Source organism: Mesorhizobium sp. M1143 (genome assembly GCF_040318435.1).
Taxonomy (GTDB): Bacteria; Pseudomonadota; Alphaproteobacteria; order Rhizobiales; family Rhizobiaceae; genus Mesorhizobium.
Genome location: NZ_JAMYMJ010000002.1, coordinates 171,535 through 284,240, shown reverse-complemented (window position 1 = coordinate 284,240; position 112,706 = coordinate 171,535). Strand labels below are relative to the sequence as shown.

Annotated in this window: 106 protein-coding genes, 1 tRNA gene, 1 other RNA gene and 2 pseudogenes (2 of these 110 only partly in view); 43 read left to right on the top strand and 67 right to left on the bottom strand. The window is 62.9% G+C overall.

The features are described from left to right. Positions 1-512, bottom strand: the 5' portion of a protein-coding gene (locus tag NKH35_RS03105) for a LysR substrate-binding domain-containing protein (protein ID WP_023732417.1). It extends 397 nt beyond the left edge of the window; only the first 512 of its 909 coding nucleotides appear in the window; its start codon is at positions 510-512; the stop codon falls past the left edge of the window. Between the two features lie 278 nt (positions 513-790). On the opposite strand from NKH35_RS03105, the gene NKH35_RS03100 reads away from it, so the two are divergent. From NKH35_RS03100 to NKH35_RS03090, 3 genes are read left to right on the top strand one after another with little or no spacing between them, the layout of a single operon-like run. After that, positions 791-3,721: a molybdopterin oxidoreductase family protein gene (locus tag NKH35_RS03100; protein ID WP_352913322.1), complete on the top strand. Its 2,931-nt coding sequence runs from the start codon at positions 791-793 to the stop codon at positions 3,719-3,721. Beyond that, on the top strand, positions 3,718-4,446 hold the full coding sequence (locus tag NKH35_RS03095) for a 4Fe-4S dicluster domain-containing protein (RefSeq protein WP_023681970.1): 729 nt from the start codon (positions 3,718-3,720) through the stop codon (positions 4,444-4,446). Before NKH35_RS03100 ends, NKH35_RS03095 begins: the two co-directional genes overlap by 4 nt. Before the next feature lie 3 nt (positions 4,447-4,449). Further along, positions 4,450-5,388 carry a dimethyl sulfoxide reductase anchor subunit family protein gene (locus tag NKH35_RS03090; RefSeq protein ID WP_023732419.1) on the top strand — a complete coding sequence of 313 codons (939 nt, stop codon included), beginning with the start codon at positions 4,450-4,452 and terminating at the stop codon, positions 5,386-5,388. Positions 5,389-5,400: 12 nt separating this feature from the next. On the opposite strand, the gene NKH35_RS03085 is transcribed toward NKH35_RS03090, so the two are convergent. Then, entirely contained in the window at positions 5,401-6,279 is an 879-nt protein-coding gene (locus NKH35_RS03085) for a LysR substrate-binding domain-containing protein (RefSeq protein ID WP_023732420.1), read from the bottom strand. Between the two features lie 95 nt (positions 6,280-6,374). Here NKH35_RS03085 and NKH35_RS03080 point away from each other — a divergent pair, with 95 nt between their 5' ends. Beyond that, on the top strand, positions 6,375-7,346 hold the full coding sequence (locus NKH35_RS03080) for a quinone oxidoreductase family protein (RefSeq protein WP_023732421.1): 972 nt from the start codon (positions 6,375-6,377) through the stop codon (positions 7,344-7,346). A gap of 4 nt (positions 7,347-7,350) precedes the next feature. Here NKH35_RS03080 and pdeM read toward each other — a convergent pair whose 3' ends face one another. Beyond that, positions 7,351-8,067 carry a ligase-associated DNA damage response endonuclease PdeM gene (pdeM, locus tag NKH35_RS03075; protein ID WP_023692555.1) on the bottom strand — a complete coding sequence of 239 codons (717 nt, stop codon included), beginning with the start codon at positions 8,065-8,067 and terminating at the stop codon, positions 7,351-7,353. Further along, positions 8,064-10,553, bottom strand: a complete 2,490-nt coding sequence (locus tag NKH35_RS03070) for a ligase-associated DNA damage response DEXH box helicase (protein WP_245260734.1) — start codon at positions 10,551-10,553, stop codon at positions 8,064-8,066. The genes pdeM and NKH35_RS03070 overlap by 4 nt, the downstream gene beginning before the upstream one ends. Here NKH35_RS03070 and NKH35_RS03065 point away from each other — a divergent pair. Beyond that, positions 10,461-10,655 carry a hypothetical protein gene (locus NKH35_RS03065; RefSeq protein ID WP_245260071.1) on the top strand — a complete coding sequence of 65 codons (195 nt, stop codon included), beginning with the start codon at positions 10,461-10,463 and terminating at the stop codon, positions 10,653-10,655. The genes NKH35_RS03070 and NKH35_RS03065 overlap by 93 nt on opposite strands. Positions 10,656-10,795: 140 nt before the next feature. Here NKH35_RS03065 and NKH35_RS03060 read toward each other — a convergent pair whose 3' ends face one another. The 3 genes from NKH35_RS03060 to NKH35_RS03050 form a co-directional block, all read right to left on the bottom strand. Next, positions 10,796-11,656 carry a C40 family peptidase gene (locus NKH35_RS03060; protein ID WP_023732423.1) on the bottom strand — a complete coding sequence of 287 codons (861 nt, stop codon included), beginning with the start codon at positions 11,654-11,656 and terminating at the stop codon, positions 10,796-10,798. A 29-nt stretch (positions 11,657-11,685) separates the two neighbouring features. Then, complete coding sequence (locus tag NKH35_RS03055) at positions 11,686-12,036, bottom strand: MarR family winged helix-turn-helix transcriptional regulator (RefSeq protein WP_023669596.1); 351 nt, start codon at positions 12,034-12,036, stop codon at positions 11,686-11,688. A gap of 69 nt (positions 12,037-12,105) precedes the next feature. Beyond that, entirely contained in the window at positions 12,106-13,467 is a 1,362-nt protein-coding gene (locus tag NKH35_RS03050) for a leucyl aminopeptidase family protein (RefSeq protein ID WP_023732424.1), read from the bottom strand. A 237-nt stretch (positions 13,468-13,704) separates the two neighbouring features. On the opposite strand from NKH35_RS03050, the gene NKH35_RS03045 reads away from it, so the two are divergent. Beyond that, positions 13,705-14,526 carry a tetratricopeptide repeat protein gene (locus NKH35_RS03045; RefSeq protein ID WP_023669594.1) on the top strand — a complete coding sequence of 274 codons (822 nt, stop codon included), beginning with the start codon at positions 13,705-13,707 and terminating at the stop codon, positions 14,524-14,526. 113 nt (positions 14,527-14,639) lie between these two features. Here NKH35_RS03045 and NKH35_RS03040 read toward each other — a convergent pair whose 3' ends face one another. From NKH35_RS03040 to NKH35_RS03000, 9 genes are all read right to left on the bottom strand, one after another. After that, entirely contained in the window at positions 14,640-15,656 is a 1,017-nt protein-coding gene (locus NKH35_RS03040) for a type II secretion system F family protein (RefSeq protein WP_023732425.1), read from the bottom strand. A gap of 40 nt (positions 15,657-15,696) precedes the next feature. After that, positions 15,697-16,710, bottom strand: coding sequence for a type II secretion system F family protein (locus NKH35_RS03035; RefSeq protein WP_352913319.1), 1,014 nt, complete (start codon positions 16,708-16,710; stop codon positions 15,697-15,699). A gap of 131 nt (positions 16,711-16,841) precedes the next feature. Next, complete coding sequence (locus NKH35_RS03030; protein WP_023732426.1) at positions 16,842-18,350, bottom strand: TadA family conjugal transfer-associated ATPase; 1,509 nt, start codon at positions 18,348-18,350, stop codon at positions 16,842-16,844. An 86-nt stretch (positions 18,351-18,436) separates the two neighbouring features. Beyond that, complete coding sequence (locus NKH35_RS03025) at positions 18,437-19,720, bottom strand: CpaE/TadZ family protein (protein ID WP_023692561.1); 1,284 nt, start codon at positions 19,718-19,720, stop codon at positions 18,437-18,439. A 55-nt stretch (positions 19,721-19,775) separates the two neighbouring features. Further along, positions 19,776-20,513: a CpaD family pilus assembly protein gene (locus tag NKH35_RS03020; protein WP_023732427.1), complete on the bottom strand. Its 738-nt coding sequence runs from the start codon at positions 20,511-20,513 to the stop codon at positions 19,776-19,778. A gap of 13 nt (positions 20,514-20,526) precedes the next feature. Continuing rightward, complete coding sequence (locus NKH35_RS03015) at positions 20,527-22,038, bottom strand: type II and III secretion system protein family protein (RefSeq protein ID WP_023732428.1); 1,512 nt, start codon at positions 22,036-22,038, stop codon at positions 20,527-20,529. After that, the gene (gene cpaB / locus NKH35_RS03010; protein ID WP_023669587.1) at positions 22,035-22,847 is read right to left on the bottom strand and encodes a Flp pilus assembly protein CpaB; all 813 of its coding nucleotides are present in this window, start codon (positions 22,845-22,847) and stop codon (positions 22,035-22,037) included. Before cpaB ends, NKH35_RS03015 begins: the two co-directional genes overlap by 4 nt. Positions 22,848-23,052: 205 nt before the next feature. Beyond that, positions 23,053-23,571: an A24 family peptidase gene (locus tag NKH35_RS03005; RefSeq protein WP_023732429.1), complete on the bottom strand. Its 519-nt coding sequence runs from the start codon at positions 23,569-23,571 to the stop codon at positions 23,053-23,055. Between the two features lie 211 nt (positions 23,572-23,782). Further along, positions 23,783-23,971, bottom strand: a complete 189-nt coding sequence (locus tag NKH35_RS03000; protein ID WP_023688723.1) for a Flp family type IVb pilin — start codon at positions 23,969-23,971, stop codon at positions 23,783-23,785. Positions 23,972-24,318: 347 nt separating this feature from the next. On the opposite strand from NKH35_RS03000, the gene NKH35_RS02995 reads away from it, so the two are divergent. The 3 genes from NKH35_RS02995 (at position 24,319) to NKH35_RS02985 (ending at position 26,179) form a co-directional block, all read left to right on the top strand. After that, positions 24,319-24,741, top strand: coding sequence for a pilus assembly protein N-terminal domain-containing protein (locus tag NKH35_RS02995; protein WP_023681988.1), 423 nt, complete (start codon positions 24,319-24,321; stop codon positions 24,739-24,741). Between the two features lie 154 nt (positions 24,742-24,895). After that, complete coding sequence (locus tag NKH35_RS02990; protein ID WP_050589301.1) at positions 24,896-25,513, top strand: TadE/TadG family type IV pilus assembly protein; 618 nt, start codon at positions 24,896-24,898, stop codon at positions 25,511-25,513. A 30-nt stretch (positions 25,514-25,543) separates the two neighbouring features. After that, a complete protein-coding gene (locus tag NKH35_RS02985; RefSeq protein WP_023732430.1) occupies positions 25,544-26,179 on the top strand; it encodes a TadE/TadG family type IV pilus assembly protein in 636 nt (211 codons plus the stop codon). Between the two features lie 26 nt (positions 26,180-26,205). Here the strand turns inward: NKH35_RS02985 and NKH35_RS02980 are convergent, their stop codons facing one another. Beyond that, a complete protein-coding gene (locus tag NKH35_RS02980; protein ID WP_023732431.1) occupies positions 26,206-27,159 on the bottom strand; it encodes a PhnD/SsuA/transferrin family substrate-binding protein in 954 nt (317 codons plus the stop codon). A 176-nt stretch (positions 27,160-27,335) separates the two neighbouring features. On the opposite strand from NKH35_RS02980, the gene NKH35_RS02975 reads away from it, so the two are divergent. The 4 genes from NKH35_RS02975 to rpsT all read left to right on the top strand — a co-directional run bounded on the left by NKH35_RS02975 (position 27,336) and on the right by rpsT (position 30,697). Then, the gene (locus tag NKH35_RS02975) at positions 27,336-28,574 is read left to right on the top strand and encodes a phosphopentomutase (protein ID WP_023806291.1); all 1,239 of its coding nucleotides are present in this window, start codon (positions 27,336-27,338) and stop codon (positions 28,572-28,574) included. Then, on the top strand, positions 28,567-29,457 hold the full coding sequence (gene mutM / locus NKH35_RS02970; protein ID WP_023732433.1) for a bifunctional DNA-formamidopyrimidine glycosylase/DNA-(apurinic or apyrimidinic site) lyase: 891 nt from the start codon (positions 28,567-28,569) through the stop codon (positions 29,455-29,457). Before NKH35_RS02975 ends, mutM begins: the two co-directional genes overlap by 8 nt. A 40-nt stretch (positions 29,458-29,497) precedes the next feature. Then, positions 29,498-30,271 carry an enoyl-CoA hydratase gene (locus tag NKH35_RS02965; protein ID WP_023681994.1) on the top strand — a complete coding sequence of 258 codons (774 nt, stop codon included), beginning with the start codon at positions 29,498-29,500 and terminating at the stop codon, positions 30,269-30,271. A 159-nt stretch (positions 30,272-30,430) separates the two neighbouring features. Continuing rightward, the gene (gene rpsT, locus NKH35_RS02960; RefSeq protein WP_023681995.1) at positions 30,431-30,697 is read left to right on the top strand and encodes a 30S ribosomal protein S20; all 267 of its coding nucleotides are present in this window, start codon (positions 30,431-30,433) and stop codon (positions 30,695-30,697) included. A gap of 26 nt (positions 30,698-30,723) precedes the next feature. Here the strand turns inward: rpsT and NKH35_RS02955 are convergent, their stop codons facing one another. Then, positions 30,724-30,939 carry a hypothetical protein gene (locus NKH35_RS02955; protein WP_156933890.1) on the bottom strand — a complete coding sequence of 72 codons (216 nt, stop codon included), beginning with the start codon at positions 30,937-30,939 and terminating at the stop codon, positions 30,724-30,726. A 605-nt stretch (positions 30,940-31,544) separates the two neighbouring features. On the opposite strand from NKH35_RS02955, the gene dnaA reads away from it, so the two are divergent. The 7 genes from dnaA (at position 31,545) to NKH35_RS02920 (ending at position 38,633) form a co-directional block, all read left to right on the top strand. Next, entirely contained in the window at positions 31,545-33,089 is a 1,545-nt protein-coding gene (gene dnaA, locus NKH35_RS02950; RefSeq protein ID WP_031195619.1) for a chromosomal replication initiator protein DnaA, read from the top strand. A 277-nt stretch (positions 33,090-33,366) separates the two neighbouring features. After that, complete coding sequence (gene dnaN / locus NKH35_RS02945; protein ID WP_023669575.1) at positions 33,367-34,485, top strand: DNA polymerase III subunit beta; 1,119 nt, start codon at positions 33,367-33,369, stop codon at positions 34,483-34,485. Between the two features lie 62 nt (positions 34,486-34,547). Beyond that, positions 34,548-35,693 (top strand): DNA replication/repair protein RecF, encoded by a 1,146-nt coding sequence (gene recF, locus NKH35_RS02940; RefSeq protein ID WP_023726852.1) that lies wholly within the window; start codon positions 34,548-34,550, stop codon positions 35,691-35,693. A 31-nt stretch (positions 35,694-35,724) separates the two neighbouring features. Continuing rightward, positions 35,725-36,480: a molybdopterin-synthase adenylyltransferase MoeB gene (locus NKH35_RS02935; RefSeq protein WP_352597479.1), complete on the top strand. Its 756-nt coding sequence runs from the start codon at positions 35,725-35,727 to the stop codon at positions 36,478-36,480. A gap of 4 nt (positions 36,481-36,484) precedes the next feature. Beyond that, positions 36,485-36,973: a GNAT family N-acetyltransferase gene (locus NKH35_RS02930; RefSeq protein WP_023696724.1), complete on the top strand. Its 489-nt coding sequence runs from the start codon at positions 36,485-36,487 to the stop codon at positions 36,971-36,973. Continuing rightward, a complete protein-coding gene (locus tag NKH35_RS02925) occupies positions 36,970-38,223 on the top strand; it encodes an aconitase X (protein WP_023818819.1) in 1,254 nt (417 codons plus the stop codon). Before NKH35_RS02930 ends, NKH35_RS02925 begins: the two co-directional genes overlap by 4 nt. Next, positions 38,220-38,633, top strand: a complete 414-nt coding sequence (locus tag NKH35_RS02920) for an aconitase X swivel domain-containing protein (RefSeq protein WP_023732436.1) — start codon at positions 38,220-38,222, stop codon at positions 38,631-38,633. The genes NKH35_RS02925 and NKH35_RS02920 overlap by 4 nt, the downstream gene beginning before the upstream one ends. Positions 38,634-38,645: 12 nt before the next feature. Here NKH35_RS02920 and NKH35_RS02915 read toward each other — a convergent pair whose 3' ends face one another. After that, positions 38,646-39,647: a 2-hydroxyacid dehydrogenase gene (locus tag NKH35_RS02915; RefSeq protein WP_023738187.1), complete on the bottom strand. Its 1,002-nt coding sequence runs from the start codon at positions 39,645-39,647 to the stop codon at positions 38,646-38,648. A gap of 157 nt (positions 39,648-39,804) precedes the next feature. Between NKH35_RS02915 and NKH35_RS02910 the strand changes: the two genes are divergently transcribed. Beyond that, complete coding sequence (locus NKH35_RS02910; protein ID WP_023703477.1) at positions 39,805-40,362, top strand: SH3 domain-containing protein; 558 nt, start codon at positions 39,805-39,807, stop codon at positions 40,360-40,362. Positions 40,363-40,375: 13 nt separating this feature from the next. Here NKH35_RS02910 and NKH35_RS02905 read toward each other — a convergent pair whose 3' ends face one another. Both NKH35_RS02905 and irrA read right to left on the bottom strand, forming a co-directional pair. Then, complete coding sequence (locus NKH35_RS02905) at positions 40,376-40,735, bottom strand: DUF4260 domain-containing protein (protein ID WP_023669568.1); 360 nt, start codon at positions 40,733-40,735, stop codon at positions 40,376-40,378. A gap of 10 nt (positions 40,736-40,745) precedes the next feature. Further along, positions 40,746-41,177: an iron response transcriptional regulator IrrA gene (irrA, locus tag NKH35_RS02900; RefSeq protein ID WP_031193300.1), complete on the bottom strand. Its 432-nt coding sequence runs from the start codon at positions 41,175-41,177 to the stop codon at positions 40,746-40,748. Between the two features lie 345 nt (positions 41,178-41,522). Between irrA and fabA the strand changes: the two genes are divergently transcribed. From fabA to NKH35_RS02880, 4 genes are all read left to right on the top strand, one after another. Then, a complete protein-coding gene (gene fabA / locus NKH35_RS02895; protein WP_023696727.1) occupies positions 41,523-42,035 on the top strand; it encodes a 3-hydroxyacyl-[acyl-carrier-protein] dehydratase FabA in 513 nt (170 codons plus the stop codon). 122 nt (positions 42,036-42,157) lie between these two features. Continuing rightward, a complete protein-coding gene (gene fabB / locus NKH35_RS02890) occupies positions 42,158-43,378 on the top strand; it encodes a beta-ketoacyl-ACP synthase I (protein WP_023738184.1) in 1,221 nt (406 codons plus the stop codon). 33 nt (positions 43,379-43,411) lie between these two features. After that, complete coding sequence (gene fabI, locus NKH35_RS02885) at positions 43,412-44,224, top strand: enoyl-ACP reductase FabI (RefSeq protein ID WP_023669564.1); 813 nt, start codon at positions 43,412-43,414, stop codon at positions 44,222-44,224. A 184-nt stretch (positions 44,225-44,408) separates the two neighbouring features. Then, positions 44,409-45,962: a putative bifunctional diguanylate cyclase/phosphodiesterase gene (locus tag NKH35_RS02880; RefSeq protein ID WP_023831945.1), complete on the top strand. Its 1,554-nt coding sequence runs from the start codon at positions 44,409-44,411 to the stop codon at positions 45,960-45,962. 16 nt (positions 45,963-45,978) lie between these two features. Here the strand turns inward: NKH35_RS02880 and NKH35_RS02875 are convergent, their stop codons facing one another. The 10 genes from NKH35_RS02875 to rimP all read right to left on the bottom strand — a co-directional run bounded on the left by NKH35_RS02875 (position 45,979) and on the right by rimP (position 58,200). Next, complete coding sequence (locus NKH35_RS02875; RefSeq protein ID WP_352913311.1) at positions 45,979-46,992, bottom strand: class I SAM-dependent methyltransferase; 1,014 nt, start codon at positions 46,990-46,992, stop codon at positions 45,979-45,981. An 85-nt stretch (positions 46,993-47,077) separates the two neighbouring features. Then, positions 47,078-49,225: a polyribonucleotide nucleotidyltransferase gene (pnp, locus tag NKH35_RS02870; protein ID WP_023688738.1), complete on the bottom strand. Its 2,148-nt coding sequence runs from the start codon at positions 49,223-49,225 to the stop codon at positions 47,078-47,080. A gap of 277 nt (positions 49,226-49,502) precedes the next feature. Then, complete coding sequence (gene rpsO, locus NKH35_RS02865) at positions 49,503-49,877, bottom strand: 30S ribosomal protein S15 (RefSeq protein ID WP_280790898.1); 375 nt, start codon at positions 49,875-49,877, stop codon at positions 49,503-49,505. A 94-nt stretch (positions 49,878-49,971) separates the two neighbouring features. Then, positions 49,972-51,066, bottom strand: a complete 1,095-nt coding sequence (corA, locus tag NKH35_RS02860) for a magnesium/cobalt transporter CorA (RefSeq protein ID WP_023688739.1) — start codon at positions 51,064-51,066, stop codon at positions 49,972-49,974. A gap of 44 nt (positions 51,067-51,110) precedes the next feature. Beyond that, positions 51,111-52,082: a tRNA pseudouridine(55) synthase TruB gene (gene truB / locus NKH35_RS02855; protein ID WP_023746681.1), complete on the bottom strand. Its 972-nt coding sequence runs from the start codon at positions 52,080-52,082 to the stop codon at positions 51,111-51,113. Then, entirely contained in the window at positions 52,082-52,501 is a 420-nt protein-coding gene (gene rbfA, locus NKH35_RS02850) for a 30S ribosome-binding factor RbfA (protein WP_352913309.1), read from the bottom strand. Before rbfA ends, truB begins: the two co-directional genes overlap by 1 nt. A 161-nt stretch (positions 52,502-52,662) precedes the next feature. Beyond that, a complete protein-coding gene (gene infB, locus NKH35_RS02845) occupies positions 52,663-55,227 on the bottom strand; it encodes a translation initiation factor IF-2 (protein WP_023688741.1) in 2,565 nt (854 codons plus the stop codon). Continuing rightward, on the bottom strand, positions 55,224-55,874 hold the full coding sequence (locus tag NKH35_RS02840) for an RNA-binding protein (RefSeq protein WP_023669556.1): 651 nt from the start codon (positions 55,872-55,874) through the stop codon (positions 55,224-55,226). The genes infB and NKH35_RS02840 overlap by 4 nt, the downstream gene beginning before the upstream one ends. A 38-nt stretch (positions 55,875-55,912) precedes the next feature. Further along, positions 55,913-57,508 (bottom strand): transcription termination factor NusA, encoded by a 1,596-nt coding sequence (gene nusA / locus NKH35_RS02835; protein WP_023669555.1) that lies wholly within the window; start codon positions 57,506-57,508, stop codon positions 55,913-55,915. A gap of 47 nt (positions 57,509-57,555) precedes the next feature. Then, positions 57,556-58,200 (bottom strand): ribosome maturation factor RimP, encoded by a 645-nt coding sequence (gene rimP / locus NKH35_RS02830; protein WP_023669554.1) that lies wholly within the window; start codon positions 58,198-58,200, stop codon positions 57,556-57,558. A gap of 335 nt (positions 58,201-58,535) precedes the next feature. Here rimP and NKH35_RS02825 point away from each other — a divergent pair, with 335 nt between their 5' ends. Next, a complete protein-coding gene (locus NKH35_RS02825; protein ID WP_023669553.1) occupies positions 58,536-58,700 on the top strand; it encodes a hypothetical protein in 165 nt (54 codons plus the stop codon). 42 nt (positions 58,701-58,742) lie between these two features. Here NKH35_RS02825 and trmB read toward each other — a convergent pair whose 3' ends face one another. The 18 genes and pseudogenes from trmB to NKH35_RS02735 all read right to left on the bottom strand — a co-directional run bounded on the left by trmB (position 58,743) and on the right by NKH35_RS02735 (position 76,070). Continuing rightward, the gene (gene trmB / locus NKH35_RS02820) at positions 58,743-59,444 is read right to left on the bottom strand and encodes a tRNA (guanine(46)-N(7))-methyltransferase TrmB (protein ID WP_023688742.1); all 702 of its coding nucleotides are present in this window, start codon (positions 59,442-59,444) and stop codon (positions 58,743-58,745) included. Between the two features lie 139 nt (positions 59,445-59,583). Continuing rightward, complete coding sequence (metK, locus tag NKH35_RS02815; protein WP_023669551.1) at positions 59,584-60,849, bottom strand: methionine adenosyltransferase; 1,266 nt, start codon at positions 60,847-60,849, stop codon at positions 59,584-59,586. 222 nt (positions 60,850-61,071) lie between these two features. Continuing rightward, positions 61,072-61,491 carry a helix-turn-helix domain-containing protein gene (locus tag NKH35_RS02810; protein ID WP_023669550.1) on the bottom strand — a complete coding sequence of 140 codons (420 nt, stop codon included), beginning with the start codon at positions 61,489-61,491 and terminating at the stop codon, positions 61,072-61,074. 137 nt (positions 61,492-61,628) lie between these two features. Continuing rightward, positions 61,629-63,221, bottom strand: coding sequence for an apolipoprotein N-acyltransferase (gene lnt / locus NKH35_RS02805; RefSeq protein ID WP_023713467.1), 1,593 nt, complete (start codon positions 63,219-63,221; stop codon positions 61,629-61,631). Between the two features lie 77 nt (positions 63,222-63,298). Next, positions 63,299-63,768 (bottom strand): annotated as a pseudogene (locus tag NKH35_RS02800) (VOC family protein). Positions 63,769-63,788: 20 nt separating this feature from the next. After that, positions 63,789-64,880: a hemolysin family protein gene (locus NKH35_RS02795; protein ID WP_352913306.1), complete on the bottom strand. Its 1,092-nt coding sequence runs from the start codon at positions 64,878-64,880 to the stop codon at positions 63,789-63,791. Positions 64,881-64,908: 28 nt separating this feature from the next. After that, entirely contained in the window at positions 64,909-65,415 is a 507-nt protein-coding gene (ybeY, locus tag NKH35_RS02790; protein WP_352444002.1) for an rRNA maturation RNase YbeY, read from the bottom strand. A gap of 17 nt (positions 65,416-65,432) precedes the next feature. Next, positions 65,433-66,425 carry a PhoH family protein gene (locus NKH35_RS02785; protein WP_027049340.1) on the bottom strand — a complete coding sequence of 331 codons (993 nt, stop codon included), beginning with the start codon at positions 66,423-66,425 and terminating at the stop codon, positions 65,433-65,435. A gap of 83 nt (positions 66,426-66,508) precedes the next feature. Next, positions 66,509-67,918 carry a tRNA (N6-isopentenyl adenosine(37)-C2)-methylthiotransferase MiaB gene (gene miaB, locus NKH35_RS02780; protein WP_352444001.1) on the bottom strand — a complete coding sequence of 470 codons (1,410 nt, stop codon included), beginning with the start codon at positions 67,916-67,918 and terminating at the stop codon, positions 66,509-66,511. 76 nt (positions 67,919-67,994) lie between these two features. Next, entirely contained in the window at positions 67,995-68,795 is an 801-nt protein-coding gene (gene olsA / locus NKH35_RS02775; RefSeq protein WP_352913305.1) for a lyso-ornithine lipid O-acyltransferase, read from the bottom strand. Positions 68,796-68,823: 28 nt separating this feature from the next. Next, complete coding sequence (gene rimI / locus NKH35_RS02770) at positions 68,824-69,318, bottom strand: ribosomal protein S18-alanine N-acetyltransferase (protein ID WP_023669542.1); 495 nt, start codon at positions 69,316-69,318, stop codon at positions 68,824-68,826. Continuing rightward, the gene (tsaB, locus tag NKH35_RS02765; RefSeq protein ID WP_023669541.1) at positions 69,318-69,995 is read right to left on the bottom strand and encodes a tRNA (adenosine(37)-N6)-threonylcarbamoyltransferase complex dimerization subunit type 1 TsaB; all 678 of its coding nucleotides are present in this window, start codon (positions 69,993-69,995) and stop codon (positions 69,318-69,320) included. Before tsaB ends, rimI begins: the two co-directional genes overlap by 1 nt. A 107-nt stretch (positions 69,996-70,102) precedes the next feature. After that, on the bottom strand, positions 70,103-71,218 hold the full coding sequence (locus NKH35_RS02760; RefSeq protein WP_023821523.1) for a DUF1513 domain-containing protein: 1,116 nt from the start codon (positions 71,216-71,218) through the stop codon (positions 70,103-70,105). Positions 71,219-71,221: 3 nt separating this feature from the next. Continuing rightward, a complete protein-coding gene (locus NKH35_RS02755; RefSeq protein WP_023821522.1) occupies positions 71,222-72,301 on the bottom strand; it encodes an imelysin family protein in 1,080 nt (359 codons plus the stop codon). Further along, a complete protein-coding gene (locus NKH35_RS02750) occupies positions 72,301-73,890 on the bottom strand; it encodes a di-heme oxidoreductase family protein (RefSeq protein WP_352913303.1) in 1,590 nt (529 codons plus the stop codon). The genes NKH35_RS02755 and NKH35_RS02750 overlap by 1 nt, the downstream gene beginning before the upstream one ends. Positions 73,891-73,902: 12 nt before the next feature. Beyond that, positions 73,903-74,388 carry a bacterioferritin gene (bfr, locus tag NKH35_RS02745; protein WP_023669537.1) on the bottom strand — a complete coding sequence of 162 codons (486 nt, stop codon included), beginning with the start codon at positions 74,386-74,388 and terminating at the stop codon, positions 73,903-73,905. Beyond that, positions 74,354-74,665: a (2Fe-2S)-binding protein gene (locus NKH35_RS02740; RefSeq protein WP_023751927.1), complete on the bottom strand. Its 312-nt coding sequence runs from the start codon at positions 74,663-74,665 to the stop codon at positions 74,354-74,356. The genes bfr and NKH35_RS02740 overlap by 35 nt, the downstream gene beginning before the upstream one ends. 112 nt (positions 74,666-74,777) lie before the next feature. Next, positions 74,778-76,070, bottom strand: coding sequence for an imelysin family protein (locus tag NKH35_RS02735; RefSeq protein WP_352913301.1), 1,293 nt, complete (start codon positions 76,068-76,070; stop codon positions 74,778-74,780). 467 nt (positions 76,071-76,537) lie between these two features. On the opposite strand from NKH35_RS02735, the gene NKH35_RS02730 reads away from it, so the two are divergent. Then, complete coding sequence (locus NKH35_RS02730; RefSeq protein WP_352913299.1) at positions 76,538-77,791, top strand: NAD(P)/FAD-dependent oxidoreductase; 1,254 nt, start codon at positions 76,538-76,540, stop codon at positions 77,789-77,791. A 121-nt stretch (positions 77,792-77,912) separates the two neighbouring features. Here NKH35_RS02730 and NKH35_RS02725 read toward each other — a convergent pair whose 3' ends face one another. Then, complete coding sequence (locus NKH35_RS02725; protein ID WP_352913297.1) at positions 77,913-79,190, bottom strand: 4-aminobutyrate--2-oxoglutarate transaminase; 1,278 nt, start codon at positions 79,188-79,190, stop codon at positions 77,913-77,915. A 195-nt stretch (positions 79,191-79,385) separates the two neighbouring features. Between NKH35_RS02725 and NKH35_RS02720 the strand changes: the two are divergent. After that, positions 79,386-80,161 (top strand): annotated as a pseudogene (locus tag NKH35_RS02720) (efflux RND transporter permease subunit); the annotation flags it as partial. A gap of 10 nt (positions 80,162-80,171) precedes the next feature. Here NKH35_RS02720 and NKH35_RS02715 read toward each other — a convergent pair. The 12 genes from NKH35_RS02715 to ffs form a co-directional block, all read right to left on the bottom strand. After that, complete coding sequence (locus tag NKH35_RS02715) at positions 80,172-80,510, bottom strand: hypothetical protein (protein ID WP_023732454.1); 339 nt, start codon at positions 80,508-80,510, stop codon at positions 80,172-80,174. A 14-nt stretch (positions 80,511-80,524) separates the two neighbouring features. Further along, on the bottom strand, positions 80,525-81,274 hold the full coding sequence (locus NKH35_RS02710) for an ABC transporter ATP-binding protein (protein ID WP_023682022.1): 750 nt from the start codon (positions 81,272-81,274) through the stop codon (positions 80,525-80,527). Continuing rightward, positions 81,271-82,107 carry an ABC transporter ATP-binding protein gene (locus tag NKH35_RS02705; protein WP_023682023.1) on the bottom strand — a complete coding sequence of 279 codons (837 nt, stop codon included), beginning with the start codon at positions 82,105-82,107 and terminating at the stop codon, positions 81,271-81,273. Before NKH35_RS02705 ends, NKH35_RS02710 begins: the two co-directional genes overlap by 4 nt. Positions 82,108-82,117: 10 nt before the next feature. Continuing rightward, positions 82,118-83,038: a nickel transporter permease gene (gene nikC, locus NKH35_RS02700; protein ID WP_023682024.1), complete on the bottom strand. Its 921-nt coding sequence runs from the start codon at positions 83,036-83,038 to the stop codon at positions 82,118-82,120. Then, the gene (locus tag NKH35_RS02695) at positions 83,035-84,102 is read right to left on the bottom strand and encodes an ABC transporter permease (RefSeq protein ID WP_023669524.1); all 1,068 of its coding nucleotides are present in this window, start codon (positions 84,100-84,102) and stop codon (positions 83,035-83,037) included. The genes nikC and NKH35_RS02695 overlap by 4 nt, the downstream gene beginning before the upstream one ends. A 19-nt stretch (positions 84,103-84,121) precedes the next feature. Continuing rightward, complete coding sequence (locus NKH35_RS02690; protein ID WP_023725785.1) at positions 84,122-85,765, bottom strand: ABC transporter substrate-binding protein; 1,644 nt, start codon at positions 85,763-85,765, stop codon at positions 84,122-84,124. A 265-nt stretch (positions 85,766-86,030) separates the two neighbouring features. Then, complete coding sequence (locus NKH35_RS02685; RefSeq protein WP_352913295.1) at positions 86,031-87,308, bottom strand: lytic murein transglycosylase; 1,278 nt, start codon at positions 87,306-87,308, stop codon at positions 86,031-86,033. Between the two features lie 194 nt (positions 87,309-87,502). Next, on the bottom strand, positions 87,503-88,108 hold the full coding sequence (gene recR, locus NKH35_RS02680) for a recombination mediator RecR (protein WP_023696745.1): 606 nt from the start codon (positions 88,106-88,108) through the stop codon (positions 87,503-87,505). Between the two features lie 96 nt (positions 88,109-88,204). Continuing rightward, positions 88,205-89,173: a cell wall hydrolase gene (locus NKH35_RS02675; protein WP_023732457.1), complete on the bottom strand. Its 969-nt coding sequence runs from the start codon at positions 89,171-89,173 to the stop codon at positions 88,205-88,207. 218 nt (positions 89,174-89,391) lie between these two features. After that, positions 89,392-89,715: a YbaB/EbfC family nucleoid-associated protein gene (locus NKH35_RS02670; protein WP_023730911.1), complete on the bottom strand. Its 324-nt coding sequence runs from the start codon at positions 89,713-89,715 to the stop codon at positions 89,392-89,394. A 31-nt stretch (positions 89,716-89,746) separates the two neighbouring features. Continuing rightward, the gene (locus NKH35_RS02665; protein WP_023732458.1) at positions 89,747-91,558 is read right to left on the bottom strand and encodes a DNA polymerase III subunit gamma/tau; all 1,812 of its coding nucleotides are present in this window, start codon (positions 91,556-91,558) and stop codon (positions 89,747-89,749) included. 204 nt (positions 91,559-91,762) lie between these two features. Further along, an RNA gene (gene ffs, locus NKH35_RS02660) (signal recognition particle sRNA small type) lies at positions 91,763-91,859 on the bottom strand. 156 nt (positions 91,860-92,015) lie between these two features. Between ffs and NKH35_RS02655 the strand changes: the two genes are divergently transcribed. From NKH35_RS02655 to NKH35_RS02645, 3 genes are all read left to right on the top strand, one after another. Further along, complete coding sequence (locus NKH35_RS02655) at positions 92,016-92,435, top strand: HIT domain-containing protein (RefSeq protein ID WP_023682032.1); 420 nt, start codon at positions 92,016-92,018, stop codon at positions 92,433-92,435. 37 nt (positions 92,436-92,472) lie between these two features. Continuing rightward, positions 92,473-93,414 carry an NAD(+) diphosphatase gene (gene nudC, locus NKH35_RS02650; RefSeq protein WP_023732459.1) on the top strand — a complete coding sequence of 314 codons (942 nt, stop codon included), beginning with the start codon at positions 92,473-92,475 and terminating at the stop codon, positions 93,412-93,414. A 74-nt stretch (positions 93,415-93,488) separates the two neighbouring features. Next, a complete protein-coding gene (locus NKH35_RS02645; RefSeq protein ID WP_023669515.1) occupies positions 93,489-93,794 on the top strand; it encodes a Dabb family protein in 306 nt (101 codons plus the stop codon). A 7-nt stretch (positions 93,795-93,801) separates the two neighbouring features. Here NKH35_RS02645 and NKH35_RS02640 read toward each other — a convergent pair whose 3' ends face one another. Both NKH35_RS02640 and NKH35_RS02635 read right to left on the bottom strand, forming a co-directional pair. Beyond that, positions 93,802-94,665: a prephenate dehydratase gene (locus NKH35_RS02640; RefSeq protein ID WP_023682034.1), complete on the bottom strand. Its 864-nt coding sequence runs from the start codon at positions 94,663-94,665 to the stop codon at positions 93,802-93,804. A 53-nt stretch (positions 94,666-94,718) separates the two neighbouring features. After that, positions 94,719-95,444 carry a 3-deoxy-manno-octulosonate cytidylyltransferase gene (locus NKH35_RS02635; RefSeq protein ID WP_023712584.1) on the bottom strand — a complete coding sequence of 242 codons (726 nt, stop codon included), beginning with the start codon at positions 95,442-95,444 and terminating at the stop codon, positions 94,719-94,721. A 192-nt stretch (positions 95,445-95,636) separates the two neighbouring features. Between NKH35_RS02635 and NKH35_RS02630 the strand changes: the two genes are divergently transcribed. The 7 genes from NKH35_RS02630 to NKH35_RS02600 all read left to right on the top strand — a co-directional run bounded on the left by NKH35_RS02630 (position 95,637) and on the right by NKH35_RS02600 (position 105,196). After that, the gene (locus tag NKH35_RS02630; protein WP_023688767.1) at positions 95,637-96,302 is read left to right on the top strand and encodes a c-type cytochrome; all 666 of its coding nucleotides are present in this window, start codon (positions 95,637-95,639) and stop codon (positions 96,300-96,302) included. 151 nt (positions 96,303-96,453) lie between these two features. Then, the gene (locus NKH35_RS02625; protein ID WP_023740776.1) at positions 96,454-98,331 is read left to right on the top strand and encodes an extracellular solute-binding protein; all 1,878 of its coding nucleotides are present in this window, start codon (positions 96,454-96,456) and stop codon (positions 98,329-98,331) included. Next, positions 98,331-100,199 (top strand): extracellular solute-binding protein, encoded by a 1,869-nt coding sequence (locus tag NKH35_RS02620; RefSeq protein ID WP_023740777.1) that lies wholly within the window; start codon positions 98,331-98,333, stop codon positions 100,197-100,199. The genes NKH35_RS02625 and NKH35_RS02620 overlap by 1 nt, the downstream gene beginning before the upstream one ends. 174 nt (positions 100,200-100,373) lie before the next feature. After that, complete coding sequence (locus NKH35_RS02615; protein ID WP_023669509.1) at positions 100,374-101,471, top strand: microcin C ABC transporter permease YejB; 1,098 nt, start codon at positions 100,374-100,376, stop codon at positions 101,469-101,471. Beyond that, positions 101,471-102,610 (top strand): ABC transporter permease, encoded by a 1,140-nt coding sequence (locus tag NKH35_RS02610; protein ID WP_023730907.1) that lies wholly within the window; start codon positions 101,471-101,473, stop codon positions 102,608-102,610. The genes NKH35_RS02615 and NKH35_RS02610 overlap by 1 nt, the downstream gene beginning before the upstream one ends. Next, complete coding sequence (locus tag NKH35_RS02605; RefSeq protein WP_023732462.1) at positions 102,607-104,235, top strand: ABC transporter ATP-binding protein; 1,629 nt, start codon at positions 102,607-102,609, stop codon at positions 104,233-104,235. Before NKH35_RS02610 ends, NKH35_RS02605 begins: the two co-directional genes overlap by 4 nt. A gap of 19 nt (positions 104,236-104,254) precedes the next feature. Beyond that, positions 104,255-105,196: a 2-hydroxyacid dehydrogenase gene (locus NKH35_RS02600; RefSeq protein ID WP_023732463.1), complete on the top strand. Its 942-nt coding sequence runs from the start codon at positions 104,255-104,257 to the stop codon at positions 105,194-105,196. Positions 105,197-105,208: 12 nt separating this feature from the next. Here the strand turns inward: NKH35_RS02600 and NKH35_RS02595 are convergent, their stop codons facing one another. Further along, positions 105,209-105,568, bottom strand: coding sequence for a hypothetical protein (locus NKH35_RS02595; RefSeq protein WP_023669505.1), 360 nt, complete (start codon positions 105,566-105,568; stop codon positions 105,209-105,211). 104 nt (positions 105,569-105,672) lie between these two features. Next, positions 105,673-106,605, bottom strand: a complete 933-nt coding sequence (locus tag NKH35_RS02590) for a class I SAM-dependent DNA methyltransferase (RefSeq protein ID WP_023732464.1) — start codon at positions 106,603-106,605, stop codon at positions 105,673-105,675. Between the two features lie 105 nt (positions 106,606-106,710). On the opposite strand from NKH35_RS02590, the gene NKH35_RS02585 reads away from it, so the two are divergent. Beyond that, positions 106,711-107,721, top strand: a complete 1,011-nt coding sequence (locus tag NKH35_RS02585; protein ID WP_023732465.1) for a ligase-associated DNA damage response exonuclease — start codon at positions 106,711-106,713, stop codon at positions 107,719-107,721. A 244-nt stretch (positions 107,722-107,965) separates the two neighbouring features. Further along, positions 107,966-109,564 carry a cisplatin damage response ATP-dependent DNA ligase gene (locus NKH35_RS02580; RefSeq protein ID WP_023732466.1) on the top strand — a complete coding sequence of 533 codons (1,599 nt, stop codon included), beginning with the start codon at positions 107,966-107,968 and terminating at the stop codon, positions 109,562-109,564. 7 nt (positions 109,565-109,571) lie between these two features. On the opposite strand, the gene NKH35_RS02575 is transcribed toward NKH35_RS02580, so the two are convergent. Further along, positions 109,572-110,813, bottom strand: coding sequence for a hypothetical protein (locus NKH35_RS02575; RefSeq protein WP_023732467.1), 1,242 nt, complete (start codon positions 110,811-110,813; stop codon positions 109,572-109,574). 352 nt (positions 110,814-111,165) lie between these two features. Here NKH35_RS02575 and NKH35_RS02570 point away from each other — a divergent pair. The 3 genes from NKH35_RS02570 to NKH35_RS02560 all read left to right on the top strand — a co-directional run. Then, positions 111,166-111,241: transfer RNA gene (locus tag NKH35_RS02570), tRNA-Thr, on the top strand. 492 nt (positions 111,242-111,733) lie between these two features. Then, positions 111,734-111,922, top strand: a complete 189-nt coding sequence (locus NKH35_RS02565; protein WP_023732468.1) for a hypothetical protein — start codon at positions 111,734-111,736, stop codon at positions 111,920-111,922. Continuing rightward, positions 111,922-112,706 carry the 5' portion of an acyltransferase family protein gene (locus NKH35_RS02560; RefSeq protein ID WP_023732469.1) on the top strand. The gene runs 397 nt beyond the window's last position, so 785 of the gene's 1,182 nt are visible here — the first part of the coding sequence; it begins with the start codon at positions 111,922-111,924; the stop codon falls past the right edge of the window. Before NKH35_RS02565 ends, NKH35_RS02560 begins: the two co-directional genes overlap by 1 nt.

Here is a 112,706-nt window from a genome sequence, read left to right as displayed (position 1 = left end):
GCGGCGACGACCAGCATCAACCTGTCGACGTCGACCTTGGTACGGCGGAGGATGTCTGACTCGGTGCGCCCCTCGACCAGACCGAGATCGGCGGTGCCGTCGAGCACATTGGCCTCGACCTGCCTGGTGTTGCCGATGCTGACGCTTAAGCGCACCGCCGGGTAGGCCTCGTGGAAAGAGGCCAGCCTGCGCGGCAGCCAGTAGCTGGCGATGGTCAGGCTGGCGGCGATCGACAGGCTGCCGGCGACCGTCTGCGAGACATGTTCCAGCACATTTCGGGCGGCGGCGGCGCGTTCCAGCACCGCCTTGGCCTCGGGCAGGAAACGGTGGCCGGTCTGAGCCAGCTCGATGTTGCGGCCGACACGGTTGAACAGATGAACGCCATGCTGCTCTTCGAGCGCGCGGATGGCGGCCGATGCCGCCGACTGGGAGATGCCCAAAAGCTCCGCCGCCTTGGTCATATGGCCGCGTTCGGCAACGGCAACGAAAATGCGCAACTGGTCCAGCGTCATGTGTGCATTAAGAACCAATTCCGATCGAATTTACAAGAACAACTGATTAGACGGATCGATAGGTTTATTCTACTTTTTCTGCCAAAGTTAGAAAAAATTCGCCACCAAATCGCAGCCAACAAAATGATCGGGCGGTTCAGATCCCTGTTTGCGCATTGGACCCGTGGCCTCAGGCGGCGGCTGGCCGGCGACCGCTATCATCCTGAAGAACACTATATGCGTGGCCCCGGACCGAAGACGCGGGCCAAATTCGCAGGTAGCAAAAGCACGCCGGCATCATGAACCCAGCTGCGCCGCGCGGGGCCAATTCCGCACCGTCGCAACGGCCGCTTGCCGACACGCGCGCGCCGGATGAAGGCGACGGCGTCGACACCTCGCCCGATGTCTCCGACAGCATTGCCAAGACCACCTGCTATATGTGCGCCTGCCGCTGCGGCATCGACGTCCATATCAAGAACGGCAAGGTGCGCTACATCAACGGCAACAAGGACCATCCGGTCAACCGCGGCGTAATCTGCGGCAAGGGCAGCTCCGGCATCATGCAGCACTACAGCCCGGCGCGGCTGAAGAAGCCGCTGTTGCGCAGCGGCCCGCGCGGCTCGGGCGAATTCCGTGAGATCGAATGGGAGGAAGCCCTTTCGATTGCGACCGGGCGGCTATCGAATATCCGCCGAACCGATCCGAAAAAGCTCGCCTTCTTCACCGGGCGCGACCAGTCGCAGTCGCTGACCGGCTGGTGGGCGAGCCAGTTCGGCACGCCGAACTTCGCCGCCCATGGCGGCTTCTGCTCGGTCAACATGGCGGCCGGCGGGCTCTACACGATCGGCGGCTCGTTCTGGGAGTTCGGCGAGCCGGACTGGGACAATACGAAATACTTCATGCTGTTCGGCGTCGCCGAGGACCATGATTCCAACCCGATCAAGATCGGCTTGGGTAAACTCAAGGCGCGCGGCGCCAAGGTGGTGTCGATCAACCCGTGCCGCACGGGCTACAACGCGATTGCCGACGACTGGATCGGGATCCGGCCCGGCACCGACGGCCTCTTCGTCTTCGCCCTCATCCACGAACTGCTCAAGGCAGGCCGCATCGATCTCGATTATCTGCTCCGCTACACCAACGCCCATGTGCTGGTCATCCAGGAGCCGGGCGCGGCCGATGACGGGCTGTTCCTGCGCGACAGCGACAACAATCTTCTCGCGTGGGACAGAGTGGCGAAGACAACCGTCAACGGAGCCGATGCGGATGCGAAGCCGGCGCTGACGGGCAGCTTCACGTTCGCCGGTCGCCGCTGTGTGCCGGTGTTCCAGCTCATCGCCGACCGCTACATGGACGACAGCTACGCACCCGATGCGGTCGCGGCACGATGCGGCATTCCGGCCGACACCATCCGCCGGATCGCCGCCGAACTCGCCCACGTCGCCTTCGAACAGACGATCGAACTGCCGGTTGCGTGGACCGACTGGGCCGGACGGCGGCACGAGACGATCAAGGGACGGCCGGTGTCGATGCATGCCATGCGCGGCATCTCGGCCCACTCCAACGGCTTTCACTCCTGCCGTGCCATCCACCTGCTGCAGGTGCTGCTCGGCACGGTGGACGTGCCCGGCGGCTTCCGTTTCAAGCCCCCCTACCCGCGCTCGGCGCCGCCGGGACCGAAGCCGGCCGGCAAGGTGGTCAGGCCGATGACGCCGCTCGACGGCATGCCGCTCGGCTTCGTCTGCGGGCCGGACGATCTCCTGGTCGACGAGGCCGGCACGCCTTTGCGCATCGACAAGGCTTATTCCTGGGATGCGCCGCTCGCCGCGCATGGGCTGATGCATACGGTCATCCGCAATGCGTGGGCCGGTGACCCGTACCCAATCGACACGCTGATGATGTACATGTCGAACATGGCGTGGAATTCCTCGATGAACACCGTCGAGACCATTGCCATGCTCACCGACCATGACGAAGCGGGTAACTACAAGATCCCCTTCATCATCTATTCCGACGCCTATTATTCCGAGACGGTGCCGTTCGCCGACCTGGTGCTGCCCGACACCACCTATCTCGAACGTCACGACTGCATCAGCCTGCTCGACCGGCCGATCAGCCATGCCGACGGGCCGGGCGACGCGATCCGCCATCCGGTGGTCGAACCGGACCGAGATGTCAGGCCGTTCCAATCGGTGCTGATCGAACTTGGCGCTCGGCTTGGCCTGCCCGGCTTCGTCGAGGACGATGGCTCGGCCAGATATGCCGACTATGCCGACTACATCGTCAATCACGAACGCACGCCCGGCATCGGCCCGCTGGCCGGCTGGCGCGGCAAGGACGGCACTTCCGTCGGCAAGGGCGAAGTCAATCCCGACCAGTTGCAGCGCTACATCGGCAATGGCGGCTTCTGGCACCAGGATTTTGCTGAGGACCAGCGCTATTACAAGATGGCCAACCGCTCCTATCTCGACTTCGCAGAGCAGATGGGGTTCATCCCCAAGGCCGAGCCGATCGTGTTCCAGCTCTATTGCGAACCGATGCAGCGCTTTCGCCTCGCCGCGCGCGGTCATGGTCGCGTCCAGCCGCCCGAGAGCGAACGCCGGCGCATCGAGACCTATATGGATCCGCTGCCGTTCTGGTTTACCCCGTTCGAAGAGGCCGCGGTCGATCCGCAGAAATACCCGCTGCATGCGCTGACGCAGCGGCCTATGCACATGTATCATTCCTGGGGCTCGCAGAATGCGTGGCTGCGGCAAATCACCAGCCAGAACCGCCTGTTCGTGCACCACCAGACCGCGGCAGTTCTCGACCTGGCCGACGACGACTGGGTGTGGATCGAAAGCATCAACGGCCGAGTGAAGGGACAGATCAAGCTGGTCGACGGGGTCAATGCGGATACGGTCTGGACTTGGAACGCCATCGGCAAAAGGCGCGGCGCCTGGGGTCTGAAGGACAACGCTGCCGAGAGCAACCGCGGCTTCCTGCTCAACCACATTATCGGCGACCAGACATCGGCTGACGCGAAAGGCAAACGCTATTCGAATTCCGATCCGGTGACCGGCCAGGCGGCGTGGTTCGACCTCAGGGTACGCATTGTCAAATGCTCTGATGAGGAAGCCGGCTTCACCGAACCGCAATTCGAGCGTTTCAGCCAGCCGCCAAATGTCGAGCCTTCGCCCGACATCCTTCGCTTCGGCGCCGAGTTCCGCGTCCATAGGGAAGCCGTGGAATGACCTGCCTTCCCGCCCATACAGACAAGAAGCTTGGCCTAGTCATCGACCTCGACACCTGCGTCGGCTGCCAGGCCTGCGTCACCGCCTGCAAGGAGTGGAACACCGGCGGCCACATGGCGCCACTGACCGACATCGACCCCTATGGCGGCCGTGTCGACGGCGTCTGGTTCAACCGCGTGCACAGCTACGAGCACACGACCGAGGCGGGCGGGCGCACGGTCAACTTTCCGCGCTCCTGCCTGCATTGCGAGACGCCTGCCTGCGTCACTGTCTGCCCGACCGGCGCGTCCTACAAGCGGGCGTCGGACGGCATCGTGCTGATCGACGAAAGCAAATGCATCGGCTGCAAACTGTGCAGTTGGGCCTGCCCCTATGGCGCGCGCGAATTCGATACCGACGTCGGCGTGATGAAGAAATGCACGCTGTGCGTCGACCGTATCTACAACGACAATCTGGCCGAGGAAGACCGCGTGCCGGCCTGCGTTGCCGCCTGCCCGACCAGCGCCCGGCATTTCGGCGACCTCGGCGATCCCACCTCGGCGGTATCGCAACTGGTGGCGGAGCGTGGCGGCGTCGACCTGATGCCGGAGATGGGTTACAAGCCGACCAACAAATATCTGCCGCCGCGCGCCCAGCGCGCCGCATCGGTGCCGGCGCCAAGGCTCGAGCCAGTCACGGTCGAAGGCGGTTTTCTTGGCTGGATCGACCGCATGCTTTCGAACTGACCAATGCATCCAGCCTTTTCCGTCGTTTTCTTCACCACTGCTACAGGAGCGGGCTACGGACTGCTGGCGCTGCTCGGCGTGCTTGGCGGACTGGGTTTTATCCCGGCCCATTTCTGGCTCGGCCTTATCGGCATGGGGCTGGCGCTTGGCCTGATTGCCGCCGGCCTTTTGTCGTCGACCGGCCATCTCGGCCGGCCCGAACGCGCCTGGCGCGCCTTTTCGCAATGGCGTAGCTCCTGGCTGTCACGCGAGGGTGTATCGTCGGTCGCAACCTTCATTCCCGCCGGGCTGTTCGGCATCGGCTGGGTGTTTTTTGGCCGCACCGGAGGCTGGATGGCCATCGCCGGGTTTCTCGCAACTATCGGCGCAATCGTCACCGTCTGCACCACCGGCATGATCTATGCCTCGCTGAAGCCGATCGCGCAGTGGCATAGCCCGTATACGCTGCCGAGCTATCTCATCTTTTCGGCGATGACCGGCAGCGTGCTGTTGAACGCGCTGCTGCAGGCTTTCGCTATCAGCCCGACCGCCGTTGCGGTAGCCGCCCTGCTGCTGACCTTGCTCGGCTGGGGCTGGAAGCTGGCGACGTGGCGATACAATGACGCGCTGGAGATCGCGACCACCGCCAACACGGCGACAGGCCTCGCCGGAGGGACGGTGCGCTCGCTGGAATGGCCGCACACCGAGGAGAACTACCTGCTCAAGGAAATGGGTTTTCGGATTGCGCGCAAGCATGGCGCAAAGCTGCGGCTGATCACGCAGTTGCTGGCTTTCGCCTTGCCTGCCCTGCTGCTGCTTTCTGTCTTATTCGCTTTGCCCTGGCCATTCGCAGCGGTGCTGTCGGTGCTTGCGGCAATCGTCCAGTTCGCCGGCATGCTGGTCGAGCGCTGGCTGTTCTTCGCCGAGGCCAAGCACACCGTCACCCTCTATTACGGCCGGTAGAGCGTCCCGCCGTCAGGCGGCCCGTGCTCGTGGCGCCGCCGGCAAATCCTTAAGCAGGATTTCGATCGCGGCATCGATTACAGCTGTCCTGCGGTCGTGCGCGTAAAGGCCGTATTGGACCGTGAGCGGCTCGGGCAGGCCGGCTGACGTCTTCAGCACCCGCATCGAAGCGGTGCGCACGGATTCGGGCGGAAGCAGTCCAACGCCCAGTCCGTTCTCGATCGCGGCCTGAAGGCCGGTGACGCTCTGGCACGACAGGACGATCCGGTGCTCCCGGCCGGCGGCGACCAGCGCCTCGATCATCCGCCTGCGCCAAGGGCAGGTTGCGCCGAAGGCGGCGAGATCGAGTGGCCGGTCATGGTCCAGCACATAGTCCTGGGCGCAGACCCACTGCAGTTCGACGTTCCATGTCGTCACGGCATCGGCCGCGACGACGGATGTCGGGGCAATCATGACATCCAGCGCATCCTCGCTCCACAGCCGTCCCAGCGCGACGCTGTGCTCGACCATCGCGTCGAGGCTGATGTCGGGATAGGTGCGATGCAGCCGCCCAAGCGCGGCCGAAAGCGCGGCCGTGGTGACCTCTTCGGCAAGACCAATACGCACGCCGCCGCCAATGCTAGCCTGCTGCAGACGCGCCACTGCTTCATCGCCGAGAGCGAGGATGCGGGTCGCGTATCCCAGAAAGAGCTCTCCCGCCGCAGTCGGTACGACACCGCGGCCGGTGCGCTGGAACAAGTGCCGTTGGAGCAGGCCCTCCAGCCGGCGCATCTGCATGCTTAGCGCCGATTGGGTCTTGCCGGTCTGCGCGGCGACCCTGCTCAGGCTACCTTGCCGGCAGACCGCGACATAGGTGCGGAGAAGGTCGAGGCCGATCTGTTCAGATATCATTTTGTTTGAACTCTGATGTCATCGGTATCAGTCTACAATGATATCCCGCCACGCGCTATCTCACACTCAAGAGAAACAGCGCAGGGAAGAAAACCATGAAAGCGATCCGTGTTCACCGCCATGGCGGGCCAGATATGCTCGCCTACGAAGATGTCGACATCGGCCAGCCCGGACCGGGCGAGGTGCGCGTGCGCAACCGGGCGGTCGGCCTCAACTTCGTCGACATCTATTTTCGCACCGGCGAATACGCGCCGCCCGCTCTGCCATTCATTCCCGGCAATGAAGGCGCCGGCGAAATCGTCGCCGTCGGTGAAGGCGTCAGCGGCTTCGCGCCTGGCGACCGAGTCGCCTATGTCGAGACGCTCGGCGCCTATGCCGAAGAACGCATCGTGCCGGCGCATTTCGTCGTGCATCTGCCCGACGCCATCGATTTCGAGACAGGTGCGGCGATGATGCTGAAAGGGCTGACGGCGCAATATCTGCTGCGCCGCACGTTTCGCGTCGAGGCGGGCCATACCATCCTGGTGCATGCCGCGGCGGGCGGCGTCGGCCTCATCCTGACGCAATGGGCCAAACATCTCGGCGCGACCGTCATCGGCACGGTCGGTTCACCCGAAAAGGCCGAACTTGCGCGCGCCAATGGCTGCGACCATGTCATCGACTACAGCAAAGAGAATTTCGCCGCACGGGTGAAAGAGGTCACCAACCGCGAAGGCTGCCACGTCGTCTATGACGGCGTCGGCAACGCGACCTTCCCCGCCTCACTCGACTGCCTGCGGCCGTTCGGCACCTTCGTCAGCTACGGCACAGCGTCGGGGTCGATCCCGCCATTCGACATCATGCTTTTGATGCAAAAGGGTTCGCTGTTCGCCACCTGGCAGTTGCTGTTCCATCATCTCGCCAGGCGTGAGGACGTTGTCGCCATGAGCGAGGATCTGTTCAGCGTCGTCCTCAGCGGCGCAGTGAAAATCCCGGTGCACACAAGCATGCCGCTTGCCGAAGTGGCGGAGGCGCATCGCCGGCTCGAGGCACGGCAGACGACAGGCGCAACCGTGCTTATACCGTAGAAACTTAGCCCGGCCGCAGCATCGAACCGGAAATGGCGAAGATGCGCGCGGCGCCCATCATATAGGCCATCAACGTCTCGCGGCGGAACAGGCCGGCATAGGCGCGGTCGAGCACGTTGAGCGAGCCGGTATAAGCGCCGAAGGCCGGCATGATCATGCGGCCGCCATCGCCGGCAAAGCAGCGCCGCCGCACCGAGCGGCCCTGCTGGACGATGCGGGCGCAAGGGTGAAGATGGCCGGCAACTTCGCCCTCGGTTCTTATCTTCGACGGCTCGTGGCGGAACAGCAGCGAGCCGATGGCGAGTTCGCGCACCGTCTCGCCGGGCAAATCCGCCGGCGCTTCCGGGTCATGGTTGCCGGCGACCCAGAACCAGTCGCGGCCGGCCATCAATGCTTCCAGCCGATCGCGGAAGGTTTGATGCATGCGCTCGGCGCCGCCGCCGTCGTGGAAGGAGTCGCCCAGGCTGATGACGATGGCCGGCTGGTAGTCCGCGATTACCGCCTGCAGCCGGAGCAGAGTGGCGCCGGTATCGTAGGGCGGGATCAGTGCGCCGCGCCTGGCGAAGGACGAGCCCTTTTCCAGATGCAGGTCGGAGACCGCGAGCAGCCTCAGATCGGGGAAATAGAGCACGCCGCGCGAATCACAGATCGCGCGCTCGCCCGCGATGCCGACAAAGTCGGCCTCGGCGATCAGCGATGCCCGCGCCAGCGAAAAATTCATTCCTCAACCATCCCAGGACCCATGGCTTCCTCGACCAAAGTCGCGGCATCCATCAGCAGCGTTTCGTCGGCCTCGCCGTTCACCGGCATCTTGCCGATTTCGAGCATGATCGGCACGGCCAGCGGCGATATCTGTTCGAGTGCCTTATGCACGATTCGACCCTGGATACGCGAGAGCATGTCGGCAAGTCTGCTGACATCGAGCAGACCGGTCGCCGCGTCGGCGCGCGTCGCCTGCAGCAGGATGTGGTCGGGCTCATGGCTGCGCAGCACGTCATAGATCAGATCGGTCGAGACGGTGACCTGGCGGCCGCTTTTCTCCTGGCCGGGGTGACGTTTCTCGATCAGGCCTGAAATCAGCGCGCAGTTGCGGAAGGTGCGCTTGAGCAGCCAGCTGTCGGCCAGCCAAGCCTCGAGGTCGTCGCCCAGCATGTCCTGGTCGAACAGAGCGCCAAGCGAAGGTTTCCGCGATTTGAACATCGCGCCCATATCGCCCAGCGACCAGATGGCCAATGCGTAGTCGGTGGCGACGAAGCCAAGCGGCCTGGCGCCGGCCCTGTCCAGCCGGCGGGTGAGCAGCATGCCGAGCGTCTGGTGCGCCAGCCTGCCCTCGAAAGGATAAGCGACGAGATAGTGACGGTTGCCGCGCGGAAAGGTCTCGATCAAGAGGTCGTCGCGTTTGGGCAATACCGATTTGTCGGCCTGGTAACGCAGCCAATCCGACACCTGCTCGGGCAGCTTCTTCCAGCGCTGCGGGTCGTCCAGCATGGCGCGCACCTGCTCGGCGAGGTAGGTCGAAAGCGGAAATTTGCCGCCGCCATAATAAGGCACCTTGGCGTCGCTTCCCGGCGCATTCGAGACGAAGCATTCGTTCTCGCGGATGCCTTCGAAGCGCAGGACTTTGCCGGCAAACATGAAGGTGTCGCCATGCGTCAGCGTTTCGAGGAAGGCCTCCTCGATCTTGCCCAGAACCCGGCCGCCGTGCGAAGCCGAGCCTTTGCTGCCGGCCTTGACGTAACGCACATTGAGCGCCGGCACCTCGATGATGGTGCCGACGTTCAGCCGATATTGCTGCGCGACGCGGGGATTGGAGACCCGCCACATGCCGTCCTTGTTGAGGCGGATGCGGGCGTAGCGCTCGTAGTTCTTCAGTGCGTAGCCGCCGGTGGCGACGAAATCAATGACGCGGTCGAATGTCGGCCGGTCGAGGCTGGCATAGGGCGCTGCTGTCAGCACTTCCTCGTAGAGATCGTCGGCGCGAAACGGCGCCCCGCAGGCGCAGCCCAGCACATGCTGCGCCAGCACGTCGAGCCCGCCATCGACCAGCGGCGGCGTATCCTGGGCGCCGAGGTAGTTGGCGTCCAGCGCTGCCCGGCACTCCAGCACCTCGAAACGATTGGCCGGGATCAGGATCGCCTTCGACGGCTCGTCCATGCGGTGATTGGCGCGGCCGATGCGCTGCGCCAGCCGGCTGGCGCCCTTGGGCGCGCCGACATGGACGACCAGATCGACATCGCCCCAATCGATGCCAAGGTCGAGCGTCGAGGTGGCGACGATGGCACGGAGCGCGTTTTCCCCCATCGCCTTCTCGACGCGTCGGCGCTGGGCGACATCGAGCGAGCCGTGATGCAGCGCGATCGGCAAGGTATCCTCGTTGACCCGCCACAATTCCTGAAACAGCAGCTCGGCCTGGCTGCGAGTGTTGACGAACAGCAGGGTGGTCTTGTGGCGCTTGATCTCGCGATAGATTTCCGGCGTCGCATAGCGCGCCGAATGGCCGGCCCATGGCACGCGCTCTTCCGAATCGAGGATCGAGATTTCGGGCTTCGCGCCGCCGGTTACGACGATGAGTTCAGCCATGTCTCCCGGTGGATTCTGGCTGACCAGCCAGCGCCGCAATTCGTCGGGCTCGGCCACCGTTGCCGACAGACCGATCGTCTGCAGGCCGGGCACGATGCTGCGCAGCCGCGCCAGCCCGAGCGCCAGCAGATGGCCGCGTTTCGATGTCACCAGCGAATGCAACTCGTCGAGGACGACATAGCGCAGATCCTCGAAGAAGCGCCCGGCATCGCCGGCCGCGATCAGCAGCGCCAATTGCTCGGGCGTGGTCAAAAGGATGTCGGGCGGCGCCAGTTTCTGGCGCTGCCGCTTGTGCGAAGGGGTGTCGCCGGTGCGCGTCTCGATGGTGACGGGCAGGCCGATCTCCTCCACGGGCTTGCCGAGATTGCGCTCGATGTCGACGGCCAGCGCCTTCAGCGGCGAGATGTAGAGCGTATGGATGCCGCGCCGTGCCATACCAGCTTTGCGTCTGGGGCGGTTGGCCAGTTCGGTCAACGATGGCAAGAAGCCGGCCAGTGTCTTGCCGGCGCCGGTCGGTGCGATCAAGAGCACCGATTGCCCGGCTTGAGCCTTCGCCAGCAGCTCGATCTGGTGAGCGCGCGGCGACCAGCCTTTTTCGCCAAACCATCTGATGAATGGCTCGGGCAGAAGGACGGCGGCATTTTGTTTGGCAAGGCGCGGCTGCTCGGTCACGCGAAAGAGGTAGCGCGACGGCGCGCGATCGCCAAGGAAAATCGGAACAAAAGGTGATCGGGTGAGCTATCCCTCGCCGCATTTAGGGGGAGAGGATGCCGGCAGGCAGGTGAGGCGCAGCGCGACTTTTCAGTCGCTGGCGTCGCCCCTCATCCGCCCTTCGGGCACCTTTCCCCGTGAACGGGCGAAGGAAGGCGCTAGGGCCGCCGAAACCCCGTCGGCCCGCCATAGAGATACCCAATCCGGTCGATCGCCTCCTTCAGCCCTTCGCGCGAGACCAGCATGGTGTGGCCGTTGGCGTGGATCATCGTCTCGGCGTCGGTCATCACGGCGACATGCCCCTTCCAGAACACGAGGTCACCGCGTTTCAGTCCGGCATAATCGGATCCCGGATCGAGCGGCTCGCCGAGGCCTGCCGCTTGCATGTCGGAATCACGCAGCACATTGCGGCCGGCCATGCGCATGGCCAGTTGCACGAGGCCAGAACAGTCGATGCCGAAGCCGGAGGTGCCGCCCCAGAGATAGGGCGTGCCGATAAACATCTCGGCGACCGAGACATAGTCGGCTGCGATATCGCTGACCGGGCGCACATGGCCGCCGATCAGCGCCTCGCCGGAAGGCAACAGCGCATAGTGCGTGCCGCGCGTTTCGGCAGCGCCCGTCACCGTCACCGTCGAGCCCATCGACAATTGCCCGCTGATCGGAAAGCGCAGATCCGGGCCTGGATAGAGAAAAGTGCGCGGCGCCGTGACGATGTGGGTTGGCGCATGCTCGCGTGCGCCCAGCATGGTGGCGCCGACATAGCCGACATAGCCGTCGCGTTTGGCCTGGACCCAGGCCCAGCCTTCGGCTTCCTCGAAGACAAGCACATCGTCGCCGAACAGTACCTGCGTGTTGACGCCGGCATCCGGGCGCGGTGCCTTGCGCACGTCAGCCACGGAGGCCGTGATCCGAGCCGGACGGCCGGTGACGAAGCGGTCGGCCGAAACCTCCCCTTTCAGCCTTGCATCGGCGAGGTCGGAACGGAAGGCGTGGAGGCGGGCATCCCTGGCAGTCAAATCGGTACTCGTTCTAATTCATGGATTGATCAGATGGGCAGTTCATGAGCCCTGGCAACGATACCATCCCCGAAGCGCTCGACAAAGAGCGCGCCTTCGACCGTGCGCCGGATCAGCACATTGCGCTTGTCGAGCTCGTCGCGATGGCGTGACACCAGTTTCAGCGCACCCATAGTGTCGAGGGCGCGGGTGATGACCGGCTTGGTGACATTGAGGCGGGCTGCCAGGCCGCGCACCGTGTGCGGCGGCGGGTCGAGATAGATGGTGAACAGGATCGCCGTCTGGCGCATGGTGAGATCTGGCGCGCCGGCGCGCACCTGCGACAACATCACCTGCTGCCATAGTCGCATCGCCTGGCTCGGACGCATCGAAATCGACATCGCGCGAGCATGACGGCAAATTGTTTCGGTTCCGTTTCAGTTTAGAGGCAGTGTGCTTTGCTCACGACCCTAGGCATAGCGCCTCGAAATGACCCGCTCCAGTGCACGGATGCCTTGCGCCTCGCCGCCGGCGGGTCCGTAGGGGCGATCGGACGGGTTCCAGGCGAAGATGTCGAAATGCGCCCAGCCCGTTGTCCGTTCGACAAAGCGCTTGAGGAACAGCGCCGCGGTGACCGAGCCGGCGAAACCGTCCGTGGTGACGTTGTTGATGTCGGCGATCTTCGACGCCAGCCTGCCGTCATAGGGCCGCCACAACGGCATGCGCCACAACGGATCCTCGACGGCCACCGAGGCCGCAGCCAGTTCGGACGCCAGCGCTTCGTCGCCAGTGTAGAAAGGCGGCAGATCGGGACCGAGCGCGACACGCGCTGCCCCGGTCAGCGTCGCCATGTCGATCAGCAGTTCCGGCTCCTCGTCATCGGCCAGCGCCAGCGCATCGGCCAGCACCAGCCGCCCTTCGGCGTCGGTGTTGCCGATCTCGACGGTGAGGCCCTTGCGGCTGGTCAGTACATCTCCAGGCCGGAAGGCGTTGCCGGCAATCGAATTCTCGACCGCCGGGATCAGGACGCGCAGCCGGATCTTCAGCCCGGCAGCCATGATCATCGAGGCCAGGCCCAGCACATTGGCGGCGCCGCCCATATCCTTCTTCATCAAGAGCATGCCCGACGACGGTTTGATGTCGAGGCCGCCAGTGTCGAAACAGACACCCTTGCCGACCAGCGTCACCTTCGGCGCGCCTTCCGGTCCCCAAACCATGTCGATCAGTCGCGGCGCTCCGACCGAGGCCCGGCCGACCGCATGGATCATCGGGAAATTCTGCTTCAGGAGATCATCCCCCTTGATCACCGACACCTCGGCCTTGTGAGTGGCCGCCAGGGTCCGCACGGCCTTCTCCAACTCGTCCGGTCCCATGTCGCTGGTCGGCGTGTTGACGAGGTCGCGCGCCAGGAAGACGCCGTCGGCGATGCGCCGGACGCGTCCTGCATCTACGCCGAGCGGCAGCGCAAAACGCAGCGTCTTGCCTGATTTCTTTCCGTAGCGAGTGAAGACGTAACCGCCGAGCACCAAGGCTATGGCCGCGAGTTCCGGCTCGGCTGGAGCGGCGGCAAAATGCCAGTCGCCTTCCGGCAAGGCTCTCGCCAGCATGCCGACGGCCAGCGCGCCCTCGCCATCACCGACGCCGAACAAGGCGCCGGCAAGGGAACCGTTGTCGCCGGGGACGGCGAGCGTCCTACCGGCTTCGCCGGAAAAGCCGTTGGCGGCCGCCCATGCGGTCATGGAAGGCGAAAGCCCCAAGGCCTCCAGTCCATCGCTCGCGACCAGATGGACCGGCAGGGCAGTGTTTAGTGTCTCGATGAGTTCGACGGGCATTCGATGGTCTCCGGGAGGCTTGCAGGTCGTCCTCAGTCAAGTGACAGGGACGTCGGATGATTTCAACATCTATGCACAGGGGCCGGCATGGGACTGCCAGGCCAAAGGCTTCCGGCGGGCCGTTCACCGATCCGACGGCTCACTTTTTAACTGTCCGTTAGGGTTAACAGAATATTTCTGCGGGGATGAAGATGGCCACGTGAATGGCCACGCGCAGGAATGGAGAGCCCCGTGCCGATGCCCACCAACCGCAGGATGAACGTCACGGGCAAACGGTTGGTCACCACGGCACTGCTGATGGCGCTGGCGGCCGGTGTTGCCGGGTGCGGAACCAGCAAGCTCACGACCGGCTCGATCGGGCGCACCAGCGGCAAACCGCTGGAAACCATGTCGGCCAGCGAGTTGCACGGGGCGACCGGGCGGCTGGGCGAATCCTACGCAAAGAACCCCAACGACAAGCGGCTGGCGACAAATTTTGCGGCGGCGCTCCAGATGGACGGCGATGCCGACCAGTCGCTTGCCGTGATGCGCAAGCTGGCGATCGCCTACCCCAAGGATCGCGACGTGCTTGCCGCCTACGGCAAGGCGCTGGCCGCCAACGGCCAGTTCGAGCCGGCGCTCGACGCCGTGCGCCGGGCGCAGACGCCGGAATATCCGGACTGGCGGCTGATGTCGGCCGAGGCCGCCATTCTCGACCAGCTTGGCCAGAAGGATGAAGCGCGCCAGAACTACCGCAAGGCGCTGGACCTAAAGCCGAACGAACCCTCGATCCTTTCCAATCTCGGTATGTCCTATGTGCTGGAAGGCGATCTGCGCACCGCCGAGACCTATATGCGCTCGGCAGCCCAGCAACCGAATGCCGACAGCCGGGTGCGCCAGAACCTTGCGCTGGTCGTGGGACTGCAGGGCCGCTTCGACGAGGCCGAGAAGATCGCCTCGCAGGAGCTTTCACCCGAACAGGCGCAAGCCAATGTAGCCTATCTTCGCCAGATGCTTGCCCAGCAGAACGCCTGGAGTCAGCTCAAGGATCAGGACAAGGCAAAGCCGGCGACCAACTGAGCGCCGCATGGGCGCCGGCTCCGCACAGCGCAAAATCCGTCCACATCTCAAAGCTGAAAACAAGAGCCGCACTGCATTGGCAGTGCGGCTCTTTTGTATGGCTGCAACGAGGCCTACTGGCTTGAGGAATTGTGCTGGTCGCCGAAGATGCCGCGCTGACTGACCTGAATGCCGGCTGGGCCCAGAATGATGGCGAACAAAACCGGCAGGAAGAACAGGATCATCGGCACGGTAAGCTTCGGCGGCAGGGCGGCGGCCTTCTTCTCGGCGGCATTCATGCGCATGTCACGGCTTTCCGAGGCCAGCACGCGCAATGCGTGCGCCACGGGTGTGCCGTAGCGTTCGGCCTGGACCAGCGCCTGGGACACTGACTTCACCGACTCCAGGCCGGTACGAGCCGAGAGGTTTTCATAAGCCTGCTTGCGCTCCTGCAGATAAGAGAGTTCGGCGTTGGTCAGCACGAATTCCTCCGCCAGCGCCACCGACTGCGAACCGATCTCCTCGGAGACCTTGCGCAAGGCGGCCTCGACCGACATGCCCGATTCGACGCAGATCAGCATCAGGTCGAGCGCATCCGGCCACGCCGCCTGGATCGACTGCTTGCGCTTGGCGGCACGATTGTTGACGTAAAGGATCGGCGCGTAGAAACCGGCGTAGGCGACAAGGATGCAGACGAACAGTTTCACGAAGGCCGGCCGGTCAGGCAGTCCGCCGAGCACGAACAGATAGATCGCTGCCAGCGTGAAACCGACAAAAGGCAGGATCAGGCGGAAGAACAGGAAGCGGGTCAGCGGGTTCTGGCCACGAAAGCCCGCCACCTTGAGCTTCTGCAACGTGCCTTCATCGGCCAACGCACGCCGCAGGTCCAGCCTGTCGACGATGTTGCGCATGCCGATCGACTGCTCTTCGCGCAGCCCCTTGCGGCGACGATCGGCTTCATTGGCAAGCCGCGCGCGCTGCTTGGCGCGCAATTCGTCACGCTCCAGCGCCACCGATCTCATGCGCGTCTTGAGCTGATTGCCACCAAGGGCCGGCAGCACCGTGAAGACGGTCGCGAACACCGCAATGCCAACCAGCAACGCTATCAGGAAGGCAGGATCGGTCAGCGATTTTACGACTTGGTCGGTCATTCGTTTTCAGTCTTTTCGTTTCGAGCTTTCCAAGGTCGGCCTATACTTCAAAGTTCATCATCTTGCGCATCACCAGAATGCCGATCGACATCCAGACGCCGGAACAGCCGAGGATCAGATTGCCGGTGCTGGTGGTGAACAGCGGCATGATGTAGTTCGGGCTCGACAGATAGACGAGAAGGGCGACGACAAAAGGCAGCGCGCCGATGATGACGGCCGACGCCTTGGCTTCCATGGAAAGCGCCTGGACCTTGGCCTTCATCTTCTTGCGATCGCGAAGCACGCGCGACAGGTTGCCAAGCGCCTCGGAGAGATTACCGCCGGCCTGTGACTGGATCTGGATAACGATGCCGAAGAAGCTTGCCTCGCTGCACGGCATGGTTTCAACCATGCGCAAGGTGGCATCGGGGATGGACATGCCAATCTGCTGTGAATCGACGATCCGGCGGAACTCGGTCTTGACCGGCTCCGGCGATTCACTGGCGATCAGGCGAATGGCGTCGTTGAGCGGCAGGCCGGATTTGACGGCGCGCACGATGATGTCGAGGGCGTTGGGAAATTCGTTGAGGAACGCCTTGACCCGGCGCGCGCGGCGAAACGAGACGAACCAGCGCGGCAGGCCGAGCGCCCCCGCCAGCAGCGCGCCCGGCAGGACCAGAAGCGGCGCGCCGGCGAGATAGGCAAGCACCGTCAGCGCGATGCCGCAAATGACGGAGTAGATATAGAAACGCTCGATCGAGACCTGCATGCCGGCCTGACGAATCTGGGCCTTTAACGGCGGCTTCTTGACGGCGAGTTCGTTGGTTTTCTGCTTTTCGTCGAGCTGTTTCAGCGTGTCCTGGACAGATTTACGCCGCTTGACCGCCTCCGCGACACGGTCGCGCGAAGCCTTGACGACCGAACGATCGGTCTCGGCGGCCTTGATCGTCTCGAGCCGCTTGCCGGCCTGCTTCTCGTTGCTCATCTTGGTGAACAGGAAGGCATAGGCGACCGCACCGGCGCTGAAGCCGGCGAGCACGATGAACGCCAGTACGGTGGTGTCAATTCCGAACATCGACCTCGGTCCCCAGCGCATATCGCCGTTTCAAGGAAACGGCGATATGCGCTATCGCTTTGTTTTGACGCAATTCCCAAGGGAAAGCCGCTTCACACTTTTCCTGGAATTGCTTCCAACCTCGATATGCGTCAGTCAGCGCGTTTCTCCATCGATTCCAGCGCATTGGCGAGGCGCTGTTCCTCGCCATAGTAGCGGGCGCGATCCCAGAAATGCGGACGGCCGATGCCGGTCGACACGTGCTCGCCAAGCAGCCTTCCATTCGAGTCCTCGCCCTTGATGTTGTAGAGCACGATATCCTGCGTGATGATGACGTCGCCTTCCATGCCGATCACCTCGGTGATGTGGGTGATGCGGCGCGAGCCGTCGCGAAGGCGTGCTGCCTGGATGATGACATCAATGGAGCCGACGACGATTTCACGCACGGTCTTCTGCGGCAACGAATAGCCGCCCATGGCGATCATCGATTCGATACGGTTCAGGCATTCGCGCGGGCTGTTGGAGTGGATCGTTCCCATCGACCCGTCATGGCCGGTGTTCATCGCCTGCAGCAGGTCGAAAACCTCCGGTCCGCGCACTTCGCCGACGATGATGCGTTCGGGCCGCATGCGCAGGCAGTTCTTGACCAGGTCGCGCATGGTCACCTCGCCTTCGCCCTCGAGATTGGGCGGGCGGGTTTCGAGACGCACCACGTGGGGCTGCTGCAGTTGCAGCTCGGCCGAGTCCTCGCAGGTGATGACGCGTTCCTCGCGGTCGATATAGTTGGTCAGGCAGTTGAGCAGCGTCGTCTTGCCGGAGCCGGTACCGCCGGAGATGACGATGTTGCAACGGACACGGCCGATGATCTTGAGGATCTCGGCGCCCTGCGGCGAGATGGCGCCGAACTTGACCAACTGATCGAGCGTCAGCTTGTCCTTCTTGAACTTGCGGATGGTGAGCGCGGTGCCGTCGATGGAGAGCGGCGGGGCGATGACGTTGACGCGGGAGCCGTCGGGTAGGCGGGCGTCGCAGATCGGGCTCGATTCGTCGACGCGGCGGCCAACCTGGCTGACGATACGCTGGCAGATGTTGAGCAGCTGCTGATTGTCGCGGAAGCGGATGCCGGTCTGTTCGACCTTGCCGTTGACTTCGATGTAGACGTTCTTGGAGCCGTTGACCATGATGTCGGCGATATCGTCGCGGGCGAGCAGCGGCTCCAGCGGGCCGTAGCCCAGCACATCGTTGCAGATGTCCTCGAGCAACTCTTCCTGCTCGGCGATCGACATTGCGAAATTTTTGATGGCGATGATGTCGTTGACGATATCCCGGATTTCCTCGCGCGCGCTCTCAGGGTCGAGCTTGGCGAGTTGCGACAGGTCAATGGTGTCGATGAGCGCGGAGAAGACCTGGCTCTTGGTGTCGTAGTAGGTTTCACTTTTTTCGCGCTGGATCTTTTTTGGCGGCTCCGGCGCCATCGACGGCGCCTCAACGGCACGGCGAGTTGGCGGGGTTCCCGGCGCTCCAGGCGGCGCTGCCGCGGGCCGGGCAAGTACCGCCATGTCCGCAGGCGTTGCAGTGGCCGGCGCCGCTGGCGACGGTGCTGGCTGACGGAACTCCGGGGTGAACCGGCCGCCGTCGTCGGAGCCTCTTTTACCAAACATGATCGACTACCAATTCCGTCCAGAACATGATGCCGAAGCGGTTTTCGAACGACATCATGCTCTACTTCTTGATTTGGAGGGGAGCGTCATTTCTTGTTACGCGAGAGCTTGCCGAGCAGGCCGCCAAGGCCTGCCTTCTTCCTGGCCTTGATTTCGCTGCGACCGGTCAGGACATGCGCGATTTCGTTGATCATGCCGACGACCGGGCTCCTGGCATCCATCTCGCCCAGCATGCGGCCGTTGTTGGCGGCATTTCCAAACAACAACGGGTCGAAGGCGATGACCGACATCGGCGTGAGGCTGAGCGGCTCGGCGAAGTCGGAAGCGGAAATCTCGGGCCGTTTCGGCACGCCGGCCTGGTTGATGATCAGCTTCGGCGGCGGATCGTTCGGGCGAAGCCTCGTCAGCATATCGACCAGGTTCTTGGTGTTGCGCAGATTGGCCAGTTCCGGCGTCGCCGTGATGACGATCTCGTCGGCCTTGATCAGTGTGTTCTTGGTCCAGCCCGTCCAGATATGGGGGACGTCGAGCACCAGCAGCGGCACGCTGCGCTGGGCGGTATCGATGAGTTGCGTGAAGGCATCGGGATCGAAATCATAGACACGTTCCAGTGTGGAGGGCGCGGCGAGCAGCGACAGATGTTCGGCGCACTGGGCAAGCAGACGGTCGAGATAGACCTCGTCGACGCGTTCGGGCGAAAATACGGCTTCGGCGATGCCTTGCGCAGGGTCCTGGTCGAAATTTATGTTGGCCGTCCCGAAAGCCAGGTCGAGATCGGCGACGACCACTTCCGACTTGAACAGCGATGACATCGCCCACGCTACATTGTGGGCGATGGTCGAGGAGCCGACGCCGCCCTTGGCGCCGATGAAGGCGATCGAGCGGCCGATCGGCTCGGCTTCCGGATCGACGAAGATCGATGACACCACGGAGACGATATCGGCCATCGACACCGGTGCGATGACATATTCGGAAATACCGAAGCGAATGAGTTCGCGGTAGAGACCGACATCGTTGTAGTGGCCGATCACCACGACTTTGGAGGAGGGATCGCAATATTCTGAAAGCTGGGCAAGCTGCTCCAGCAATTGCTTCGGTTCGCTGCGCGATTCCAGCAGGATGAGGTTCGGCGTCGGCGCCGATTGATAGAATTCGATCGCCGTGGCGATGCCGCCCATATGCACTTTCAGATGCGCCTTGGCCATGCGGCGATCCTCGCCGGCCCGCTCCACCGGATGCGCGACACCTTCCGTCTCGCAAAATGCCTGGATAGAAATACGCGGCACCGGCCGCAGCGCCTGCATCGCTGCAACATCCGATTGGGAGCTGTCGCCGCCGTCTCCGGGCGTGTCGTAGGCAAGATTGCTCATCGTCATGCTCTTTTCCGTGACTTCTCGTTCCGGTCTCTACGCGGGACCGGCGCTCCTAATACGTCACTTCCGAACTGCCGAGGAACTCGTCCGAAATACCTCTGCCGCGATAGACGTCGATCACCGCGCCGCGGTTCTCGGCGTCGATATCGGACGACTTTCTTGGCCCGAGCAGATCGGCCGGATTGGCGAGTTGCGCAGCGAGGTTGTTTTGAGAGGAGCAGCCGTAATCGGCGTAGTGCTTGTTTTCGGAGGTTGCGAGGATGTCTTCGGGCCAGCGCCCGCATTTGTCGGTCTGGGCTCTCACCGAAATATAGGAAACGCGGATAGGCGCCGAGGCTTCCGGGGAAACCGACTGGTAGGAGGTCACCACGATCCGGTTTCGCTTGATGCCGCCGGCAATCGCCAGCCTGGCGAAATCGCGCGCCGCGGCAGTCGCCGCCACCTCATTGGCCGAGCCGATCGGGATTGCGATCGTCAGCGCCGGGGCAGCGCTCCTGTCGTAGCCGTCAAGGAAGCCCAGAAGCGTGTCGCGCTGCGAGCCGGTCATGCCGCGATCGCCGGCGCCGACCGGGAGGTCCAGCTTCTGGTTCTTCTCGGCAATCACGATCGGATGCGTGGTGCGATAATCATCGGGAATCGCCCCAACCGTGATGCTGTCGCGCTTGGCGCAACCGGCGAGCGAGGCGGCGATCGCGATCGCCAGGATCGGCATTGCCGATCGGCTGATCCGGGCACGGCCGGACCGCACTGTCGCGGCGACCGCCATTGCCTTCGATGCTGACTGAGACATGTCCGCTCCCCGCTTACTTGTAGATGAAGCCGACAACGCCGTGGTAGCGGCCGTTGGGCTTGTCTGTCTGCATGGTGCCGTAGACGCGGTTGACGCGGCCAAGGAACATGGCCGGGCCATCGCCGGCGGCGTTGAAATTGTCATCCGGCTTGGCCAGGTCGTTGCGCGCCACCGGCCGCGCCAGATAAGGCGTGATGATGATGACCAACTCGCTTTCGTTGCGGACGAAATCGCGGCTGCGGAACAGCGTGCCGAGCACCGGGATCTTGGTCAGTCCGGGCAAGCCGTTTACTGCCTGCCTGACGTCGTCGCGGACGAGGCCGGCTATCATCATCGATCCACCCGAAGGCAGTTCCACGGTCGTGTCGGCCAAACGTTTGCGCAGCGATATGACGTTGGTGTCTCCGAAAGAGACCGCGCCTTCGGTGGTCGGTTCAGAAACCGACGTCCTGACCTTCAGGCTGATGCGACCGGGCGACAGCACCACAGGCTGAAATTCCAGGCCGATGCCGTATTCGATTTTCTGAGCCGTCCAAACCCTGTCGGCATTCTGATTGGCGTCCGACTTGGCGTTTGTAACGGCGCTGACCATATTGTACTCGCCGCCGACCTTGAAGGTCGCCTTCTCACCGGAGACGGCGGTCAAAGTAGGCTCGGCCAGCGTTTTCATGACGCCGGACTGCTCCATCGCAGTGATGTAGCCCTGCAGAGCAGAGGTGGCAAAATTGACCCCCGAACTCGACAACGGCTTGCCTAGGCCGGGGAAGGTGTCACTGGTCGCATTGAAGCTGATGCCGTTGGAGCTGCCTTTGCCAACCATGTTGACGCCGAGCTGCTTCATCACCGAGCGGCTGACTTCGGCCACGGTCACCTTCAGCGTCACCTGGTCGTCGCCGATGATCTGCAGCAGGTTGACGATCTTCGAGACCCGGCGTTCGGCATCCGGATTGTTGATGTCGACGCCGCCATTGGCATTGCCGCCTGCCGCGGTCTGCGAATACTGACCGGTCGTCGCTTCACCGCCGGACACGAAGATGGTTGCCAGATCGACGGCGCGCTTGGCATCGAGCGGCGTGTCCACCGTCCCGGTCAGGACGACGTTGTCGTTCAGCAACTCTACCTTGATCTCGGCATTCGGAAGGAAGCGCTTGAGATAATCTTCCAATCCGGCGACGTCGCGTTCGACGGCCAGATCCAGGCTGGCGATCTGCTCGCCATTGGGACCGAAGACGAAGATGTTGGTTTCGCCCACCGACTTGCCGAACAGATAGATCCGCCTTGCGGTGCGGGTCACCGCATCGGCGACCGCGGGGTTGGCGACCAGGATGTCGTAGGCGTCGCTCGGCAGATCGATGACCACCGATTTGTTGAGGCCAAGCTTGACACGTTGCGTGGCCGACGAGGCCGTGACCCCGACGCTTTTTCCGGCGGCCTTGGCGTCGACAAGGCCACTTGCATGGGCTCCGAGAAAAAGCAGGCCGATGGCCGCAGCCGTGGTGACCGGCAGTCTAGCGACTAACCTCATTTCCTTGCCCCTACTTCGGAAACTTCGCCCGATTTGATCAACCGCACCGTTCCGCGCCGCCCATTGCCGGAAACGAGGTAGTCGGCTTCATCGGTACCCTTTTCCTTGTTGTCGGTGATCGAGCGCAGCGCCAGCGTCAGGCGATCGGCCATCTGCTGGGCGACGGTGATGATCTCGGCCTGCTGCGGCGTCAGCTCCAGCGTCGCCGTCTGTCCGACCCTGGTCTTCTTGCCTTCCTCGTCCTCCTGGATGGTCTGATCGATCGCCAGGACGCGGATGTTCTTGAGGATGGTCTCGGTGGTGAATCCGCTACCGCCGTTGCCGGTGTCGGATCTGCGGGTCATGATGACGTCGACAAAATCGTTAGGCAGTATAAAGCCGCCTGCCGACGTGTCGGCCGAGATCGCGGTGGCGACGGCACGCATGCCGGTGGGCAGGATCGAAGACATGAAGCTCTGCCCCTCGCCGATCAGCTTGGAGCGCCGCAACGGCTCACCGGTGTACATCGCCATGCGGGCGACGGAGCCCTTCAGCTTCTCCCGCGCTTCGGGTTCGGCGGCACGGGTGATGAAATTCGCATTGATGCCATCGGACGGCCAGGACTCCCAGCTGAGATTGTTCTCAAGCGGGCTTCCCATCGGCACGTCGCCGGAAAGCACGAGCACATCCTGCAAGGCGATGGCCGGCGCCTGCGGGGCATCGACGACGACCTGCTGGGGCGGGACCGCCACCATATTCTTGGCAACATAACCTGCACCACCCGCCGCGGCCACCGCCACGCCCAGAATGATCAGTCGGGATGCTGGCATCTGTCCGAACCCTCGCCTTTAGGCAACCACCTAGCCAGGCCGGACTTTGCAGCGGCAATCGTCAAAACAAGGTTAATATAATGCTTACGATCGTGATTAATTCAAGGTTTACATAATTACACGACCATGCTCCGACAAATGAAAAAGGCGGCCAAGCCGCCTCTTTTCAGGATCGATGCCGGAAGGGCAGAGGAGGTTCGCTACATCAGGTCGCCAACGTTGCCAATGCCCATTCCATCAAGGGCGAATCCGGATAGGTCAGCAGCCCGCCAATGCCGAGTGCGATGCCATAGGGAACGCCATTCATCTCGTCGGCGAAATGGCGCAGGACCGGATTGTGACTGGTGTAGGTCGCCAGCGGCGATTTCCGATAGAGGAGAATGGCGAGCGTCAGCAGGCCACCGATGAACGTCGAAGCCACGAGGTAATTGACAAGGTGAATGTTGAGCCCCATCCAGATGGACGTGGCTGCCAAAAGCTTGGCATCGCCGCCGCCCATGCCGCCGAGCGCAAACAGACCGAAAGTCACGGCCAGCACCAGGCCGCCGGCGGCGAAATGCCAGCCATAAGTTGCCCAGTCCATACCCGTCAGTGGCGCAACCACGGCAAAGACGGCCACAAGCAGCACCGGCACCCGATTGGAGATTGTCATCGACAGCGCGTCGGAGATCGCCGCAAAAAGCATGCAAAACGGAAAGACAACGAAGATCAGTGCGTTGAGCATCGGTCTCTCATGGTTGGAAAGGCAACGATGGCTGCAGGTTAGGCAGCTTGGGTTAAGGATTGGTGAGTTCTGCTCATCCGGGTCAAATCCCGAGAAATGTCAGCGCGCTAAGCGGCGCAGCAAGACCAAAGCCAAACGATCTTCAAAAGACAAAAGGGCCGCCAGCGAGGCGGCCCTTCCAGTCTACCCGTCGAAACAGGATGCTAGATCATTACTTACAAGCAGCGTTCGTCGGATCCTTCACGCAATCCGCGATGGTCGTGAACTTGGCGTTCAGGGCATTGCCGAGCTGACCAGCGCCAACCATGATGGCAAGCGCGATGAGAGCGGCGATCAGACCGTATTCGATAGCGGTCGCGCCGGATTCGTCCTTCGCGAAACGTGCGATGAGATTAGACATTCGAGAGCTCCTACTCCACGTGTTACAGCACTTCCGTCAACTTCTGTGGTGGTTGATCGGATGCTGCCAATCTACGGAGAAGCTCTTTCAATCGGCTTAATAAACAGCCTTACCGATTCCTTTCCCGCTTCGAACAGCTTGCGTGGTTAACCGTAAACTAAACGCTGGACAGTAGCTCGCCTGCCCGTGAAGAGCTGTAATTTCACGGCTATCGGCAGGATGCATTGTTATATTAGCTCGCAGCAGGATTGGTGCGAATACCCCGGCGCCGGTCAAGGGTTTAACCGTTGGTTCACCAATCTCCTTCATGTTTCTTTGAACAAGTTTTGCCGCTGTGGAGCGCCTTGATGACTGCCATGAAATCGTCATTCCTGCTTGTCGCGCTTCTCGCCGTCCCGGCTTTTGTGCTGCCGGCCAAGGCCGGAGCCGGCATCGAAGTGACGATGAATCAGGCCAAGATCGTCAAACTGACACGCCCCGCCGACACCATAGTCGTCGGCAATCCGGCGATTGCCGACGCCTCCGTCCAGGATGCATCGACGATCGTACTGACCGGCAAGGGGTTCGGCGTCACCAATCTGGTTGTCCTCGACCACGATGGCAGCCCGATCGTCGACGAGCAGGTGACCGTGGTGCGCCAGGACGCGTCGTCCGTGCGTATCTACAGGCGCGCCTCGGTACAGACCATGTCCTGCACGCCCTATTGCGAAAGCTCGTACAAGAGCGACTCGGAAAAGTCGTCCGAAGCCGAGATGAGCGCTGGGCAGTAAGCGCCTCAGTTGGCTCGATTGTCTCGAGAAAGCCGCGTCGGTTAGCGGCCGGTTAATGTCGCCTGGTCGAATTTAACGGTCATTCAAACCGGAGCTAAATGGGTTCTTGATAGTGGTGCTGACGGTACCGCATCAGGATCGGCAGGAACGGGATATGGGCGACGTCTTGGACGAGGATTCAGAACGCGAGATCTGCAAGGCCAAGGCAGGGCGCGTGACGTTTGCCCGTCTTTTCCTTCGTGATCGGCGCGGCAGCACGGCGATAGAATTCGCGATGCTTGCGTTACCGTTTGCGGCTCTCGTCTTCGCCATCCTCGAGAGCTGCGTTTCATTTGCCGGACAAGAGGTGATGGCCAACATCACCGATGATATCGCCCGTCAGTTGCGTACTGGCCAGTTGAGGCAAGCCGATGTGACGGAAGAGAAGCTGAAGGGCTTGGTCTGCGCCAGACTCGAGATCATTGTCGCGAAGGGTTGCCCCGGTTTGCTGGTGGATCTGCGCCCGTTCAAGACCTTTGCCGGGGCAGCCAGTGCGGGTTTCACGATTTCCGGCTCGACCATCACGCTGACGGGCAAGGATCCGGATACAGGCAAGGACCCGGCTTTCGGGACCCCTACAATAGGTCCGGCAGAATCAAAGAACATGCTGCGGGTCTTTTACCCCTGGCCGGTCATGACCGATTTCATGGCTCAATACATGTCGAATATGGATGGCGGCAAGACTCTGCATTACGCCACGACAACGTGGCAAAACGAGCCATTCGACAACTGAAATTGCACGTGTAAGCAAAAGGAAAAGTGCATGTTTCGTGCGGGGGCACATCCGGGGATGTCGGTTGTCTGGAAGAGAGCGGCGTGGTTTTTTTCCGATCGGCGGGGCATAGCGGCCGTCGAGTTTGCCCTCATCGTGCCTGTCTTGCTGATCATGTATTTCATTACGATGGAGGCCTCGCAAGCCATCGAGGCCAGCAAGAAGGTCAGCCGCATCAGCTCCATGGTTGCCGACCTCGTCACGCAGCAAACGTCGGTGGTCAACGCAGATCTCACCGACATCATGAAGATCGGCAACTCCAGCCTTCAGCCTTACAACCGCTCGGTCGCCAATATCTCCATTACGGCAATCGACATCAGAACCGACCCGAACAATCCAATACCGCAAGCAAAGGTGGCGTGGTCCTGGAGCGTGCTGGATGGGAAGACTGGCCGCGACTCCAACCCGACAACTTCCACCACCGTTCCGGCGACGCTCAATGTTGCGGGGACTTTCCTCATTCGTGTCAAAACCACTCTAGCATACCAACCGATCATCTCCTGGTCGGAAGGCTCCGAAAAGCCGCTCGGATTTATCTCGGCCTTCAACAAAGGCAAGATAACGATGAGCGAAACCTACTATCTCAGGCCGCGCCGGGCAACGTCGATCCCCTGCAGCGATTGCTGAAGCAGTTCTACCCATTCAACCCGGGTTCATTGCGCGCTGCTGTCGGTACTGCCTGACACCAGGCGCACGATGGAAGCGGCCATCGCATAGTCACTCGCAGCGGCGAGCGTGAACCCTCCCGAATGTTTCGATTCCACGAAATCGTAGATTTCCGGCGACTGCGATCTGAGATTGGTGAGGAAGACGGTCAGTCGGCGTTTGGCTTCGGGGTCGAGATCGCTGCGGACGGCATGAGGGCCGTATCTGAGCACGCCGGAGGTCCAGATGATCTGGAGTGCGGCTTCTGGAATCCCCGCCGCCTCCAGTCGCGCCGCCGTGCCGTCCGGATCAGCCGGCTGATCGCCAGCAATCGCCGTCCGGTTTTCCGCCGCGGCCCGCTCCCAGCCGAACACGGCATCGGCCTGGCCATCGGCCAGCATCGCTTCTGCGGCGGCAGCCGAGCCGGCATGAGCGAGGAATGGCGCATCCTGGCTGATCTTGATGCCGTCGGCCGCCAGCCCGGCGAGCGGTAGAAGCGAACCGCCGACATAGTCGGAAGGCGCCATGGCGATGCGGTGCGTTTCCAGGGCCGCGAGATCGGAAAGCCTGCCGTCGCGCGTCAAAAGCACGGAGCGGATGCCCGTGGCACCGTCGGCGTCGACCGGCGCCACAAGAGGTTCGACGCAGCCGCAGCGCTCCGAGGCGGTGGCGTAGGCGGTCGCCGAATAGACCGCGTACTGAACCCGGCCATTGGCCTGCGCCTCGATCAGCGCCGCATAGTCATGCGCGACGACGAATTCCACCTTCATGCCGAGCGCCCTGCCGTAGGCGTCAGTCAGCATGGCCAGACCCGGAACCGTGTTGCCGGCGTCCGGCTCGGCAACGATGCCGATGCGAAACGTGCCGATCTGGTCGCGCCAGTCGGCGTGCGCGGCGAGCTGCGAGGCCAGGAGCGCTACAGTGGTCGCTAGTGCACTCCAACCGCGGTCAGCCCGTCTCATCGATCCATGCCCCGCACACCGTTTCCTTGAAGCGCATCGCATGTCTCAAGGATGCGTACAGCGCGCCTGCCCGACCTCGCGACTATTGCGCCAGGCCGCTGCCGCCTGGTTTACGATTTGCCAATGCCGCGACGGGACCTTATGTCTGGTCAACCAGACTGGCAATGACGGCACCGATGTCACGCGCTTTCCTCTTCGTTCTCGATTCTTTCGGCATTGGCGGCGCCGCCGATGCCGAACGCTATGGCGACGCCGGCTCGAACACATTCGGACATATCGCGCTGGCCTGCGCGGAAGCCCGCGCCGATCGCGAGGGCCTGCGCGAGGGACCGCTGAAGGTGCCCACCATGGTTTCGCTCGGTCTCGGCCGCGCAGCAGAAACCGCAACCGGCTTCCAATTCGACAGCAAAGCCGCCGTTTCAGCCTCCGCCTTCCACGGCGCCGCGCAGGAGATTTCGAGCGGCAAGGATACGCCGTCGGGTCACTGGGAAATCGCCGGGCTGCCCGTGCGGTTCGACTGGGGCTATTTCCCCGATAAGGTGCCCGCCTTCCCTGCCGAACTGACCGAAGCGATGATCCGCGAGGGTAAGGTGCCGGGCATTCTCGGCAACTGCCATGCGCCCGGCACGGAGATCATCGAGCGCTTCGGCGAGGAGCATATCCGCACCGGCCAGCCGATCTGCTACACCTCGGTCGATTCCGTCCTGCAGATAGCAGCGCACGAAGTTCATTTCGGCCTTGAGCGGCTCTACGAGTTCTGCAAGACGGTACGCCGGCTGGTCGATCCGCTGAAGATCGGACGGGTGATCGCACGGCCTTTCCTGGGCGAAACATCAGCCACCTTCGAGCGCACCTACAACCGCCATGACTACGCCGTGCCGCCGCCTGAGCCGACGCTGCTCGACCGCTTGACCGGGCGCGGCAGCCGGGTGATCGCGGTCGGCAAGATCGGCGACATCTTCGCCCACCGCGGTATCTCGGAAGTACGCAAGGCGCCCGGCAACATGGCAATGTTCGACAAGGCGCTGGGCGCGATGGACGATGCCGGCGACGGCGACCTGGTGTTCGCCAATTTCGTCGACTTCGACACCGAGTTCGGCCATCGCCGCGACGTCGCCGGCTATGCTGCGGCGCTCGAAGCCTTCGACCGCCGGCTGCCCGAGGCACTGGCAAAGCTGAAGCCGGGCGATCTGCTCATCCTCACCGCCGACCATGGCAACGATCCGACATGGCGTGGCACCGACCACACGCGCGAACGCGTCCCGGTCATCGGCACCGCACCGGGTCTCACGGGCGGCGACATCGGGCTCAGGACCACCTTCGCCGATATCGGCGAGACGGTCGCCGAACACCTCAAGCTGGCGCGCGGCCGCCACGGCGCTTCCTTCCATGCGGCGATAGGCGGCCATGCCTGAACTGCCCGAGGTCGAAACCGTCCGGCGCGGCCTGCAGCCGGTTCTGGAATGCGCGCGGATCGTGCGCGTCGAGGCGCGCCGGCCCGATCTCAGATTTCCGTTTCCGGCGAGATTTGCGCAGCGGCTGACCGGCAAGACCGTCATCGCGCTTGGCCGCCGCGCCAAATATCTCACCATACACCTGGACGATGGCCCGGTGCTGATCTGCCATCTCGGCATGTCGGGCTCGTTCCGCATCGAGGCCGCTGATGACAAAGAGACGCCCGGCACGTTCCATCAAGAGCGCTCGAAGAATGCCAAGCACGACCATGTGGTGTTCCATGTCGTGTCGCCTGTCGGCGTCCAGTCTCGCGTGGTCTTCAACGACCCGCGTCGCTTCGGCTTCATGCTGTTTGCGGAAGGCCTGGCCGACGCGCATCCGATGCTCGCGGGACTGGGCGTCGAGCCGACCGGCAATGCGCTGGAAGGCGCCCTGCTCGCCTCTCTGCTGAAGGGCCGCAGATCGCCGTTGAAGGCGGCGCTGCTCGACCAGAAGCTGATTGCCGGGCTCGGCAATATCTATGTGTCGGAAGCGCTGTGGCGCGCCGGCCTTTCGCCATTGCGCGAGGCAGGCACCATCGCCGGGACCAGCAAGAAGGCCAAGGAACAGAGCGAACGACTGGCCGAGGCAATCCGTTCGGTGATCGCCGATGCGATCGCCGCCGGCGGGTCTTCGCTGCGCGACTATGTGCACACAGACGGGTCGCTGGGCTATTTCCAGCATTCCTTCGCGGTCTACGATCGCGAAGGCGAGCCCTGTCCGACGCCCGGCTGTCCCGGCCACATCGAGCGCATCGTGCAAAGCGGCCGCTCGACCTTTTATTGCCGGACCTGCCAGCGGTAAGCTAGACGGTCCTTCAGTGCCGCAACCAGGAGGCCAGCCCATGAGCTATGAAACCATCATCGTCGAGACGCGCGGCAAGGTCGGCCTGATCACGTTGAACCGGCCCAAGGCGCTCAACGCGCTGAACGCGCAGGTGCTGGCGGATTTGCTGACGGCGGCAAAGGGGTTCGACGCCGATCCCGGCATCGGCGCCATGGTCATCACCGGTTCCGAGAAGGCTTTTGCGGCGGGCGCCGACATCAAGGAAATGCAGGCCGTCACCTACGCGGAGGCCTATGTGCAGGATTTCTTCGTCGGCTGGGAAGAGTTTACCCGTGCGCGCAAGCCGATGATCGCGGCGGTCGCCGGCTATGCACTGGGCGGCGGCTGCGAACTGGCGATGATGTGCGATTTCATCATTGCCGCCGACACGGCGAAATTCGGCCAGCCCGAAATCACGCTCGGCGTCATTCCCGGCATGGGCGGGTCGCAACGGCTGACCCGCTTTGTCGGCAAGTCGAAGGCCATGGACATGTGCCTGACCGGTCGGATGATGGATGCCGCCGAAGCCGAGCGCAGCGGCCTGGCCTCGCGCGTCGTGCCGGCCGGCGAGTTGATCGAGGAGGCGATGAAGGCCGCGGCCAGGATATCAGAGTTTTCACTGCCATCGGTGATGATGGCCAAGGAGGCAGTCAACCGCGCCTACGAGACGACGCTGGCGGAGGGACTGCGCTTCGAACGCCGGCTGTTCCACTCGCTGTTTGCGCTCGACGACCAGAAGGAAGGGATGGCCGCCTTTGCCGAGAAGCGGAAGCCGAATTTCACCAATCGCTAGAGTGGCGGCGGCGAGGACCAAAAAGAAGCCAAAGCGGCGTTGACGCGCCGGAAAAGCTGAACTATAAGCCGCTCCAATCGAGGCGGCCGTTGGCTGCCCGTTTGTTTTTTGCGCCCTGCGGCATCCCGCATGCGCCCACCAGATCAGAAGAGAGGCATCATGGCCAATACCTCCTCGGCCAAAAAGGCAACGCGCAAGATCGCCCGCCGCGCAGCGATCAACAAGAACCGCCGCTCGCGCGTGCGTACATATGTCCGCCAGGTCGAAGAGGCACTGGCTGCCGGCGACAAGGCAGCCGCGCTGGAAGCCTTCAAGACCGCAGAGCCGGAATTGATGCGCGCCGCGACCAAGGGCGTGATCCATAAGAATACGGCATCGCGCAAGGTGTCGCGTCTGGCTCACCGCCTCAAGGTGCTGTCGGCCTGATCGACCGTTCCTGAACTGTCGTTCTTTCAAACCCGGCCAATCGCGCCGGGTTTTTTCGTTTGCCGGCAAGCACTTAAAAAGAACGGCCGCAAAGCATGCCCGAGCCGCATTCCAGAGTCCGGAATGCTTTGCCGGCACATACACTCCCACTGATATTCCAATCCGCCGAAACGGCCCACGCCAATAAATTTGGCTGTCACAAATTGCTGATATTTTTCAGTGGCTTGCTGGAAGTGATCCACAGCTTGTTCACATCGCCTGTGGGCGACAGGCAGCAAGTTGGTGTCAAGCGAATTATTTCAGAAAATTTCAAACCGCACAGCCATTTTCATATTCGCGGCAAAAGGGTTTGAATCCCAATGGCTTTGTCAAAATATGCGCTTCCAGCACGGAGCCCGAACCGTTGTTCACTAACCAGATTCCTTAAAAATCCGTTAGAGGTGGCCTTGCCCTATCCACAGCGATTTCGGTAATGTCGGTCTATCGAAAGGGACGGGCCATTAGCCCTTAACCCAGCCTGAATCGGCCAGCTAACAGTGGCAGAATTCATGACGTGGATCAATTCCGCGAACGGGTATGGCTTGCCTTTTCGATACGATAGGGGACTGGCGTAATTGTACATGGCAGCTTGATGGCGCACCGGCGTTTTCGCCGGGTAGCACCGCTTTGCCCGAACATGTCAGACGGACTGGCCTTAAGCAGCCGGGACCGATCCCATTCTGACGAGGCAACGTCATCCGCCGGCGGCGGCGGTGGTGTTGTAGCGAAGATACGGTCGCCGGAAACATGGGTGCAGGAGGCGCACTCCCGGCGGAAAAAAGGTACAAAGGAAAAGGGACGCACAATCATGCAGAGCGGCATCGAGCGGGAGCTTACGGGCGACCTGCCATTTCCCGGAACATTGGTCGGAGCGCACGATATGGCGGCTTCCAGCGACGCGGAACAGAAGTTCGACCGGGTCAAGGCCCAGTTGAAGGCGCGCCTGGGAACCGAGGTCTATTCGAGCTGGTTCGGCCGTATGAAGGTGGCTGAGGCTTCCCGGGGCATTGTACGCATCTCGGTGCCCACGGCCTTCCTGCGCTCGTGGATCAATGGCCATTATCTCGATCTCATCGCCGATCTGTGGAAGCACGAGGATCCCGAAATCCTCAAGATCGAGATGGTCGTGCGCACCGCGACCCGTCCGGCCCGCAATGGCGTCGAACCCGAGGCCGTGCCGGCGCGCAAGATGACCAAGCATACGCAGACCGCATTGGCGGCCGGCACGGTCGGCCCCGGCAGGGTGGAGCGGGCGCCCGCCCCTCGTCCCGGCACGCCGATCGAGAGCGAATTCCGGCACAATGTGCTGGGGTCGCCGCTCGACCCGCGCTACACGTTCGGCTCCTTCATCGAAGGCCCGTCGAACCGGGTGGCTTTCGCCGCAGCCAAAGCCGTGGCGGAATCGCAGTCGAGCGCGGTGCGCTTCAACCCGCTGTTCCTTCATGCAACCGTCGGGCTCGGCAAGACGCACCTTTTGCAGGCGATTGCGGCCGAATCCCTGAAACAGAACCCGAAATCGCGCGTCGTCTATCTGACGGCCGAATATTTCATGTGGCGCTTCGCCACCGCGATCCGCGACAACAATGCGCTGACGCTGAAGGAACAGCTGCGCGACATCGACCTCTTGATCATCGACGACATGCAGTTCCTGCAGGGCAAGTCGATCCAGCACGAATTCTGCCATCTCATCAACATGCTGCTCGACAGCGCCAAGCAAGTGGTGGTTGCCGCTGACAGGCCGCCGTCGGAACTGGAATCGCTGGAACCGCGGGTGCGCTCGCGCCTCAATGGCGGTGTCGCGCTGGAAATGTCGGCGCCGGACTTCGCCATGCGCATCGGCATGCTCAAACTTCGGCTTGCCACCGCCAAGGTCGACGATGCATCGCTCAATATTTCGGAGGAGATCCTCAACCATGTCGCCCGCACGGTAACCGGCAGCGGTCGTGAGTTGGAGGGCGCGTTCAACCAGCTGCTGTTTCGTCAGTCGTTCGAGCCGGCGATCACCATCGACCGCATCGACGAAATCCTCGGCCACATCTATCGCTCTGGCGAGCCGAAGCGGGTGCGCATCGAGGACATCCAGCGCATCGTGGCGCGCCACTACAATGTGTCGAAGACCGAGTTGCTGTCCAACCGGCGCACGCGCACCATCGTGAAGCCCAGGCAGGTCGCCATGTACCTGTCGAAGGTATTGACGCCGCGCTCGCTGCCGGAGATCGGCCGGCGGTTCGGCGGGCGCGACCACACCACGGTGCTGCATGCGGTGCGCAAGATCGAGGACCTTTCCGGCGTCGACAACACGCTGGCGCAGGAACTGGAACTGTTGCGCAGGCTGATCAACGACCAAGCCTGATCGGCGCGGCAAACGGTCGTCGCGCTTTAAATTTTCTTGTTTTGATGCATGTCGTTGTCCCAAAACCGCTGCGCAGTTTCCGGCGACATGCATCGGTTGCCGGCCAACGTCCGCTTTATCCCCAGAAAGCCCGCTTAACCGGCGCGAACCGGTGGCCCGGACTTGCGTTTGCTGGCTTTTTCCTGTCAGTTTGCATAGATTCTGAGCCTGTTCAGACCTTTCGCGGGGCGCCGCCCACTGGTGACCCGTCCATTCATTCAAGCGAGCCTGTTTCGTCATGCGTGTTATCCTGGAACGGTCCAATCTCCTGAAGTCGCTCAACCACGTTCATCGCGTGGTCGAGCGGCGCAATACCATACCGATCCTGTCGAACGTGCTGCTCAGCGCCGAGGGCGCCAGCCTTGAAATGAAAGCCACCGACCTCGACCTCGAAGTGACCGAAGCGACGCCGGCAAAGGTCGAGCGCGGCGGGGCGACGACGGTTCCGGCGCACCTGCTCTACGACATCGTGCGCAAGCTGGCCGACGGCGCCGAAGTGATGCTGAAGACCGACGAGGACGGCAACGCCATGACGGTAACGTCGGGCCGCTCGAGCTTTCGCCTGCAATGCCTGCCGCAGTCCGATTTCCCGGAGCTTTCGGCGGGATCCTTCTCACACATCTTCCGGCTCGATTCCGTCGCCCTGAGAGGCCTTATCGAAAAGACCCAGTTCGCCATCTCCACCGAAGAGACGCGCTACTATCTCAACGGCATCTACCTGCACACGCATGAAACTGGCGGCAAGCTGAAGCTGCGTTCGGTGGCGACCGACGGCCACCGCCTGGCGCGCGCCGAGATCGACGCTCCGGCCGGGTCCGAAGGCATGCCGGGCATCATCATTCCGCGCAAGACGGTCAGCGAGTTGCAGAAGCTGGTCGACGATCCCGATGTCGCGGTGACCACCGAATTGTCCGACACCAAGATCCGCTTCACCATCGGCAGCGTGGTTCTGACCTCGAAGCTGATCGACGGCACTTTCCCGGACTACCAGCGCGTCATTCCGACCGGCAACGACAAGAAGCTGATCATCGACCGCCAGAGCTTCGCCGCCGCCGTCGATCGCGTCTCGACCATTTCCTCCGAGCGCGGCCGCGCGGTGAAGCTTTCGATCACCGAAGGCCAGGTGACGCTTGCCGTCAACAATCCGGATTCGGGCAGCGCAACCGAGGAACTGGCCGCTGATTACTCCTCAGACCCGATCGAGATCGGCTTCAACGCCAAATATCTGCTCGACGTCGCTGCTCAACTCACCGGCACGGAAGCCAAGTTCATGCTGGCCGATGCCGGTTCGCCGACGCTGATCCACGACATGGCCGATGAGACCGCGCTCTACGTGCTGATGCCGATGCGGGTGTAGCAGCCGCACTGCGGCACACTGCAGCATAATTGATTGCGGCGACTTCTACAGGCGGATAGCGGTTGCCGGAACAAAGTCACATAAGGAAGCTAACACTTACGAATTTCCGCAACTATGCGGCGCTGTCGATCGGCTTTTCCCCCGGCCCTGTGGTGTTTTCCGGCGACAACGGCGCCGGCAAGACCAATCTTCTGGAAGCCATCTCCCTGCTGACGCCGGGCCGCGGCCTGCGCCGTGCGCCCTATGTCGACGTGGCCCGCGAAGGCGGCGATGGCGGCTTTGCGCTCCACGCAAGGCTCGACGGGCCGGAGGGACAGGTCGAGATCGGCACCGGCATCACCGGGGGTGAAGCGGCCGGCGAGGGCGGTCGCAAGGTGCGCATCAATGGCGCGCCGGCACGGTCGGCAGACGCCATGCTGGAATGGCTGCGCGTCGTCTGGCTGACGCCGGCCATGGACGGCCTGTTCCCCGGACCTGCCGCCGACCGGCGGCGCTTTCTCGACCGGCTGGTTTTGGCTGTCGATCCCGGCCACGGCCAGCGTGCGCTCGATTACGAGAAGGCGATGCGCGGACGTAACCGCTTGCTTACGGAAGGCTCGCGCGATGGCGCCTGGTTCGACGCCATCGAGATGCAGATGGCCGAAACCGGCGTGGCGATCGCGGCTGCGCGCGCCGAACTGGTACGCCTGCTTACCGCCATGATCGACAGGCTGCCTTCCAGCGGGCCGTTTCCGCAGGCCGACATCAGCCTCTCCGGCGACCTTGAAAGCGACGTCGCCACAGCACCCGCCGTGGACGTCGAGGAACGCTATCGCGCCGCCCTTGCCGACGGCCGCGAGCGCGACCGCGCCGCCGGACGCACGTTCGATGGCCCGCACCGTTCGGATCTGCTGGTGCGCCACCGCCCCAAGGCGATGCCGGCCGAACTCTGCTCGACCGGAGAGCAGAAGGCGCTGCTGGTCGGCATCGTGTTGTCGCACGCAAGGCTGACCGGCGAGATGTCGGGGATGACGCCGATCCTGTTGCTCGACGAGATTGCCGCGCATCTCGATGCCGGCCGGCGCGCCGCGCTGTTCTCGATCCTGGAAGAGCTGAGCTGCCAGGCCTTCATGACCGGAACCGACGCCGCGCTGTTTTCCAGCCTGAGGGGACGCGCGCAGTTCCTCACCGTCGACCACGGCACGGTTGGGCCAACCGAAGAGACCTGACAAGCTTTTTGCTCCGCTATATGGTCCGGCAATGACCCCTGCCGCCCTCACCGACGAAGAGCTCGAACGCTATGCCCGCCACATCGTGCTGCCCGAGATCGGCGGCGCTGGCCAGCAGAGGCTGAAGCGGGCGCGGGTACTGGTGATCGGCGCCGGCGGCCTCGGCGCGCCGGTGCTGGAATATCTCGCTGCCGCCGGCGTCGGCACGCTTGGAATCGTCGACGACGATATTGTCTCGCTGTCCAATCTGCAGCGGCAAGTGATCCACGCCACCCATACGGTCGGCACGGCGAAGACCGAGAGCGCCAAAGCAGCGATCGCCCGGATCAATCCCCATGTCGCGGTGGAATTGCACGATTTCAGGCTGACGGCCGACAATGCTGCCGTCCTCGTCACGCGATACGACGTGGTCGTCGACGGCTCCGACAATTTCGAGACGCGCTATGTGGTGGCTGATGCCTGCGCGGCGGAAAAGCGGCCGCTCGTGCATGCCGCCGTCGGCCGCTTCGACGGCTCGGTGACGGTGTTGATGCCGTTCGGCACCGGCGCCGACGGCAGACCGAACCCTGGATATCGCGACCTCTTTCCCGAAGCGCCGCCAGAGGGGCTGGTGCCGTCCTGCGCCGTGGCCGGGGTCGTCGGTGCGCTGACCGGCGTCGTCGGCACGCTGCAGGCAATGGAAGCCATCAAGCTGATCACCGGTATCGGCGAACCACTGGTCGGCCGGCTGCTGCTCTACGATGCGCTGTCGGCGCGCTTCGACACGATCCGCTACAAGAGAAGCTGACCGCATGGATCAGCCTGCCAGTGTTTTGGTCACGCAGTTCGCCCCCGGCTTCGACCGCTGGGACGAACTGCTCAGCCTGATCATGCGCGCCTTTGCACCGATGGACGGCGTCATCGACCCGCCCTCCTCTGCGCATCTGCTGTGCGTCGAAAGCCTGAGGGACAAGGCTGGGCGGGAAACGGTGTTCGTGGCTCTGCAGGGCGGCCAGATCGCAGGCTGCGTTTTTGCGCTGGAGAGACCCGATGATTTCTATGTCGGCAAGTTCGCCGTCGAACTCGGGCTTCAGGGCCAAGGCATCGGCAGACGATTGATGCAGGCTGTCGAGGACCTTGCCCGCAACCGCAACAAACCCGCCATCGAACTGCAGACGCGGGTCGAGCTCACGGCAAATCACGCAACCTTTGCGCGTCTCGGCTTCCGCGAAACCGCGCGCACGGCGCATGACGGTTATGACCGGCCGACCTCGATCACCATGCGCAAGGAGTTCGCGTGAGCCTCGCCCTCAGCGCACAGGAGCAGACAATCGCCTCCGGCCATGACGGGGCGGCGATGGCGATGCGCATCGTTGCCGAAAGCGCTGCGCTGCTCGGCGCGCCGCGACTGATCCCGATCGCCTCGACGCATATAGACGGCGCGCTCTATCACGGCGATTCCGGCACGCTGTTTGCCGAAAGGCTGGTCGATGGCGGCGCCAGGGTCGCGGTGCGCTCGACGCTCAATGTCGGCGCGCTCGACCTGATGGGCTGCTCGCGCGTGCGCCTCGAAGAGCCGGCGCGCGGCATGGCGCGACGAATGATGGAGGCCTACCGCAAACTGGGCTGCGAGCAGAGCTGGACCTGCGCGCCCTATCAGGCCGGCCACAGGCCAGCGCTTGGCAGCGATGTCGCCTGGGGTGAATCCAACGCGGTGGTGTTCTGCAATTCGGTGCTGGGGGCACGCACCAACCGCTATGGCGACTTCCTCGACATCGCCTGCGCCATATCGGGCCGCGCGCCGGATTACGGCCTGCATCGCCCCGAGAACCGGCAGGCACGGCTGGTGTTCGATGTGTCCGGCCTCTCCGCCTCGTTCCTTGGTTCGGAGATCGCCTGGCCGGTGCTGGGCAACCTCTACGGCCGTGAGGTCGGCAACGCGGTCGGCGTCGTCACCGGCATATCCAGCCATCCCGGCGAGGATGCGCTGAAGGCCTTCGGCGCGGCGGCGGCATCGTCGGGCGCCGTCGGCCTGTTCCATATCGCTGGGGTAACGCCAGAAGCGCCCGACGCCGAGACCATCCTGGTGGGCGGCAGGCCGGAAACGATGATCCGCGTAACGCCGGAGATGGCCATGAAGGCCCGCGCCGGCCTGTCCACCGCAGCCACGCAGACCGCCATCGATGCCGTGGCGATCGGCAGTCCGCATCTGTCTTTGGCCGAATTCGATGCACTTGAGCGGCTGATTGGCGGGCGGCGGCTCAGCGTGCCGATTTACGCCTGCACCGGCCGCCACGTGCTCACCAGGCTGGAGCAGAACGGCAACCGCAAGATGCTCGAAGCCAGCGGCGTCATCATCGTCGCCGACACCTGCGTGGTGGTGACGCCGATCCTGCCGGATCTGGCCGACGGCATGCTGATGACCAATTCGGGAAAATTCGCGCACTACGCGCCGGGCAATACCGGTTACGCCGTGCTTTACGGCTCGCTGGCCGACTGCGTGGAAAGCGCGGTTGCCGGTAAGCCCAGGTTTACGGATATCGCCGCATGAATGCTGCAGCCGACATACTGGTGCCGGGCAGCGGAGGCGAAGGACTGGCCTTGGTGCTGACCGCGCCAATCAGCTTCTGGGGTGGCGTCGATCCGAAGAGCGGCCGCATCGCCGATGTCCGTCACCCGCAGCATGGCGAGACCATTTCCGGGCGTGTGCTGTTCCTGCCCGGCACGATCGGCTCGTCCTCAGCGTCAGCCGTGCTGATGGAACTCGTCCACAATGGCCATGCGCCGACGGCACTCGTGCTGCACGAGCCGGACGCGATTCTGCTGCTTGGCTTGATCGTGGCCAGGGAAATGGGCTGGCGGACGCCGGTAGCGCTCAGGCTCGGGCGCGACGATTTTGAGGCCTATCGCGGCAAGCGTGTGAGTGTCGCTGCGGATGGCGCCCTCACAACCGCAGCCTGAACGCGGCCCGCTTCAAGTCCGTAGCGGCAGCACGCGGTCCGGCGGCCGGTGGCCGTCGAAGAAGGCGCGGATGTTGATGATCACCTTCTCGCCCATGTCGATGCGGCCCTCGATCGTCGCCGAACCCATATGCGGCAAAAGCACGACCTTGTTCTTGGCGGCAAGCTTCAGCAGTTTCGAGTTCAGCGCCGGTTCGTGCTCATAGACGTCGAGGCCGGCGCCGGCGATCTTGCCGTCCTGGATCAGCTTGACCAGCGCTTCCTCGTCGATGATGTCGCCGCGCGCGGTGTTGACCACATAGGCGGTGGGCTGAAGCAGAGCCAGGCGCCGCGCCGAAAGCAGATGAAAGGTCGCCGGCGTCGACGGGCAATTGACCGAGATGATGTCCATGCGGGCAAGCATCTGGTCGAGGCTTTCCCAATAGGTCGCCTCCAGCCCTTCCTCGACCGCCGGCAGCACGCGATGGCGGTTATGGTAGTGGATGGACAGGCCGAAAGCCTTTGCGCGCCTGGCAACAGCGGTGCCGATGCGGCCCATGCCGACAATGCCGAGGCGCTTGCCCCAGATGCGCCGGCCGAGCATCCAGGTCGGCGACCAACCGGCCCATTTCTTGTCGCTGGTGAGCACATTGGCGCCTTCGGCCAACCGCCGCGGGCCGGCCAGCATCAGCGCCATGGTCATGTCGGCCGTATCTTCGGTCAGCACGTTCGGCGTGTTGGTGACGGTAATGCCTTTCTTGGCCGCCGCCGCCACATCGATCTTGTCGACGCCATTGCCGAAATTGGCGATCAGCTTGAGATTGTCGCCGGCCTGGGCAATCAGCGCCGCATCGATCTGGTCGGTGATGGTCGGCACCAGCACATCGGCTTCCTTGATCGCCGCGACCAGCTCCGGCTGCGTCATCGGGCGGTCCTCGACATTCAGCCTGGCGTCGAAGAGTTCGCGCATGCGGGTCTCGACCGGATCGGGCAGCTTGCGCGTGATGACGACGAGAGGCCGTTTTTTGCCTGCCATTGTTTCCTCGAACCCGATCTCGTTGAGACCTCTTTAACCAAGACAGGCGAAACTGAATACCGGTCGCGGTGCCTGCCACTCCTGTAACAAGCGGTGCCGCCGAAGACAAAGAAAAAGGGGCGCCCGGGCCAAAGGGCACGCGCCGAAAGGAATGAAAGTGTCTGGTTTCGCGTCGCTTCGCCTGATCCTCAGCGCAGCGCTTCTCGGCGCTCTCCTGCATTTCCCGCAAGCCGCGGCGCAAGGTGCCGCCGCACCTGTGCAGACGGTCACGCTCGGGCCGAGCGGCCTGCCGCTGCCGCGTTTCGTCAGCCTGAAATCGGCTCGCGTCAACTCGCGCGTTGGGCCCGGCGCCAACTATTCCGTCGACTGGATGTACACAAAGGCCGGCCTGCCTATGGAGATCATCCAGGAATTCGATACCTGGCGGCGCGTGCGCGATGCCGATGGCTCGGAGGGTTGGATCAACCAGTCGCTGCTGTCGGGCCGCCGGACCGCGATCGTCGCCCCCTGGCAGCGCACCAAGGGGGGCCGAATCAATCTGCTCGACGATGCCGACAAGGACGCCAGCGTCATCGCCATCATCGAGCCGGGCGTTACGGGCACGATCAAAACCTGCGATGGCCAGTGGTGCGAAATGACCTTCGACGGCCACACCGGCTGGATCGCCCAGTCGCAGGTGTGGGGCGCCTATCCCGGCGAGCACGTCAAGAATTGAGATTGCTGGAGGCCTAACGGCCGATACGGCCGAGATGGGTGTCCTGAAAACCGGTCGACAGTTTGAGACCGTAGCCGAGCGCGCGGTCGACGGCGATGTGGATGATCCAGATCAGACCAATCGCGGTCGCCGTCGAATTGGCCAGAACATATCCGGCGAGGGCCAGCAACAGCGGGACGATCAGGATGTGCAACGCGTTGTAAGCGACAGCGCCGATCCGTGCCCCGGCGAGATAGCCCAGCATCGACAGGTCGGGCGCCAGAATAAGCAGGGCGAACAGCCACCAGGAAACGCCTGACGCGGCATAGGCGACTATAGCCACGACCGCGACCGCAACCCATTCGAGCCGGATTGCAAAATCGACAGGTTTCACGGGTTGGGGCTTAAACGCTGCGCTTCGGGCGCAGCCTCACCACGATGTCGACATTGGCGATCTCCATGCCTGCGGGTGGCTCCGGCAGGTTGGAGACGGTCACCGGACCGCTTTCTATATCGAAGATCCTGTTTTCGCCTTCGATGTAAAAATGATGGTGATCGGAGGTGTTGGTGTCGAAATAGGTCTTGGACCCCTCGACCGCCAGGATGCGCAGCAGGCCGGCCTGGGTGAACTGGTGAAGCGCGTTGTAGACGGTGGCGAGCGAGACCGGCACGCCGGCGGCGACCGCCTCTTCATGCAGTTCCTCGGCCGAAAGGTGGCGGTCACCCTTGGCAAACAGCAGATCGGCCAGCGCAATGCGTTGGCGTGTCGGCCTGAGGCCGGCTTCGCGAACCCGCTTGTCCACAGCGACATTTTCCTTCCGGCCGCCCAGATCCATCTATCCGTCCAAGCCCACAGTTCTGCCTCAAGACACGCCCAGAGTGGCGAAAAAACGTCATCGGCCGAAACTGGACACCTCCCGACATATATTCTGTTGGCCGAATACGATCAATAGAGCGACGTGCGGCCAGTTGGACGCACCAAATGCGCTCTATCACTTTTGGCGTAGCATCGTGCTTTCTGGAAATCGGAATCGATTTCCAGGCCGATGCGAGAGCGCGCATTGACCCGGGCAGACGGGCGGGTTAAGCGCAAACGCCGGTTTCCGGCCCGAAAGGGATTGTGTTAGGAAACCAACGACAAGGGCGCCCCACCGCCCAGGACGATCATGGGGACGAGACATATGGCGGGTAAATCCAGCTACGGTTATGAGGAATTGCTCGCCTGCGCCCGCGGCGAGCTGTTCGGGCCCGGCAACGCCCAGTTGCCCTACCCGCCCATGCTGATGTTCGACCGCATCACCGAGATCAGCGAGACCGGCGGCGCCCACGACAAGGGCTTCATCCGTGCCGAATTCGACATCAAGCCGGACCTGTGGTTCTTCGCCTGCCATTTCATCGGCAATCCGATCATGCCGGGGTGCCTGGGCCTTGACGCCATGTGGCAATTGACGGGTTTTTACCTCGGCTGGCTCGGCGAGCCGGGCAAGGGCATGGCGCTGTCGACCGGCGAGGTCAAGTTCAAGGGCATGGTGACGCCTTCGGTCAAGAAGGTGGAATACGGCATCGATTTCAAACGCGTCATGCGTGGACGCCTGGTGCTCGGTATCGCCGATGGCTGGCTTAAGGCCGACGGCGAACCCATATACGCTGCGACAGACCTCAAGGTGGGGCTGTCCAAGCAATCGGCCGCCTGACCGGCGCCACTGCAGCAGGGCGTTCCCGGACGCGCAACGACGCTGCGGCATTTTGATTTTGCGTATGATCGCCGGCGAAAACCGACTAGGGTTTCGGGATCATCCGCTGGAAGGAGTTGCGAATGAGAAGGGTCGTCGTCACAGGCCTCGGCATCGTATCGTCGATCGGCAACAACGCCAACGAGGTGCAATCCTCGCTCCACGATGCCAAATCAGGCATCAGCTTCTCCGATTCCTTCGCCGAACACGGCTTCCGCTGTCAGGTCTGGGGCGCGCCGACGCTCGACCCGACCCCTATGATCGACCGGCGTGCCATGCGCTTCCTGAGCCAGGGCGCGGCCTGGAACCATGTCGCGATGGACCAGGCGATCGCCGACGCCGGGCTTGGCGAAAGCGACATCACCAATGAGCGCACCGGCATCGTCATGGGCTCGGGTGGCCCCTCGACCCGCACCATCGTCGAGGCGGCCGAGACCACGCTCAAGAACAACAGCCCCAAGCGCATCGGTCCGTTCGCGGTGCCGAAGGCGATGTCGTCGACCGCGTCGGCGACGCTCGCCACCTGGTTCAAGATCCACGGCGTCAACTATTCGATCTCGTCGGCCTGCTCGACCTCGGCGCATTGCATCGGCAACGCCTACGAACTGATCCAGTGGGGCAAGCAGGATGTGATGTTTGCCGGCGGCCATGAGGACCTCGACTGGACGATGTCGGACCTGTTCGATGCCATGGGGGCGATGTCGTCGAAGTATAACGATCGTGCGCCGACAGCTTCCCGCGCGTATGACGCCAATCGCGATGGCTTCGTCATCGCGGGCGGCGCGGGCGTCCTCATCCTGGAGGAGCTCGAACACGCCAAGGCGCGCGGCGCCAAGATCTACGCTGAGATCGTCGGCTATGGCGCGACGTCGGACGGTTACGACATGGTGGCGCCGTCGGGCGAAGGCGCGGTGCGCTGCATGCGCCAGGCTCTGGCGACGGTGTCCACGCCGGTCGACTACATCAACACCCACGGCACCTCGACGCCGGTCGGCGATTCCCGGGAAATGGGCGCCATCCGAGAGGTGTTCGGCGACACGATGCCGTTCATCACCTCGACCAAGTCGCTGACCGGCCATTCGCTGGGTGCCGCCGGCGTACAGGAATCGATCTACTCGATCCTGATGATGCAAGGCGGCTTCATCGGCGAGAGCGCCCATATCGAAAACCTCGATCCCGAATTCGAGGACATGCCGATCGTGCGCAAGCGCATCGACGACGCCAGGATCGACACGGTTTTGTCCAACTCGTTCGGCTTCGGTGGCACCAACGCAACGCTGATTTTCCAGCGCTATTCCGCATAAGGCCAGCGTTTTATTGTAGGGGGATTGCCGGCCATGGACGGACTGATGAAGGGCAAGCGCGGGCTTGTCATGGGCGTCGCCAACGATCATTCGATCGCCTGGGGCATCGCCAGGAAATTGTCCGAACACGGGGCGGAGCTTGCCTTCACCTATCAGGGCGACGCATTCGGGCGCCGCGTCAAGCCGCTTGCCGAGAAGCTTGGCGCGTCTCTGGTGGTGCCCTGTGACGTCGAGGACAGCGCATCGGTCGCCGCCACCTTCGAGACGCTCGGCAAGGAATGGGGCGGGCTCGACTTCGTCGTCCACGCCATCGGCTTTTCCGACAAGAACGAGCTCAAAGGGCTCTACGCCGACACCAGCCGCGACAATTTCGTCCGCACCATGGTCATCTCCTGCTACTCCTTCACCGAGGTCGCCCGCCATGCCGCCCCGCTGATGAGCGAAGGCGGCGCGATGATCACGCTGACCTATGCCGGCTCTGTCCGCGTCATGCCGAACTACAACGTCATGGGCGTCGCCAAGGCCGGGCTGGAAGCCAGCGTGCGCTATCTCGCCAACGATTATGGCCCGCGCGGCATCCGGGTGAACGGCATATCGGCGGGACCGGTGCGTACTTTGGCCGGCGCCGGAATCTCGGACGCCCGCCACATGTACTCCTACCAGCAGCGCAACTCGCCGCTGCGCCGCACGGTGACCATCGACGAGGTCGGCGGCTCGGCGCTCTATCTTTTGTCCGACCTCTCGTCAGGCGTCACCGGCGAAATCCATTATGTGGATTCCGGCTATCACATCGTGTCGATGCCAACCCTGGATGAGTTGAAGCAGACCGACAGCGTACGCGATTAACTCACCAGTAAAATTAGATGCATCGGCGGAAACTCATTTTAAGGAGATATCCGCTAGAAGTCCTATGGGCTTGGGCTCTGCGCGTTCTTGCTGGGCGCAAAGGATGCTTTAGCCTTTATGAATTTGCGCTTGATATTTCCCGAAAGTCGAGTTGATTTCGGGATCATGCGACAGGGACTGAGCAATGCCTGCTGTCAGCAACCCGAAGCGAACACCTGTGTTCCGGCTGCTCACCGTCGCCAGTTCGGGCCTTGGCAGTTTCATCCTTGGGCTTTGGGGCCTCCGGCATGGTTTCGGGGACGGCTTTGCCGGCATGCAGGCGGAAACCATGATCGGCGTCGCGTCGGCGCTATGCGCGCTGGCCGCCGCCGGTGCTGCCTTGTCCTTCTTCGCCGGCGTCGATGAATCGGTGGACTACGTTTTCAACGAAACCCATTTCGACAAGCTGACCGGGCTTTTTGCGCGGCCGGCGATGGTCGGCAGGATTGCCGACGCGGCGTCCGCGACGATCAGGACCGGTGAGCCGGTGTTCCTCATCGACATCGACATCGACCGCTTCAAGCAGATCAACGACGCCATCGGCTACAGCCATGGCGACGAACTGATCCGCGGCTTCACCAAGCGGTTGAAGGCCTGCATGCCCGAAGGCGCGGTGATGGGGCGCATCGGCGCCGGCGAGTTCGCTATCCTTGTCTGGGAACACCAACTCCAAAGGTCCATGGAAAGCACCGTCGAAACCATGATCGAGGAGATGCTGAAGCCGTACCAGCTCGATTCTCACCTGCAGTCGGTCGGCCTGTCGGTCGGCATCGTGGCGATGCCAAAGGATGGAGTCGATCCGGTCCTCATCCTGCGCCGCTCCAACCTGGCGCTGCAGAATGCCCGCGCCGGCGGCGTGGGCAACTGGTCGGTCTTCCATTCCGACATGGGCCAGGTCGCCGACTACCGCCACTGGATCGAATCCGAACTGCACATCGCCTTCGTCCGTGGCGATTTCGACCTTCACTACCAGCCGCAGCTCGACCTGCCGACCGGCCGTATCGTCGGCTACGAGGCGCTGATCCGCTGGAAGCACCCGGAACGCGGCATGATCCCGCCGATGGAATTCATTCCGATCGCCGAAGAGACCGGCATGATCCACCCGATCGGCAATTGGGTGCTGAACAAGGCCTGCAGCGATGCCCGTCATTTGCCCGAGGACTGCTTCGTTGCCGTCAACATCTCGCCGGTCCAGTTCATGACCAAGGATTTCGTCGGCATCGTGCGCGATACGATGGCCAGCACCGGCATCAAGCCGTCGCGGCTGGAGCTCGAAGTGACCGAGACGGCGATGATGCAGGACCGCGACCGCGCCGCCACCATCCTGCAGCAGCTTGCCGACATGGGCATTTCGGTGGCCGTCGACGATTTCGGCACCGGCTATTCCAATCTCAGCTACCTGATCGACTTCGCCTTCGGCAAGCTGAAGATCGACCGCTCCTTCGTCAGCCGCATCGACACCGATTCGAATTCGGGCGCCGTCGTCTCTACCATCGTCGGCCTGTCGCGGGCGCTCGGCGTCGGCATCATCGCCGAAGGCGTCGAGACCGAGAACCAGGCGACGCTTTTGCGAGCAGCTGGTTGCGAGATGGTGCAGGGCTATCTGTTCGGCAGGCCGGCGCCGCTCAAGATCAAGCCTGGCGATATCAGACCGACCATTCCCGTCCACGAGCCGGCGCGCATCGTCAGCATGCATTGAGGCGACCGGCACCGTCCTATCGGCGCGCGGAGAAAACCTTGAACATGCCGTCGCGGGCGAGCTCGGCATGGCTGGAGAAGACGGCCTTCAGAACCGGTTCGTAAGGCAGCTGACGGTTCGCCACCATGAACAGCCGCCCGCCCGGCTTCAGCGCCTTGCCCGCCGCCTGGATCATGCCGGCGCCGATTTCCGGCTCGGCCGCCCGGCTGCGATGGAAGGGCGGGTTCATGACGATGGCATCATAGCGCCGCTCGACCGGCTCGCTCAGCAGATCGGTCCAGAAGAAGCCGGGCTCGAAGCCTGTCTGGCCGATATTGCCCTTGGCCGCCTCAAGCGCTTCGAAATCCGCTTCGTAAAGGTCGAGCCCTGTTATGCCGGGTGAACGTGCCGCGACCTCGGCGGTGACATAACCCCAGCCGGCGCAGAAATCCGCAATGTTGCCGCGCAGGTCTTTGGGCAGGTTGTCGACCAGAAGTTTCGAGCCGGCGTCGATCCGGTCGAAGGAGAACATGCCGGGCGCGGTGCGGAAGCGGTCCTCTACGACCAAGGCGGGATTGGCGACGCGCAGTTTTTCCGCAGGCGCCAGATCGACCGGTCGGCGAAGCCAGAAGGCGATGCCGTGATATTTCGGCAGATGCCCTTCGATCGGAACAAGCTCGTCGATGCGCTTGCGCAGGCTGGCGATGCCTTCGTCCTTGCCGCCGGCGACAATGATCAGACCGCCCGGCGTGACGCGTTCGATCGCCTCGGCAATATGCATCTCGTTTAGCCCACGATGGCGGCCGGCAAGCACGAGCGCTGCATCGAATGCATCGCCTTCCGCGCGCGGCGTTACCTTGTGGCCGGCACGCTCCAGCGCTCGGAGATACGGCCGGAAACCCTGTGCAAGATGGAGCTCTGCCTCGAAGCCTTCCGGCAGGCGAAACCCAGGCTCGGCGCCCAGGAACAGCACACGCTCGCCCTTTTGCGGCAGAGGGAGCGCCCCGGCCTCGAAGGGGTGAAACAGTGTCTTCAGCGGCTCAGCGGCCATTCTTCGATTCTCATGTCGTAGACGGGTCTTAAACGAAAACGGGCGCGACATAAGCCGCGCCCGTTCAACTCTATTGTCAGACCACTCAGGCGGCGTTTTCTTCGCCTTCGGCCTTCTTGTCGCGGGCGATTTCCTTGCCGGTGGCCTGGTCGACGACCTTCATCGACAGGCGGACCTTGCCGCGCTCGTCGAAGCCCATCAGCTTGACCCAGACCTTGTCGCCTTCCTTGACGACGTCCGAGGTCTTGGCGACCCGGTCGTTGGCAAGCTGCGAGATGTGGACGAGGCCGTCACGCGGACCGAAGAAGTTGACGAAAGCGCCGAAGTCGGCGGTCTTGACGACCGTGCCTTCGTAGATTTCGCCGACTTCCGGCTCGGCGACGATGGTATGGATCCACTTCTTGGCCGCCTCGATCTCCTTGGCGTTCGACGAAGCGATCTTGACCGTGCCGTCGTCCTCGATGTTGATCTTTGCGCCGGTCTTCTCGACGATCTCACGGATAACCTTGCCGCCGGAGCCGATCACGTCGCGGATCTTGTCGGTCGGGATGTGCATAACCTCGATGCGCGGTGCGAACTCACCGAGTTCGGGGCGGGCGCCGGTCAGAGCATGCGCCATCTCGCTGAGGATATGCTGGCGGCCGTCCTTGGCCTGGTCCAGCGCGATCTTCATGATCTCCTCGGTGATGCCCTCAATCTTGATGTCCATCTGCAGCGAGGTGATGCCGCCTTCGGTACCGGCAACCTTGAAGTCCATGTCGCCGAGGTGATCTTCGTCACCCAGGATGTCGGACAGAACCGCGAAGCGCTCGCCTTCCTTGATCAGGCCCATCGCGATACCAGCAACCGGCTTGGCCAGCGGAACGCCGGCATCCATCAGCGCCAGCGATGTGCCGCAGACGGTGGCCATCGACGACGAACCGTTGGACTCGGTGATCTCCGAGACGACGCGCAACGTATAGGGGAACTGGTCAGCGCTCGGCAGCATCGGACGGATGGCGCGCCAGGCGAGCTTGCCGTGGCCGATTTCGCGGCGGCCCGGCGAACCCATGCGGCCGGTCTCGCCGACGGAGTAGGGAGGGAAGTTGTAGTGAAGGAGGAACTTCTCCTTGTACATGCCGGTCAGCGAATCGACATACTGCTCGTCCTCGCCGGTGCCCAGCGTGGCAACGACCAGCGCCTGGGTCTCGCCGCGGGTGAACAGCGCCGAACCGTGCGTGCGCGGCAGGACGCCGACTTCCGAGACGATCTTGCGGACGGTCTTGAGGTCACGGCCATCGATGCGCGAACCGGTGTCGAGGATGTTCCAGCGCACGACCTTGGCCTGGAGTTCCTTGAACACCGAACCGATCTGCTCGGAGGTGTACTTGGCGTCTTCGCCTTCGGCCGGAGCGAACGCTGCCTTGACCTTCGCCTTGACGGCGTCGACGGCGGCGTAACGCTTCTGCTTGTCGACGTTCTTGTAGGCATTGCTGAGCTCGTCGCCGACGATCTTCAGCATTTCAGCTTCGAGCGCGGAGTAGTCCGGCGCCGTGAAATCGCGCGGCTCCTTGGCGGCAACTTCGGCCAGCTTGATGATGGCGTCAATCACCGGCTGGAAGCCCCTGTGGCCGAACATGACGGCGCCGAGCATCAGCTCTTCGCCGAGTTCCTTGGCTTCGGACTCGACCATCAGCACGGCGTCGGTGGTGCCGGCGACGATCAGGTCCAGCCTGGATTCCTGCATCTCATCGACATGCGGGTTGAGCACGTATTCGCCGTTGATGTAGCCGACGCGGGCGCCTCCGATCGGGCCCATGAAGGGAACGCCCGACAGCGTCAAAGCGGCCGAGGTGGCGACGATCGACAGGATATCGGGATCGTTCTCGAGGTCATGCTGGACGACGGTGACGACGATCTGGGTGTCGTTCTTGTAGCCGTCGGCGAAGAGCGGGCGGATCGGGCGGTCGATCAGGCGGGAAACCAGCGTTTCCTTTTCGCTCGGACGTCCCTCGCGCTTGAAGTAGCCGCCCGGGATCTTGCCGGCGGCGTAGGTCTTTTCCTGGTAGTTGACGGTCAGCGGGAAGAAATCGAGGCCTGGCTTCGGCTCCTTCATCGAAACGACGGTGGCGAGAACCTTGGTTTCGCCATAGGTCGCAAGCACCGCGCCGTCAGCCTGACGTGCGATCTTGCCGGTTTCCAGGATGAGCGGACGGCCGCCCCATTCGATTTCCACTTTGTGGTAGTTGAACATATCTTGTCCTTAGTAAGCGGAAAGGGCCGCGCCGTTTCACGGTGCGCGGATGCCCTTTCCCTGGCTTCCTTTCTCGGGCAGCCACGGGCAAGACAACGGGAAGCTCGGGTAGATTCGGCGCTGGTTAGCGCACGAGCGTCCTGCAATCCTGCCCCATGACCGTCCATGGGCGGTTTCGAGTGGCCTCTGCACGCTCGAAACCGGGTCTGGCCAATCGATGCGACTGGCAGAATGCGCGACCGGCGGGCTCTCCTTCGAAAGCCCGCCGGTCAATTCGTCAACGGCGCAGACCGAGCTTCTCGATCAACGTCTGATAGCGCGCGTCATCCTTGCGCTTGAGATAATCAAGCAGGCTGCGGCGCTGGGAGACGAGAGCGAGCAGACCACGGCGGGAATGGTTATCCTTCTTGTGGTCCTTGAAGTGGTCGGTCAGGTTCTTGATGCGCTCGGAAAGGATGGCCACCTGGACTTCCGGAGACCCGGTATCGCCCTTGGCGGTTGCGAATTCACCCATCAATTCCTGTTTGCGCTCGGCAGTAATCGACATCGTGTTTTTCCTTATCTGTTTGAGGAAACGGGTCGCCCTCAGCCGGGATGTCGTCCAGCAGGGGCCGGTGCAAGCAAAGCGACATGGCGCGATGCTGCGGCGCATATAAGGCAATTCCCTGGAAAACACCAGCCCATTCATAAAGCCGGCTCGTCGCAGCCCTTTGCTCAGGAATCCAGGATCCCCTGACACCTGGAGCTTACAGCCACTTCTTGCTTTTGAAGAAGACGATCAGCCCGACAGCAACGGCCAGCATGAACAGCAGCGAAGCCGGGTAGCCATAGTAGGCTTTCAGTTCCGGCATGTTCCACGGCGAGCTCTCGGGATCGAAATTCATCCCCCAGATACCGACCAGGAAGGTTAGCGGCATGAAAATCACCGAGACGATGGTGAGATAAGAAATCACATCGTTGGTGCGCGCCTGGCTCAGCGACAAATGCATTTCGATCAAGCCGGTCAGCATATCACGCTGGTTCTCGACCAGCTCGATCAGCCGCAATGCGTGGTCGAGCGTGTCGTTGAAGAAGATTTTCGTCTCCGGCTTCACATAGGGCACGTCGTTGCGGATCAGCGTCGCCAGCGTGTCGCGCATCGGCCACAGCACGCCCTTGAGCACATTGGCGTCGCGCCGCAATTCGTGCAGCTGGCGCATCTGATGCTTGTGAGGCGTGTTGAGCATCTCGTCCTCGATGCCATCGACCTCCTCGCTAGCGGCCTCAATCGGCGGGAAATAGCTGTCGACGATGGAATCGATGAGCGCATAGGCCAGATAGTCGGCGCCGCGCATCCGCAAGCGGTTGGGCAACGCTGCGGCGATGCGCTTGCGCACGGGGTCGAACGGATCGCCTTCGCGCTCCTGGAAGGTGACGACGAATTTCTTGCCGAAGAACACCGCGATCTGCTCATAGCGATGCACCTTGACGTCGTCGATCATGCGCATGACGACGAAGGCGTGGTCCTCGAAGAAGTCGACCTTCGGCCGCTGGCCGGTGTTGACGACATCTTCCAGAGCCAGTGGATGCAGGTTGAAGATCCGGCCGATCTCCTCGATCAGCTGGATGTTGGCGAGACCGGTGCAGTCCAACCAGACGACCGGCCAGTTGTCGCAATGGGTGTTGAGATCGTCGATGCTGGCATCGTTGATGGTCTTGAATTTTTCAGGCGAAATCAGCGTCAGCCGCAGCTCGGACCGTCGCGCCGCCGGATCGGCGATCAGCGTGCCGGGCGAGGCGCCAACCGGCGGCCGGCGCGTTGTCACCGGCGCCCGCTTCTTCACCGCCTCAGCCTTTGCCATGTGCCCCTCGGATGTGACGTCGACGTAAGACTAGACGAGAGTGGTCAGCCGACAAAGACCCGCTTCGGCTTGAACATGCCTTGCTCGATGGCGCCGATGGCGACAAGCTTGCCGCGCGCGGTGGCGCAGGCTTCCTCGGCTTCCACGGGCGCGTCGCGGCCGCGGATGATGACGGGATTGCCAAGGCGGATCTTGGTCGCCGCTTCGTCGCTGATGGCGATCTGGGGCAGGCAGTCGAGCGCGGCGGCCGTGTCGACAAGCAGCGCATCGATGGCGCCAAAGTCGATCGGCGCGTCGGAAACATCGGCGTCGCCCTCTTTGTCAGCTTCGCGCTGTTCGCCGAAACGGGCGGCTTCCAGTTCGGCGACGGTGACGAAATCCTCCTGGGTGAACGGCTCGACCTCGACCCTGCGCAATTCGGCGATGTGGCCGAAGCAGCCGAGGTCGCGGCCCATGTCGCGGGCCAGCGAGCGCACATAGGTGCCTTTGCCGCATTCGACCTCGAACGAAGTGTGGTCGGCAGCGTGCTCGACGATGTCCAGACGGCCGATCTCGATCTCGCGCGCGGGGATGTCGACTGTCTCGCCCCCACGGGCGAGATCGTAGGCGCGTTCGCCTGATATCTTGATGGCCGAGAATTGCGGCGGTGTCTGCATGATGACGCCGGTGTAGTTCGGCAGCAGCGCCCTGACATCGTTTTCCGCCGGACGGCGGTCGGAACTTTGCGTCACCGGGCCTTCGAGATCGTCGGTCGAACGCTCCTCGCCCCAGGCGACGGTGAACCGGTAGATTTTGGCGCCGTCCTGCACATAAGGCACGGTCTTGGTTGCCTCGCCGAGCGCGATCGGCAGCATGCCAGAGGCCAGCGGGTCGAGCGTGCCGGCATGGCCGGCCTTTTCTGCCTGGAAAAGCCATTTGATCTTGGAGACGGCTTCGGTCGAACCCATGCCAACCGGCTTGTCCAGCACCACCCAGCCGGAGATCGGCCGTCCCTTCTTCTTGCCGCGGCGCCCCACTATTTCTCGTCCTTGTCGTTGTCTTCGCCATCGGCACCCAAGTCTCGCGCGACTTCGGGCGATTTCAGCAAATCGTCGATCCTGGCGAAATTGTCGAAGGACGTATCGAGCTTGAAGCGGAACTCCGGCATGAACTTCATCTGGCGGAGCGCGCCGGAGACGCGGCCACGGACGAACTTCGCATGCTTGTTGAGCGCGTCGATGACCGCACCCGTGTCCTTGGCGCCGAGCGGCGAAACGAAGGCCGTTGCGACCCTCAGATCAGTCGACATGCGCACTTCCGAGACCGAAACCACGGTGTTCTCGATCAGCGGGTCGATAATCTCGCCGCGCTGCAAGGTTTCCGACAGCGCATGGCGCACCTGTTCGGCGACGCGAAGCATGCGCTGGGATGGGCTGGAGGCGGTTGGACGGGGCATTTTTCTCAATCCGGAAAGCGTGAGGCGCGGGATGGGACCGTGCCGCATGCCTCATACTTGTTTCTATGCATGTCGTTTATCCCGCACTTTTGGGCGACAGGCATTAAAGTTAGGGCGGCGGTCTTTCGACCACCGCCCGGTCGTATCGACAGTATACGAACTCAGAGCGTCCGGGTCACCATCTCGACGCGGAAGCACTCGATGATGTCGCCAACGCGCATGTCCTCGTAGTTCTGGAAGGCCATGCCGCACTCCTGGCCGCCCGGAACTTCCGCGACTTCGTCCTTGAAGCGCTTGAGGGTCTTCAGCGTGCCTTCATGGATGACGACGTTGTCGCGGATCAGGCGCACGCCCGCTCCACGCTCGACCTTGCCTTCGGTGACACGGCAGCCGGCGATCTTGCCGACCTTGGTGATGTCGAAGATCTCGAGGATCTCGGCATTGCCGATGAAGGTCTCGCGGCGTTCCGGCGACAGCAAGCCGGAAAGTGCTGCCTTCACATCATCGACAAGGTTGTAGATGATCGAGTAGTAGCGGATTTCGATGCCCGCGGCCGCCGCGGCCGCACGTGCCTGCACGTTGGCACGGACGTTGAAGCCGATGATCGCGGCCCCCGAGGTCTCCGCCAGCGACACGTCGCTTTCGGTGATGGCGCCGGCGCCGGCATGAACGATGCGCGCACGCACCTCGTCGGTGCCAAGCTTGTCGAGAGCGGCGTTGATCGCCTCGATCGAACCCTGCACGTCGCCCTTGATGACCAGCGGGAATTCCTTCAACCCGCTCGTCTGCAACTGCGACATCATCTGTTCGAGCGAGCCGCGCTGGCCGGCATGGCGAGCCACTGCCTTCTCGCGCGCCAGACGCTGGCGATATTCGGTGATCTCGCGGGCGCGGGCCTCGTTGTTGACGACAGCGAAGCGGTCGCCGGCTTGCGGCGTGCCTTGCAGGCCGAGCACCTCGACCGGCATTGCCGGCGGCGCCTCCTTGATCTGCTCGCCACGGTCGTTGACCAGCGCGCGCACCCGGCCCCATTCGTTGCCGGCGACGAGGATGTCGCCCGGCATCAAAGTGCCGGTCTGCACCAGTACGGTGGCGACGGGGCCACGGCCCTTGTCGAGCTGGGCTTCGATGACCACGCCCTCGGCGGTACGGTCCGGATTGGCCTTGAGGTCGAGGATTTCGGCCTGCAGCAGGATCGCCTCGAGCAGCTTGTCGAGGTTGGTGCCCTTGGTCGCCGACACTTCGACGTCCAGCACTTCACCGCCCATCGATTCGACGAACACCTCATGGCGCAGCAGTTCCGACCGCACCTTCTGCGGATCGGCATCATGCTTGTCGATCTTGTTGATCGCCACGATGATCGGAACGCCGGCCGCCTTGGCATGGCTGATCGATTCGATGGTCTGCGGCATGACGCTGTCGTCGGCCGCCACCACCAGGATGGCGATGTCGGTCGCCTGAGCGCCGCGGGCGCGCATCGCCGTGAAGGCGGCGTGACCGGGCGTGTCGATGAAGGTGATCTTCTGACGGTTCTTCTCGACCTGGTAGGCGCCGATATGCTGGGTGATGCCGCCGGCTTCGCCGGAGACGACATTGGCATTGCGGATGGCGTCGAGCAGCGAGGTCTTGCCGTGGTCGACATGGCCCATGATGGTCACGACAGGCGGCCGCGACACCAGGTCCTCGGCATTGTCGGCAATGTTGAACAGGCCTTCCTCGATGTCGGACTCGGCGACGCGGCGGACCGTGTGGCCGAATTCGGTGGCGACCAGCTCGGCCGTGTCGGCGTCGATGATGTCGCCCGGCTTCAGGATCTGGCCCTGCTTCATGAAGTACTTGACCACATCGACAGCGCGCTCGGACATGCGCTGCGCCAGTTCCTGGATGGTGATGGTTTCAGGCAGGATCACTTCGCGCATAACCTTCTCGCGCGGCTCATTATGCATCGCGCGCTTGAATTTTTCCTGGCGGCGACGCATCGACGACAGCGAGCGGGCGCGCGCGTCCTCGTCGGAAAGCGCCGTGTTGAGGGTCAGCTTGCCGCGACGACGGTCTTCCTCGGCCTTGGTCGGCTTGGCCGGGCGCGCCACTTCGGGCGTAACCGGACGGCGTACCGGGGCGCCGGCGGCGGTGCGCTTCGGCTTGACCTCTTCCTCGTCGTCCGATGCCACAAGCTCGGCAGCCTGCGGCGCGCGGCGGCGCGCTTCTTCCTCGGCGCGGCGGCGGGACTCGGCCTCGGTCTGCAGGCGGGCTTCTTCCTCGGCCTGACGGCGCGCGGATTCCTCGCGCTCGCGCTTGCGGCGTTCCTCATCCTCGTTGCGGCGCTTGGCCTCTTCGATGGCGCGTTGGCGGTCCTCGACGTCGCGAACCTTGGAGCCTTCGAGCGCCCTGCGGCGCGCTTCCATTTCATTGCGCGACAGTTCGTTCAGCACCATGCCGCCGCGTTCGGCCGGCGGCGGCGGAGGCGGCGCCTTGGGCGCTTCCTGCACGACGGGGGCTGCCACTACCGCGGGCTTGGGCGTAAATACGGGTGCAGCCACCGGCTCCGGCTTGTCGCCGGGCATGGAGAATTTGCGCTTCTTGATCTCGACCTGGACCTGCTTGGTGCGGCCATGCGAGAAATTCTGTCGCACGACGCTCTGCTCGGTACCGGGGCGCTTCAGCGTCAAGGTCTTCTTCGGTGTAACACTCAACGTCTTGTCGTCGCCCGATTTCGTATCGCTCATTCCATATCCTCTGCAGCATCATCTTCGTCAGCAACGGCCGCAAGCATTGCCAGATCGTCGGGGGTTCCGCCCCGATATCGGTCGAGCGCAACCATGCGCCTCTCAACCGCCTTGCCCGCGTCTCCCGCGAGAACGGCAGCATGTATCACATTTGTACCCCCCAATGCCAAGCTCAACTCGGCCTCGGAGAAAAGTTTGTAGGCAAGGACTGCAGGCCCGCCGAGGTGGACAGTTGCCCGCCGCGCCTGACTGATCTTGCGCACGCCATCGTCGGATGCCTCGGTCGCGTGGAGCACGAAAAGCGCCAACCCCGAGCGCACCGCGCTCTCGACCTTGGTTGCGCCGAGTGCGATCGAGCCAGCCTTGCGGGCAAGGCCAAGCATACCCAAAGCGGATCGTGCAAGCAGTCCGTCGACCATGCCGCCGAGATCGGGCGGCACGACGACCTGCGCCTTGAAGGCGCGGGCAAACAGGTTCTTCGCCGCCGCCTTGTCGATATGTAGGCGGTCGGCGCTCACCCAACAACCACGGCCGGGCAGATTTCTCTTCAGGTCAGGAACGACGGCCGAATCCGGGCCGACGACGAAACGGATCAGCTCATCCGGCTCGGCTTGCTTGCGCGTGACGATGCAGGTGCGATCGTTCATCTCGTCCTGGGGCGGGTTGTGTGCGATGCGGTTTCACCTCACGCACCAACGGCTTCGTCAGCCGGGACCTGTTCAGCTGCAAGCTCGTCTTCGGTGATCCAGCCGGCCTTGAGGCGGGCTGCCAGAACCATCTGCTCGGCGTCAGCGCGCGACACGCCGTGATTGGCGAGCACACCCGGGAATACCTTGGTCTCGCCGTCCTTGCGTTCCTTCCAGCCGGTCAGGTCGTCGGCGGCATAGCCGGCGAAATCCTCGATCGTCTTCACGCCATCCTCGCCGAGCGTCACCATCATGGCGGTGGTGACGCCAGGGATCTCGCGCAGTTCGTCGGTGACGCCCAGCGCCTTGCGCTTGTCGTCATGCTCGGCTTCGATCTTCTCCAGATATTCGCGGGCGCGGGTCTGGATCTCCGAAGCGGTGTCTTCGTCGAAACCGTCGATCGAGGCGATCTCGCCCGAATCGACATAGGCAACTTCCTCGACGCTGGTGAAGCCTTCGGAGGCCAACACCTGGCCGACCATCTCGTCGACATCAAGGGCTTCCATGAACAGCGACGAGCGTTCGACGAATTCCTTCTGGCGGCGCTCGGATTCCTCGGCCTCGGTCAGGATGTCGATGTCCCAGCCGGTGAGCTGCGAGGCAAGACGCACGTTCTGGCCGCGACGGCCGATGGCCAGCGACAGCTGGTCGTCGGGAACCACCACTTCGATGCGCTCGGCATCCTCGTCGAGCACGACCTTGGCGACTTCCGCCGGCTGCAGCGCGTTGACGATGAAGGAGGCGGCCGAAGGCGACCACGGAATGATGTCGATCTTTTCGCCCTGCAATTCGCCGACCACCGCCTGGACGCGGCTGCCGCGCATACCGACGCAGGCGCCGACCGGATCGATCGACGAGTCACGCGAAATGACGGCGATCTTAGCGCGCGAGCCTGGGTCGCGGGCGACCGACTTGATCTCGATGATGCCGTCATAGATTTCCGGCACTTCCATGGTGAAGAGCTTGGCCATGAACTGCGGATGGGTGCGCGACAGGAATATCTGCGGGCCGCGCTGTTCGCGGCGCACGTCGTAGACATAGGCGCGGACGCGGTCGCCGTACTTGTAGTTTTCACGCGGGATCAGCTCGTCGCGGCGGATAATCGCCTCGCCACGGCCGAGATCGACGATGACGTTGCCATATTCGACGCGCTTGACGGTGCCGTTGACGATCTCGCCGATGCGGTCCTTGTATTCGTCATACTGGCGGTCGCGCTCGGCCTCGCGCACTTTCTGCACGATGACCTGCTTGGCTGACTGGGCGGCGATGCGGCCGAAATCCATTGGCGGCAGCTGTTCGGCGATGAAGTCGCCAAGCTGGGCGTCCGGATTGCGCTCGCGGGCCGAGGAAATGGCGATCTGGGTGGCGTAGTCGTCGACCTTCTCGACCACTTCCATCAGCCGCTGCAGCTTCATCTCGCCGGTGTTGGCGTTGATGTCGGCGCGGATGTTGGTTTCCTGGCCGTAGCGCGAGCGCGCGGCCTTCTGGATTGCATCAGCCATGGCGGCAATGACGATCGACTTGTCGATCGACTTTTCACGCGCCACCGCGTCGGCGATCTGCAGCAGTTCAAGTCTGTTGGCGCTTACAACCATCTTATTTCTCCCGAGCTTGTTGCCGAGCTTTTAGGCCCGGCCGCTCATCATAGTTCCTGTTCGATTTCGTCTTCCGCGCCGCCTTCAGCACCTTCGGGTGCATCATCAGCTTCGCCGCGGCGTTTCTTGGCTTCCTTGCGTTCCCGGTTGTCCTTCGAAAGGGCATCGCGAATAAGGTCGTCGGTGAGGATCAGCCGCACATCGGCGATCGCGTCATAAGGAATGCGAACCGTCGGCTCTTCGCCGTAGGCGGCCTTGTCGCGCTCGAGCAGCATGTCGTCTTCGCCGGCTTCGGCGATCTTGCCCTTGAAGCGCTTGCGGTCGGCGACCGGCACCGAGGTTTCCATCTTCACCAGATGGCCGGTCCAGGTGACGAAATCCGACTTGCGCACCAGCGGCCGGTCGATGCCCGGCGACGACACTTCGAGATGATAGGCCTTCTCGATCGGGTCATCGACGTCGAGCGCCGGCGACACAGCGCGGCTGACCTCTTCGCAATCCTCGACGGTCATGGTGCCGTCCTCGCGTTCGGCCATGATCTGCAGCGTCAGGCCGTTCTGGCCCGACAGATGCACCCGCACGAGGCGGAAGCCAATGCCTCGCAACACCGGCTGAACGATCAGCGCGATGCGCGCATCGATACCGCTTTCGCGGATGATGCGGTCGTCGGCTTCGCTTGCCGTTGCAGTCATGCGGTTCCTGTCGTTCTCTGGATCAGGATGATCGTCGTCCCGAACCATCTCTTTGCTGATGGCTGACCGGCAGGTAATAAAAAAGAGCGGGACCGGGTGGACCCACTCTTCGTCATACCGACCAAGAATTTGAGGCTGATATAGACGATCCCGGCCAGTGTTTCAAGTCTGTTGACGGGCCGGGCAGAGTGCAGCCGGGGACGGCTGGCAGGATTGCGCGCGGCGCATGCCGGCCATGCGGTAACGGCCCTGTGATCCCGGATTTCACATCCCTATCTATGTTGCACTGCACAAATCAAAGATGAGCGCGCGGTGGCGCGCGAAAGGTCAAGACAATGAGCAACCGTACCGTGTTTTCCGCCATAGGCGACGCCTTTGCCCTGTTCGGCAGCGCCGTTGCCGCCTCGCGGGCCGTCGAAGCCGGCCGCAAGCCGCGCGCCAACGATCTGCGCCGGCTCGGCATGGACCCGACCGCTTTCGGCAAGATCGGCCGTTTCTGAAGCCAGACCGGCTGTTGATGCGGGACACTTTCCCGCATCGAACTATTTTCTGATGAAGGTGAGATAGGCCGGCCGTCGGCCCTCGCGAATGGCTTTCGCCTCGTAGCGTGTGCCCGGCCAGCCTTCATAGGGCCGATGCCAGTCGGCCCCACCTTGCGCCTGCCAGAGGAGCGCGCCATGCGCCCGACAGTGCAACAAGGTCCAGTTCACATAGGTGTCGATGTCGGATGCGAAGCGGAATTTTCCGCCCGGCTTCAGCACGCGCGCGAACCGATCGAGGTTGAGCGGGCTGACGAAACGCCGCTTCCAGTGCTTTTTCTTCGGCCAGGGATCGGGGTAGAGCAGATCGATGCCGTCGAGCGACGCCTGCGGCAACCAATCGAGCAGGCGCGTGGCGTCGTCATCATAAACGCGAAGATTGGCAAGCGGCTTTTCCCGCACCGCCATCATCAGCTTGGCCATGCCGTTGACGAACGGCTCGACACCGATGAAGCCGGTCGCCGGTGCCTCCGTGGCACGGTGCAGCAGATGCTCACCGCCGCCGAAGCCGATTTCCAGCCGAACCGTTGAAACATCCGCTGAGAATAGCGCGCGCAATTCTGCCGGCGCCTGGACGGAGAGGTCGAGGCCATAGGCCCCAAGACCGCTTTCCAGCGCCGCCGCCTGCTGCGGGCGAATGGTCTTGCCGTGCCGGCGGCCGAAGAACCCTTCGGTCGCGCGGCTCCGCCTGTCCTGTGGATCCATGGCCTGGTCGCGCGCCGCGCTTAGATTGAGATGAGATTTGGGATTGAGATGAGATTTGGCTGAAATCTCATCTCAATCTAATCCTTTGTTGGAGCACGATCTTTTCCAAAAAACCGGTACCCACTTTTTGGAATCATGCCTAAGCAGCGATCGCGTCCTTGAGCGCCTTGGCCAGATCGGTCTTTTCCCAGGAGAAGGACCCGTCTCGGCCGGCCTTGCGGCCGAAATGGCCGTAGGACGAGGTCTTTGCGTAGATCGGCTTGTTGAGGTCGAGATGCCTGCGGATGCCGGATGGCGACAAATCCATCACCGTGCGCAGCGCTTCCTCGAGCTTGGCCTCGTCGACCTTGCCGGTGCCGTGCAGGTCGACATAGACCGACAGCGGCTGAGCAACGCCGATGGCGTAGGACAGCTGGATGGTGCAGCGGTCGGCGAGCTTGGCCGCCACCACATTTTTGGCGAGATAGCGCGCCGCGTAGGCGGCGGAGCGGTCGACCTTGGTGGTGTCCTTGCCGGAGAAGGCGCCGCCGCCGTGCGGGGCAGCACCACCGTAGGTGTCGACGATGATCTTGCGGCCGGTCAGGCCGGCGTCGCCGTCCGGCCCACCGATGACGAACTTGCCGGTCGGGTTGATGTACCACATGCAATCGTCGGCGATCTTGAGGTCGCCGAGCGCCTCACGGATGTAAGGCTCAACGACCTTGCGGACCTTCTTGGAATCCCAGGTCGCGTCGAGATGCTGCGTCGATAGCACGATCTGAGTCGCTTCGGCGGCCTTGCCATCGACATAGCGAACGGTGACCTGGCTCTTGGCGTCAGGCCCGAGCTTGCCGGCTTCGCCGTTGTTTTCGTGACGGGCAGCGGCGAGCAGTTCGAGAATCTTGTGGCTGTAATAGATCGGCGCCGGCATCAGGTCCGGGGTCTCGCGGCATGCATAGCCGAACATGATGCCCTGGTCGCCGGCACCCTCTTCGCCCTGGCGGTCGGCGGCGTTGTCGACTCCCTGGCCGATGTCGGGCGACTGGCCGTGCAGCAGAACCTCGATCTTTGCCGTCTTCCAGTGGAAGCCGGCCTGCTCGTAGCCGATTTCGCGGATCGCCTTGCGGGCGACCGACTTGAACTTGGCCGGGTTGACGACCGAATGCCCGGCGGCGTCCTTGAGGATGTTGCCGGCTTTGTCCCGCTTCAGCAGAGTATCGGGAACCCTTACTTCGCCGGCGATGACGACGCGGTTGGTGGTTGCGAGCGTCTCGCAGGCGACGCGGACTTTCCATGGGTCCATGCCGGTCTTCTTGGCCTCGCGATAGACCAGATCTACGATCTCGTCCGAGATGCGGTCACAGACTTTATCGGGATGACCCTCGGCCACGGATTCCGAGGTGAAGAAGTAGTTCTGCCGCGTCACGGGTGTCCCCTCTTGAAAAAACGATCGGCAGGGCTGCCGATTTTGGCGCGCCACGTGTTAACGGTGCCGGGCGCCGCTCGTCAAGCGGTGCCGCGGTTCTGGCATGAGTGTCGCAGCAATATATCTTGTACCACCGGCGGCTTGGCTCCGCCGGCAGTCGAGCCCCTGGGCTACTCGGGCCCGGGGGATTACTGGGGCCAATGGGTCAATCGACCCACCGAATCACTCGGCATCTTCGGCAGAAAGGGACTTCACAAGGTCGATAATCCGGCGGCGCACCTTCACATCCGCGATCTTGACGAACGCGCGGTTGAGCTGAAGCCCTTCCGGACTGCCGCAGAATTCGACGGCGAAAGCCATCGAAGTGTCCTCGGCAAATCCTCTATTACCCACCGGCTCCTGCCCTGGCGCATCCTCGAAAAAGAAGGCGACAGGCACGCTGAGTATCGAGGCTATTGCCTGCAGACGGCTGGCGCCGACGCGGTTCGTTCCTTTTTCATATTTTTGGATCTGCTGGAACGTAATACCGAGATTTTCACCGAGCTTTTCCTGGCTCATTCCAAGCATATTGCGCCGAAGGCGGACGCGACTTCCGACATGGATGTCGATCGGATTCGGTTTCTTCTTGTTTTCTTCTGTCATTTTTTCCTCGCCGAATTTTTCCGGCCTTTTCTATTTTTCTCGCCCAAACGAAGCCGGAGCCAACTGCCCCAACAGAAACACCAACCGACTTCGAGAAAATTAGGCGGTAACAGTATGAGTTTCTAATGTGTCGACTGTCAATTCACCCGTAGCCGTTGCCTTACGTTCAAGCTGAGGGCGATTGCGGCAAACACCAACATGATCAGCATTCCGTTAATGCGCCGCCCCGCGGCGGAGATGAAGGCTTGGCCGGAGATCGGCACCCGCACGTCGATGGCGCCACGTGCATCGACCGCCAATGCGTCGACGATGCGTCCGCGCGTATCGACAACGGCGGAAATGCCGTTGTTGGCGGCGCGCAACAGCGGCAATCCGTTTTCCACCGCGCGAATCTGAGCCTGCCTGAAATGCTGGTACGGCCCGGGCGTGTCGCCGAACCATGCGTCGTTGGTGACGTTTACAATAAGCTGGGATGACGTTGCGTCAACAGCCACCAGATCAGGAAAGATCACCTCGTAGCAAATAAACGGCAAGGCGCTGATGCCGCCGGGCAGAGCGATCGGATGGCGCTCGTTGCCGGCGGCGAAGTTCATCGGCCCGGCGACGAACTGTCCGATGCCGAAGCGGCTGAGCAGACCGGAAAACGGCAGATACTCGCCGAACGGCACCAGATGGACCTTGTCGACGGCATCAGCGATTTCACCCTTGTCGTCGATCGCCACCACCGAATTGTAGTAGCGGCTGTCGGCATCCGCCCCGGATCCGCGCTCCTCGCGCACGACGCCGGCAATCAGCATCTGACCAGGCTGCAGCATGTCGCCGAGCGCGGTCAGCGCGTCCGGACGCTCGGTGAACAGGAACGGTACCGAGGTCTCCGGCCACAGGATAAGTTGCGGTTTGTCATGACCGGGATCGGGCGCTGCGGCCGACAGGCCCATCATCGTGGCGAAGATGCGGTCGCGCACCGAGGCGTCCCATTTTTCGCTGAGGTCGACATCCGGTTGCACGATACGGACATCGAGAGTGCGGGTTGCCGGCTTGTCGGGGGTCGCGAGCCTGACATAGCCGAAGCCGGCATGGGCGGCGACGAGAATGGCAAGCAGGACCACACCGAGACGGACATGCCGGCGTGCTGCAAGCAAGGCCGGCATGGCGAAGACAAAGACCGCCAGCGCGTTCATGCCGACCATGCCGGTCACCGACACGCTTTGCATCAACAGCGGCACGGGCATCGCCGCATACCCGACGGCATTCCAGGGAAAGCCGGTGAACAGGAAGCCGCGCAGCCATTCCGTCAGGCCAAAAGCAAAGGCAAGGGCGGCAATGCGGCCAATGTCGTTGGTCCATAACAGCCGCGCGACGACGGTGGCGAAGCCGTAGAAAAATGCCAGCGCCAAAGGAATGCCGACGACCGCGAAGGGTAAGGCCCAGGCGAAACTGTCGGCCTCGACCAGAAGCGCCTCACCGATCCACCACAGGCCGGCGAGGAAATAGCCGAAGCCGAACCACCAGCCAATGGCAAAGGCCGGCCGCAGGCGCCTGAGCCAGCCGTCGGAAGCCTCGCCGGTGGCGCCGTCGAGCAGCCAGACCAGCAGTGGAAACGAGACGAAACAGACGGCGAAGAAATCGTAAGGCGCCTGGGCGAGCACCGCCAGCGCCCCGGCAAGAAACGCCACCAGCGCGCGCCGCCAGCCCCAAAGCAGAATTATCCGGCCGGCAAGGCGCTCCATACAGACTTCCCAGGTCGCGCGAATCAAGAGCCAAGATTTATCAGATTTATTGAAACGCGAACCGGCCGATCGCTGCGCTATCGGTGCCATCCCTCGATGGTTAGCCCGCTCAGTTGCTCGGCCTCCTCGCGCGGCACGGTGCGCAAGGTCTGGGAGAAGGTCCAGAGTGGCCTTCGGGGTCGCGCGCCCGATACTGCCGTTCGCCGTAGAAATGGTCGGCAGGCTCCTCGACGATTTGGGCTCCAGCCGCCATTGCCCGCTCACAATGCACGTCCAGGCCGTCTTTCAGACGCACACAGACCGACTGAGTGTTCTTGCCGCCGACGCTTACCGGACTGGCAATATGATCGGCCCATTCGGAATCGACGATGATATAGCCATCGCCAAAACGCATTTCGGCATGGACCAGCCGTCCGTCGGCATCGCTGACCACCATGCTCGGCTCGAAGCCGAAGGCCGTTTCGAGCCATTTCAATGCGGCTCGCGGGTCCTTGTAGAAGACACCGGAGCCAAAGGTTGAGTGCTTGAAGGGATCGTCGATCGTCATGTACCGAGCGACGTTCTGCTCTAGGCCTGCTCAGTGCGAGCGGTAGCGCGGCGGCGACGCTCGCCCTTCTGGTTCTGGACGATGCGCACCCGCTTGACGCGGCGCGGATCGGCGTCGAGCACGTGGAATTCGAAGCCGGGGATGGCTTGCACAACCTCACCACGCGCGGGCACGCGGCCCAGCGTGTTGAAGATCATGCCGCCGATCGTGTCGACATACTCGCCATGCTCGCCGGCGGTAAAGTCCTCGCCGATCATCTTGGCGACCTCGTCGATCTCGGCCTTGCCGTCGACGACGAATACGCCCTCGCCGGTCTGGGTGATCAGCGGCTCGTCCTCGTCATGCTCGTCCTCGATATCGCCGACGACCATCTCGACGATGTCTTCCAGCGAGGCGAGACCATCGGTGCCGCCATATTCGTCGATGACCAGCGCCATCTGGGTTCGCGTCGTCTGCATATGACCCATCAGGTCGGAGGCAAGCATCGATGGCGGCACGAAAAGCACCGGGCGGATCAGATTGAGGTCGCCGATGGTGCGGCCGAGATCGACCTGGGCGAGGTCGAGAAGCGTCGTTGCCGGCGTCTTCCTGGATGTTCTGCCCTTCTTGACACGGGCAACCTTGGTGATGTGGGCTAGCACGTCGCGGATGTGAACCATGCCGCGCGGATCGTCGAGCGTCTCGGAATAGACCGGCATGCGGGAATGGCCGGACTGCTCGAACAGACCGAGCAGATCGCCCAACGTCGTGGTGATCTCGACGGCCTCAATATCGGCGCGCGGCACCATGACGTCCTCGACGCGTACCTCGCGCAGGCGCAATATGTTGTTGAGCATGGCGCGTTCGCCGGGCGAGAAAGACCCGGCATCGCTGGTCGTTTCGGCAAGCGCGCCGGCGATTTCCTCGCGCAGGCTGGTGCCGTTCCGCTGCCTGAAAAGGCCCAAGATGCGGTCGAACAGGGACGGACCGGCAGGCGATGGCTCGCTGGGAATACTACCAGAAGCGGGGCTGCCGGAACTGGGACTCGGACTCGATCCCTCTTCCGTCGTATCGGAAGGCTTTGTCGCACTGCCAGCCTCGGGGCGGGCGGCAGTTTCTGGTTTGTCGTTCATCGTCGTCCGGTCAATTGGTCTTTTGTCATTACGTGTAGGGATCGGGAATGGCAAGCCTTGCGAGCGCTGAGCGCTCGATGGCTTCCATCTCCTCGGCCTCTGCATCGGTCTCGTGATCGTAGCCCAGCAAATGCAGCAGGCCGTGGATGACGAGATGGGTGATATGGTTCTCGAAGGGCTTGTCTTCCAGGGCTGCTTCGCGCGCCACCGTCTCGGCGGCCAGCACGATGTCACCCAGCATGGGCGGCAGCTTGCCACCCCTGGGGAACGGAAAAACAGGGAAAGACAAGACGTTGGTCGCCTTGTCCTTGCCGCGCCAGCCGGCATTGAGGGTACGGATATGGGCATCGTCGGAAAAGACGATGCTGAGTTCGGAAGGACCGGCAGCAGCGGTTTCGGCAAAGGCAGCCGACACGGCGCGATCGACCAGACGCGTCAGCGCCGCCTCATCGGGCCAGTCGCCGGCCCCGACCGACATATCGATCTCGACGGGAACCGAACTATCCCCGCCGCCAGGTCTTATGTCTTCAGGCATGAGCCCGCATCGTCGCATCAGCTCTCGGCGCCGAGGCCGCGCGCCAGCTTGGCGTCGCGGTCATAGGCCCTGACGATTTCGGCCACCAGCGGGTGGCGCACAACGTCGACATCGTTGAAGCGCACGGTTACCGCGCCGGCCACGCCGTCAAGGACACGCAAGGCTTCGACGAGGCCCGACTTGGTGCTTGGAGGCAGATCGATCTGAGTCGGATCGCCGGTGACGATCATGCGCGAATTCTCGCCGAGGCGGGTCAAAAACATCTTCATCTGCATCGGCGTGGTGTTCTGCGCCTCGTCGAGGATGACGGCGGCATGCGCCAGCGTGCGGCCGCGCATGAAGGCCAGCGGCGCGATTTCGATGACCTCGGCAGCGATAGCACGCTCGACCTTGTCGGCCGGCATCATGTCGTAGAGCGCGTCATAGAGGGGCCGCAGGTACGGATCGACCTTTTCCTTCATATCGCCGGGCAGAAAACCCAGCCGCTCGCCGGCCTCGACCGCTGGGCGTGACAGGATGATGCGCTCGACCATGCCGCGTTCGAGCAGCATCGCCGCATGCGCCACCGCCAGATAGGTCTTGCCGGTGCCGGCCGGGCCAATGCCGAAGACAAGTTCCGAACGCTCCAGTGCCCGCATATAGGCGTCCTGGTTGAGCGAACGGGCATAGATCGTCTTCTTGCGGGTGGAGATCTGGGCGGCCGAAACCTTGCCCTTGCGTTCAAGCGTCGGCAGCGTCAGCTGGTCGTCGGCGGCAATCGCCATGCGCACGGCGCCATCGACGTCGGACTGGCCGATGTCGGTGCCCTTCTGGAGAATGCCGTAGAGATTGTCGAGTGCGCGGCGCGCCTGTTCGGCCGCCGAGGCCGAGCCCTTGATGGTCAACTGGTTGCCGCGCGAGCGGATATCGACGCCGAGCTTCTGCTCAAGCCGGGCCAAATTCTCGTCGAACTGACCGTACAGGGCGCTGGCAAGCTTGTTGTTGTCGAAAGTCAGAACGATGTGCGCCATGTCAGAGGCCCCGGATGTCTGGTTCTGGGGCAGAGTCTTCACTTCAGCAGCGCTCAACCGTCTCTCCTCATCTGCCGAGGCCATCAAGCCAACTCGGCGAACAGGCTATTGTAGCCCGTCTTCGTGATTCGCACCCGGATAATGTCACCGATTTCGGCGGCCTTTTCATCAACAATAACCGGCTGCAGCCAGGGCGAGCGGCCGACCTTCTGGCCGGCCTGACGGCCGGGCTTCTCGATCAGCGTGTCGATGGTGCTGCCGACCAGGCCCAGGCCGAAATCCTGCTGCTGCTTGAGCAACAATGCCTGCAGCTGTTGCAAACGTTCATCCTTGACCGCTTCCGGCACGTGATCGGGCATATCGGCGCCCGGCGTGCCGGGACGCGGCGAATATTTGAACGAGAAGGCCGAGGCGTAGTTCACCTGGCGCACCAGACCCATCGTGGCCTCGAAATCCGCCTCGGTTTCGCCGGGGAAGCCGACGATGAAGTCACCGGACAGCGCGATGTCGCCGCGTGCAGCGCGGATGCGCTCGAGCAGCGCCAGATAGTCCTTGGCCGTGTGCCTGCGGTTCATCGCCTTGAGGATGCGGTCTGACCCGGATTGCACCGGCAGGTGCAGATAAGGCATCAAAGCCGGGAGATCGCGATGGGCAGCGATCAATTCGTCGTCCATGTCGCGCGGATGGCTGGTGGTGTAGCGCAGCCGCGCCAGGCCGGGAATTTCGGCCAGCCGGAACAGCAGGCGACCAAGCCCCCATTCCATGCCATCCTCACCCTTGCCGTGCCATGCATTGACGTTCTGCCCCAGCAGCGTCACCTCGCGCACACCGGCATCGGCCAGCCGCTCGGCTTCGGCGACGATCTGCGCCACCGGCCGCGACACTTCCGAGCCCCTGGTATAGGGCACGACGCAGAAGGTGCAGAATTTGTCGCAGCCTTCCTGTACCGTGAGGAAGGCGGTGACGCCGCGCTTGATCATTTCGGCACGCTTCGGCTTCGGCAGATGCTCGAACTTGTCCTCGATGGCGTATTCGGTCTCGACGATCTTCTCGCCGCCACGCACCCGGGCCAGCACATCGGGCAGCCGGTGATAGGTCTGCGGGCCGATGACCAGATCGACAGCAGGCGAACGGCGGATGATTTCCGCGCCTTCGGCCTGCGCGACGCAACCGGCGACGCCGATCAGCATTTCGCGCCCAACTGCTGCGCGTTCAGCCTTCATGTCGCGGATGCGGCCGAGCTCAGAATAGACCTTTTCCGCCGCCTTCTCCCTGATATGGCAGGTGTTGAGCAGCACCAGGTCGGCGTCGGCGATGACATCGGTCGCGGTGTAGCCGTCGGCGGCCAGCGCATCGGTCATGCGCTGTGAGTCATAGACATTCATCTGGCAGCCATAGGTCTTGACGAAGACCTTTTTGGCCGGGGCGGACGCCGCAGCAGCGCTTTGCGAGGCGCTGTCGGTTTCGTTCCGCTCTATCGTGTTCAAATCCATCCGGCGGCTTCTAACGCCTTTCCGTGACAAAAAACAGACGATTCTCGGGCATCGGCCTGTAGGCGCTCGGCCTTCGCTAGCGGCTCGGTCGGGGATCGGCGAGCGCGGCCTGCATCATGGCGCGCACCTGGCTCTCCATCAGCCTCGACGTTTCCTTGCGGTTCGAGCCCTTGGAAAAGGCGATGGGCTCGCCGAAATGCACCTCGACGTCAATGGCGCCTTCGGCCATCAGCACCTTGAGATGCGGCATCAGGTCCTGATCGCCGATCCAGGCAGCGAGCGGCCGGTGGCGACGGCCGAGAGGCACGCCGTGCACCCGCGTGTAGGCAATCGCCAGCGGCTGGATGAAGACCTGCTCGGCCGCGCCTTCCGAAATCGCCATCGAGGCGGCGCCGAACAAGGTGCTCTTGAACGGCAGGATGGTGTTGCCGTCGCCGGTAGAGCCCTCGGCAAACAGCACCATGGCGTCGCCCTTGGCCATGCGGCTGGCGATCTCGCTGGCCTGGTCGCCAGCTGTCCGCTTACGCTCGCGTTCGATGAAGACCGTACGCTGCAGTTTCGACAGCCAGCCGATCAGCGGCCATCCCTCCATGTCCGCCCGAGCGATGAAGGTCACATCGGCAAAGGAGCCCAGCACCATGATGTCGGTCCAGGAGATATGGTTCGAGGCGACCAGCAGCGGGCGCTGGCTGGACAGCGCACCTTTGACATGGATGCGCAGGCCGAGCGTCCGGACGATGAGGCTGTGCCAGGCCTTCAGAATGACCGTCTCACGCCAGATTCCAGTCTTCATCGACAGCAGCTGCAAAGGCACAAGGACCAGCGAACCGACGACAACGAGGCCCAGCGCCAGGAAAATCCTGATTTTTCCGATCATGCAGCTTGGCCCTGCCCCAAAACTTTGGCTAGCGAAGATCGCGGCGCATGACAAGCGCGCCGGTAGGACCGTGTTCGGTAGAGCGGTAATAATTGGCGCGGTGGCCGACCTGGCGGAAGCCCAGCCGCCGGTAGAGGGCGATGGCAGCGACATTGGTCTCGTCGACCTCAAGGAACAGCGCCTCGGCGCGCTGCGCATGCAATTCGCGCAGTACGGCGTCCATCAATTGCCAGCCGAGCCCCTGGCGGCGATGCGAGCGCGCCACCGCCACGGTCAGAATCTCGCCCTCGCCGGCTGCAAGCCTGGCCAGCACGAAGCCGACCGGCGGCTTGGCGCCCTGGCCGATTTCGCGCGCGGCATAGCCGAACACCGTTTCCTGTTCGAGCAACGCGGCGAACTCGCCATCGGTCCAGGGCCGGACGAAATCCTCGCGGTGCAGCACCGACGCTGCCGGGCTGTCGGCGATGGTCAGCGGCTCGAGCGCATAGTCCCTGCGGCGCGGCTGGAGGAAAGGGATGCGCATCACTTTTCCTGCCTCAACAGGATGAACCCGGCCTGCGCCTTGGCATCGGCGCCGCGCAGATAGAGTGGCTTCGGCTTGTCGCCCTCGCCTTTTGCAGCGGCGAGCCGGGCGTAGACGGCAATGTCGGCGGTGGCAGCCGTCGGGCCGATATCGAAATCGCGACCGGCCGCGGCTGCGATCTGCACGGCGGCCGTGCCGGCAAGCACCGGACGATTGTCCGCCGCCATTCCCGCGGCTTGCGCAAGTGTGGTCACCGCCGGACCATAGCGCAAAATCGCTTCCGCATCGTAAAGCGCGGCATGGATTTCCTCGCGGCCGGCATCGAGAGCGGCCAGGACCGGGCGGCCGGGAAATGCCGCCCTCGCCTCGGCCGCCAGCGCCTCCAGTGTCGTTACCCCGATCGCCGGGATCTTCAGCGCCAGCGCCAGGCCGCGCGCCGCCGAGACGCCCACCCGCAGGCCGGTGAAGGAACCCGGACCGATGGAAACCGCAACGGCGCCAAGGCCGGCATAATCGGTGCCGTCCGCTTTCAGCGCTTCGTCAATGACAGCCATCAGGTGTTCGGCATGGCCTTTGCCGAGATCGAGTACCGAGCGGCCAAGTTCTCTGCCGCCCGATGCGTCATAGACGCAAGCGGCGCAGAGATTGGCGGCACAGTCGATGGCGAGCAGTTTCATGGGCGACCGGTTCGAAAAACAGTCTCCCTCTGCCCGCCACGGCGCGCCGCCGCAAGAGCCAGCGCGTAAATTGTTAAGTGGCTTCGCTTCGGTGCAGGCCGGACGGCTTACGCCGCCGGCGCGATGCGCAGCATGTGGTTGTCCCAGACATAGTCGGGCTCGGAGCGCGTCGCGCCGCTGCCTTCGATGATTTCGCCGGCACCCGTGGTTGCCATGAAGCCCGGGCCGTCGGGCGCCAGGCCGCAGACCTCGACCAGCGCCTTGGTGGCGACGATCTTGCCGCTGGCGGCGTCGATGACGGCCAGCGAATTGCCTTCCGGCGAAGACACCGCGACCGTGCCGGCAATCGGGTTGGCGGCGACCGAGCCGATGTAATTCCGGAAGCCGGATAGCACGTCCTGCGGCATGTCGAGCAGCTGCAGCCCCTTGCCGCGCGTGGCGCGGCCGACCAGCGGTGGCCGCTCGGTGCCCGGCCCGCGGTACTGGCAGCCGAACCAGATGGTGCCTGTGGGGTCGGCATCCATGTGGCGAATCGACAGCTGGTGCAGAGCCGGCGGCAGTTCGTGCTTTTCGATGAGATCGCCGGTTGTGCGATCGACCAGCACATAGGACGGCTTCATGGTGGCGATGTTGAGCTCGGCGCGGCCATAGTCGGGATGGGTCTCGATGCCGCCATTGGCGATGGCGATCGTCCGGCCGTCTCCGACCAGCAAGAGCTCATGCGGCCCCATGCCATAGGTCGGAAACTCGCCGATGCGGCTGAACTTGGCCCGTGCGTCGTAGATCCCGACGACGCCGGCGGCATTGTCGAAATTGTTTTCGGTGGCGTAAAGCAGCGCGCCGTCGGTGGAAAACACACCGTGGCCGAAGAAATGCCGACCGGTGATGCTGGCGATGGTCAGCGGCGGCTCGCGGCCGGCATGGTCGAAGACCACGGCGAAGGTGCCGGGTTGCCGGGCGAAGACCACGGAGCGCTTCGAGACCGGATCGAAGGTGACGTCGTGGCCACGGTCGGGCAGGTCGATCGCATGCAATACTTTTCCGGCTTCCGACAACACAGCGGCGCCAAAGCTGCCGTCGCGCTTGACGAAGGCGGTGGCAAAGACGGCATCGGCGGCAAGCGTGTCCGCCCAGGCCCGCGGCGCCATTGACGCGACGAAGCCGGCGCCGGCAGCTCTGAGAAAATCGCGGCGGTCCATCAGCGGCGTGCGTGTCGCAACCATTGGTCAGTCCCCGTCCAGTGACGAAAAGCCGGCGGTCAGGCCGAACTCGGCGGTTAGCCGGGTGCCGATCAAGCCCGACAGGCTGGAGGTGATCAGCGCGAAATGTTCGAGTTTTCCGCGCTCCGCGGGATCGGCGAGCGTCTTGTCGATCCGACCCTGGATGGATTTGGCAGTGGCAACGCCATTGATGAGCTGGATATGGATGGATTCCGCCATCCATCTGCTATCCTCGGGCAGCGCGTCGCCGAGCTTCGAGGCCTGGAACAGCGCATCAATGCCGGAGAGATTGCCGGCTAATGAAAGGCCGGTGTTTTGCGAGCGCCAGTAGATCGCTTGCCTCGGCTTGTCACCCTGCGGTTTGGCGCCGAGAAAACCTTTGAGGCGCACGTCGCGGACCATTTCCAGCTCGTTGATGAAGACGCCGACCAGTTCGGTCACCGCTTCGGTGCCGTCGCGGTAAAGCGCATTGTCGGGTCCAGGATTAGCCCACAAGGCTGCAAAACCGTCCGGTTTTTTCCAGGCCGCGTCGACATCGGCCGCCATGGTCTCGATGTTCTTGGCGACTGCCGCGCCATAGGCGCAGCGATAGGGCTCGTCCTTGCCGACGAGCGTCTCGGCGCCGTCGCCGTAAAGCACGAACTCAAGCGCCCCTAATCCCTGCATCGCGACACTCTTGCCCGCCAGCTGCGCCGGATCGGTGGCGGTCGGATCCTTGCCGGCCAGCGCCGCCTGCACCTGCTTCAGGCCGATGCTCTTTCGGTCCGGCCAGTAGAGCATGCGCTCCAGCCGGTTGTTCTCCTTGATTGGCCCGAAGCCGATGATTTCAGCCGACGACCAGGCTGCGACCGTGGCCGAGAATCCGGCATGCGCGGCATCGAGGTTGCCCTGCGACGGCGCCTGGCAGAGCGCGTCCATGGCCTTCGCCAAGGTGCCGGCATGGCCATGCAGGCTGGCATAGGCGGGGCGGACAAATCCGTCGATCGCTCTTTGGATCACGTCGGAGGCTTTCACCGAGGCCGATGCCGGGGACGCACCGAACAGAGCCAATGGGAGGAGTAGAACAGGCAAAACCCGCTTGAGCATCAGAATGACTCCAGGAATTTGATGAGAGCATCGCGGTCGGCCGTATTGGCGGCGGCAAAGCGATCGCGCGCCTTCTGCCCCTCGCCACCATGCCACAGGATCGCTTCGGTAAGCGTGCGCGCACGCCCGTCATGCAGGAAGAAAGCGTTGCCGTTGACGGTCTTTGTCAGGCCGATGCCCCATAGCGGCGGGGTGCGCCATTCACTGCCCGTGGCATCGCCCACCGCCTGGCCGTCGGCAAGGCCAGGCCCCATGTCGTGCAGCAGAAAGTCGGAATAGGGCCAGATCAGTTGGAACGCCTGCGCCTTGTTCCCGCGCATGGTGACGAATTTCGGCGTATGGCAGGCAATGCAGCCCATCTCGTAGAACAGCTTCTTGCCGGCGAGCACGGCGGGTGCGCCGACATCGCGCCGCGCCGGCACCGCAAGGTTCTGCGAATAGAAGGTGACGAGGTCCATCACCGGTGGTGGCGCCTCGATCGGGCCAAGCCGCTTCTGCACGCCGTTCGGCATGTCGAGGCAGGCCTTTTCAGCCGCGGTGCAATCGCCCCAGTGACTGGGCTCTTCCGGCGTCGAAATGCCGATATCGCCGGCAAAGGCGTCCGCCGCCTGCTGGCGGATCGACGCGGTCTGGGCCTTCCAACCGAAGCGGCCAAGCGTCAGTTGCCCACTGCTGAGGTCACGCACCATGTTGGGCTTGCCGGAAATGCCGTCGCGGTCGCCGGGATCGGCATGGGCAAGGATGTCGGCCGGCGCGATCTGTTCGATCAGGCCAAGGCCGATCATTGGCGGCGTCAGGCGCGGCGACAGCGTGGTGCGCGAGTCAAGCGGGCCGTAGCCAAGCCCGTCGACCGAATAGCTCGGCTTGCGCAGCCAAACCACGCTGCCGTCGCCGAGCGTGACCTTTTCCTCGCGATAATGGACATACATGCGGCCTTCGCCCTTGAGGCCGGGCACCGCCAGTTCCTGCAACTGCGTGCCGTAGACCGGATCGGGGAAGTTCAGCACCTTGTGCGCGGCGATCTCGGCCTTTTCCTCGGCCGTGCTCGCATCGCGCGCCAGCCGCAGGAACATCGACGTGGTGCGGCTGTCGGCGGCCGGCGGGCGGCCGCGGCCATCCTTCAAATGGCAATTCTGGCAGGCGCGCTCGTTGAACAGGGGTCCGAGACCGTCCGAGGCCTGGGTCGAGGATGGCGACGACACCCAGTTCTTGCGGAAAAGCGCATTGCCGAGCTTGAAATTGCCCTGTTCCTCGAAGGTAATGTTTTCAGACGGTTGCGAGAAGGCGTCGCGGTCGACCTGCTTGCGCGACGTGCCGGCGCCGCCTTGCATCGTTTCGAAGGATTCGGGCTTGGAGAAATCATGGGTTGGCCTGGTAACGGCAAGGACGCGGGACCGGTCCTTCGGCGTCAGGTCGGTGCGGCTCGTGGCGAGGCCGACCGGTTCCGACGATCCGGCCAGGGCCGGGGCCAAAATTGCCGCCAGGATTACAACCGAAAGCCCACGAAACGCCTGGCATCGCGGGTTTTTGAGGAGCAGCGGGCCGTTAGCCCGCCCCAAGCGGCGCAGAATATCTAGGGGGCGCCGCATTCCTGCATGGTCCTATTCCGCCTCGTCCGCCGATGCGGCGTTGAGCTGGCCGTATTTTTCCTCACCGATCGAGGCAAGGAGGTCGAGCTGCGTCTCGAGGAAGTCGATGTGACCTTCCTCATCCGCCAGCAATTCCTCGAACAGCTTCATCGTCACGTAGTCGCCGGCTTCGTTGCAGATCTCGCGCGAACGCTTGTAGGCGGTGCGTGCGTCATATTCGCCGGCGAGATCGGATTCGAGCACTTCCTTGACGTTCTGGCCGATGCGCAACGGCGCCACGGACTGCAAATTGGGATGCCCTTCGAGGAAGATGATACGGGCCACCAGCCGGTCGGCATGGTGCATCTCCTCGATCGATTCGGCGCGTTCCTTCTTTGCCAGCTTGGCATATCCCCAATCTTCGAGCAGGCGGAAATGCACCCAGTATTGATTGACGGCGCCAAGCTCCAGGAACAGAGCCTCGTTAAGCCGCTCGATGATCTGCGGTTCGCCTTTCATGGATTCTGCTCCCATATTGGACGCGCAGGCCTCTGACGCGATCCAGGTGTGAAACGATGTCCACGCCGCTCGCCTCCGAACGGGCGTGGTAATTTTCGGTGACCCGAATGATCGTTTCGACCACATTCGGGAAGCAGCCGCAACAGCGACCGCGCTTTTGCATCGTGTGATAGACCTTCGCCGGCACGATCAGTTGCCAGGGGTCCTGATCCAGCAGATCGACGATCGTCTGCTCAATCTCCTTTTCGGTGATGATGTTGCAATGGCAGATCAGCATGGATTGGCTCTGGCTGACGGCGCCCCTCCGCGCCGTTTGGCTGGTGGTACTTCTTAGTTGAGCATGACCTTTTCCGAAAACCGGCTTCCACTTTTCGGGGTCATGCTCGCGGCTACTTGAACACCTTGTCCGGTGCGTCGAGGCTGTCGGACCCCTCGAAGGCTATGTTGTTCAGCTTCAGCGCGCCGACGGCGCGTTCGATCGACTTGGTCTGGTCGACCAGCGCGTCGATTGCCGCCTGCACGGTAGCATTGCCTTCGGTGTTGCCCTCGGCGATCTGCTGGTCGTAGGCCTCGCCGGCCACTCCCCGCGCCTTGATCGCCTCCATCTTGGCGACCGAGACATCGAGCTTGTCGGACAGTTCCTTGTCGATCGCCGGATCGGCCGCCTTGACCATATCGTGCACCGACGGGCCTGAAACGACGGTGCCGTCGATGCGCGTGTAGCTGGCGAGATAGGCGGCGCGGATGCCGATAGCGTCATAGAGATGCGAGTTGTAGGTATTATCCGAGAAGCAGTCGTGCTCCTCTTCGGGATCGTGCAGCAGCAGGCCGAGTTTCATGCGCTCCCCGGCCAGTTCGCCGTAGGACAGCGAGCCCATGCCGGTGAAGATCACCGAGATAGCGGTGTTCGGCTGGCCATCGACGAGGTTCTTGCGGGCGGCGCCGTCTTCCTTCCAGTTGCCGACCATCTCCTGCAGGTCGGAGACCAGAAGATCGCTGGCCGACTTCAGATACTCGGCCCGGCGATCGCAATTGCCGCCGGTGCAGTTCTTGAGGTCGTAGTCGGTGTACGGACGCTCGCCGGCGCCCGGGCCGGTGCCGTGCAAATCCTGGCCCCAGAGCAGGAATTCGATGGCGTGATAACCGGTGGCGACATTGGCCTCGATGCCGCCGGCCTCCTGCAGCGTGCCGGAGAGGAATTCCGGCGTCAGCCTGGAGGCGTCGACCTTCTTGCCGTTGATGTCGATTTCCTTGTTGGCGATGACATTGGCGGTGTAGAGCGCGTTGGCGTCGGACTCGGTGCCGTAGCTCTTGGCGACGTAGTCGATCAGCCCTTCGTCCAGCGGCCAGGAGTTCACCTTGCCTTCCCAGTCGTCGACGATCTTGTTGCCGAAGCGGTAGACCTCGGTCTGCTGGTAGGGCACGCGCGACGCCTTCCAGGCATCGCGGGCGGCATTCAGCGTGTCCGCCGACGGGTTGGCAAGCAGCGCGTCGACAGCCTTGTCGAGCGCCTGCGCCGTGGTCAGCGAATCCTCGTACTTGGCCAGCGCGATGTCGGAATAGGTCTTGATGACCGCCTTGGCATTGATCTCCGCCGCTTTGGCCGGCAGGATGAAAACCGCCGCCGTCAACATAGCCGTGGCACCGATCGCAGCCAGCCTGCCGCCATATCGCGCTGTCATCATCATTCTCCAGTTCAAAGGGAATTCGGTAAAAGGCGCGCGTGCCAAACGGTGCCAAGACATAGGCATGCCATAGGTCACGACAGATGCCGCGCCGCTCTGCGGCTCACGGAAGAAAGACACCAAATGCCTCCAATCGAACGGGTTCAAGGCCCAAACATCAAAGGGATGCGCTGACGCGCGAGCCTCCATAAAACGATGGCGAGGCCGGAAGTCAACTGGTGAGCCTTAGAAAATTCAATTGAAACAACAGTTTAGAATTATTCTAAACTATGACTGTCAACTTTAAATCGTATAGCCAGCAGCCAAGATGAGAGACGGCGCGATTGACAAGCGACCGTTCCGGGTGCGACCCGGACAATCGCCATCTGGCGGAACGGCTCACAATCAAAGCATGATGTCGTCCGAAAACCGCTTCACACTTTTCGGCATCATGCTCCAGATTTGAAACAGGAATTCGGTTTGCGATGAAGAACGGGGTCGTCATTCTCGGTGCGGGTCATGCGGGCGTGCAAGCGGCCGCCAGCCTGCGCGAGGAAGGCCATGACGGACCGGTCATCCTGATCGGCGACGAAACCGATCTGCCCTATCACAAGCCACCGCTGTCGAAGACCTTCATCAAGGACGCCGATGCCAAGCCGCAACCCTTGCGCGGCGAGGCCTTTTACACCGGCAGCGCCATCGACTTCAGGCCGGGCGTCCGAATCGACAGCATCGATACGGCAGGCCGCAAGCTGGACATAGCAGGCGGCGGCGTGCTGCCGTTCGACCGGCTCATCCTGGCCACCGGTTCGCGGCCGCGGCTCCTGCCGCGGCCGGGCGCCGCCCGCTCGGGCGTGCTGTCGCTGCGCTCGATCGCCGATGCGCGGCTGATCCGCCAGCTCAGCGCCCAAAGCGAAGACGTGGTCATCCTCGGCGGCGGCTTCATCGGGCTGGAGATCGCGGCAACGCTGAGGGCCGCCGGCCGCAACGTCATCGTGGTCGAGGCCGTCGACCGGCTGCTTGGCCGGGCGGTAGCGCCGGTGGTGGCGAGCCATGTCCGCCAGCGGCTGGAGGCGATTGGCGTGCGTATCCTCACCGGCACCACCATTGCCAGGTTGGAAGGCGAAAACGGCCATGTCTGCGCCGCCATCACCTCCACCGGCGAAAGGCTGCCCGCGCGCATGGTCATCGTCGGCATCGGCGCCGTGCCGAATGTCGAACTTGCGCAGGCTGCCGGACTGACTGTCGCCAATGGCATCCGCGTCGACCAACAGATGCGCACCTCAGTGCCTGATATTCTGGCCATCGGCGACGCCGCTTCCTACCGCCACTGGTCGACCGGCGGCGACGTGCGGCTGGAATCGGTGCAGAACGCCACCGACCAGGCGCGGCTTGCCGCACGCACGATCACCGGCCATACGGACGCCTATGCGGCGGTGCCGTGGTTCTGGTCTGACATCGGCGACATGAAACTGCAGATGGTCGGGCTGACCTCGGGCGGCGACAGCCATGTCGTGCTGGGCGACCTCGCTGAGAACAAGTTCTCGATCTACCACTATGCTGGAAGCCGGCTGCTCGGCATCGAATCCGTCAACAGGCCGGGCGACCATATGCTGGGCCGCAAGATGCTCGGGGCCGGGTTTTCGCCGATGGCGCAGACGATTGCTGAGGGACCTGACGGGCTGAAGGCTGCACTGGCAGCGTTCCAGCAGGATGAGCCGGCACGGGCTGCGGGCTAGACGCACTTACCCTCCCCCTTGTGGGGAGGGTCGCTACGAAGCAGCGGGGTTGGGGTCGGCGCGAGGCCCCCCACCCGGACCTGCGGTCCGACCTCCCCACAAGGGGGAGGTAGGGTTTGCGCTAGGCAGCGCAGACTTCGCGGATCGAGCTTTCCAGAATGTCGAGCGCCTCGTTCATGACATTGTCCTGGATGGTGATCGGAGCCAGGAAACGGATGACGTTGCCGTAGACGCCGCAGGTCAGCAGGATCAGCCCCTTGTCGAGCGCCTTCAGCCGGATCGCATTGGCGATCTCGGCCGACGGCAGGCCCTTCTTGACGTCGTTGAACTCGACCGCGTTCATGAAGCCGAGACCCCTGATGTCGACAATCTCGGGCACATCGTCGCGGATCGACTGCAGCCGCTGTTTCAGCCGGGCGCCCAGCGTATTGGCGCGGTCGCACAGCTTTTCGTCCTCGATTACGTCGAGCACGGCGTGTGCTGCGGCGACACCGATCGGGCTGCCGCCATAGGTGCCGCCGAGCCCGCCAGGACCGGGCGCATCCATGATCTCGGCGCGGCCGGTGACCGCCGCCAGCGGGAAGCCGCCGGCCAGGCTCTTCGCCATGGTGGTAATGTCGGCCGCGACCTCATGATGATCCATGGCGAACATCTTGCCGGTGCGGGCAAAGCCGGTCTGCACCTCATCGGCGATCAGCAGCATGCCGTGCTGGTCGCAGAGCTTGCGCAGCGCCGTCAGGAATTCGCGCGGCGCGTCGTAGAAGCCGCCCTCGCCCTGGACCGGCTCGATGATGATGGCGGCAACGCGAGCCGGATCGACATCAGCCTTGAAAAGTCTGTCGAGCGCGGCAAGCGAATCGGCAACCGACACGCCATGCAGCGGCACCGGGAAGGGCGCGTGGTAGACGTCGCCCGGCATGGCGCCGAAGCCGACCTTGTAGGGCACGACCTTGCCGGTCAGCGCCATGCCCATGAAGGTGCGGCCGTGGAAGCCGCCGGCAAAGGCGATGACGGCTTGGCGGCCAGTGGCGTTGCGGGCGATCTTGATGGCGTTCTCGACGGCTTCAGCGCCCGTGGTGACGAAGATGGTCTTCTTCTCGAACTTGCCGGGCAGCATGCCGTTCAGCCGTTCGGCCAGCCGCACATAGCTCTCATAGGGCACGACCTGGTGGCAGGTATGGGTGAAGCGGTCGAGCTGTGCCTTGACCGCCTCGATCACCCTGGGATGGCGGTGGCCAGTGTTGACGACGGCGATACCGGAGGAGAAATCGATGTATCGGCGGCCTTCTACATCCCAGATCTCCGAATTCTCGGCGCGGTCGGCATAGATCTGCGTCGTCATGCCGACGCCGCGCGAGATCGACTGGTTCTTGCGCTCGGAAATGGCTGCGTTCTTCATTTCGTCCCTCATCGGGCCGACGCCCGTTCTCGTTAGATGAATGCCAAGGCCTCTTCTGACCTTATTTCACGTTTTCCTCAAGTCGGCACCGCCGCCGGGCGATTGGGCCTGTCATCGATGCGGGCCACTTCGACAGACCGGTCTTAACCAGCCGACCGATACACGTACGGGGCAGTCCGTGACAGCTCACCCGTCACCGGGAACGGCGAAGCGATCCCGCTCGCGGCAGTGGCGACTTCCGCTACGACCTCGAACAGCCGACGGTGTGGCGGCGCAACCGCATCCCGACGATCACCGTTCGCGCAGGCCTCGTTGGCGACGTGCTGCCGGCCACCGTCGTCAACGAATTGAAGCCGTCGGTCGACGCCTTCATCGCCAAACTGCCGCCCGGCTATTCCGTTGCAACCGCCGGCTCGGTCGAGGAAAGCGCCAAAAGCCAGGGACCGATCGCAGCGGTGGTGCCGCTGATGCTGTTCGTGATGGCGACCATCCTGATGATCCAGTTGCAAAGTTTTCAGCGCCTGTTCCTGGTCGTGGCGGGGGCGCCGCGCGGCCTGTTCGGCGGGGTCGCGGCCCTGGTGCCGAGGGGCGCACCGCTCGGCTTCGTCGCCATTCTGGGCGTCCTGACGCTGATCGGCATCCTGATCCGCAACTCGATGATCCTGATAGTGCAGATCGAGGATCTGGTGGCCGAGGGCCAAGACCGCTGGGAAGCCGTAGCGAAGCGACCGAGCACCGCATGCGGCCGATCGCGCTGACGGCCGCGGCCGCCAGCCTGGCGCTGATCCCGATCGCGCGCGAAGTGTTCTGGGGCCCGATGGCATACGCCATGATGGGCGGCATCATCGCCGGCGATCACGCTGCTGTTCCTGCCGGCGCTTTATGTGACGTGGTTCAGGATCAAGGAGCCTAAGCAGGGGGACGAACCATCTGTTCCAGAGAACGGCGAACTGGCGCAAAGCTCGACTTAGCCCTCCTGCATCACTCGTTGTCGTTGGAGGGTACAGGGAGTGATTTAGCGCGCTGCCAGGGCGACAATTTTGAACTGCGCCAAGCATGCCAGCCTTTTGGCAAATCGGCCAATTCCAGGATGCTCTCATCCCGCTGAACCACATTCTGGAGGCTGACGAGCATTATCTCGGGTTCATCTCGATTTTGCTTGTCGTTGCTATGAAATTGCCAACTGCCACCCTCATCGTTGTGGTTATCGTCGTCATCACCTTCGTGCACAACGTATGCGATCCAGTCACCACGTTTAAATATGCTTCTGTCCGACAACACCGCGACATTGGGTGGGTCTTCGAACGTCCATTCCGCCATAGGAAACCCCAGATTCAAGCGGTCCGCACAAACCCCTCGCTCGCCCTCAACAGATTGCGCGTATAATCCTTCTCTACGCGATGCCCGATCAGCTGGCTCGCGGTGAGATTTTCCACCGCTTCGCCGTTCTGCATCACCATTAGGCGCTCGCACATATGGGTGATGATGGCGAGGTCGTGGCTGACCATCAGGAAGGTCAGCTTGCGCCGACGGCGAACCTCTTCCAGCAGGTTGAGCACTTCCGCCTGCACCGAAGCGTCGAGCGCCGAGGTTGGTTCGTCGAGCAGCAGGATCGACGGTTCGAGGATGAGCGCCCGCGCGATCGCCACGCGCTGACGCTGACCGCCGGAGAGCTGGTGCGCGTAGCGGAAACGGAAACCGTTGCCTAATCCGACCTCGTCGAGGGCGCGCTGGATGCGTTGCTCGCCATCGGCAAAGCCGTGAATGGCGAGCGGTTCCTGTAGCAGGCGGTCGACGGTCTGACGCGGGTGCAGCGAACCATAGGGGTCCTGGAAGACCATCTGCACTTCGCGATAAAAAGCCTTGTCGCGGCGCGCTCCCAGCGTCTTGCCATTGACCGTGATAGTACCGGATGCGACAGGCACCAGGCCGGCAATGGCTTTGAGCAGCGTCGACTTGCCGGAACCGCTCTCGCCGACCAGGCCGAAGGATTCGCCGGACTTCACCTCGAGGTTCGCGCCTTTCAGCGCGCGAAAACGGTCGAACACCACCTCCAGCCCTTCAATCGAAATGGCTGGCGTCATGCCGCCCACTCCGGCTTGCGGTCGAGCACCGGCAGCGGGTGGCGTTCGTAACCGATCCTGGGCATGCAGTTGAGCAGGCCGCGCGTGTAGGGATGCTGGGCGTCGCGCAGCTCCGACGCCTTGAGCTGCTCGACCACCTTGCCGGCATACATGACGATGACGCGGTCGCAGAAGGAGGCGACCAGCCGCAGGTCGTGCGAGATGAAGATCAGGCCCATGCCGCGCTCACTGACCAAGCGGTCGAGGATGCCGAGCACATCGAGCTGCACGGTGACGTCGAGCGCCGAGGTCGGCTCGTCGGCGATCATCAGTTCCGGTCCGGCGATCAGCATCATTGCGATCATGGCGCGCTGGCCCATCCCGCCGGACACCTCGTGCGGATGCAGGTCGAAGACACGCGAGGGATCGCGGATCTGCACAGCTTCCAGCATGGCCAGCGCCCGCTCGCGCGCTTCGGCCTTGGAGACCTTTTCATGCGTGCGCAGCGTCTCGACGATCTGGCGGCCGATGCTCATCACAGGGTCGAGCGAATATTTCGGATCCTGCAGGATCATGGCGATGCGTTTGCCGCGCAGCGCCCGGCGCTGACGGGCCGGTATGGCCAGAAGGTCGATGCCGTCGAGGGCGAGCTTCTTGGCCGACACCAGAGCCTGCGGCGGCGTCAGGCCCATGATGGCGCGGCCGGTCTGCGACTTGCCGGAGCCGCTTTCACCGACAATGCCCAGCCGCTCTCGGCCAAGCGAAAAAGTGACGCCGCGCACCGCCTGGATGAGGCCGGTCCGAGTCGGGAAGGTGACGCGCAGGTCGTCGACATCGAGAAGTGCACCGCTCATTGGTCACCACTCATTGGTCGCCACTCCGGGGATCGAGCGCATCGCGCAGGCCGTCGCCAAGCAGGTTGAAGCCGAGGCTGACGATGAGGATGGCGAAGCCCGGCGCGCCGGCCACCCACCATTGGTCGAGCACGAAGCGGCGGCCGGACGCGATCATGGTGCCCCATTCCGGCAGCGGCGGCTGGGCGCCCAGGCCGAGGAAGCCGAGGCCGGCGGCGGTGAGGATGATGCCGGCCATATCGAGCGTCACCCGGATGATGAGCGAAGAGATGCAGAGCGGCATGATGTGGCGCAGCACGATGCGGAACGGAGAGGCGCCCATCAATTGCACCGCCTTGATGTAATCCGAATTGCGCACGGTCATCGTCTCGGCCCGCGCAATTCGCGCGTAAGGCGGCCACGAGGTGATGGCGATGGCCAGCACCGCGTTTTCGATCCCGGGACCAAGGGCGGCGACAAAGGCCAGTGCCAGGATCAGCTTGGGAAAGGCGAGGAAGATGTCGGTAATGCGCATCAGAATGGCATCGGTCCAGCCGCCGGCATAGCCGGCGACGGTGCCGACCAAAAGGCCGATGGGGGCTGCGATGACGGCGACAAGAATGACGACGTAGAGGGTCCAGCGCGAGCCGAAAAGAATGCGCGAATAGATATCGCGGCCGAGATCGTCGGTGCCGAACCAATGCGCCGCACTCGGCGCCAAAAGCCGGGCATTCTTGAGATCGCCGATGGTCGGCGAATAGGGCGCCAGCACATCGGCAAAGGCGGCGACCAGCAGCAGCGCGATGATGATGAGCAGGCCGAGAAACGCCAGCCGGTTGGCGGAAAAGCGCCGCCAGGCGACATAGGCGCGGCCGAGCCTTGCCTGCATGCGCGAGGCCGGCCGATCGCTGAGCAGCCAATCGCGGCGCGTTTGGATTGCTTCGGCGCTCATCCTGTCTTCGTCCTCGGATCGAGCACCTTGTAGAGAACATCGGACAGGAGATTGATGCCGATGAACACCGAACCGATGACGATGGTGCCGCCGAGCACGGCGTTCATGTCGGCGTTCTGCAGCGAATTGGTGATGTAGAGGCCGATGCCGGGCCAGGAGAACACCGTCTCGGTCAGCACCGAACCTTCGAGCAGCCCGGCATAGGACAGGGCGATCACCGTGACCATCGGCACCGCGGCGTTGCGCAGCGCATGGCCCCAGATGATTCGCGTTTCAGACAGGCCCTTGGCGCGCGCGGCGACGATGTATTCCTGCGACAGCTCATTCAGCATGAAGGAGCGCGTCATTCGGCTGATATAGGCGAGCGAGAAATAGCCCAGCAGCCCTGCCGGCAGGATGATGTGGCGGTAAGCGTCGTAGAAGACATCCCACTGGCCCTGCAGCGCGGCGTCGAGCAGGTAGAAGCCGGTGATCGGTGTGAATGTGTACTCGTAGACGATGTCGAGGCGGCCGGGAAAAGCCACCCATTGGAGCTTGGCGTAGAACAGGACAAGCCCCAAAAGCCCGATCCAGAAGATAGGCACGGAATAGCCGATCAGGCCGACAATGCGAACGATCTGGTCGATGAGACTGCCGCGTTTTACCGCTGCCAGCACGCCGAGCGGCACGCCGATCAACGAGCCTATCAGAGTGCCCAAAGTCGCCAGTTCGATCGTTGCCGGAAAGGCACGGCGGATGTCGGTCATCACAGGATTGGTGGTCAGCACGGAGGTGCCGAAATCACCGTTCAGCGCATGCTTGAGATAGATATAGAATTGCTCGATCAACGGAAGATCGAGCCCCATCTCGCGGCGGGTGCGCTCGACGACATTGGCCGGTGCGCGGTCGCCGAGCACCGCCAGCACCGGATCGATCGGGATGACGCGGCCGATGAAAAAGGTCACCGCGAGCAGGCCGAGATAGGTGGTGACGGCGATGACCAGGAAGCGGCCGATCGCCAACAAGATAGCGACGGCGCGGGCGCTTCCCTGCCCCGCCGTCGCCTGGTTTTCAATCGCGCTCATCAGGGCGCGTCCGCCGGCGCTATTCCTTGGAGACCGGGCCGACGAAGTTGGTGTCGAAGCTCGGACCGAGCGCAAAGCCTTTCAGGTTTTTGCGCAGGCCTGCCACTTCCAATTGCTGGTGGATGATGACGAAGGGGCTGGTGTCGAGGATCGTCTTTTCAAGGCTCTTGTACATATCGGCGCGCTTGCCGGCATCCTTCTCCAGCAAGGCTGCTTCGGTCTGCTTTGTCAGGTCCGGGATGTCCCAGGCATTGCGCCAGGCCAGCGTCTTGGTCTTGCCTTCATCCGAATTGTCCGGGTTTGAGGCAAAGGTCTGGGCGTTGGAGTTCGGATCGAAATAGTCCTGGCCCCACTGGCCGATATAGATGTCATGATTGCGGGCGCGATATTTGGTCAGCGTCTGCTTGCCGTCGCCGGGGATAATTTCCAGCTTGATGCCGGCCTGGCCAAGCGTCTGCTGGATCGATTCCGCCATGCCGGTGGTCGGCTGTCCCGTGCGTACATCCATGGTTACGCTGAAGCCGTCGGCCAGGCCGGCCTTGGTCAGCAGTTCCTTGGCCTTGGCGACGTCGAACTTGAACGGATTTTCGTCCAGTTCGCCCAGCACGCCCTTGGGCAGGAAGGTCTGGTGAATCTCGCCAATGCCCTTGAGGATGGTCGTGCTCAGCGCATCGTAGTCGACCAGATATTTGAACGCCTGGCGAACCTCGGGCTTGGCGAGGTTCGGATTCTTCTGGTTGAGACTGATGTAATAGACCGTGCCCTTCGGCGCGCTGGTCGTGGTGAGATCGGCATTCTTGGCGATGGCGTCGAGATCGTTCGGCTCGAGGTTGCGGGCAACGTCGATGTCGCCTGCTTCGAGCGCCAGGCGCTGCGCCGAGCTTTCCTTCATGTTGCGGTAGATGACGCGGGCGAGCTTGGCCTTCTCGCCATTGTAATTGTCGTTGCGCTCCAGCACGACGACCTCATTGGCCCGCCATTCGCGCAGCTTGTAGGCGCCGGAGCCGGCATAACCGGTCTTCAGGAAGGCGTTGCCGAAATCGTTGTCCCATTTGTAGTCGGCACTCGGCGTCACCGCGGCGACATGTTCCTTGACCAGCTTTGCGTCGACGACCGAAGCGACCGTTGCCGACAGGCAGTTTAACACGAAGCTCGGCGCATAGGCCTTGTCGACGGTGAACTGGAAGGTGGTATCGTCGACGGCCTTGGCCTTGTCGGCAACATTGTCGCCGCTGATGCCGAACTGGTTGATGATGAATGCCGGCGGCTTGTCCAGCTTGATGGCGCGCTCGAAGGAATAGGCGACATCGGCGGCCGTCAGTGGATTGCCCGAAGCGAACTTTAGGCCGGGCTTGAGCTTGAACGTATAGACCAGGCCGTCGTCGGAGACGGTCCAGCTCTCGGCAAGGTCGCCCTTGACCTTGGAGGTGTCGCTGAGGTCGAGGCGGACCAGCAGATCATAGGTGTTGCCGGTGACTTCGGCGGTCGACAGTTCGAACGCCTCGCCCGGATCCATGGAGATGATGTCGTCGATGGCAAAACCTTCGACCAGCGTGTCGGCGGGGGTCACGGCAAAGGCCGGCGCGACGCCAATGAGCAGAGCGGACATGGCAGCACCTGCGAGCCAGACGCGCGAACGTAGAGCAAACTTTTCCATCATCATGATGATTGTTCCCTGTTTTGTTGATTGTTGACCCCGAGTTCCCGGCTCAGGGCTGCAGTAATCTTTTTCGCGGCCGGAGGACGACCGTTAGACCCCATACCGTGTTGATTTTTTTCCAGTTGGTCAACACCCTATCCGGCAGCCCTCCAACCGGCAACGGGCATTTTTGCGAGCCGGCATACTGGACCGGAATATGCTGTGCGCGTCGAAGCATGGGCGAGCCAATTGCAGCCGCCGATGGGGAAAAAATCTGCTCTTTTCGGTGTTACTTGATGGCAGCGACCAGATCGGCGTCGGGGAAGCAGGTGGCGGGGCGGCCGTTCTTTTCCTGCCAGGAGCCGATCGAGCGGCGGGTCTTGAAGCCGGGCAGACCGTCGGCGCTGCCGACATCGTAGCCCTTGGCCTCCAGCGCCCGTTGCAGCGCGGCGATGTCGGAACGATGCAGGCCGCCGACCGCACCCCAGCTGCCGACGAAATCAGCATCGCCATGGGCGATGCGGTCAGCGCCATGGCCGATGAACAGGGCGTAGAGGTCGCTGGTGTTGTATTGCTTCAGCACGAAGAAATTTGTCGTGGCGATGAAGGCCGGACCGCTGCGTCCGGCCGGCATCAAAAGGAACCCTTCCGCCTTCAGTTCGTTGGCCGGAAAGGCTTTGCCGCCGACGCGGCTGATTCCCATCGCCGCCCAGGCTGAGATCTTCTTGCCTTGGTCGGGACCTTCGAGCGAGCAGGAAACGCTTTCCGGAACCGTCACCTCGAAACCCCAGCCACGCCCCTTCACCCAGCCATAGTGGACGAGATAGTTGGCGATCGAGGCCAGCACGTCCGGCGTCGAATTCCAGATGTCCGGGTGCCCATCACCGTCGTAGTCGACGGCGTGCTTCAGGAACGAGGTCGGCATGAATTGCGGCTGGCCGAGCGCGCCGGCCCAGGACGATTTCATGGCGCCGACCGGCGCCAACCCATGCTCGACGATCTCGAGCGCCGCCAGTACCTCGGTGCGGAAGAAGTCCTTCTTGGTCGACATGAACGCCTTGGTGCCGAGAACCTCGAAGGCGTCGTAGGGCATTTTCGCCGCGCCGAAACCGGTCTCGCGGCCCCAGATCGCCAACAGTATCTCGCCCGGGACACCGTAGCGCTTTTCGATCGCAGCCAGCGTCCTGGCGTTGGCCGCCTCGCGCGTGCGCCCACCTGACGTGACGGCGCGCACCGTCTTTTCGGCGAAATAGGCGCCGGGCGAACCGAACTCGGCCTGATGCTGTTTTTGCGGGGTTTTGGGTTTCTCGCCGGGCAGGACGAGGTCGGGCAATTTGAGGTTCGGCTTCACGCCGTCGAAAGCGGCGTCGAAAGTGGATTTGGAGATGCCTTTGGTCTGGGCTTGCGGCCAGAGATCGGTTTTCAGCCAGGCGCGGAACTGGTCGTCGATTTTGGCGGCGGAGGCGGGGGCTACAAAAAGCAGGGCAACGAGGGATGCGAGAAGCGCAACGAGCGCCAATCCAAAAGATCCGCGTTCTGTCGCGCCCCCCTCTGTCCTGCCGGACATCTCCCCCTCAAGGGGGGAGATTGGCTGTCGCTTCGGTTTTCGCCAACCACCAGCGTTGAAAGAAGAATGCCGCCCGAGAAGCTGCTGATCTCCCCCCTTGAGGGGGAGATGTCCGGCAGGACAGAGGGGGGTGTTTGGCGCAAACCTCGAAGAATGCGAAGCTTTCATGTCGCACATCCTGCCCGCCAACTGCGTCAAAACGCCGTCCGCGAGCGCAAGGCCGCCGCCAGCGTCCCCTCATCCAGATAGTCGAGTTCGCCGCCGACCGGCACGCCATGCGCAAGCCTGGTGACCTTGATCTCGAAACCCGAGAGCTGGTCGGTGAGATAATGCGCCGTCGTCTGGCCCTCGACCGTGGCGTTGACGGCGAGGATCACCTCCTTCACCTCGCCGCCGGCGACGCGGTCGACCAGCGAGCGGACATTGAGCTGGTCGGGGCCGATGCCGTCGAGCGGCGACAGCGTGCCGCCGAGCACGTGGTAGCGCACATTCATGGCCGCCGCCCGCTCCAGCGCCCAGAGGTCGGAGACATCCTCGACGACGATCAGCGTCGAGGCATCGCGGCGCGGATCGGTGCAGATCATGCAAGGGTCGGAGGTATCGACGTTGCCGCAGGTCGTGCAGATGCGCACCTTGTCGGCGGCTTCAGCCATGGCGGCGGCGAGCGGCGACAAAAGCTGCTCCTTCTTCTTGATGAGGTGCAGTGCCGCACGCCTGGCCGAACGAGGCCCTAGCCCCGGCACCTTGGCCAGGAGTTGGATCAGGCGTTCGATCTCGGGACCGGCGATTCGCTTCGACATCGCACTGATCTAGGATTTTTCCGCGCGCTTTGAAACATGCGCATACGCACCGAGCCCGCCATGCTGCCATGGCGGGCTCGGAAACTGTTTTAGGCGTCAGTAAGCTGACGCTGGCCGGGTCTGGTCGATAATCATCGCGCCGATAGCGTCGGTATTCTCAGGCGTTGACTGGAAGCCCATCGACGCTTCCTGCGTTGCCGATGGAACCGAGGTGATGTAGCGGGCGTTCAGCGTGCCGCCGAAACGCGAGGCATCGGGCTCGGCCATCGGCTCCTGCATCGCCACCTCCGTCTGCTTGGCGGCGATGCGGGCGCTCTTGGCGGGCGCCGCGGAAGCCGTCACATAGGTCTGCTCGGCCGGGGCACGTGTCGTCTTGGCTGCGCGAACCGCCGCGGCCTGCTTGGCCGGATCTGGACGGACAATGGTCTTCACCACCGGCTCGGCGTAGGCAACCTGCAACGGCGCTTCAGGCACAGGCGCGCGCGGCTGCGCCGAGGCAACCATGGTCGTGGATTCATCCGGCAGCGGCTGCCAGTTGCGACCGCGCTTCTCGTAGAAGGCGTTGCCGCCGGCAACCATGGTGTAATGCATGTTCTTGTAGGGGAACCTCAGGCCGGCGGTGTGGAAGTACATCGTGTTCTTCAGCTTGGCCTTGCGCTCGCCCTTGAGCACCGCATCGGCGGCCTCCTCGACATCGGGCATCGCTTTCGAATTCATCGCCCGCGTCATCACGCCGGGCGCGAACTGGCCCGGTTCGCCAACCACTTGGCAAATGGTGCTGCCATGATTGCCGGAGCGCAGCCGGTTCATCACCACCGTGCCGACGGCGATCATGCCGTCACGGCTCGAGCGGTTGGACTCGAAGAACATCGCCCGCTCCAGGCATTCCTTCTCCTTCGGCGTGTTGCGGTAGGCGCGCGTCGAAAGGAAGCTGGGCGTGATGGCGTCGGTCAGGCTGGCGACCGACAGGCCGTGCGAAGACGTGGTCTGGCTGCAACCGGCCAGGAACATAGGGGAGAAGATGATGCCGAGCAGAAGCGGCGTCTTCCATCGCGTCGCGATCAACAAAAATGCCTCATTGTCCAGATGCCCGCCCGCCCCGAGATGTGGCAAGAATGAGACTCTTAAAGGCAAAAAGATGGCTAAAGGATTAGCTTTCGTGCAGCATAGGTAAAACTTTATAAATGCCCGGATATGTCCGCGTGAGCAAAGCCGGAGAAAGTCTTAACGACAGCCTCCGCAGCCGATTTCCCTTCATAATCAATTAACTGCTTGGAGCCGGCTCAGAACGGCAATTTCATTCCGGGCGGGATCGGCAAGCCTGCCGTCAGCGCCTTGGTCTTCTCCTGCATAATCTGCTCGACCTTATTTTTGGCGTCATTGTGAGCGGCCAGCAGCAGGTCTTCGAGAATCTCGACCTCGTCCTCCTTGAACAGCGAGGGATCGATCTTCAGCGACTTCATCTCGAACTTGCCGGTCAGCGTGACGCTGACCAGGCCGCCGCCGGCCTGCCCGCTTGCTTCAATCGTCGCGATCTCGTCCTGCATGGCCTGGAACTTGGCCTGCATTTCCTTCGCCTTGCCCATCAGGCCGAGAAGATCTTTCATGGTCGGGTCCTTTGCGGATTCGTGGCTATGGTCAGGTTTCGTCGTCGTCGGATGGGGGCTCGACCGGCGCTTCGGCCTTGTCGGTGTCGACTTCCGGCGCGTCGGGAATGCGCACGTCGATGATCTTGGCGCCGGGAAAGCGCGCCAGGATGGCGGCCACAGCCGGATCGCTTTTCGCGTCGGAGAAAGCAGTCTCGCGCCTGGTCGATTCCATCTCGGCCAGCGTTTGGCCGCCCTCTTCCTTCGACAATGACACCAGCCAGTTGCGGCCGGTCCAGGCGCGCAGCTTCGTCGTCAAGTCGTTGAGCAGCATCTTGGGCGCATCGGCGGTCAGGCCGACGTCGATACGGCCGGGCTCGATGCGCACCAGGCGAATACAGCTCTTGACCAGCACCTTGAAGGCGATGTCACGCTGCGCGTCGGCAAGAGCGACAATATCGGCCAGCGATTTCAGCGGCGGCGATTGCGGCTCGACGACCGGCTGCGGAGGCGCGACAAAGGCGACCGGGGGCGCGTCGACCAATCGCATGGTTTGCGCACCGGCTGGCCCGGACGGCACCCGGGTCTGCGCTACCGCGCTGGCGCCGCCGCCATTGCCGGCATTTACCGGCGCACCATTCGGGCGTGACGCACCACCGGACGCCGGAGCGCCGCTCTCCAGAGATTTCAGCGCCTCGTCCAGCGTCGGCAGGTCGGCGGCATGCGCCAGCCGGATCAGCACCATCTCGCCGGCGCTGACCGGTCGGTTGGACGACTGCACCTCGGGAATGCCTTTCAAGAGCATCTGCCAGGTTCGCGACAGAACCTTGACCGACAGCGTGCTGGCGAAGTCGGCGCCGCGGCGGCGCTCATCATCGGACAGGGAAGCGTCGTCGGCAGCAGTCGGCACGAAGCGCAGCCGGGTGACGAGGTGGTTGAATTCGGCCAGATCGGTCAGCACGGCAGCCGGATCGGCGCCGGTGTCGTACTGGTTGCGGAATTCGGCAAGGGCGGCCGCCACATCGCCCTTCATGACATGTTCGAACAGGTCGACGATGCGGGCGCGGTCGGCGAGACCCAGCATGGCGCGCACCGCTTCGGCGCTGACGGCGCCGCCGCCATGGGCGATCGCCTGGTCGAGGATGGAGAGCGAATCGCGGGCCGAGCCTTCGGCGGCGCGCGCGATCATCGCCAGCGCGTTGTCGTCGACCGATATGCCTTCCTTGCCGGCAATCGAGGAGAGGTGCGCGACCAGTGCGCCAGCATCGATGCGTCTCAGGTCGAAACGCTGGCAGCGCGACAGCACGGTGATCGGCACTTTGCGGATTTCGGTGGTGGCAAAGATGAATTTGACGTGCGGCGGCGGCTCTTCCAGCGTCTTCAACAGGCCGTTGAAGGCCTGGGTGGAGAGCATGTGCACTTCGTCGATGATGTAGACTTTGTAGCGCGCCGACACCGGGGCATAGCGCACGCGCTCGATAATGTCCCTGATGTCGTCGATGCCGGTATGCGACGCGGCGTCCATCTCGATAACGTCGACATGGCGGCCTTCCATGATCGCCTGGCAGTGCTCGCCCAGGAGGGCGAGGTCGACCGAGGGATGGTCGACCGTCGGCGTCTTGTAGTTGAGCGCCCGCGCCAGGATGCGCGCCGTCGTGGTCTTACCGACGCCGCGCACGCCGGTCAGCATCCAGGCCTGGGCGATGCGGCCTGTGGAGAAAGCGTTGGTCAAAGTGCGGACCATCGGCTCCTGGCCGATCAGTTCGGAGAAATTCGACGGACGATATTTGCGCGCCAGCACGCGATAGGCGACGGCCTTTTGCTTCTCCAGGTGTTCGGGGTCCGAATTTCCGGCTTCGCTCATTCGCCCGTAAAGCTCCAAAAGGCCGCGTCTCAGCGTAGCCGATTCCTGCTAGATCGTTTCACCGTTTTCTGAAACGGCAAACCGCTCTACCCTTTGCTTTAACGCAATTCCGGACGGGAAACCGCTCACACTTTCCCTGGAATTGCTCCAATAGTCTCGCCCGCGCTGCAATGCGTCGTCAATGTCGCGAGAGGGGCCGATGAGGTGGGAGGCTGGAACAATGACCCGTTCCGGGCTCGTTAGGGCTGCTTCCTTCCGGACCTGACCCGGTTGGCGAGTGGATCGTCCACCACCAACCTCCCGCGTTCCATATCGGCAATTCAGCGATCAAATGCAAGGGTGCATTGAGAATCGGATGCCCTTGAACTCCGCCGCTCAATGAATCGCTTGCAGCCCCCGTGCAGCCGCTCTAGCGTCATGAGTTTGGGAATATGCGAGAAGCGCAAGGGAAACGCCAATGCTACCGGGCCTCAAGGCCGGATTCACGCTCGACTCCAGGCTGGAGGCGGATAGCGAGCAGCTGATGTGGCTCGGCCTGTGCGAGCTCAGGGTGATGAACGATAGCCGCTGGCCATGGCTGGTCCTGGTGCCGCAGCGGCCGGGGGCCGAAGAAATCCACGACATGACGCCGCTCGACCAGGCGATGTTGACCTTCGAAACCAACATGGTGGCGCAGGCGCTGAAAAGAACCACGGGCTGCACCAAGATCAACACCGGCGCGCTCGGCAACATCGTTCGGCAATTGCATGTCCATGTCATCGCCCGCTCGGAAGGCGATCCGGGCTGGCCGGGGCCGGTGTGGGGGCACGGCATGCGCGAGCCCTATGAGCGTTCAGGCATCCGCCAGTTTGCGCAACAGATCAAGGCGGCGCTATAAGCGCCGCCTGTGTCCATTCCTAGACGTTCGAGCTTCCATGACCTTTCGCCTTTTTGACGCGCCCTTGCGCGAACCGAGCCAGTTCGTCGGCTTCGCCGGAAACACGATTGATCGGCAATCCGAGAACCGCGCCGACGATTCCGTCGAAAAGGCGTTGGCCGATCCCTCGGCACGTCTTTTGCCGATGCATGGCGGACGGCTGTATCTGAAGTTGCACGATGGCAGCTTCGACCCTTGGTTCGATCTGGCTGAGAGCCAGAAGCTGCAGCCATCACTCGCACAAGGCGTGCTGCTTGGCTTTGCCGAGAGCGGCCCGGTACTTGCCGTGCCGGTCGGCCTCGATCCCGAACAGCTACCGGAGACCATGAAGGCGATCGATTATCGCTCGGTCTATATTCAGGGGCTGATCGACGAGGCGGCAGCGGGCGCGCTGGCGCAAGGCGCCGCCCTGCTTGCCTGGCATGCCACCCATCGCTTCTGCAGCAAATGCGGCCATGAATCGCAAATGCGGGCCGGCGGCTACAAGCGCCATTGCCCAAATTGCGGCACCGAGCACTTTCCACGCACCGATCCGGTGGCGATTATGCTGACGGCGACGCGGGAAAAATGCCTGCTCGGCCGCGGCCGACATTTCGGGCCCGGCATGTACTCGGCGCTTGCCGGCTTCATCGAGCCGGGCGAGACGATCGAGGCGGCGGTGCGCCGCGAAACGCTGGAGGAAGCCGGCATCCGGCTCGGCCGCGTCGTCTACCATGCCAGCCAACCCTGGCCGTTCCCCTATTCGCTGATGATCGGCTGTTTCGGCGAACCGCTCAATGACGACATCCAGGCCGATCTCAACGAGTTGGAAGATTGCCGCTGGTTTTTTCGCGACGAGGTGCGTTCCATGCTGGAGAGGACGCACAAGGACAATCTGGTCACGCCGCCGAAAGGCGCGATCGCGCATCATCTGATCCGCGCCTGGGTCGACAGCGAATAAGAGTTGTTATTTTACGCAATTCCGGACGGAAAACCGCTTCACACTTTTCCTGGAATACTTAACGGGAGCAAAAAATGATCCGTCACACCGTGGTTTTCACCCTGAAGCACCCGCAGTACTCGCTGGAGGAAAAGCGGTTCCTCTCCGATGCCAAGCGCATCCTCAGCGCAATCAAGGGCGTCACCCATTTCGAGCCGCTGCGGCAAGTCAGCCCGAAGAACGACTATCACTTCGGCTTCTCGATGGAGTTCGTCGATCAGGCCGCCTACACCAGATACAATGAGCACCCGGACCACGTCGCCTTCGTGCGTGACCGCTGGATCCCGGAAGTCGAAACCTTCATGGAAATCGACTACGTGCCGCTGACCCTGCTGGTTTAGGGGAACCTTAGTCCGCGACCTTCCACTGCTCGCGCGACTCACTGGCGGGATAGACGCCCAGAATGCGCACTTCGCGCGAGAAGAAGCGCAGTTCGTCCAGCGCCAGCTTGACCAGCGGATCGTCGGGATGGCCCTCGATATCGGCGTAGAACAGCGTCGCGGTGAAAGCGCCCAGTTGATAGCTCTCCAGCTTCGTCATGTTGACGCCGTTGGTGGCGAAACCGCCCATTGCCTTGTAGAGCGCAGCCGGCACGTTGCGGACACGGAACATGAAGGTCGTCATCATCTTGGTGTCGGCCGAGGGCCGTTCGGCCAATCGCTTGTCTTTGGTCAGGACGACGAAGCGGGTGACATTCGAGTCCGTGTCCTCGACATTCTTCTCGATGATGTCGAGGCCATAGAGTTCTGCGGCGAGCGCAGGCGCCAGCGAGGCCATGGTGCGGTCCTTGAGCTCGGAAACCAGCTTCGCCGAACCCGCCGTGTCGCCGGCAATCACCGGCTTCCAACCATTCTTGCGGATGTATTTGCGGCACTGTCCCAGCGCATGGATATGGCTGTGCACGGTCTTGATCTCTTCGCGTTTGACGCCTGGCAGCACCATCAGTTGGAAATGGATCGGCAGGAAATATTCGCCGACGATGTGGAGTTTCGATTCCGGCAACAGATGATGGATGTCGGCGACGCGGCCGGCGATGGTGTTTTCGATCGGGATCATGGCGAGGTCGGCCTTGTTGGTCTCGACCGCGTTGAAGGCATCCTCGAAGGTGGGGCACGGCAACGGCTCCATCGAAGGGAACATGTTGCGGCTGGCGGTGTCGGAATTGGCGCCCGGTTCGCCCTGGAAGGCTATTCTGTTGGTCTTGTCAGGCATGCCGATATCTCAGGTTTGAAAGGATCTGCGGTGTCAGGAAAGAATTTATCTTCTCAGCAAAGAATTTGTCTGGCGCGTTCGAGGTCTTCCGGCGTGTCGACGCCGAGCGGCAGCGATTGCACGATCTCGGCATCGATGCGCATACCGGCCTCCACCGCCCGCAACTGCTCCAGCCGCTCGCGCCGTTCCAGCGGCGACGGTTTTAGCGCGACGAAGCGTTCGAGGGCTGAGCGCCGATAGGCGTAGAGGCCGACATGGTGATAGAGCGGCCCCTCGCCCCAGGGCGCGGTGGCGCGGGTGAAATAGAGCGCCTTCAGCCGCGTCGCCGACAACGGCGAACCGACGATCTTGACGACGTTGGGGTTGGCCTTTTCCTCGTCGCGGACGATCTCGACGCCGAGCGTGGCGATGTCGACCGCAGCGTCCTCGAACGGTTTCAGCGCCGCACCAATGATCTTGGGATCGATGGTCGGCAGGTCGCCCTGCACATTGACGATGGTTTCGACCTTGCGATCGGGGTCGAGCGCGGTCAGCGCCTCGAAGATACGGTCGGAGCCGGATTCATGGTCGGTGCGCGTCATCACCGCCTCGAAACCGTGCGCGCGCACCGCTTCGGCCACGTTGCGCGTGTCGGTTGCCACCACCACCCGACCAAGCCCAGCCTCAGCGGCGCGGCGGGCGACATGGACGATCATCGGCGCGCCGGCTATGTCGGCCAGCGGCTTGCCCGGCAGGCGCGTCGAGGCCATGCGGGCCGGGATCAGGATGAGCGTGGACATCGAGGTGCAACGCGTTCGAAAGAGGATGGGGAAAGTGGCAAAAGGTCTCACTGGAAGCGCCCTTATAGGTGTTGCAACGCCCAAGCAAAAGACCTAGTTTCCGCCCGATTTGGCCGGCTCGACGGGGTGGGTCACGATACCGACGGACGGAGTGGACGGAGAGGTCCGCCGGAAAAGGGAGCCCTGGGGCGTATGGATTCCAACGAAGTCAACAAACTGCTCGCCGGGTTGCTTGGAACCTGTTTCGTCGTCTTCTCGGTCGGTTTGGTGTCCGACGCCCTGTTTGCCTCGCCGGCGCCGGAAAAGCCCGGCTTCGCCATCGAGGCGACGGAGCCTGCCGAAGGCGGCGCCGCCGGCCCCGCGGCAGAGGCCAAGCCGATCGCCGACCTTTTAGCCACCGCCAATGTCGAGCAAGGTGCGGCCGTCTTCAAGAAATGCCAGGCCTGCCATTCCGGCGAAAAAGGCGGCCCCAACAAGGTCGGCCCGGATCTCTGGGACATCGTCGACCGCCCCGTCGCCGAGCATGAGGGCTTTGCCTATTCGGCCGGCATGAAGGAGTTTTCCAAGGGCGGCGCCGAGAAGTGGACCTATGACAACCTCAACCACTTCATCACCTCGCCGAAGAAATTCGTGAAGGGCACGGCGATGGGCTTTGCCGGCCTGCCAAAGGACGAGGACCGCGCCAACGTCATCGCCTATCTGCGAACGCTGTCGGACAGCCCAAAGCCGCTGCCGACGCCAGGTGCCGCCGCTGATGCAACCGCGCCGGGCAAGCCGGCCGAGGGTGCTGCTCCGGCCAAGCCGGCTGAAGGTGCAGCTCCAGCCCCTGCGACGCCGGCACCGGCGCCCGCCAAATAACCGAATTGTCATCTCCATGATCTCAAAAAAGCCGGGTTCAGCCCGGCTTTTTGTTAGGAAAATCGCATATGCGGCGACAAAGCCGCCGCGTGGCGGTTTTCACCGGCGTCAAATCATTTAGGATCGCCGGGCATCGCGAAGAGGAGAACGCATGACGGTTGGCCGAACGCTTCTGAGGTCCTTTCTGGTTGTGGGCGCCCTCGCAGGCGGCCTGCAGGCAGCCTTCCCCCAGGAATGGCACACCACCTCTTCGCTGATCGGCCCCTCCAAATATGGCGAGAATTTCCAGCGCTACGATTATGTGAATCCGGATGCACCGAAGGGCGGTACCTACAATTCGGTCGTTTCCGGCACGTTCGACAGCTTCAATCCCTATATCGTTCAGGGATCGCCGGCAGCCGGCCTGCAGCCATTTGGCGGCGGCCTGCTCTACGACACGCTGATGGATCAGGCGACTGACGAAGGCAGCGTCAGCCACCCGCTCATCGCCGATGCCTACAAGTACCCGACCGACTATTCCTCGGCCACCTACCGGCTCGACCCACGGGCGAAATGGCATGACGGACAGCCGATCACCACTGACGACGTGATCTGGTCGTTCCAGGTGCTGAAGGCCAACAGCCCGATGTACAGCCGCTATTTCGAAAACGTCACCGACGCAGTCGCTGTCTCGGACCGTGAGGTCGAGTTCCACTTCGACCAGAAGGGCAATCGCGAACTGCCCAAGATCCTCGGCGACCTTGTCGTGCTGCCCAAGCATTGGTGGGAAGGCACCGACGCCAATGGCAAGAAGCGCGACATCACCAAGGGGACGCTGGAGCCGCCGCTGGGCTCGGCTGCATACAAGATCGCCAGCTTCAAGGCGGGGTCGGAAATCGTCTGGCAGCGCGTCCCCGACTATTGGGGCGCCAAGCTGGCTGTGAAAATCGGTCGGGAGAATTTCGACACGCAGCACTTTACCTACATTCTTGACGACAACGCCTCCTGGGAGGCGTTCAAGAAAGGTGGCCTCGACGATATCAAGCCGGAAAACAGCTCGAAGCGCTGGGCGACGTTTTATGATTTCGCGGCGATCAAGGCCGGCGATGTGATCAAGCAGGAGTTCAAGACCACCTCGCCCGAGCCGATGCAGGCTTTCATGCTCAACCAGAGACATAGGTTGTTTGCCGATCGTCTGGTCAGGGCCGCGCTCACCTACCCGTTCGATTTCGAATCGATGAACCGCACGCTGTTCTTCGGTTTCAACACTCGCACCCACAGTTATTTCCAGGGCACGGACCTAGCCTCCAGCGGCTTGCCGCAAGGCAAGGAATTGGAGATCCTGGAGAAGTACCGCGACAAGCTGCCGCCGGAAGTATTCACCCGGGAATTCAAGTTGCCGGTCTACGATTCGCCGCAGGCGGAGCGCAAATATCTGAAGCAGGCGGTCGACCTGTTCGCCCAGGCCGGCTGGGTGATCAAGGGCGGCAAGATGGTCAACGCCAAGACCGGCGAGCCATTCAAGTTTGAAATCCTAGGCTCGAATGAAACCGACCAGGTCATTTCCAGCCCCTGGATCGCCAATCTGCGCAAGATCGGCGTCGATGCGACACTGCGCATCGTCGACCCGAGCCAGTACACCAACCGCGTCAGAAATTTCGATTACGACGTCATCACAGGACAGCTCCAACAGTCGGAATCGCCCGGCAACGAGCAGCGCGATTTCTGGAGCTCCAAGGCCGCCGACACACCGGCATCGCGCAATTATTCCGGCATCAAGAACCCGGTCGTTGACGCCCTTGTCGACCGCATCATTTTTGCCATGGATCGCGATGACCTCGTCGCCACCACCCATGCGCTCGATCGCGTGCTGCTGTGGAATTACTATGTGGTGCCGCAATACTATCGTGCCGTTGTGTGGCTGGCTTACTGGAACAAGTTCGGCATCCCGGAAAAGCAGCCCGGCTACCGTGGCGCCGATATCGATTCCTGGTGGATCGATGCGGACAAGGAAAAGGCCCTGGCCGCCAAGTACAAGGGCAGCAATTGATGGCGGGGCTCCCTCGCCGCGATTTCCTGGCCCTCAGTGGCGCCGCAGCCGTTGCTGCGCTGCTGCCGGGCAAGGCTTTCGCCGCCAGCCCAACCGGCGTGAAACTGCATGGACTGTCGGCTTTCGGCGACCTCAAATACAAGCCGGACTTCACTCATTTCGACTATGTCAATGTCGATGCGCCGCAAGGTGGCGTCTTCAACTTCCTGCCGCGCAACTGGCTTGCCAACCAGACGCCGCTGACCTTCAACACGCTGAATTCGTTCGTTCCCAAAGGCGATTCGCCCCAGCGCACGGAGATGTGCTTCGATTCACTGATGGTGAGAGCGTACGACGAACCTGACGCCGTTTACGGGCTGATCGCTGACGGCGTGACGATTTCCGACGACCGCAACGACTTCACCTTCTCGCTGCGCCCGCAGGCCCGCTTCCATGACAGCACGCCATTGACGGCAGAGGATGCCGCCTTCACCTTCAAGCTGCTCAAGGACAAGGGGCACCCGTACTATTCCCTGCCGCTAACGCATCTGGATGACGCGATTGCCGTGGATGCCCACACGCTGCAGCTTAGGTTTTCCGGCAAGCAGACAAGCCGCACCATCCTCAACGTCGTCGAGTTCCCGGTCCTGTCGAAGGCTTTCTACACGACCAACCCGTTCGATTCCTCGCAGATGAACCCGCCGTTGGGGTCAGCCGCCTACAAGGTCGGTCGCTGGTCGGCAGGGGCCTGGATCGAATATGAGCGTGTGGCTGATTATTGGGGCAACGACCTGCCGGTCAATCGCGGCCAGAACAATTTTCAGCGGATCCGCGTTGAGTTCTATCAGGACCGTAGCGTTGCCTTCGAAGCGTTCAAGAAGGGAGAAATCCTCTACAGGGAGGAATTCACCTCGCGCGTCTGGGCGACCGGCTACGACTTCCCAGCCTTCACTGCCGGCAAGGTGGTGAAGCACGAATTCCCGGCCGAAACGGTGCCTTCGATGCAGGGCACCGCCGTCAACCAGCGGCGCGAGCAGTTTCGCGACTCGCGCGTGCGGCAGGCGATCGGGCTCTGCTTCGACTTCGAATGGACGCGGCGCAATTTCTTCTACGGTTCCTATGAGCGCTCGCAATCCTGCTTCGAGAAATCCGAATTTCGCGCCGAGGGCAGACCGTCGCCACAAGAATTGGCTCTTCTTGAGCCGCTGCGTGAGCAGATTCCCGCCGAGGCTTTTGGCGAAGCCGTGATCCAGGACGCGTCGAACGGCTCCGGCCGCGACCGGCAGTTGCTTGGCAAGGCGGCCAAGCTTCTGGCCGAGGCCGGCTGGAAACGGTCCGGCAATTTCGTCGTGAACGACAAGGGTGGTCGGTTGTCCGCAGAGTTTCTTGTCGACGACGAAGTCTTCGAACAGGTCTACTCGCCCTGGGTCGAAAACATGAAGGCGGTCGGCATCGATGCCTCGATCCGGCTGGTGGATGCCGCGCAATATCAGCTACGGCAGAATTCGTTCGACTACGACCTCGTCTCGGTCGCGGCCTCGTTTCCGGCGACGCCAACCCGTGACGACCTCGAAACCATTTTCCATTCGCGAGCAGCTACCGTATCGGGCTCTCGCAATCTGCCGGGAACGTCGAGCCCGGCCATCGACGCCCTGGTTGACGCCGCGGGCGCCGCCAAGGATCGCGAAGGCCTGACAATTGCCATGCGCGCGCTCGACCGGGTCTTGCGTGCACGGCGGGATTGGATTCCAAGTTGGTTCTTGGCGAATCATCGAAGCGCCTATTGGGACATGTTCGGTTTTCCCGAGCGGAAACCCGATTTCGACTTTCCGGTCGAAGCGCTGTGGTGGGTCGACAAGGGCAAGGCGGCAAAAATTGGCAAAGGGTAGGCTGTTGCGCGGCACTTTACCCTCCCCCTCGTGGGGAGGGTCGGTGAGCACTTCGTGCGCAGCGCGAATGGCGAACCGGGGTGGGGGTGTGACGGCGTACGCCGGATCGAGACTACCCCCACCCCGCTCCGCTTCGCGGATCGACCCTCCCCACAAGGGGGAGGGTGAAAGCTGATGGGCGCCTACATACTGCGCCGTATCCTGCTGATGATACCGACCCTGTTCGGCATCATGGCGGTTGCTTTCGTCGTCACTCAATTCGCACCGGGTGGACCGGTCGAGCAGGTCATCGCCAGCCTGACCAACCAGGGCGGCAGCGACCGCCTCGGCAGCGGCGGCGGCGATGCAGGAGGCGGCGGCAATTTCGATGTGGCCGGTGACGTCGGCTCGAAGTATCGCGGCGCGCAAGGGCTCGATCCGGAATTCATCAAGAAGCTGGAAAAGCAATTCGGCTTCGACAAACCACCGCTCGAACGCTTCGGCATGATGCTGTGGAACTATGCCCGCTTCGATTTCGGCGACAGCTATTTCCGTGACATCTCGGTTCTTGACCTGATCCTGGAGAAGATGCCGGTGTCGATCTCGCTTGGGCTGTGGATCACGCTGTTGTCCTATCTGATCTCGATCCCCCTTGGCATCCGCAAAGCGGTCAAGGACGGCTCCGCCTTCGACGTCTGGACCAGCGGCGTGATCATCGTCGGCTATGCCATACCGGCCTTCCTGTTCGGCATATTGCTGATGGTGCTGTTCGCGGGCGGCTCCTTCTGGGACTGGTTCCCACTGCGCGGCATCGTCTCCGACAATTGGGACCAATTGTCGTGGCCCGACAAGATCGTCGATTATTTCTGGCACATGACCTTGCCGCTGACGGCGCTGGTGCTGTCGGCCTTCGCGACGACGACGCTGCTGACCAAGAACTCCTTCCTGGAAGAGATACGCAAACAGTATGTGGTGACGGCCCGTGCCAAGGGCCTGTCGGAGCGGCGGGTGCTTTACGGACATGTGTTCCGCAACGCAATGCTGATCGTCATTGCCGGCTTTCCAGCGGCCTTCATCTCGGCCTTCTTCACCGGCTCGCTTTTGATCGAGAACATCTTTTCCCTCGACGGTCTCGGGCTGCTCGGTTTCAGGTCCGTGTTGGCGCGCGACTATCCGGTCGTGTTCGCCAACCTCTATATATTTTCGCTGCTTGGTTTGTTCGTGACGCTGTTGTCCGACCTGATCTACACATGGGTCGATCCGCGCATCGATTTCGAGCGGAGAGACGTCTGATGACGCAGGCTGCAGCCGAGATCACACCGACAAGGATCGCCCGCCCCTGGCTGTCGCCGCTCAACAAGCGGCGCTGGCAGAACTTCAAGGCCAACCGGCGCGGCTACTGGTCGTTGTGGATATTCCTCGCTCTGTTCGTGCTGTCGCTGTTTGCCGAACTGATCGCCAACGACAGGCCGATCGTCGCCTACTACAAAGGCGAGATCCTGTTCCCGGTGGCGGTCGCCTACCCCGAGGAAAAATTCGGCGGCTTCTACGCCGTCACCGACTATCGCGACCCGGTCATCCGCGACGAGATCAACGCCAATGGCTGGATGATCTGGCCGCCAATCCGCTATTCCTACCGCACCGTCAACAATGCGATCCCCGACGCCGCTCCCGCAAAACCGTCATGGGAATACGACGCGCAGAGGCGATGCAGCCAATATCCGCAAGGCGCTGCCGATCCTGACTGCATTGTCGGCAACTGGAACTGGCTGGGTACCGATGACCAGGCGCGCGACGTGCTGGCGCGCATCATCTACGGGTTCAGGATTTCCGTGCTGTTCGGGTTGATCCTGACTGCGGGTTCGTCGGTTATCGGCGTCGCCGCCGGCGCGCTGCAAGGGTATTTCGGCGGCTGGACCGACCTTCTCTTTCAACGCTTCATAGAAATCTGGTCGGCGATACCGCTGCTGTATCTGCTGCTGATCGTCGCCGCCATCCTGCCGCCGGGCTTCTTCATCCTGCTCGGGCTGATGCTGCTGTTCTCCTGGACGTCGCTTGTCAGCGTGGTGCGCGCCGAATTCCTGCGCGCTCGCAACTTCGAATATGTCAACGCTGCCCGCGCCCTTGGCGTGTCCAACCGCACCATCATGCTGCGCCATCTTCTGCCCAACGCCATGGTCGCGACGCTGACCTTCATGCCTTTCCTGGTCAGCGCCTCGATCTCGACGCTGACCTCGCTCGACTATCTCGGTTTCGGCCTGCCGCCAGGCACCGCTTCGCTTGGCGAACTGCTTAAACAGGCGCAGAGCAATCTCAACGCTCCCTGGCTTGGTATATCCGGCTTCGTGGTCATCTCGCTGATGCTGTCGCTGCTGGTGTTCATCGGCGAGGCGACGCGCGATGCGTTCGATCCGCGCAAGGCGTTCCGATGAGCGAGCCCCTGCTCTCGGTCCGCGATCTCAGCGTTGCCTTCACGCAAGGCGGCAACCAGTCGATAGCCGTCGACCACATCTCCTTCGACCTCGCCAAGGGCGAGACGGTGGCGCTGGTCGGCGAATCGGGCTCCGGCAAGTCGGTCTCCGCGCTTTCGGTGCTGAAGCTGCTGCCCTACCCGACGGCCAGCCATCCCTCGGGCAAGGTCCTGTTCCAGGGCGCCGACCTTTTGGCGATGAACGAAAAGCAGTTGCGCAGCGTGCGCGGCAACAAGATCACCATGATCTTCCAGGAGCCGATGACTTCGCTCAATCCGCTGCACACGATCGAGCAGCAGATCGTCGAGATCCTGGCGCTGCATCAGGGCATGGGCGACCGCCAGGCCAAGGCGCGCACGCTGGCGCTGCTCCACGAGGTGGGCATTCGCGAACCGGAAAAGCGGCTCGACGCCTATCCGCACCAATTGTCCGGCGGCCAGCGCCAGCGCGTCATGATCGCCATGGCGCTGGCCAACGAACCGGAACTGCTGATCGCCGACGAACCGACAACGGCGCTCGACGTCACCGTGCAGGCGCAGATCCTCGAATTGCTGGCGGAGTTGAAGAGCCGTAAGGGCATGTCGATGCTGTTCATCACCCATGATCTCGGCATTGTCAGAAAGATCGCCGACCGCGTCTGCGTGATGACCAAAGGCAAGATCGTCGAGACCGGGCCGACCAAGGACATCTTCGCCAACCCGCAGCACGCTTATACCAAGCACCTGCTCGCCGCCGAGCCGAAAGGCAAGCCGCCGGCCGCCAACGACGCCGCCAAGCCGGTTATGACCGGCAAGGACATCAAGGTTTGGTTCCCGATCAAAAAGGGTTTCTTTCGCACCACCGTCGACAATGTGAAGGCGGTGGACGGCATCGACGTCACCGTGCGCGCCGGCCAGACCCTCGGCGTCGTCGGCGAATCCGGCTCCGGCAAGACGACGCTCGGGCTGGCGCTGGCGCGGATGATCTCATCGACCGGCACCATCCAGTTCAATGGCAGCGACATCAACCAGCTTTCCTTCAACGCCATGCGGCCGCTGCGCCGCGAGTTGCAGATCGTTTTCCAGGACCCGTTCGGCTCGCTCAGCCCGCGCATGTCGGTCTCGGAGATCATCGAGGAAGGCTTGAAGATCCATGAGCCGAAGCTGTCGCCCGACCAACGCGACGACAAGGTGGTCGCCGTGCTGAAGGAGGTCGGGCTCGATCCGGTGACCAGGAACCGCTATCCGCATGAATTCTCCGGCGGCCAGCGCCAGCGCGTCGCCATTGCGCGCGCCATGGTGCTCAATCCGCGCTTCGTCATGCTGGACGAACCGACCTCGGCGCTCGACATGAGCGTGCAGGCGCAAGTGGTCGACCTCTTGCGCAATCTGCAGGCCAGGCACGACCTTGCCTATCTGTTCATCAGCCACGATCTGAAAGTCATTCGCGCCCTTGCCAATGACGTCATCGTCATGCGCAATGGCAAGATCGTCGAAGCCGGCCCTTCCGAACAGATTTTCGAGCGCCCGCAGACCGACTATACGAAGGCGCTGATCTCGGCCGCGTTCAAGATCGAGACGGCGCCAGTCGGTATCGTCAGCGAATAACAGGGAATACAATCCGCAAATGGAAAAAGGCAAAATCCTGCTTGCCGTCACCGGCTTTCATCCGCAGCGCTGGCGCGAGCTGCTGTCGGCCGAGCGCGAAGTGGTGCTGGAGCCGGACGGCGCCTCTGACCCGTCGATCACCTATGCGGTGGTGTGGAAGCAGAAGCCGAACCTCTTGAAATGGCTGCCGAATCTACGCGCAATCTTCTCGATCGGCGCCGGCGTCGACCATATCTTCGCCGATCCCGGCCTGCCCGATGTGCCGATCGTCAAAGTGGTCGCTGACAACCTGACGCAGTACATGACCGAATATGTCGTCTGGCGCGTGCTCGACCATCACCGCCAGGGCATGCTCTATCGTGCGCAGCAGCCGAAGAAGACCTGGCACGAACCGCCGCAGCGGCCGGCCGGTGACATCTCGGTCGGCATTATGGGGCTCGGCAATCTCGGCCGCGCGGCGGCATCGGTGCTGTTGTCGCTCGGCTTTGCCGTCAATGGCTGGTCGCGCAGCGACAAGGCCATGAAAGGCGTTGCGACCTACGCCGGAGAGGCCGGGCTGATCCCCTTCCTCAACGCCACCGACATACTGGTGGTGCTGTTGCCGCTGACGCCGGATACGCACGGCATCATCAATTACGGCGTGCTGAAGGAATTACGCAAGCGCAACGGCCTCGGCGGCTCGGTGCTGATCAATGCCGGGCGCGGCCGGCTGCAGAAGGACGCCGACATATTGCGCGCGCTGGACGACGGCACGCTGAAGGAGGCGAGCCTCGACGTGTTCGAGGTCGAGCCGCTGCCGAAGACCAGTCCGCTATGGAGTCACCCGAAAGTGTTCGTGACGCCGCACGCGGCGGCGACCTCCGACCCTGTCCACCTGGCGCCGAGCATGTTGCGGCAGATGGATGCCTTCGAGCGCGGCGAAAAGCTTGATAACGTGGTCGACCGCAAGGCGGGGTACTGAGGAAGTTCAGGTTCAGCTCGGCAGGGTGAACTTCTTCTGTTTGTTGGGCTTGCCGCAGTCGCGGCGGACGATCGAGCGGTTCATGGCGTCGATCTTGCCACTTGCCAGATCAGTATCGCGCTTGCTTTTGGAGCGCATATCCGGCGTGAACGGGCCGAAGCCCATCGCCGGATTGGAGAAGCTCGGCTTGGCGTCCGTCGACAGATGGTATTGCTGCGCCAGTTCGTTGCGCTGCGCCAGCAACTGGTCGCAAGGCACGTTGTCATATTGCAGCGACGATTGCACGTCCTGGTCCTGCCGCTCCGACATCGAACTGCCCATGCAGCCGGTCATTGCCAGGCAAGACACCAAGACCATCATGTTCCAGCGCATGTGTTCCTCCTCAATGCCTGCCGAGGGCTTTTCCCGGCTTGTATCCTACCTGATGCCGCGCCAGCCGCAAAAATCCTATTCACGTTTTCGAACAAGACGAGACATCAACCCTTGGACGAGGGCACCGCCAGCGCGGCAAGCCCGTCGACCGGCTGGCGGCGATCCCAGCGGATGACGGTCGGCTGCATCGACAGCACCGACAGGCCGTTTGCGGCAAGCACCCGCTCGACATAGGCTTGAGAATGGGCGTAGCGACGAGACGGCTGCAGCGCGAAACCGGCGTCGCCGCCCGCCCCGCCCTTGGCTGGCTTTTCGACGGAAAAGGCAAACAGGCCATTGGTGGCCAGAATGCCCGCGACGGTCTTCATCACGCGATCGAGCGCGCCGACGTAGATGAACACGTCGGCCGCCACCACCAGATCGGCTTTCGGTCCGGCATAGGCGAAATCCTGCAGATCGGCCTTGGCGAGCAGATCGTAGACGCCTTTGGCGCGGGCCTTTTTCAGCATGGCGGCGGAGATGTCGTAGCCCTCCAGCCGTTCGGCGACCGGCCGCAGTTTCTCGCCCATCAGACCGGTGCCGCAACCAAGGTCGAGCGCCAGCGAAAAGCGGCCCGCCCTTGCCGCTCGAATGGCGCGATCGAGAAACTCCGGCAGCCGGTAGCCGAGCTTGCCGACCAGCGAATCTTCGAAAGTTTCGGCATAGTGGTCGAACAGCGTTTCGACGAAGGCGCTGGGTGGCGCCGCGGCAGCCGGCGCCTTGCCGATGAGTTGCAGCTTCAGCGCAGCGCCAAGGCGATCCGCCGGGTCGAGTTTCAGCGCCGTCGCCCATGCTTGAGCCGCCACGTCGAGCCGCTCGGCCGTCTCCTGCATCTCGCCAAGACGGAACCAGCCCGCCGCCCATTGCGGCGCCAGTTCCAGCGCGCCGAGCAGCAGCTCCGCCGCTGCCGCGTGCTCGCCCGAGCCGAAAAGCATCTCGGCATAGTCGGCGCGACGGTCGGCGGTCAGGTCGCCGGACGAGATTTTCAGCGGTTGCATGGCGATGGCCCCGCCGGCTGATGCGGCCGGTGGCTGGCTGTAGGCCGAGTCAGCAGTCTCTTGCAACAGGCTTCCCGCGCTGGAATTAGCCACTATCTTGACTGGATGCGCGCCAGCGACCTGCTCCATCCCCGGCCTGAAGGCCTTTATTGCCCATGCGGCGATTTCTTCATCGACCCGGTGCGGCCAGTCAACCGGGCGTTGATCACGCATGGCCATTCCGACCATGCCCGATCCGGCCATCGTTCGGTGCTGGCGACGCAGCAGACGCTCGACATTATGGGGTTGCGTTATGGCGAGGATTTTGCCGGGACAACGCAAGCGGCCGTGCTTGGCGAAGCGATGGCGCTGAACGATGTCAGCGTCACCTTCCATCCGGCCGGCCATGTGCTGGGCTCGGCGCAGATCGCGGTCGAGAACAAGGGCAGGCGCATCGTCGCCTCCGGCGACTACAAGCGCCAGAAGGACGCGACCTGCGCACCGTTCGAACCGGTCCAATGCGATGTGTTCATCACCGAGGCGACCTTCGGCCTGCCGGTGTTTCACCATCCGCCCGACACGGAGGAGATCGCCCGGCTGCTCAAATCGGCGGCGCAGTTTCCCGAGCGATCGCATCTGGTCGGCGCCTATGCGCTGGGCAAGGCACAGCGGGTGATGCGGCTGCTGCGCGATGCCGGTTATGACAGACCGATCTATATCCACGGCGCGCTGGCCAAGCTCAGCGAATATTACCAGAGCCAGGGCATCGACCTCGGCACGCTGGAGCCGGCAACCGTCGACAGCGGCGGCAAGCAGGATTTCACCGGGGCCATCGTTGTCGGCCCTCCATCGGCCTTCGCCGACCGCTGGGCGCGGCGCTTTCCCGACCCGATCTCGTGCTTCGCCTCGGGCTGGATGCGCATCCGCCAGCGCGCCAAGCAAGGCGGCGTCGAACTGCCGCTGATCATTTCCGACCATGCCGACTGGGATGAACTGACCGCCACCGTCAAGGAGACGGGCGCCGGCGAAATCTGGGTGACGCATGGCCGCGAGGAAGCGCTGGTGCGCTGGTGCGAGCTGGAAGGCATCGCCGCCAGGCCACTGCACCTGGTGGGATATGAGGACGAGGGCGATTGATGGTGATTTTTGATCCAGAAATCGCCGGCGCGGCGATCCTTACCACCCCCCTCTGGCCTGCCGGCCATCTCCCCCGCAAGGGGGGAGATCAGATGTCACCTCCGCTTTCGCCAATCGCCAACCTCGCAAGATGGGCGGCAAGATCAAGGCTGCCAATCTCCCCCCTTGCAGGGGAGATGTCCAGCAGGACAGAGGGGGGTGCGCCAGAACGCAAACCTCTGCCGTCAACGCGGTCCTTGCATCCATGAACCGCTTTGCCGAACTCCTCGACCGCTTGGTGCTGACGCCGTCGCGCAATGGCAAGCTGACGCTGCTCGTCGATTATTTCCGTAGCGTCGAGGACCCCGACCGCGGGCTGGCGCTGGCGGCTATCACCGGCGACCTCAACATTGCGGCGGTCAAGCCGGCGATGCTGCGCACGCTGGTCACCGAGCGCATGGATCCGGTGCTGTTCGGCTATTCCTACGACTATGTCGGCGACCTCGCTGAAACCGTGTCGCTGGTCTGGCCGCAAACGCCGGGACATATCCCCAACCGGGAGCCGACGCTTGGCGACGTCGTGGCGAAGCTGCAGGCGGCGAGCCGCTCGGACGGACCCAAGGTGCTGGCCGGGCTGCTCGACAGCGCCGGCATTTCAGCGCGCTTTGCCATCATCAAGCTGGTCACCGGCGGCTTGCGCATCGGCGTTTCGGCGCGGCTGGCCAAACAGGCGCTGGCCGATTTCGGCAAGGTCGATGTCGCCGAGATCGAGGAGCTGTGGCACGGGCTGACGCCGCCCTATATCTCGCTGTTCGCGTGGCTGGAAGGCAAGGCCGAGAAGCCGAAGCGGACCGCACTTGCCCTGTTCAATCCGGTGATGCTGTCGAACCCGGTCGGCGACGGCGACCTCGAAAAGCTCGATCCGGCCGACTATGCCGCGGAATGGAAATGGGACGGCATCCGCGTTCAGGCGGTGTGCGAGGGCGGCGTGCGCCGGCTCTATTCGCGCACCGGCGACGATGTGTCCGGCGCATTCCCCGATCTCGCCCAGGCGATGAATTTTTCCGCCGCGCTCGACGGCGAATTGCTGGTCGGCGAGCCCGCGGCGACCGGCACGTTTTCGGACCTGCAACAGCGGCTCAATCGCAAGAGCGTGGCCCCGAAGATACAGCAGCAATACCCGGCCTTCATGCGCTGCTACGATGCGCTGCAGATCAACGGCGAAGATTTGCGCGCGCTACCTTTCCGCGAGCGGCGGGCCCGTCTTGAGGCCTTCATCACAACGCTGGACCCGCACCGTTTCGATCTGTCGCCATTCGTCGAATTCCCGGATTGGCAAACGCTGGAGGAACTGCGCCGCGCGCCGCCGCACCCGATCATCGAAGGCGTGATGCTGAAGCGCTGGGATTCGCCCTATCTCGCGGGACGGCCGAAAGGGCCGTGGTTCAAGTGGAAGCGCGATCCGCACACGGTCGATGCTGTGCTGATGTATGCGCAGCGCGGCCATGGCAAGCGGTCGAGCTTTTATTCCGACTATACGTTCGGCGTCTGGTCGGGGCCGGAAGGCGCGGAGGAACTGGTGCCGGTCGGCAAGGCCTATTTCGGCTTCACCGACGAGGAGTTGAAGCAGATCGACAAATTTGTCCGCGACAATACGGTCGAGCGTTTCGGCCCGGTGCGCTCGGTGCGCGCCGACCGCAGCCAAGGCCTGGTGCTGGAGGTGGCGTTCGAAGGTCTCAACCGTTCGACCCGCCACAAATCCGGCGTTGCGATGCGATTTCCCCGCATCTCACGGCTGCGCTGGGACAAGCCGACCGCCGAAGCCGACCGCATCGAGACGCTGCAGGCGCTGCTTGATCGCTAGGCGGCGCTTACGGTTCGATCGAAACGCGGATCTCGTAGATGTCGACCGCCTTGCCCTGCTTGTCGAAGTCGGAGTTGATGGCGATGCTGCCGGCCGCGCCCGGGGGCTTGTCGGGGAATTTCACGTCGAACAGATATTCGTTACGCTGCTGGCCGACCGCATAGCGCTTGCGGCCGCAGTCGCCGAGATCGCCGAAATTGCAGTCGACGGAGATCTGCGTGTCCTTGCCGTCCTCGGCGCGGGCGACGATGTCGAACACGGCATGTTTGCCGGCAAGCTTCTCCAGCACGCCCTGCCCGACATCGAAGCTGATGGCCGAGCCGGAAGCACCGGAGCGGATGCGCAGGAAGGAGCCGGTGTCGTCCTGCACGACATCGGCCTTGGCGTCGGACGGGGTCGCCACATGCGTTGGATCGGTGGGTGTAAACACGTTGATCCAGTCGCGCGTCTGTTCGGCGACACCAGGCTGCTGCGGCGCGCCAGGCTGCTGCGGCTCAGTTGTATCGGCAGGCGGCGTGAAGTCGTCATCGTCGACGGTCGGCGGCGCTTCGGGCGGCGCCGTGTCGAGCTGCGCCGGCGTCTTGAAGACCCCGGTCTGCACGGCGAAATAGAGGCCGATGCCGGCGGCGGCGAGCAACGTCACGCCAAAGAAGATCGCCGTCAGCGGCAGGCGGCGGCCCCTTATCCGCCTTTCATCACGGTCAGGCGCCACTTCCGCCGCGGCCTCGGCCGGCGCGGAATCGGCCATATCGATCGCCGGGGCGCCGGGCAGCGTGGCGTCAGGCATGATGTCGGGGACGACCGGCAGCACGCGCGAACGCGGCGCGTCGGATGCCTCGGGCTGAACCGGTTCATCAACGACGATCGCAGGCGACGGTCCGGCCGCGACACCTGTCGGGGCATCGACCGCGGGCGCTTCGGCGGCGCCCTGTACGGCGTCTTGCGGCTGCGCAACGCGTTGCGTCAGCGCGGTATCTTGTGTCTGCGCAGCGCTCTGCGTCGGCGCGGCGCTCTGCGTCGGCGCGGCGACATCGGGGACCGCGGGCAGGAATTCGGATTCGATCTCGGCGATCTTTTCCTGGACCCCCTTGCGGCGCTTGATGGCGGCTTCCACCGTCACGCCGGGATTGGCCTGGAGCACGCGGTCGAGCGCCGCGAAAGCCGACCGATAGACCCTCTCGCGAAATGCCCGGTCCTCGGCGTTGCCTTTCTCGAAGGCGTTGCGGATCGCTTTTTCGATCGCGTCCAAGCGAATTTCCCCTGTCCGTTCGCTTACATTGCCATGATCGTTAGCCGCAGGAGACCAATCAATCAACGGGCGAGCGCCCGCATTCTGCCTTACAGGCCTGTTCAAGGCCCATTTCGATGCGTTTTGGCAATAAAATCAGTCGGTTTTGCCGCCTTGCCGGGCAGTTTGTGCGCAGTCCACCGCGACGTCTCCGCGTAGCCGAAAAAGCAAATGAGGCGGTGGCTCATTGCGCGCCAATGGAAAATGCCGGGACGAATTGCCGGATGCCGGCTCGAAATCGCGGTTGCCCATCTTGAATTAGCGGCCGGTTGAGTCTATCACCCAGCCGATCCTGGAACCTCGCGCTTCCCGGGCCGCTTTAGCTCAGTTGGTAGAGCACATCATTCGTAATGATGGGGTCAGGTGTTCGAGTCACCTAAGCGGCACCAGTTCTCCATCCGACGCAAGCGTGACGGCAGGTGCAAGGCTAATGCACGTCACTCCCTACGCCAACACCGGCACTTCCTGTCTGCCTCGTCGACATGCGCCATATGGCCGCCGCCACAGGATTGCGTCGTCAGACGCTTGACCATCGACTATGCTGCATCGCGCAAGATCGACAACCTAGAGAACCCGACACTACAAGCATAATTTATAAGATACAAAACCACTACCTTAGAATAATCTTCGTCAATTTTGACCTATATCAGACACTCCGGATTATAGTTGTGTAATTAAACCGTGTCTTTTCTGACATGGTACCACTTCTCGTACAGCATTGCGGACGTGAAAAACCCTCGGTGACGCAACGCACTCGCAAATCATACCCATTTTTAGCACTAACTCACACAAATATTACGGCTCGATAGATATTTTGTGTTGCACTGCACCATTGCCCGGTTGCACCATTTCTTGGGGGATCTGGTACCGGGAAGTGCGCCGTGGAGGATTCCGCCAAGTTGATCAGCTTGAATTTTTCGCTGGCCAGCACCGATTTCGAGGCTGCCCCGCGCAAAAGGCGCGGGTTTGATGTTGTCGGCGCACTCTCGACGCTGGCAGGCCTCGACCTGAGGCCCGGAATGCAGGGCCGCTGGCTTCATCGGAGATTTCAGACCGGCGGAAATGACTGATGGCGGTCGCGCGTGACAATCAGTTGGACGCTGTGCGCGCCATCGCTGTCACGATGGTTCTCTATTCCCATTTCCTTGCACCCAACGGGTCCTCCTTTTGGGGCCACATCGGGGTGCGGCTTTTTTTTGTGCTGAGCGGCTTCCTGATCACACGACTGCTGCTCGAAGCGCGCGCCGCGGCCGAATTCAAAGCCGGCCCTGCATTGAGTTCCTTCTACATCAGGCGCGCGCTGCGCATATTCCCGCCCTATTTCGCCGTGCTTGGGTTCGTCTGGCTGACCGATCTGGAGCAGTCCAGTGGATCGCTCGTCTGGCATGCGCTTTACCTGTCGAATTTTTGGTACGCGCTGCGCAACGAATGGACGCCCTGGCTACTCTGCCATTTCTGGAGCCTGAGCATCGAGGAGCAGTTCTATATCGCCTGGCCGCTGGTCGTGCTTCTCGCACCCCGCCGGCGGGTGGAAGCGATCACTATCGGCGTCATCCTGTTGTCGCTGGCCTATCGCTTCTACTGGCCGATCACCGCCACCCCGGCGCTAGCGCGCGACCTGCTGCCGCCAGCATCGATGGACGCGCTGGCGTTTGGTGCTTTGCTTGCCTGCCGGCGGACCAGAGGCGCCGGCCTGCCGCAATGGATGCGGCTAGGCTGGCCAGCCCTTGCGGCTGTCTTCCTGGCGATTGAGTGGCTTATCCCTGCGCCGGCCGATCCTATGCTGGAATGGGCCCGCTGGGCGTTGCTGCAGATCCTGCCCCTAGTGCCGCTGGTGGCCGTTGTGGCCGCCTG

What these genes read in the sequence shown, in the direction of transcription:
- NKH35_RS03100 (WP_352913322.1), top strand. Translation starts at nt 791, where the DNA reads ATGAACCCAGCTGCGCCGCGCGGGGCCAATTCCGCACCGTCGCAACGG.
- NKH35_RS03095 (WP_023681970.1), top strand. Translation starts at nt 3,718, where the DNA reads ATGACCTGCCTTCCCGCCCATACAGACAAGAAGCTTGGCCTAGTCATC.
- NKH35_RS03090 (WP_023732419.1), top strand. Translation starts at nt 4,450, where the DNA reads ATGCATCCAGCCTTTTCCGTCGTTTTCTTCACCACTGCTACAGGAGCG.
- NKH35_RS03085 (WP_023732420.1), bottom strand. Translation starts at nt 6,279, where the DNA reads ATGATATCTGAACAGATCGGCCTCGACCTTCTCCGCACCTATGTCGCG.
- NKH35_RS03080 (WP_023732421.1), top strand. Translation starts at nt 6,375, where the DNA reads ATGAAAGCGATCCGTGTTCACCGCCATGGCGGGCCAGATATGCTCGCC.
- pdeM (WP_023692555.1), bottom strand. Translation starts at nt 8,067, where the DNA reads ATGAATTTTTCGCTGGCGCGGGCATCGCTGATCGCCGAGGCCGACTTT.
- NKH35_RS03055 (WP_023669596.1), bottom strand. Translation starts at nt 12,036, where the DNA reads ATGTCGATTTCGATGCGTCCGAGCCAGGCGATGCGACTATGGCAGCAG.
- NKH35_RS03050 (WP_023732424.1), bottom strand. Translation starts at nt 13,467, where the DNA reads ATGCCCGTCGAACTCATCGAGACACTAAACACTGCCCTGCCGGTCCAT.
- NKH35_RS03045 (WP_023669594.1), top strand. Translation starts at nt 13,705, where the DNA reads ATGCCCACCAACCGCAGGATGAACGTCACGGGCAAACGGTTGGTCACC.
- NKH35_RS03040 (WP_023732425.1), bottom strand. Translation starts at nt 15,656, where the DNA reads ATGACCGACCAAGTCGTAAAATCGCTGACCGATCCTGCCTTCCTGATA.
- NKH35_RS03035 (WP_352913319.1), bottom strand. Translation starts at nt 16,710, where the DNA reads ATGTTCGGAATTGACACCACCGTACTGGCGTTCATCGTGCTCGCCGGC.
- NKH35_RS03030 (WP_023732426.1), bottom strand. Translation starts at nt 18,350, where the DNA reads ATGTTTGGTAAAAGAGGCTCCGACGACGGCGGCCGGTTCACCCCGGAG.
- NKH35_RS03025 (WP_023692561.1), bottom strand. Translation starts at nt 19,720, where the DNA reads ATGAGCAATCTTGCCTACGACACGCCCGGAGACGGCGGCGACAGCTCC.
- NKH35_RS03020 (WP_023732427.1), bottom strand. Translation starts at nt 20,513, where the DNA reads ATGTCTCAGTCAGCATCGAAGGCAATGGCGGTCGCCGCGACAGTGCGG.
- NKH35_RS03015 (WP_023732428.1), bottom strand. Translation starts at nt 22,038, where the DNA reads ATGAGGTTAGTCGCTAGACTGCCGGTCACCACGGCTGCGGCCATCGGC.
- cpaB (WP_023669587.1), bottom strand. Translation starts at nt 22,847, where the DNA reads ATGCCAGCATCCCGACTGATCATTCTGGGCGTGGCGGTGGCCGCGGCG.
- NKH35_RS03005 (WP_023732429.1), bottom strand. Translation starts at nt 23,571, where the DNA reads ATGCTCAACGCACTGATCTTCGTTGTCTTTCCGTTTTGCATGCTTTTT.
- NKH35_RS03000 (WP_023688723.1), bottom strand. Translation starts at nt 23,971, where the DNA reads ATGTCTAATCTCATCGCACGTTTCGCGAAGGACGAATCCGGCGCGACC.
- NKH35_RS02995 (WP_023681988.1), top strand. Translation starts at nt 24,319, where the DNA reads ATGACTGCCATGAAATCGTCATTCCTGCTTGTCGCGCTTCTCGCCGTC.
- NKH35_RS02990 (WP_050589301.1), top strand. Translation starts at nt 24,896, where the DNA reads ATGGGCGACGTCTTGGACGAGGATTCAGAACGCGAGATCTGCAAGGCC.
- NKH35_RS02985 (WP_023732430.1), top strand. Translation starts at nt 25,544, where the DNA reads ATGTTTCGTGCGGGGGCACATCCGGGGATGTCGGTTGTCTGGAAGAGA.
- NKH35_RS02980 (WP_023732431.1), bottom strand. Translation starts at nt 27,159, where the DNA reads ATGAGACGGGCTGACCGCGGTTGGAGTGCACTAGCGACCACTGTAGCG.
- NKH35_RS02975 (WP_023806291.1), top strand. Translation starts at nt 27,336, where the DNA reads ATGTCACGCGCTTTCCTCTTCGTTCTCGATTCTTTCGGCATTGGCGGC.
- mutM (WP_023732433.1), top strand. Translation starts at nt 28,567, where the DNA reads ATGCCTGAACTGCCCGAGGTCGAAACCGTCCGGCGCGGCCTGCAGCCG.
- NKH35_RS02965 (WP_023681994.1), top strand. Translation starts at nt 29,498, where the DNA reads ATGAGCTATGAAACCATCATCGTCGAGACGCGCGGCAAGGTCGGCCTG.
- rpsT (WP_023681995.1), top strand. Translation starts at nt 30,431, where the DNA reads ATGGCCAATACCTCCTCGGCCAAAAAGGCAACGCGCAAGATCGCCCGC.
- dnaA (WP_031195619.1), top strand. Translation starts at nt 31,545, where the DNA reads ATGCAGAGCGGCATCGAGCGGGAGCTTACGGGCGACCTGCCATTTCCC.
- dnaN (WP_023669575.1), top strand. Translation starts at nt 33,367, where the DNA reads ATGCGTGTTATCCTGGAACGGTCCAATCTCCTGAAGTCGCTCAACCAC.
- NKH35_RS02935 (WP_352597479.1), top strand. Translation starts at nt 35,725, where the DNA reads ATGACCCCTGCCGCCCTCACCGACGAAGAGCTCGAACGCTATGCCCGC.
- NKH35_RS02930 (WP_023696724.1), top strand. Translation starts at nt 36,485, where the DNA reads ATGGATCAGCCTGCCAGTGTTTTGGTCACGCAGTTCGCCCCCGGCTTC.
- NKH35_RS02920 (WP_023732436.1), top strand. Translation starts at nt 38,220, where the DNA reads ATGAATGCTGCAGCCGACATACTGGTGCCGGGCAGCGGAGGCGAAGGA.
- NKH35_RS02915 (WP_023738187.1), bottom strand. Translation starts at nt 39,647, where the DNA reads ATGGCAGGCAAAAAACGGCCTCTCGTCGTCATCACGCGCAAGCTGCCC.
- irrA (WP_031193300.1), bottom strand. Translation starts at nt 41,177, where the DNA reads ATGGATCTGGGCGGCCGGAAGGAAAATGTCGCTGTGGACAAGCGGGTT.
- fabA (WP_023696727.1), top strand. Translation starts at nt 41,523, where the DNA reads ATGGCGGGTAAATCCAGCTACGGTTATGAGGAATTGCTCGCCTGCGCC.
- fabB (WP_023738184.1), top strand. Translation starts at nt 42,158, where the DNA reads ATGAGAAGGGTCGTCGTCACAGGCCTCGGCATCGTATCGTCGATCGGC.
- fabI (WP_023669564.1), top strand. Translation starts at nt 43,412, where the DNA reads ATGGACGGACTGATGAAGGGCAAGCGCGGGCTTGTCATGGGCGTCGCC.
- NKH35_RS02880 (WP_023831945.1), top strand. Translation starts at nt 44,409, where the DNA reads ATGCCTGCTGTCAGCAACCCGAAGCGAACACCTGTGTTCCGGCTGCTC.
- NKH35_RS02875 (WP_352913311.1), bottom strand. Translation starts at nt 46,992, where the DNA reads ATGGCCGCTGAGCCGCTGAAGACACTGTTTCACCCCTTCGAGGCCGGG.
- pnp (WP_023688738.1), bottom strand. Translation starts at nt 49,225, where the DNA reads ATGTTCAACTACCACAAAGTGGAAATCGAATGGGGCGGCCGTCCGCTC.
- rpsO (WP_280790898.1), bottom strand. Translation starts at nt 49,877, where the DNA reads ATGCGCCGCAGCATCGCGCCATGTCGCTTTGCTTGCACCGGCCCCTGC.
- corA (WP_023688739.1), bottom strand. Translation starts at nt 51,066, where the DNA reads ATGGCAAAGGCTGAGGCGGTGAAGAAGCGGGCGCCGGTGACAACGCGC.
- rbfA (WP_352913309.1), bottom strand. Translation starts at nt 52,501, where the DNA reads ATGCCCCGTCCAACCGCCTCCAGCCCATCCCAGCGCATGCTTCGCGTC.
- infB (WP_023688741.1), bottom strand. Translation starts at nt 55,227, where the DNA reads ATGAGCGATACGAAATCGGGCGACGACAAGACGTTGAGTGTTACACCG.
- NKH35_RS02840 (WP_023669556.1), bottom strand. Translation starts at nt 55,874, where the DNA reads ATGAACGATCGCACCTGCATCGTCACGCGCAAGCAAGCCGAGCCGGAT.
- nusA (WP_023669555.1), bottom strand. Translation starts at nt 57,508, where the DNA reads ATGGTTGTAAGCGCCAACAGACTTGAACTGCTGCAGATCGCCGACGCG.
- rimP (WP_023669554.1), bottom strand. Translation starts at nt 58,200, where the DNA reads ATGACTGCAACGGCAAGCGAAGCCGACGACCGCATCATCCGCGAAAGC.
- NKH35_RS02825 (WP_023669553.1), top strand. Translation starts at nt 58,536, where the DNA reads ATGAGCAACCGTACCGTGTTTTCCGCCATAGGCGACGCCTTTGCCCTG.
- trmB (WP_023688742.1), bottom strand. Translation starts at nt 59,444, where the DNA reads ATGGATCCACAGGACAGGCGGAGCCGCGCGACCGAAGGGTTCTTCGGC.
- NKH35_RS02810 (WP_023669550.1), bottom strand. Translation starts at nt 61,491, where the DNA reads ATGACAGAAGAAAACAAGAAGAAACCGAATCCGATCGACATCCATGTC.
- lnt (WP_023713467.1), bottom strand. Translation starts at nt 63,221, where the DNA reads ATGGAGCGCCTTGCCGGCCGGATAATTCTGCTTTGGGGCTGGCGGCGC.
- NKH35_RS02795 (WP_352913306.1), bottom strand. Translation starts at nt 64,880, where the DNA reads ATGAACGACAAACCAGAAACTGCCGCCCGCCCCGAGGCTGGCAGTGCG.
- ybeY (WP_352444002.1), bottom strand. Translation starts at nt 65,415, where the DNA reads ATGCCTGAAGACATAAGACCTGGCGGCGGGGATAGTTCGGTTCCCGTC.
- NKH35_RS02785 (WP_027049340.1), bottom strand. Translation starts at nt 66,425, where the DNA reads ATGGCGCACATCGTTCTGACTTTCGACAACAACAAGCTTGCCAGCGCC.
- miaB (WP_352444001.1), bottom strand. Translation starts at nt 67,918, where the DNA reads ATGGATTTGAACACGATAGAGCGGAACGAAACCGACAGCGCCTCGCAA.
- olsA (WP_352913305.1), bottom strand. Translation starts at nt 68,795, where the DNA reads ATGATCGGAAAAATCAGGATTTTCCTGGCGCTGGGCCTCGTTGTCGTC.
- rimI (WP_023669542.1), bottom strand. Translation starts at nt 69,318, where the DNA reads ATGCGCATCCCTTTCCTCCAGCCGCGCCGCAGGGACTATGCGCTCGAG.
- tsaB (WP_023669541.1), bottom strand. Translation starts at nt 69,995, where the DNA reads ATGAAACTGCTCGCCATCGACTGTGCCGCCAATCTCTGCGCCGCTTGC.
- NKH35_RS02760 (WP_023821523.1), bottom strand. Translation starts at nt 71,218, where the DNA reads ATGGTTGCGACACGCACGCCGCTGATGGACCGCCGCGATTTTCTCAGA.
- NKH35_RS02755 (WP_023821522.1), bottom strand. Translation starts at nt 72,301, where the DNA reads ATGCTCAAGCGGGTTTTGCCTGTTCTACTCCTCCCATTGGCTCTGTTC.
- NKH35_RS02750 (WP_352913303.1), bottom strand. Translation starts at nt 73,890, where the DNA reads ATGCGGCGCCCCCTAGATATTCTGCGCCGCTTGGGGCGGGCTAACGGC.
- bfr (WP_023669537.1), bottom strand. Translation starts at nt 74,388, where the DNA reads ATGAAAGGCGAACCGCAGATCATCGAGCGGCTTAACGAGGCTCTGTTC.
- NKH35_RS02740 (WP_023751927.1), bottom strand. Translation starts at nt 74,665, where the DNA reads ATGCTGATCTGCCATTGCAACATCATCACCGAAAAGGAGATTGAGCAG.
- NKH35_RS02735 (WP_352913301.1), bottom strand. Translation starts at nt 76,070, where the DNA reads ATGACAGCGCGATATGGCGGCAGGCTGGCTGCGATCGGTGCCACGGCT.
- NKH35_RS02730 (WP_352913299.1), top strand. Translation starts at nt 76,538, where the DNA reads ATGAAGAACGGGGTCGTCATTCTCGGTGCGGGTCATGCGGGCGTGCAA.
- NKH35_RS02725 (WP_352913297.1), bottom strand. Translation starts at nt 79,190, where the DNA reads ATGAAGAACGCAGCCATTTCCGAGCGCAAGAACCAGTCGATCTCGCGC.
- NKH35_RS02715 (WP_023732454.1), bottom strand. Translation starts at nt 80,510, where the DNA reads ATGGCGGAATGGACGTTCGAAGACCCACCCAATGTCGCGGTGTTGTCG.
- NKH35_RS02710 (WP_023682022.1), bottom strand. Translation starts at nt 81,274, where the DNA reads ATGACGCCAGCCATTTCGATTGAAGGGCTGGAGGTGGTGTTCGACCGT.
- NKH35_RS02705 (WP_023682023.1), bottom strand. Translation starts at nt 82,107, where the DNA reads ATGAGCGGTGCACTTCTCGATGTCGACGACCTGCGCGTCACCTTCCCG.
- nikC (WP_023682024.1), bottom strand. Translation starts at nt 83,038, where the DNA reads ATGAGCGCCGAAGCAATCCAAACGCGCCGCGATTGGCTGCTCAGCGAT.
- NKH35_RS02695 (WP_023669524.1), bottom strand. Translation starts at nt 84,102, where the DNA reads ATGAGCGCGATTGAAAACCAGGCGACGGCGGGGCAGGGAAGCGCCCGC.
- NKH35_RS02690 (WP_023725785.1), bottom strand. Translation starts at nt 85,765, where the DNA reads ATGATGATGGAAAAGTTTGCTCTACGTTCGCGCGTCTGGCTCGCAGGT.
- NKH35_RS02685 (WP_352913295.1), bottom strand. Translation starts at nt 87,308, where the DNA reads ATGTCCGGCAGGACAGAGGGGGGCGCGACAGAACGCGGATCTTTTGGA.
- recR (WP_023696745.1), bottom strand. Translation starts at nt 88,108, where the DNA reads ATGTCGAAGCGAATCGCCGGTCCCGAGATCGAACGCCTGATCCAACTC.
- NKH35_RS02670 (WP_023730911.1), bottom strand. Translation starts at nt 89,715, where the DNA reads ATGAAAGATCTTCTCGGCCTGATGGGCAAGGCGAAGGAAATGCAGGCC.
- NKH35_RS02665 (WP_023732458.1), bottom strand. Translation starts at nt 91,558, where the DNA reads ATGAGCGAAGCCGGAAATTCGGACCCCGAACACCTGGAGAAGCAAAAG.
- NKH35_RS02655 (WP_023682032.1), top strand. Translation starts at nt 92,016, where the DNA reads ATGCTACCGGGCCTCAAGGCCGGATTCACGCTCGACTCCAGGCTGGAG.
- nudC (WP_023732459.1), top strand. Translation starts at nt 92,473, where the DNA reads ATGACCTTTCGCCTTTTTGACGCGCCCTTGCGCGAACCGAGCCAGTTC.
- NKH35_RS02645 (WP_023669515.1), top strand. Translation starts at nt 93,489, where the DNA reads ATGATCCGTCACACCGTGGTTTTCACCCTGAAGCACCCGCAGTACTCG.
- NKH35_RS02640 (WP_023682034.1), bottom strand. Translation starts at nt 94,665, where the DNA reads ATGCCTGACAAGACCAACAGAATAGCCTTCCAGGGCGAACCGGGCGCC.
- NKH35_RS02635 (WP_023712584.1), bottom strand. Translation starts at nt 95,444, where the DNA reads ATGTCCACGCTCATCCTGATCCCGGCCCGCATGGCCTCGACGCGCCTG.
- NKH35_RS02630 (WP_023688767.1), top strand. Translation starts at nt 95,637, where the DNA reads ATGGATTCCAACGAAGTCAACAAACTGCTCGCCGGGTTGCTTGGAACC.
- NKH35_RS02625 (WP_023740776.1), top strand. Translation starts at nt 96,454, where the DNA reads ATGACGGTTGGCCGAACGCTTCTGAGGTCCTTTCTGGTTGTGGGCGCC.
- NKH35_RS02620 (WP_023740777.1), top strand. Translation starts at nt 98,331, where the DNA reads ATGGCGGGGCTCCCTCGCCGCGATTTCCTGGCCCTCAGTGGCGCCGCA.
- NKH35_RS02615 (WP_023669509.1), top strand. Translation starts at nt 100,374, where the DNA reads ATGGGCGCCTACATACTGCGCCGTATCCTGCTGATGATACCGACCCTG.
- NKH35_RS02610 (WP_023730907.1), top strand. Translation starts at nt 101,471, where the DNA reads ATGACGCAGGCTGCAGCCGAGATCACACCGACAAGGATCGCCCGCCCC.
- NKH35_RS02605 (WP_023732462.1), top strand. Translation starts at nt 102,607, where the DNA reads ATGAGCGAGCCCCTGCTCTCGGTCCGCGATCTCAGCGTTGCCTTCACG.
- NKH35_RS02600 (WP_023732463.1), top strand. Translation starts at nt 104,255, where the DNA reads ATGGAAAAAGGCAAAATCCTGCTTGCCGTCACCGGCTTTCATCCGCAG.
- NKH35_RS02595 (WP_023669505.1), bottom strand. Translation starts at nt 105,568, where the DNA reads ATGCGCTGGAACATGATGGTCTTGGTGTCTTGCCTGGCAATGACCGGC.
- NKH35_RS02590 (WP_023732464.1), bottom strand. Translation starts at nt 106,605, where the DNA reads ATGCAACCGCTGAAAATCTCGTCCGGCGACCTGACCGCCGACCGTCGC.
- NKH35_RS02585 (WP_023732465.1), top strand. Translation starts at nt 106,711, where the DNA reads ATGCGCGCCAGCGACCTGCTCCATCCCCGGCCTGAAGGCCTTTATTGC.
- NKH35_RS02580 (WP_023732466.1), top strand. Translation starts at nt 107,966, where the DNA reads ATGAACCGCTTTGCCGAACTCCTCGACCGCTTGGTGCTGACGCCGTCG.